84 protein-coding genes, 5 tRNA genes and 1 pseudogene are annotated in these 99116 nt (G+C 57.0%); 46 read left to right on the top strand and 44 right to left on the bottom strand.

All coding sequences use genetic code 11. The features are described from left to right. The 4 genes from HZB23_05770 to HZB23_05755 all read right to left on the bottom strand — a co-directional run. On the bottom strand, positions 1-779 hold a 779-nt coding region (locus tag HZB23_05770; GenBank protein MBI5844160.1), incomplete at its 3' end, for a (Fe-S)-binding protein. Next, positions 772-2169 carry an FAD-binding protein gene (locus HZB23_05765; protein ID MBI5844159.1) on the bottom strand — a complete coding sequence of 466 codons (1398 nt, stop codon included), beginning with the start codon at positions 2167-2169 and terminating at the stop codon, positions 772-774. The genes HZB23_05770 and HZB23_05765, both read right to left, overlap by 8 nt. 44 nt (positions 2170-2213) lie before the next feature. Then, the gene (gene pdxA, locus HZB23_05760) at positions 2214-3221 is read right to left on the bottom strand and encodes a 4-hydroxythreonine-4-phosphate dehydrogenase PdxA (GenBank protein MBI5844158.1); all 1008 of its coding nucleotides are present in this window, start codon (positions 3219-3221) and stop codon (positions 2214-2216) included. A gap of 114 nt (positions 3222-3335) precedes the next feature. After that, positions 3336-5894, bottom strand: coding sequence for a cation-translocating P-type ATPase (locus tag HZB23_05755; protein MBI5844157.1), 2559 nt, complete (start codon positions 5892-5894; stop codon positions 3336-3338). Between the two features lie 98 nt (positions 5895-5992). Between HZB23_05755 and HZB23_05750 the strand changes: the two genes are divergently transcribed. Further along, positions 5993-7273 (top strand): MFS transporter, encoded by a 1281-nt coding sequence (locus HZB23_05750; GenBank protein MBI5844156.1) that lies wholly within the window; start codon positions 5993-5995, stop codon positions 7271-7273. A 4-nt stretch (positions 7274-7277) separates the two neighbouring features. Here HZB23_05750 and HZB23_05745 read toward each other — a convergent pair whose 3' ends face one another. Beyond that, complete coding sequence (locus HZB23_05745) at positions 7278-8537, bottom strand: SGNH/GDSL hydrolase family protein (protein ID MBI5844155.1); 1260 nt, start codon at positions 8535-8537, stop codon at positions 7278-7280. Positions 8538-8656: 119 nt separating this feature from the next. Between HZB23_05745 and HZB23_05740 the strand changes: the two genes are divergently transcribed. After that, on the top strand, positions 8657-9805 hold the full coding sequence (locus tag HZB23_05740) for an FAD-dependent monooxygenase (GenBank protein MBI5844154.1): 1149 nt from the start codon (positions 8657-8659) through the stop codon (positions 9803-9805). 325 nt (positions 9806-10130) lie between these two features. On the opposite strand, the gene HZB23_05735 is transcribed toward HZB23_05740, so the two are convergent. From HZB23_05735 to HZB23_05720, 4 genes are all read right to left on the bottom strand, one after another. Then, positions 10131-10610 carry an amino acid-binding protein gene (locus tag HZB23_05735; protein MBI5844153.1) on the bottom strand — a complete coding sequence of 160 codons (480 nt, stop codon included), beginning with the start codon at positions 10608-10610 and terminating at the stop codon, positions 10131-10133. A 256-nt stretch (positions 10611-10866) separates the two neighbouring features. After that, positions 10867-11265 carry an rRNA maturation RNase YbeY gene (gene ybeY, locus HZB23_05730; protein MBI5844152.1) on the bottom strand — a complete coding sequence of 133 codons (399 nt, stop codon included), beginning with the start codon at positions 11263-11265 and terminating at the stop codon, positions 10867-10869. Next, on the bottom strand, positions 11210-13804 hold the full coding sequence (locus tag HZB23_05725; GenBank protein ID MBI5844151.1) for an HDIG domain-containing protein: 2595 nt from the start codon (positions 13802-13804) through the stop codon (positions 11210-11212). The genes ybeY and HZB23_05725 overlap by 56 nt, the downstream gene beginning before the upstream one ends. Before the next feature lie 91 nt (positions 13805-13895). After that, positions 13896-14918 (bottom strand): PhoH family protein, encoded by a 1023-nt coding sequence (locus HZB23_05720; GenBank protein ID MBI5844150.1) that lies wholly within the window; start codon positions 14916-14918, stop codon positions 13896-13898. A 439-nt stretch (positions 14919-15357) separates the two neighbouring features. Here HZB23_05720 and HZB23_05715 point away from each other — a divergent pair. The 3 genes and pseudogenes from HZB23_05715 (at position 15358) to HZB23_05705 (ending at position 17864) form a co-directional block, all read left to right on the top strand. Beyond that, positions 15358-16560, top strand: a pseudogene (locus HZB23_05715) (ArsA family ATPase). Next, on the top strand, positions 16544-16819 hold the full coding sequence (locus HZB23_05710; GenBank protein MBI5844149.1) for a hypothetical protein: 276 nt from the start codon (positions 16544-16546) through the stop codon (positions 16817-16819). The pseudogene HZB23_05715 and the gene HZB23_05710 overlap by 17 nt, the downstream one beginning before the upstream one ends. A 4-nt stretch (positions 16820-16823) precedes the next feature. Beyond that, entirely contained in the window at positions 16824-17864 is a 1041-nt protein-coding gene (locus HZB23_05705; GenBank protein ID MBI5844148.1) for a sensor domain-containing diguanylate cyclase, read from the top strand. Between the two features lie 10 nt (positions 17865-17874). On the opposite strand, the gene HZB23_05700 is transcribed toward HZB23_05705, so the two are convergent. Beyond that, complete coding sequence (locus HZB23_05700) at positions 17875-18339, bottom strand: FeS-binding protein (GenBank protein ID MBI5844147.1); 465 nt, start codon at positions 18337-18339, stop codon at positions 17875-17877. Further along, positions 18336-19361, bottom strand: coding sequence for a 4Fe-4S dicluster domain-containing protein (locus HZB23_05695; protein MBI5844146.1), 1026 nt, complete (start codon positions 19359-19361; stop codon positions 18336-18338). Before HZB23_05695 ends, HZB23_05700 begins: the two co-directional genes overlap by 4 nt. A 196-nt stretch (positions 19362-19557) precedes the next feature. On the opposite strand from HZB23_05695, the gene HZB23_05690 reads away from it, so the two are divergent. The 11 genes from HZB23_05690 to HZB23_05640 all read left to right on the top strand — a co-directional run bounded on the left by HZB23_05690 (position 19558) and on the right by HZB23_05640 (position 33857). Further along, a complete protein-coding gene (locus HZB23_05690) occupies positions 19558-21465 on the top strand; it encodes a protein kinase (GenBank protein ID MBI5844145.1) in 1908 nt (635 codons plus the stop codon). A 98-nt stretch (positions 21466-21563) separates the two neighbouring features. After that, positions 21564-23330, top strand: a complete 1767-nt coding sequence (locus HZB23_05685; GenBank protein ID MBI5844144.1) for a protein kinase — start codon at positions 21564-21566, stop codon at positions 23328-23330. Positions 23331-23727: 397 nt separating this feature from the next. Next, positions 23728-25560, top strand: a complete 1833-nt coding sequence (locus HZB23_05680) for an acyl-CoA dehydrogenase (GenBank protein MBI5844143.1) — start codon at positions 23728-23730, stop codon at positions 25558-25560. 126 nt (positions 25561-25686) lie between these two features. Next, positions 25687-25911, top strand: coding sequence for a hypothetical protein (locus HZB23_05675; GenBank protein ID MBI5844142.1), 225 nt, complete (start codon positions 25687-25689; stop codon positions 25909-25911). Between the two features lie 76 nt (positions 25912-25987). Beyond that, positions 25988-27382, top strand: coding sequence for an argininosuccinate lyase (argH, locus tag HZB23_05670; GenBank protein MBI5844141.1), 1395 nt, complete (start codon positions 25988-25990; stop codon positions 27380-27382). A 193-nt stretch (positions 27383-27575) separates the two neighbouring features. Further along, positions 27576-28835 carry a diaminopimelate decarboxylase gene (lysA, locus tag HZB23_05665; GenBank protein MBI5844140.1) on the top strand — a complete coding sequence of 420 codons (1260 nt, stop codon included), beginning with the start codon at positions 27576-27578 and terminating at the stop codon, positions 28833-28835. A 1-nt stretch (position 28836) separates the two neighbouring features. Further along, a complete protein-coding gene (locus HZB23_05660) occupies positions 28837-29664 on the top strand; it encodes a diaminopimelate epimerase (GenBank protein ID MBI5844139.1) in 828 nt (275 codons plus the stop codon). 196 nt (positions 29665-29860) lie between these two features. Continuing rightward, the gene (gene asnB, locus HZB23_05655; GenBank protein MBI5844138.1) at positions 29861-31786 is read left to right on the top strand and encodes an asparagine synthase (glutamine-hydrolyzing); all 1926 of its coding nucleotides are present in this window, start codon (positions 29861-29863) and stop codon (positions 31784-31786) included. Next, positions 31780-32640 (top strand): spermine synthase, encoded by an 861-nt coding sequence (locus HZB23_05650; protein ID MBI5844137.1) that lies wholly within the window; start codon positions 31780-31782, stop codon positions 32638-32640. The genes asnB and HZB23_05650 overlap by 7 nt, the downstream gene beginning before the upstream one ends. 179 nt (positions 32641-32819) lie before the next feature. Next, entirely contained in the window at positions 32820-33449 is a 630-nt protein-coding gene (locus HZB23_05645) for a hemolysin III family protein (protein MBI5844136.1), read from the top strand. A gap of 72 nt (positions 33450-33521) precedes the next feature. Further along, positions 33522-33857, top strand: coding sequence for a phage holin family protein (locus tag HZB23_05640; GenBank protein MBI5844135.1), 336 nt, complete (start codon positions 33522-33524; stop codon positions 33855-33857). 77 nt (positions 33858-33934) lie between these two features. Here HZB23_05640 and HZB23_05635 read toward each other — a convergent pair whose 3' ends face one another. The 3 genes from HZB23_05635 to HZB23_05625 all read right to left on the bottom strand — a co-directional run bounded on the left by HZB23_05635 (position 33935) and on the right by HZB23_05625 (position 36621). Then, positions 33935-35071 (bottom strand): serpin family protein, encoded by a 1137-nt coding sequence (locus tag HZB23_05635; protein ID MBI5844134.1) that lies wholly within the window; start codon positions 35069-35071, stop codon positions 33935-33937. Positions 35072-35313: 242 nt separating this feature from the next. Continuing rightward, positions 35314-36120: a methyltransferase domain-containing protein gene (locus HZB23_05630; protein MBI5844133.1), complete on the bottom strand. Its 807-nt coding sequence runs from the start codon at positions 36118-36120 to the stop codon at positions 35314-35316. Between the two features lie 3 nt (positions 36121-36123). Beyond that, on the bottom strand, positions 36124-36621 hold the full coding sequence (locus HZB23_05625) for a GNAT family N-acetyltransferase (GenBank protein ID MBI5844132.1): 498 nt from the start codon (positions 36619-36621) through the stop codon (positions 36124-36126). A gap of 286 nt (positions 36622-36907) precedes the next feature. On the opposite strand from HZB23_05625, the gene HZB23_05620 reads away from it, so the two are divergent. The 7 genes from HZB23_05620 to HZB23_05590 all read left to right on the top strand — a co-directional run bounded on the left by HZB23_05620 (position 36908) and on the right by HZB23_05590 (position 44330). Beyond that, entirely contained in the window at positions 36908-38197 is a 1290-nt protein-coding gene (locus tag HZB23_05620) for a protein kinase (GenBank protein ID MBI5844131.1), read from the top strand. 73 nt (positions 38198-38270) lie between these two features. Then, the gene (locus HZB23_05615; GenBank protein ID MBI5844130.1) at positions 38271-40049 is read left to right on the top strand and encodes a GAF domain-containing protein; all 1779 of its coding nucleotides are present in this window, start codon (positions 38271-38273) and stop codon (positions 40047-40049) included. A gap of 6 nt (positions 40050-40055) precedes the next feature. Then, complete coding sequence (locus HZB23_05610; GenBank protein ID MBI5844129.1) at positions 40056-41063, top strand: hypothetical protein; 1008 nt, start codon at positions 40056-40058, stop codon at positions 41061-41063. Positions 41064-41142: 79 nt separating this feature from the next. Then, on the top strand, positions 41143-41574 hold the full coding sequence (locus HZB23_05605; protein ID MBI5844128.1) for a Rieske (2Fe-2S) protein: 432 nt from the start codon (positions 41143-41145) through the stop codon (positions 41572-41574). Between the two features lie 230 nt (positions 41575-41804). Next, on the top strand, positions 41805-43259 hold the full coding sequence (locus HZB23_05600) for a DUF3336 domain-containing protein (GenBank protein MBI5844127.1): 1455 nt from the start codon (positions 41805-41807) through the stop codon (positions 43257-43259). A gap of 41 nt (positions 43260-43300) precedes the next feature. Beyond that, complete coding sequence (locus tag HZB23_05595; GenBank protein MBI5844126.1) at positions 43301-43870, top strand: SCP2 sterol-binding domain-containing protein; 570 nt, start codon at positions 43301-43303, stop codon at positions 43868-43870. A gap of 7 nt (positions 43871-43877) precedes the next feature. Next, positions 43878-44330: a hypothetical protein gene (locus tag HZB23_05590; GenBank protein MBI5844125.1), complete on the top strand. Its 453-nt coding sequence runs from the start codon at positions 43878-43880 to the stop codon at positions 44328-44330. A 127-nt stretch (positions 44331-44457) separates the two neighbouring features. On the opposite strand, the gene HZB23_05585 is transcribed toward HZB23_05590, so the two are convergent. Next, positions 44458-45132 (bottom strand): hypothetical protein, encoded by a 675-nt coding sequence (locus HZB23_05585; GenBank protein ID MBI5844124.1) that lies wholly within the window; start codon positions 45130-45132, stop codon positions 44458-44460. Positions 45133-45494: 362 nt separating this feature from the next. Further along, positions 45495-46844, bottom strand: a complete 1350-nt coding sequence (gene asnS, locus HZB23_05580) for an asparagine--tRNA ligase (GenBank protein ID MBI5844123.1) — start codon at positions 46842-46844, stop codon at positions 45495-45497. Positions 46845-46866: 22 nt separating this feature from the next. Here asnS and HZB23_05575 point away from each other — a divergent pair, with 22 nt between their 5' ends. From HZB23_05575 to HZB23_05565, 3 genes are all read left to right on the top strand, one after another. After that, complete coding sequence (locus HZB23_05575) at positions 46867-47757, top strand: DUF1848 domain-containing protein (protein MBI5844122.1); 891 nt, start codon at positions 46867-46869, stop codon at positions 47755-47757. 121 nt (positions 47758-47878) lie between these two features. Further along, entirely contained in the window at positions 47879-48208 is a 330-nt protein-coding gene (locus HZB23_05570) for a PilZ domain-containing protein (GenBank protein MBI5844121.1), read from the top strand. A 104-nt stretch (positions 48209-48312) separates the two neighbouring features. Continuing rightward, positions 48313-48966: a response regulator transcription factor gene (locus tag HZB23_05565; GenBank protein MBI5844120.1), complete on the top strand. Its 654-nt coding sequence runs from the start codon at positions 48313-48315 to the stop codon at positions 48964-48966. 419 nt (positions 48967-49385) lie between these two features. On the opposite strand, the gene HZB23_05560 is transcribed toward HZB23_05565, so the two are convergent. Next, a complete protein-coding gene (locus HZB23_05560) occupies positions 49386-50192 on the bottom strand; it encodes a M48 family metallopeptidase (protein ID MBI5844119.1) in 807 nt (268 codons plus the stop codon). Between the two features lie 113 nt (positions 50193-50305). Here HZB23_05560 and HZB23_05555 point away from each other — a divergent pair, with 113 nt between their 5' ends. After that, positions 50306-50881, top strand: coding sequence for a DNA-3-methyladenine glycosylase I (locus tag HZB23_05555; GenBank protein ID MBI5844118.1), 576 nt, complete (start codon positions 50306-50308; stop codon positions 50879-50881). Between the two features lie 94 nt (positions 50882-50975). On the opposite strand, the gene HZB23_05550 is transcribed toward HZB23_05555, so the two are convergent. Together HZB23_05550 and HZB23_05545 are read right to left on the bottom strand one after the other, a co-directional pair. Continuing rightward, positions 50976-51614 carry an outer membrane beta-barrel protein gene (locus HZB23_05550; protein ID MBI5844117.1) on the bottom strand — a complete coding sequence of 213 codons (639 nt, stop codon included), beginning with the start codon at positions 51612-51614 and terminating at the stop codon, positions 50976-50978. Between the two features lie 264 nt (positions 51615-51878). Then, positions 51879-53963 carry a LysM peptidoglycan-binding domain-containing protein gene (locus tag HZB23_05545; GenBank protein MBI5844116.1) on the bottom strand — a complete coding sequence of 695 codons (2085 nt, stop codon included), beginning with the start codon at positions 53961-53963 and terminating at the stop codon, positions 51879-51881. Positions 53964-54524: 561 nt separating this feature from the next. Between HZB23_05545 and HZB23_05540 the strand changes: the two genes are divergently transcribed. Beyond that, positions 54525-54600: transfer RNA gene (locus tag HZB23_05540), tRNA-Thr, on the top strand. 483 nt (positions 54601-55083) lie between these two features. Here the strand turns inward: HZB23_05540 and buk are convergent. The 11 genes from buk to HZB23_05485 all read right to left on the bottom strand — a co-directional run bounded on the left by buk (position 55084) and on the right by HZB23_05485 (position 66387). Beyond that, on the bottom strand, positions 55084-56169 hold the full coding sequence (buk, locus tag HZB23_05535; GenBank protein ID MBI5844115.1) for a butyrate kinase: 1086 nt from the start codon (positions 56167-56169) through the stop codon (positions 55084-55086). Then, positions 56166-56615 (bottom strand): amino acid-binding protein, encoded by a 450-nt coding sequence (locus HZB23_05530; protein MBI5844114.1) that lies wholly within the window; start codon positions 56613-56615, stop codon positions 56166-56168. The genes buk and HZB23_05530 overlap by 4 nt, the downstream gene beginning before the upstream one ends. Further along, positions 56608-57540, bottom strand: coding sequence for a phosphate butyryltransferase (locus HZB23_05525; GenBank protein MBI5844113.1), 933 nt, complete (start codon positions 57538-57540; stop codon positions 56608-56610). The genes HZB23_05530 and HZB23_05525 overlap by 8 nt, the downstream gene beginning before the upstream one ends. A 24-nt stretch (positions 57541-57564) precedes the next feature. Then, positions 57565-59160: an AMP-binding protein gene (locus tag HZB23_05520; GenBank protein MBI5844112.1), complete on the bottom strand. Its 1596-nt coding sequence runs from the start codon at positions 59158-59160 to the stop codon at positions 57565-57567. A gap of 27 nt (positions 59161-59187) precedes the next feature. Beyond that, positions 59188-59445 (bottom strand): 4Fe-4S binding protein, encoded by a 258-nt coding sequence (locus HZB23_05515; protein ID MBI5844111.1) that lies wholly within the window; start codon positions 59443-59445, stop codon positions 59188-59190. A gap of 75 nt (positions 59446-59520) precedes the next feature. Beyond that, positions 59521-60252 (bottom strand): nitroreductase family protein, encoded by a 732-nt coding sequence (locus HZB23_05510; GenBank protein MBI5844110.1) that lies wholly within the window; start codon positions 60250-60252, stop codon positions 59521-59523. Positions 60253-60261: 9 nt separating this feature from the next. After that, positions 60262-61512, bottom strand: coding sequence for a thiolase family protein (locus HZB23_05505; GenBank protein ID MBI5844109.1), 1251 nt, complete (start codon positions 61510-61512; stop codon positions 60262-60264). Positions 61513-61517: 5 nt separating this feature from the next. After that, on the bottom strand, positions 61518-62348 hold the full coding sequence (locus tag HZB23_05500; GenBank protein ID MBI5844108.1) for an SDR family oxidoreductase: 831 nt from the start codon (positions 62346-62348) through the stop codon (positions 61518-61520). Between the two features lie 56 nt (positions 62349-62404). Then, positions 62405-63532, bottom strand: coding sequence for an acyl-CoA/acyl-ACP dehydrogenase (locus HZB23_05495; GenBank protein ID MBI5844107.1), 1128 nt, complete (start codon positions 63530-63532; stop codon positions 62405-62407). Between the two features lie 12 nt (positions 63533-63544). Further along, complete coding sequence (locus HZB23_05490; protein MBI5844106.1) at positions 63545-65053, bottom strand: acyl-CoA/acyl-ACP dehydrogenase; 1509 nt, start codon at positions 65051-65053, stop codon at positions 63545-63547. A 434-nt stretch (positions 65054-65487) separates the two neighbouring features. Further along, a complete protein-coding gene (locus HZB23_05485) occupies positions 65488-66387 on the bottom strand; it encodes an alpha/beta fold hydrolase (GenBank protein ID MBI5844105.1) in 900 nt (299 codons plus the stop codon). 336 nt (positions 66388-66723) lie between these two features. Between HZB23_05485 and HZB23_05480 the strand changes: the two genes are divergently transcribed. From HZB23_05480 to dctP, 3 genes are all read left to right on the top strand, one after another. Continuing rightward, entirely contained in the window at positions 66724-68325 is a 1602-nt protein-coding gene (locus HZB23_05480) for a sigma 54-interacting transcriptional regulator (GenBank protein ID MBI5844104.1), read from the top strand. A 268-nt stretch (positions 68326-68593) separates the two neighbouring features. Further along, positions 68594-69373 (top strand): acetoacetate decarboxylase family protein, encoded by a 780-nt coding sequence (locus HZB23_05475; protein MBI5844103.1) that lies wholly within the window; start codon positions 68594-68596, stop codon positions 69371-69373. A gap of 34 nt (positions 69374-69407) precedes the next feature. Further along, the gene (dctP, locus tag HZB23_05470) at positions 69408-70781 is read left to right on the top strand and encodes a TRAP transporter substrate-binding protein DctP (protein ID MBI5844102.1); all 1374 of its coding nucleotides are present in this window, start codon (positions 69408-69410) and stop codon (positions 70779-70781) included. 214 nt (positions 70782-70995) lie between these two features. Here dctP and HZB23_05465 read toward each other — a convergent pair whose 3' ends face one another. From HZB23_05465 to HZB23_05455, 3 genes are all read right to left on the bottom strand, one after another. Then, positions 70996-71676, bottom strand: coding sequence for a TetR/AcrR family transcriptional regulator (locus HZB23_05465; protein MBI5844101.1), 681 nt, complete (start codon positions 71674-71676; stop codon positions 70996-70998). 213 nt (positions 71677-71889) lie between these two features. After that, positions 71890-73023: a hypothetical protein gene (locus HZB23_05460; protein ID MBI5844100.1), complete on the bottom strand. Its 1134-nt coding sequence runs from the start codon at positions 73021-73023 to the stop codon at positions 71890-71892. A 268-nt stretch (positions 73024-73291) separates the two neighbouring features. Beyond that, positions 73292-74095: a helix-turn-helix transcriptional regulator gene (locus HZB23_05455; GenBank protein ID MBI5844099.1), complete on the bottom strand. Its 804-nt coding sequence runs from the start codon at positions 74093-74095 to the stop codon at positions 73292-73294. A gap of 93 nt (positions 74096-74188) precedes the next feature. Here HZB23_05455 and HZB23_05450 point away from each other — a divergent pair, with 93 nt between their 5' ends. The 5 genes from HZB23_05450 (at position 74189) to HZB23_05430 (ending at position 77354) form a co-directional block, all read left to right on the top strand. Further along, complete coding sequence (locus HZB23_05450) at positions 74189-74533, top strand: hypothetical protein (GenBank protein ID MBI5844098.1); 345 nt, start codon at positions 74189-74191, stop codon at positions 74531-74533. Between the two features lie 95 nt (positions 74534-74628). After that, positions 74629-75456: a pyridoxamine 5'-phosphate oxidase family protein gene (locus HZB23_05445; GenBank protein MBI5844097.1), complete on the top strand. Its 828-nt coding sequence runs from the start codon at positions 74629-74631 to the stop codon at positions 75454-75456. 79 nt (positions 75457-75535) lie between these two features. Further along, a complete protein-coding gene (locus tag HZB23_05440) occupies positions 75536-76021 on the top strand; it encodes a tryptophan-rich sensory protein (GenBank protein MBI5844096.1) in 486 nt (161 codons plus the stop codon). Between the two features lie 97 nt (positions 76022-76118). Beyond that, positions 76119-76373, top strand: coding sequence for an NAD(P)-binding protein (locus HZB23_05435; protein MBI5844095.1), 255 nt, complete (start codon positions 76119-76121; stop codon positions 76371-76373). 42 nt (positions 76374-76415) lie between these two features. Then, positions 76416-77354, top strand: a complete 939-nt coding sequence (locus HZB23_05430; protein MBI5844094.1) for an FAD-dependent oxidoreductase — start codon at positions 76416-76418, stop codon at positions 77352-77354. Positions 77355-77442: 88 nt separating this feature from the next. Here the strand turns inward: HZB23_05430 and HZB23_05425 are convergent, their stop codons facing one another. The 11 genes from HZB23_05425 to HZB23_05375 form a co-directional block, all read right to left on the bottom strand. Next, positions 77443-80229, bottom strand: a complete 2787-nt coding sequence (locus HZB23_05425) for a cation-translocating P-type ATPase (protein MBI5844093.1) — start codon at positions 80227-80229, stop codon at positions 77443-77445. A gap of 58 nt (positions 80230-80287) precedes the next feature. Continuing rightward, the gene (locus tag HZB23_05420) at positions 80288-80761 is read right to left on the bottom strand and encodes a hypothetical protein (GenBank protein MBI5844092.1); all 474 of its coding nucleotides are present in this window, start codon (positions 80759-80761) and stop codon (positions 80288-80290) included. Between the two features lie 158 nt (positions 80762-80919). Continuing rightward, on the bottom strand, positions 80920-81465 hold the full coding sequence (locus HZB23_05415; protein ID MBI5844091.1) for a hypothetical protein: 546 nt from the start codon (positions 81463-81465) through the stop codon (positions 80920-80922). Between the two features lie 262 nt (positions 81466-81727). Further along, positions 81728-84232, bottom strand: a complete 2505-nt coding sequence (locus tag HZB23_05410) for a molybdopterin-dependent oxidoreductase (protein MBI5844090.1) — start codon at positions 84230-84232, stop codon at positions 81728-81730. A 157-nt stretch (positions 84233-84389) separates the two neighbouring features. Then, complete coding sequence (locus HZB23_05405) at positions 84390-85328, bottom strand: amidohydrolase (protein ID MBI5844089.1); 939 nt, start codon at positions 85326-85328, stop codon at positions 84390-84392. A gap of 28 nt (positions 85329-85356) precedes the next feature. Continuing rightward, positions 85357-86589, bottom strand: coding sequence for an aspartate aminotransferase family protein (locus HZB23_05400; protein ID MBI5844088.1), 1233 nt, complete (start codon positions 86587-86589; stop codon positions 85357-85359). A 26-nt stretch (positions 86590-86615) separates the two neighbouring features. Continuing rightward, entirely contained in the window at positions 86616-87998 is a 1383-nt protein-coding gene (locus HZB23_05395) for an aspartate aminotransferase family protein (protein MBI5844087.1), read from the bottom strand. After that, positions 87979-88281 carry a TetR family transcriptional regulator C-terminal domain-containing protein gene (locus tag HZB23_05390; GenBank protein ID MBI5844086.1) on the bottom strand — a complete coding sequence of 101 codons (303 nt, stop codon included), beginning with the start codon at positions 88279-88281 and terminating at the stop codon, positions 87979-87981. The genes HZB23_05395 and HZB23_05390 overlap by 20 nt, the downstream gene beginning before the upstream one ends. Positions 88282-88299: 18 nt before the next feature. Then, entirely contained in the window at positions 88300-89412 is a 1113-nt protein-coding gene (ald, locus tag HZB23_05385; protein MBI5844085.1) for an alanine dehydrogenase, read from the bottom strand. A gap of 242 nt (positions 89413-89654) precedes the next feature. Next, entirely contained in the window at positions 89655-90230 is a 576-nt protein-coding gene (locus HZB23_05380; protein MBI5844084.1) for a TetR/AcrR family transcriptional regulator, read from the bottom strand. A 751-nt stretch (positions 90231-90981) separates the two neighbouring features. Beyond that, a complete protein-coding gene (locus HZB23_05375) occupies positions 90982-92514 on the bottom strand; it encodes a sigma-54-dependent Fis family transcriptional regulator (protein ID MBI5844083.1) in 1533 nt (510 codons plus the stop codon). Positions 92515-92978: 464 nt separating this feature from the next. Here HZB23_05375 and HZB23_05370 point away from each other — a divergent pair, with 464 nt between their 5' ends. The 10 genes from HZB23_05370 to HZB23_05325 all read left to right on the top strand — a co-directional run bounded on the left by HZB23_05370 (position 92979) and on the right by HZB23_05325 (position 99072). Further along, entirely contained in the window at positions 92979-93932 is a 954-nt protein-coding gene (locus HZB23_05370; GenBank protein MBI5844082.1) for an ACP S-malonyltransferase, read from the top strand. Between the two features lie 2 nt (positions 93933-93934). After that, on the top strand, positions 93935-94753 hold the full coding sequence (locus tag HZB23_05365; GenBank protein ID MBI5844081.1) for an SDR family oxidoreductase: 819 nt from the start codon (positions 93935-93937) through the stop codon (positions 94751-94753). Between the two features lie 9 nt (positions 94754-94762). Then, positions 94763-95236, top strand: a complete 474-nt coding sequence (locus HZB23_05360) for a beta-hydroxyacyl-ACP dehydratase (GenBank protein ID MBI5844080.1) — start codon at positions 94763-94765, stop codon at positions 95234-95236. Then, a complete protein-coding gene (locus HZB23_05355; GenBank protein ID MBI5844079.1) occupies positions 95226-96506 on the top strand; it encodes a beta-ketoacyl-[acyl-carrier-protein] synthase family protein in 1281 nt (426 codons plus the stop codon). Before HZB23_05360 ends, HZB23_05355 begins: the two co-directional genes overlap by 11 nt. Positions 96507-96516: 10 nt before the next feature. Further along, positions 96517-96765: an acyl carrier protein gene (locus HZB23_05350; protein ID MBI5844078.1), complete on the top strand. Its 249-nt coding sequence runs from the start codon at positions 96517-96519 to the stop codon at positions 96763-96765. A 160-nt stretch (positions 96766-96925) separates the two neighbouring features. Then, positions 96926-97585, top strand: a complete 660-nt coding sequence (locus HZB23_05345; protein MBI5844077.1) for a 4'-phosphopantetheinyl transferase superfamily protein — start codon at positions 96926-96928, stop codon at positions 97583-97585. Positions 97586-98443: 858 nt separating this feature from the next. Beyond that, a tRNA-Tyr gene (locus HZB23_05340) sits at positions 98444-98529 on the top strand. A 130-nt stretch (positions 98530-98659) separates the two neighbouring features. Beyond that, positions 98660-98735, top strand: a tRNA-Thr gene (locus tag HZB23_05335). A gap of 12 nt (positions 98736-98747) precedes the next feature. Next, positions 98748-98833, top strand: a tRNA-Tyr gene (locus HZB23_05330). Between the two features lie 166 nt (positions 98834-98999). Next, a tRNA-Gly gene (locus tag HZB23_05325) sits at positions 99000-99072 on the top strand. Positions 99073-99116: the final 44 nt, after the last annotated feature.

The following is a 99116-nucleotide window of genomic DNA, read 5'->3' as shown; positions in this document are numbered from 1 at the left end:
AAAGCCCTGATCTTTTCGATGGACGGGTGATCGTCGCCCGCGACTTTCGCGGCCTTGGACCTGAAAAAATGTGCGCAGCTCGTGCACTCGGTGATGACCGTGTCCGCCCCCCCAAGAACTTCCGCGTTGACCGAGACGAGCCGCGCCGCGTTTTTAAGGTCCCCCGAAGAATAGGCCGCCTGGCCGCAGCAGGTGATTCCCGCCGGGACTGTTACCGCCACCCCGTTTTTCGTCAGCACGTCCACCACGTCTTTTGCCGTTTGGGGGTAAAGGCTGTTGGCGGCGCAGCCCACGAAATAGACCACCCTGGCCCGCTCGTCTCCAATAGCCGGATAAAAGGCGTCCGAGGGCGCGAACTGTTCAGCCGCAAAGGCCGGAACCTCCTTGGGGGAGATTCCCATGGCGCGGCCCAGGTTGGCCGAGAGGCGCAAAAGCCCGGTAAGTCCCCGGCCTTCCATGAATTTTTTCGTCACCATGCCCGTAAGGAAATCCGGGCCGCCGATCATTTCCTTTGCCAGGGCCGCCATCTCCTCGACAGGGATGGACGCCGGGCAGGTCCTGGTGCAGTTTCCGCACAAAAGGCACTGGTTGATGATTTTTTTCGCCCGGCGCGTCAAGGGCATGGTCTTGTCCAGAAGGCAGGCCCTTATTACTGCCATGCGGGCGCGGGGCATGAGGGATTCCGTGATGTCCGCCGAAAAGGACGGGCAGGTGGCCTGGCAGAAGGCGCAGCTTGAGCACTTGTTCATCAACGCGCGAAATGATTCAAGGTCAGTCATTTTCCGTTTTCCCCCAAAGCCAGATTTTACCGGGGTTCATTATGCTCTTTGGGTCGAACGCCGCCTTGATGCGCTTCATGAGGGCCACCTGGGTTTTTCCCATCTCCCATTCCAGGAAGCGGGCCTTGTGAAGCCCTATGCCGTGTTCGCCGGAAATGGTTCCGCACAGGTCCAGGCCGGTTCTGACTATCTCTTCCACGGCCTCTTCCGCCTGGGCCAGGGTCTTTTCGTTCACCTCGCCGAAAAGGATGGACGGGTGCATGTTTCCGTCCCCGGCGTGCCCAGCTATCCCAATCATCACACCAAGCCTAGCGGAAAGGTCCTGGATGCGCTTCACGAACTCCGGCAGCCTGTCGCGCGGAACCGTGACATCCTCTATTATGGTCTTGGTTACCATGGTCAGAATGAGGGGATAAAGGCTGGCCCTGGCCTTCCAGTAGCCCGCCGCCTCCGCAGGGTCGCTGACTATCCGCACCTCCTGGGCCCCGCTTTTTGTGCAAAGGTCGGTCAGAACCTCGCAGTTGGCTTTAACCCCGGCCTCGGTGCCGTCGATCTCCATCAGAAGATAGGCCTGGCCGGTTAAGGGCAGGGGTTGGGCCAGGGTCTGGTTCATGGTGGCCGCCGCCATGAGGGTTAAAAACTCCAGCATGGCGGGCACGGTTCCGGCGGCGATTATGTCCGAGACTATCTGCGCCGCCTGCTCGGTTGTGGCGCACACCACCATTGCCGTGGCCGAAGCGGGCGGAAGGGGCAGGAGCCTGAGATTTACGTCGGTGATGACCCCAAGCGTGCCTTCGCTTCCCGTGAAAAGGTGGGTGATGTCGTAGCCCACGCTCTGCTTTACGCAGGTTCCGCCCGCCTTGATGATCTCGCCGTCCGGGAGCACCGCCGTAAGCCCAAGCACGTAGTTGCTTGTGGTGCCGTACTTGACTCCCCTTGGCCCCCCGGCCCTGGTGGCCACGTTGCCGCCTATGGTGCAGACCGCCGCACTCTGGGGGTCGGGCGGGTAGAAGAGGCTCTCCCTGGCGATCAACTCCTTGAAGGAGTTCAGGACGACCCCGGCCTCCACGGTGGCGGTCATGTTGCGGCGGTTGACCTCGATGACCTTGTTCATGCGCTTCATGTCGAGAACTATGCCGCCCATGACCGGGGTGGCCCCGCCCGCCAGCCCGGAGCCCGCCCCGCGAGGGGTGACCGGCACCCCGTTCGAAAAGGCGTAGCGCATTACCTTGGCGACATCAGCCGCGTTGGCCGGAATCACCACCGCGTCCGGCGGGCGCTTGCACAGGTCCGCCGTTGCGTCCGAGGCGTAGGCCAGAAGGTCTTCGGGCTCCGAAAGAACGCAGTTTCCCGGCACGATTTTTCGCAGATCCCTTGCCATTCCCTTCATGGGTCATCCTTTCCGCCGATCAGGCGTGGCCCGGCGTTTTTTCATCACTTCGCTTTAAGGCACCTCGCCTGCACAGCCGCCATGCGCACGGCGGCCATCAGGCTTTCCGCGCCCGCCTTGCCGGTTCCGGCTATGTCGTAGGCCGTGCCGTGGTCAACCGAAGTGCGCACTATCGGGAGGCCCAGGGTGGTGTTGACGCCGTCCTCAAAGTGCAGGAGCTTGAAGGGGATGAGCCCCTGGTCGTGGTACATGCACACCACCGCGTCGCAGCCGCCCTTCACCGCGTGATAGAAAAGTGTGTCGGCGGGGCAGGGCCCGGTTACGCTCATGCCCTCCGCCTTGGCCTTTTTGACCGCCGGGATGATGATTTTCTCCTCCTCGTCCCCGAAAAGGCCCTCCTCCCCGGCGTGGGGGTTCAGGGCCGCAACGCAAAGGCGCGGGCGCGGGATGTCGAAGCGCTCCTTCAAGGCCCTGTGGGTGACGCGTATGGTGGAGAGAATCCTCTCTTCGGTGATGGCCGCTGGAACCTTTGAAAGGGCGGTGTGGATGGTGACCAATACCACCCGGAGGCGCGCTCCGGCCAGCATCATGACGTATTCCCTGGTGCCGGTTTTTTCGGCGAAGATTTCCGTGTGGCCGTTGTAGCTGAAGCCCGCCGCGTTCATGGCCCCCTTGTGGATGGGGCCGGTGGCCACGCCGCCGATCTTGCCTTCCATGGCCCATTCGATGGCCCGCATGATGTAGTGAACCATGGCCCGGCCAGTTTCCCTGGTGGGGGCGCCCGGCAGGAGCCTTTTGCAGTCCAGGGCCGAGAGGTCGGCCACGTCGATCAAGCCCGGCTCGTAGCGGCCCTGGGCCGGATCGCTTATGGGGTTCATGGAGGGCGCGGGCCCCATGCGAAGGGAGGCCCATTCAAGGACCCCCTTGTCGCCAAGGACCAGGGGGCGGCACACGTTGTAGAGATCGGGCGAGGCCAGGGCCTTCACCGTTATCTCAGGCCCTATCCCCACGGGGTCTCCCATGGTGATTCCGATTATGGGGCGAGGGTCCATTAAAGGCTCCTTCCTTTGATCCTTGATCGACTCGCAAAATTTCCCCGTGTGAGGGGATGAGATGACTCCGCAAACTTAAATTATAGATGATTCCGCCTATGTTCGCAACGAAAGTCAGCGTCTCCTGAAAAGTTTCACGGCCTCGAACCAGACTATGCTTGTAAGGCCCGCGCCGAAGCACAGCGCAAGGTCGTTTGCGTGGAGGTAGCTTAAGTTGAACAGGTTCCGCAGAAAGGGCACGTAGAGCACCGCGCCCAGAAAGGCCAGGGTCGCGCCCACCACCCACCAGACCGCCGGGTTTTTCTCGAAAAGGGTTTTTACTATGATCCGGGAAAAGCTGCGGTTGGTGAGGATGAGGCCAAGGTTGGCGATTATGAGGGTGGTGAAGGTCAAGGCTCTTGCCTCCTTTTCCCCCATGCCCCGGTGAAGGGTGACTGCGTAGATGGCGTAAACCACGCCAAGAACCACGAAGCCCTGCAAAAGCCCGGTGAGAATGAGCCTTGAATTGAAAAGGGGGTCTTGGGGATTGCGCGGGGGCCGGTTCATGGTTTCGGCGTCCTCCGGCTCGGCCTCGAAGGCTATGGTGCAGGTGGGGTCGATGATGAGTTCCAGAAAGGCTATGTGGATGGGGAAAAGCACCAGGGGCTTTCCGAGGATCACCGGAAGAAGGCTCATGCCGGCTATGGGCACGTGGACCGCGAAAATGTAGGCCATTGCCTTTTTGAGGTTTTCGTAGATGCGGCGGCCAAGCCTTATGGCGGCCACGATGCTCCCGAAATCGTCGTTCAGAAGAACCAGCCCCGCCGCCTCCCTGGCCACGTCCGTTCCCCTCTGGCCCATGGCCACGCCTATGTGGGCGGCTTTCAGGGCCGGGGCGTCGTTCACGCCGTCGCCGGTCATGGCCACAACTTCGCCGTTTTTCTTGAAGGCGTTGACGATTTTCAACTTCTGTTCGGGAACAACCCGGCTGAAGATGTTCACCGTCTTGAGCCGGGCCGCAAGCTCGTCCTCGCTTAAAAGGTTCAACTCCGGCCCGGTTATTACCTCCTGGAAATTTTGAATACCGATTTTTTTGGCGATGCTCTGGGCGGTCACCGGGTAATCGCCCGTTATCATTACCACCCTTACCCCGGCCCTTTGGCACTGGGCCACGGCCTCCGGTACGCCCTGTCGCACGGGGTCCGAAAAACCCACAAGCCCAAGAAACTCGAAGGCGAAATCATGCTGTTCGGGCGGAAGATCGGCTCCTGCAAAGGTCGCCCTGGCCGCGCCCAGAACCCGAAGGCCGTCTTTTGCCATGATCTCTGCGCACCGGCCGATTTCGTCCCTTTCCGGGTCCGGAAGGTGGCAAAGATCGCACACCGCTTCGGGCGCGCCCTTGGCCGCCACCACGTAGGTGTCGGTTTCCGTGTGAATCCACACGTGGGAAAGGCCCAGAAGGGTTTCCGAAAGCGGGTATTCCTTCACAAGCTCCCAATCAGCGTGCAGATGCTCGGTGTGGGCGAGGCAGTTTTCACCAAGGCGGGTCAGGGCCTTTTCCATGGGGTCGGTGGGGTCTTTCTGGCTGGCCAGAATGGCGAACTCGGCTAGGGTATGGAAGGTTTCTTCCAGGTGGGACGCCTTTTGCCCGTCCTTATAAATGGTGTCGAAAAACCGGCCCTGGGCGAATATCCGGGCGACTGTCATGGAGTTTTCCGTGAGGGTGCCGGTCTTGTCCACGCATAAAACCGTGGCGGCCCCAAGGGTTTCAACTGCGGGCATCCTGCGCGTAAGAACGTTGTTCCGGCTTATCCTCCACGCCCCCAGGGCCAGGAAGATGGTGAGCACCACCGGGAATTCCTCGGGCAGAAGGGACATTGCAAGGGTGATTCCGGCAAGCACCCCGTGGGCCCAGTCGCCCCGCGTGAGCCCGTAAACCACCACCACCAAGGCGGCCAGGGAGAGCCCCATAAGCGCCACAATCTTTACCAGGCGGGCGGTCTGGCGCTCTATCCTGGTGGGCTCCTGGGTCGTTTCCGAAAGCGCCCGGCCGATTTTTCCGAGTTCCGAATTTATGCCGGTGGCGAGAACCCGCGCTGTGGCGTGGCCCGCCACCACCAGGGTGCCGGAAAAGACGTGGGGGGTGGCGTCGCCACCCGGAGGCCCCATTTCGCTGGCCGAAAGGTCGGCGCGCTTGCGCACGGGCACGGACTCGCCTGTTAGAAGCGACTCGTCCACCGTGAGGTTCGATCCTTCCAGAACCACCGCGTCAGCCGGAACACGGTCACCCTCGCAGAGGCAGAGGATGTCCTCCGTCACCACCTCCCTGCCCGGAATTCGCCGGGCCACCCCGTCACGCACAACCAGGGCGCGGGGGCTGGAAAGGTCGCGCAAAGCCTCCAGGGCGCGCTCGGTCTTGCGCTCCTGGTAAAGGGTTATGCCCATCACCACGAACACGAAGCCCAGAAGGACCAGGGCGTCGGAAAGCTCCCCAAGGGTGAGGTAGAGCGCCCCGCAGCCCACCAGAAGCAGGAACATGGGCTCGCTTGCAACCTCGAAGGCGAGCCTCAAAAGGCCCCTTTTCTTCGCCGAGGGAAGTTCGTTAAAGCCCTCCGTGGTCAGTTTCAGCGCCGCCTGTTCGCTGGAAAGGCCCGGAAAGGGCTGGCCTGTGGCGCAAAGGTTATCCGGTTTCATCTTGCTCCCGTAAATTATCGGTGATGTAATGCCAAAATTTTCTGGCCGACCATAGCACATCCGCCGGGCAGGCTCAAATTCTAAGGGAAAGATGGTAAATGGACGCGGAGATTGACTACCGGAAGCGGGTGAACGCCTGGTGCCTCTACGATTGGGCGGTGTCGGCCTTCACCACCACAGTGATGGCGGCCCTTTTTCCGCCCTTTTTCCGGCAGATCGCCATATCCGCAGGAAAGGCCGAGGCGGACGCCACCGCCCTGTGGGGCCTCACCGCCGCGTTTTCACTGCTCGTCATGGCCTTTTTGTCGCCGGTCCTGGGGGCCATGAGCGACCGGGCCGGAAACCGCAAGAGGATGACCGCCCTTTTCACCGGGATCGGGGCTGCGGCCACGGTTCTTTTCGTCTTCATCGGCGAGGGCGGCTGGGTGTTCGCCGCCTTCCTGTTTGTCTGCGCCAACATGGGCTTTGCCGGGGCCAACGCCTTTTACGAGTCGCTTCTTCCAACCGTAGCCCGGCCCGCAGACCTGGACCGGGTGTCGGCAAGGGGCTACGCCCTGGGTTATGTCGGAGGCGGGATACTCCTTGTTGTGAACCTTCTGTGGGTGCTTTACCCGGAAAAATTCGGGATGCCCGGAAAGGCCTTTGCGGTTAAGGCGTCCTTTGTAAGCGTGGCCGTCTGGTGGGTGCTCTTTTCCATCCCCTTTTTCAGAAGGGTGCCGGAGCCCGCCCCGGAAGGCCCGGCCCTGGCTTTCGGGGAACTGGTGCGGGAGGGCTTCGGCAGGCTTTACGGAACCTTCCGGGAAATCCGGCGCTACCGGGAGGTCTTCCTGTTTCTGCTGGCCTTCTGGCTCTACAACGACGGCATAGGCACCATAATAAAGATGGCCACGGCCTACGGGAGCGAGCTTGGCATAGGCATAACCCACATGATGGCGGCGCTCGTAATAACCCAGTTCGTGGGAATCCCCTTCGCCTTCGCCTTCGGGGCCCTGGCCTCCCGCTTCGGGGCCAAGCCCCTGGTGCTTTTCGGGATAGCCGTTTACACCGGAATCTGCGTTTTCGGTTATTTCATGAAGACCCCCCTTCATTTCTACATGCTGGCCGTGGCGGTGGGCACCGTCCAGGGCGGCACCCAGGCTCTTTCGCGTTCGCTTTTCGCGTCCATGGTCCCCGTTGAAAAGGCCTCGGAGTTCTTCGGATTTTTTTCGACTTCCGATAAAATGGCGGGAATCTTCGGGCCGCTACTGTTCGCCGTCATGAGCCGGTTGACAGGCGCGAGCAGATTTTCCATAGTGAGCCTGATAGTAATGTTCGCGGCAGGAGCTGCGCTTCTGTGGCGGGTGGACCCGAAAAAGGGCGCGGAGGCGGCAAGGGGATAGGCTTTCAGGGACGGGCTGAAAGATTGAGGACATCCGTTAAGTCGGTGAAGTATCGTTCGGCGAAAAGGGCGTTGCCGCGCTCGTTGGTGTGGAGGCTGTCCACGTAAACGGTTTCGGTTTCGGACGCGAAAAGGCCCGTAAGGCTCACGAACCTCACGTGGGGCCAGGGGGCGAATTTTTTCCCCGATATTTCGTATTGTTTTTCAAGGGCCCCGAAGGCCGCGTTGGTTTCGGAAATCATTTTTTTCGTGTCGATAAAAGGGCTTAAGGCGGAAAACCTGTCGAACCAGTCCTTTATGCCCGCCTTTTCCTCGGCGGTGAGTTTTTTTCCGCCCGAAAGGGGCTGGGGCTGGAGACAGAAAATGGCCGGAATTTTGTTTACGGCGCAGTACGAGGCCACGGCCTCCAGGTTGTTCAGCGCGACGTTTTCAAGGTACGGGTGAAGGGCTGCGATGCGCCCGCTCAGTCGATAGTGGGGATAGCCCTCGTAGAGTTCCGTGACGTCCCTTGGGAGGATGGCCTGGGAAAGCCTTGCGATTGACACGCTGAACCAGGTGAGAACCTTGAGCCTCGGCCAGGGGCGCTCCGGGTAGCCGTTCATGGCCGCGAAGGTTGCATAGGAGTAGTCGAACCAGTTTAAGAGGGGATGGGGCAGGCGGTTTCTTTGGTGCTCGAAAAGGGCGTTGAAAACGTCGTTGTAGCCGTCCAGAAAAATCACCGCGTCGGGCACCAAGTAAATCACCTGGTTCATGAAAAGGGCCGCCTCCATGGCGGAATAGCCCCCGGCGAAACCGAGGTTCAGAACCTGGAACCGCCTTTCGGGCCCTCCGTAGGCGAGGTTCAAGCGCCTTTCCAGGATGGCGGCTATGGTATCGGAGTTGTCCGAAACCCCGTAGCCCGCCGTGGATGAGCCGCCCAGAAGGGCCACCCGGACGGTTCCGGCGGGTTTTTCGGGCCAGGCGGAAAGGGCGGGGTCGGGGTTTCCGTTTTCGATGTAGCCGTTTTCGTTCACCCGAAGCCCGTAATAGCTGGTTCCGGGCTTGTGGCGGACCTGGGTTATGGGGTCAAAGACGCTGCAATAGACCCTGTCCCCCCAGGCCCAGGCAAGCTCGGCCCGCCTTAGCATCAGGGCCTTGTAAAGGCCCATGCCGCTTTTTGCGTCCAAAATGGTGAGAAGGGCGAAACACGCGCCCTCCAAAAGGACGGCGGCTGCGAAGAGCATGACGGCTGAAAAGATGAGCCTTTTTTTTGCCGCTCGCGTCATGGGAGCCCTGGAAGAAAGTTTGGTGTCATGGAATCTGTCATGCACATTATCTCAAAACTAAGATTCGGACAAGGCCCGGACTTTGAGCAGGGGCGGGGGACGCGGAAAAGCGGAGCGGAATGAAAATCCACCAGTGCATCATAGCGGGCGGGGGGCCTTCGGGGCTCGTCCTCGCCCTTTTGCTGAAAAGGGCGGGCATGGAGCCCCTGGTCCTGGAGAGAAGGGAGAGGCCCGTAAAAAAGGCCTGCGGCGGCGGCATCACACCCAGGGCCTTGAAGCTCATAAAAAGCCTTGGGCTCGATATCGACTGCGGGCGCTTTTGGTACGTGCTGGAGGGAAACGCCCCGCCCCGCCACATAAACCGATTCACGGCCAAAAAGCCGGTGATGGCGGTAAACCTTAGGGCCGCCTTCCAGAAAAGCCTTGAGGAGCTTGCCGAAAAAAACTCCATCCCGATAATCCGCGCCCAGGTGCAAAGGGCCGCTTATTCCGGCGGGGTATTCACGGTTGAAACCGAGGCCGGGGTTTTCAGAAGCCAGCGCCTTGCCGGGGCCGACGGGGCCGGAAGCAGGGTGCGCAGGAGCTTCGGGGGCACGGTTCCGTATTCGGCCACGGCCATGATGGTGGACGGGGTTTCGTGCCGCAGGGCTTCGGGAAGGGTGATCTTCGACGGAGGGGCCGCGCCCCTTGGCTATGGCTGGATCTTTCCCTACGACGATGAAACCTGCAACCTGGGGGTCTACACGGTGGGGGACCTGCCTGAAGGGGGGCTCAAGCCCTATCTGGCCAGGTACCTCAAGGACAGGCTGGGCCTCGATCTAAAAGGCCGCGAGGTTACCGGCGGGTCCATTCCCTTCGGCGGGTATCGCATGGGTTCGGGAGCCCCGGTGCTGCTTCTGGGGGACGCGGGCGGCTTCGCCGACCCTATGACCGGGGAGGGCATCTATCACGCCCTCTTTACCGCCAAGGCTGCGTCGCGGGCCATTTTGTCCGGCCCGCCCGAATCCGCGCGCCATAGATACGAGAAGGGCCTTCGCCCTTTCATGGCCAACGTACGGTTCCTGGCATGGTTCGCGCCAAGGGCCTACGCCTACCCTGAGCCGGGGGGCAGGCTTTTATCCCTCAAATTCCTTCACCGCCCCATCACCGAGGGCCTGATAAGGGGCCACAACGCAGCCACCATAGCTATCCTTTTCCCTCTGTTCGCGGGGCTTTCGCTCCTGTCCTCAAGCCTAGTTTCGGTGAAGTACGGGAAGAACCCGAAATAAATTTACGGGGCTCTATACTATTCGCAGCTTTGCGGTAGAATGAACAGGGAACTCTTACCCTGGGAGCGCGGGCGTCTCGCCCGCATTACGCTGCAAAAGCGGGCGAGACGCCCGCGCTCCCAGGAAAAACCGCCTTGCTGAGAATAGTTCAGAACCATGTAAATTTATGTAATTGCAAAAACTCGCGGTTGGGTGGTTCCGGGCCGAAGGCCCCAAGTTCACCCAACGAGGGCTGCGCAAAAAAATGTTGGGTGAACTTGCGCTGCGCGCAGAACCACCCAACCTACGCCAAATTTGCCATTTCGGGAGGTTTTGCAATTACCCCCTACTTCAATATCTTCACCGCAAGGTCCATATCCTCCGGGCAGAAAACATAGAGGGCGTTGTTGGAGTTGGGAAGGCCGGAGCCGTATACGTAGCGGATGTTGATGCCCTCGCTTCCGAAGGAGGCCGCAAGCTGGGCCAGCATTCCGGGCTTGTTGGCAAGTTCCACCGCTATGACCGGGCTCACGTCGAATTCGTACTCGTTTACGCCAAGAAGGTCCACCGCCTGATCGGTCTTGTCCACCAGAACCCTTATGAGGGCGTATTCCACCGAGTCCTTCTGCATGGAGTTGTAATTGGCCGGTGAGGCAATGCGCCTTATGGAGCGCCCGCGCGCGTTGAAAAGCTGCCTCACGTACTCGCTCGCGTCCTGGATGGTCATGGCGTCTATGTTGATTCCGGCCTCGAAAAAAAGCTGGGCCAGCTTTCCAAGCTCGCCCGGCTGATTTTTCAAAAACAGGCTGATTTCGGTTCTGACCATTTTTCGCACCTTTCATTATGAAACGTGGCTATTAAGAATTCACAGCTCTTTTATGTGGGCAATATGAAAGCAGAAAAGCTCCTCAATCCGTCATTCCGGCGTAGGCCGGAATCCAGTCTTTTTGCCGTTCGCAGTTTATTTCTGGACCCCGGCCTACGCCGGGGTGACGATCCGGGGGATTTTTTGCCTTTTCATTCAACGTATGCTGAAAATTGATAAGAGCCACATTATGAAAAAATCCTGAGGATGAACGGCGTCAAGGGATTGTTTGGGTGACCCTCTTGTACATCGCCCTCTCCAGGGCCTCCATTGCGGAGGCCTCCTTCAAGGTTGCGTGGTCGTGGCCCAGAAGATGAAGCACCCCGTGGATGGAAAGCTCTGTGAGCCGCGCCGTCATGGTTGTTTTCCCGATTTCGGCCTCGGAAAAGGCCGTGTCGGCGGAAATCACCACGTCGCCCAGGAGAAGGGGATTCAAGCCCGCGCCCTCTCCCTCGTTCATAGGAAAGGACAAAACATTGGTGGGGCCGCGCTTTTTCCGGTACTGCCTGTTCAAGTCGGCCATTTCGGCGTCATCCACTATGGAAACCGAGACTTCGCCCTCAGGACACCCCAAGGCGTTTAAGAGCTCCTGTATTCGGCCTTGTAGTTTCCTTATCGGAATCCTGCGCGTCCTTTGACGGTTTGTTATCAGCACCGGCACCGGTCTTTTTCCCTTTTCCGTTGGTTTTGACGCCCTGGTCCGCGTACTCGATCCTGTGGTGATGGATTCCCGCCAGAATCTTGTTGAAGGTGCGGGCGATCTCGTTCAAGTCCTTCAACGTAAGCTCGCATTCGTTCAGCTGGCCGTCGGAGAATATCTTGTTTATGAGGCGCTGGACAAGCCCCTGGACCCGCGAGGGCGTGGGGTTGTCCAGGGTGCGGCTGGCGGCCTCCACCACGTCGGCCAGCATCACGAGACCGGCCTCCTTGGTCTGGGGCTTGGGTCCGGGGTAGCGGAACTCGTCCTCGGTCACCTGCTCCTCGCCCTTCTGCTGGGCGAGAAACATGGCCTTGTCGTAAAAATACTGGATCAGGCTCGTTCCGTGGTGCTGGGCTATCATGTCCCTAATAACCGTGCCAAGGCCGTGTTCTTCCGCCAGCTCGACGCCGTCCTTCACGTGGGCCACAAGGATGAGGCTCGAAAGGTTTGGGGCCAGCTTGTCGTGGCGGTTTTTCCCGTCCATCTGGTTTTCGATGAAATAGAGCGGCTTTTTTATCTTTCCGATGTCGTGGTAATAGGCCCCCACCTTTGCCAGGAGCGGGTTGGCCCCTATCTGGCTGGCTGCGGCCTCCACCATTGAGCCCACGATGAGGCTGTGGTGGTAGGAGCCGGGCGCCTCCATCATGAGGCGCTTCATTATGGGCCGGTCCAGGTTGGCCAGCTCCAGGAGCTTTATGTCGGTGGTGTAGGAAAAGAAGAGCTCGATCAGGGGCACTATGCCTGCGGTTAGGATTCCCGACAGAAGCCCGCCCAGAAAGGCCGCCGTGGTGTCGTAAAAAAAGGCCGGGCCGAAGACCGCCCCTTTGGCCAGATAAAGCCCGAACACGAGCCAGATGTTCACTATGCCTATTCTGAGCCCGGCCTTTATGAACACGTTGCGCTCCCGGCAGGCGCTGACCCAGAAGGCTGCAAGTATTCCGCTTGTCAGGAAGAAGGCCCAGGTCTCGAAAGCGTGGCCGAAAAGCGCCGCCACCGAAAATGAGAGTATGCCCGCCAGGGGCATGGCGCAACGCAGGCCCAGAAACACGCAGGCCACCATGGCGGCGGCGGCCATGGGCGCTGAGTAGAGGGTTGGCGAGGGCAGCGGCAGCCCCGTTTCCGGGTGTACGATGGCGTAGGATAGGGACAGGAAAACCTTGGCGATGAGAAAAAAGGACACCAGGATGAGGCAGATGAGGAAGAGGTCCTTGGTCTTGCGCCTTGGGGAGCCTTCCCTTTGCCTGAAGTTCACGAAGTAGAAGCTTAGGAGGAAGGCCAGAACCAGCATCCCGATTCCCAGGCTTCGGGTCATGGCCCTGGTCTGGCCGGAACCGGACGCCAGGGCTTTCAGTTTCACCAGGTGTTCGGGCCCCACCCGCTCGCCTTCCCTGATGAGCATTTCCCCCGCCTTCACCTGCACGAGAACCGGCGGCACCTCGTCCATCACAAGCCGGCGGCGCTTTTCCGTTTCCGCCCTGTTGGGGCTCATGTTGGGGCGGGAAACCAGGCCCTGGGAAATTTCCAGTATGGCGTTCATGAGGGCGTAGTTCAAGTTCCTGAGGATCGGGTCGCCTTTTTTGCGCACCGCCATCTTGGCCTGGTCCGGGCCGTAGAACCGCTTTAATGCGATTTCCTTTTCCTCGCTTCCGCCTGGGAGGGTCCTTAGGATGATTCCCCTGTCGGCTTCCGCCAGGAGGTCCTCCGGGTTGCCCACCACCCCTCCGTCCATGATGGTGGTCACTATCTGGCCTATACGCTCGGCAATGGCCGGGTCGAAACGCTCCCTGACCAGTACGGAGTAGGCCCCGTCGCTTACCTCGAAGCCCAGCCTTTTCTCGAAATCGGGCTTCATGCCCAAAAGAACCGCGTCCACCCTGTCCGGGTCGGGCGGCTTCCTTGGGGCGGCAGGGGCCACGGGGGCGAGGCTTTTGGTGTCGTCCGACGGGTTTCTTTCCTGGAACGCCCTTATCCCCCGCCTGTATTCCTTGTACTTGGCCTCGTATTCGGCAAGCGCCTGCCTGTACTCGGCCATGCGCTCCTCGTGGAGCTTGGCGCGAATCTCCGGCAGGACTGCCACGTCGTACATCTCCGAAAACGCATGGTTGACGCCCGCCACCGTGGTTTCGGCATGGGCCTCGTCAAAATCGTAAACGGGCAGTACCGATGACGCGGCCCTGTTTTTGGCCGCCTTGGTGGCGGCGCTGTTCTCCACCGTGAAGTCGCGCGGGGCCTTGTAGTCCTGGGCCGCAACGTCTCCCCTGTTGTACGCGGGGATGTCCGAAAGGCTCTTGGGGGAGACCAGGAGGGCCAGGGCAAGGGCCACCAGGGCCAGCATCAGGACGGCCGGGCGGTCGCCCGTGGGAAGGGCCCGCCTGAAGTTGGCGGGCATAAGCCCCGCCGGAAGGATTTTTCCGAAAAACGCGGAAACCGCGATGATGTTCAAAAGGGGCTGCATGTATGTTCCTTGCCGGGCCTGCCTTCCTGATAAAAACGGGAAACGCCCCAGGGCGCACGCCGTATTCGCTCAGGCCGCATATCCGGTATGGTTAACGATCTTGGCCGACGGGCCCCTTCTGGGCCGCCTTCCTTGCTTCGAGTTCCTCGTAGGCCCTTATGATGTCGCACACGAGCCTGTGACGGACCACGTCTTCTTTGGTGAAGAAGGTAAAATTGATGCCCGGTATGTCCTTCAGTATTTCCTTCACCTCGATAAGGCCCGAAGCCTTGGAGTTGGGAAGGTCGATCTGGGTTATGTCGCCCGTTATAACGGCCTTGGAGTTGAACCCGATGCGGGTGAGGAACATCTTCATCTGTTCGCTTGTGGTGTTCTGGGCCTCGTCCAGGATTATGAAGGCGTTGTTCAGGGTCCGGCCCCGCATGAAGGCCAGGGGGGCCACTTCTATTGCGCCCTTTTCCATCCAGGCCCCGGCCTTTTCAAAGGACACCATGTCGTGGAGGGCGTCGTAGAGGGGGCGAAGGTAGGGGTTGACCTTTTCGGCCAGGTCTCCCGGAAGAAAGCCCAGGGCCTCTCCCGCCTCCACAGCCGGTCGGGTGAGCACGATGCGGTCAACCAGGCCCTTGCTGAAGGCCGCCACGGCCATGGCCATGGCAAGATAGGTCTTGCCCGTTCCCGCAGGCCCTATGCCGAAGACCATGTCGTTGTTTCTGATGGCCTCGATGTAGGCTTTCTGGTTTAAGCTCTTGGGGCAGATGGGACGCTTTTTGGCCGTGAAGCAGACGGTTTCCAGAAAAACGTCCTTCAGGCTCGCCTTGTGGTCTGCGGAGAGAATCGAAACGGCCCGGTCGATGTCGGAGTGATAGAGGGCGTGGCCCTCCCTCACTATGCCGTAGAGCTGGGTGAGGACGCTTCGGGCAAGCTCGGCTTCGGACGCGTCGCCCTCCACCGTAACCTTGTTGCCGCGCGCGCTTATCGTGAGGTCAAGGGCTTTTGCGACCCGCAAAAGGTGCTCGTTTTCCTGGCCGAAAAGCCGCTGGGCCAGGTCGTTGTCTTCAAAGACAAGTTGAATCCTGGCCCGGTTCTGCTCTGATAGGTCTGTCTGTTTTCCCATTTGGGCGCCGCTTGAAATTGTTCCTCGGGCTCCTTGCGACCCGGTTTGGATACGGACCGGACCGTCTAAGAGCTTATCCATAAATAAGATTGTCGCACCGAGATTGAGGATTCGCCCGGAAAGCAAGGCGCGTCTCCTTGCGGCATAGCGAGCTATTCCGTAAGGAGCGCAACAAAGCTTTCCGGGATGAAGCCTCAATCGAATGCAAATATTATTTATGGATAAGCTCTTAATCCCGGACAAAGGTTTTTACGCCTTTTCCGGGGGCCGGTTTTTTCCGACCGGAGCTGTTAACCATTTCACCATATCATCGTCAAGACCCTTAAAGCAAATTATATCAGGAAAGCCCCTGCTCTGCCATTTCATCCGCTTGCCCCAAAGGCCGGGGTTTGATATGCTTAAAATTCGATACTATCCAGCCGCTCAAAGGAAGGAGCTTATGAGGATAATTTTTTTCGCCGGAAAGGGCGGGGTGGGCAAGACAAGCTCCTCCGCCGCCACGGGCATAAGGTCCGCCGCCCTTGGCCACAGGACCCTGGTCCTAAGCCTCGACACCGCCCACAACCTGGCGGACATCTTCGATCTGCCCCGGTCCCTTCTGGACCAGAACCGGGGCGAGCCGTTCAACGTTGCGGAAAACCTGTGGATTCAGGAGCTGGACATCCAGGAGGAGCTGAAAAAGGACTGGGGGGAAATCCACGCCTACATCTCCAAGGTCATAACCGCCGCCGGGGTGGAGGAGGTAATGGCGGAGGAACTGGCCATCCTTCCGGGCATGGAGGAGCTTTCCCTGCTCCTTAAAATCAACCTCTACGTCACCGAAAAAACCTACGACGTCATAGTGCTCGATTCCGCCCCCACCGGCGAGGCCGTGCGCTTCATATCCATCCCCACGGCCCTTGAATGGTACATGAAAAAATTCTTCAACCTGGAAAGGAACGTTATGAAGGTGGCCCGGCCCGTGGTCCAGCGCCTCACCAACGCGCCGCTTCCCGGTGACAACTGTTGCGGGGGCATTAAGACCCTTTTCTAGAAAATAAGGGGAGTAGAGAAGATTCTGGCCGACCCGGACATAACCACCGTGCGCCTTGTGGCCAACCCGGAAAAGATAGTGCTGGCCGAGACCCAGCGCGCCTTCATGTACTTCACCCTTTACCGGATGCACGTGGACTGCGTGATTATGAACCGGATGCTTCCCCAAAAAGTGGCGGACGGCTATTTTCAGGGCTGGAAGAAAAACCAGGCCATGTACATGAGAAAGGCCGTGGAGACCTTCGCGCCCGTGCCTGTTTTTTCCGTGGACCTTTTTCCGGGCGAGGTCCTTGGCTACGACAGCCTGAACGAGCTTGGGAAAAGGCTCTACGGCGACCGCTCGCCTTTAACCCGATTCCACGACGAAAGGGCCTACGAGCTATCCAAGAAGGACGGCGTCTACAGGCTTGCCATAAAGCTCCCCTTTGCCGAAAAAAGGGACGTCACGGTCAACCGCACCAAGGAGGAACTCATCATAAGGGTGGGAAGCGTCAAGCGCCACGTCCTGCTTCCCATGCACGTGGCGGCGGCCAAGGCGGTGAAGGCGAAATTCGAGGGCGACTTTCTGTGCGTTTATTTCGAGGGGGAAAAACATGGCAAGAAAGCGTGAAAAGAAAAAAAAGCCGCAAAGCCCCCCAAAGGGCGTCATCAGGCGAACGGCCCGGCTGATCATGTCCCTGCCGGGAGCGGACCTGGCCTTATCCATACTCAAGGAAAGGGCCGGGCCCCTCTTGCTGGAGGCGGAGACGAGGGCGCTTTCGACCGCCAGGCTTTTCATTGATCTGAGGCTGGCGAAACTGGCGCAAAAGCAGGCGGAAGCGCCGGAGACGGCAAGGAAAAGCAAAATCATAAACATAACGATAGAGTAAAAACATGCCTGATCGTCCGATTAGACTGCCAAACGGCCTCTCATGCAGGGGCGAGGACCTTTTGACCTTCATTTCCATGGGAAAGCTCCTTACCTCCACCGTGGAATTAAATGAGGTTCTGGCCCTTATTCTTGACAGGGTGAGTTCCCTGGTGCCGGCCCGGAACTGGTCGCTTCTGCTGGCGGACGAGGAAGGCGGCGCGCTCACTTTCGCCATAGTGGTGGGTGAAAAAAAGGAATTTATCCGGGGCATGACCCTGGCCCCCGGCGAGGGCGTTGCAGGTCACGCGGCCCTGAAAGGGGAACCGGTTCTTCTGGTAAACGCGGGTGATGACCCCCGCTTCAACTCCAGGGTGGACGAACTGACCGGATTTTCCACAAAAAGCATAGCCGCCATTCCCTTAAAAAGCCGGGGCAGGGTCGTGGGGATTCTGGAGATAGTGAACATCAGGGATTTCGATGCGTTCGAGGCCGAAAGCCTGCCGCTTCTCACCATTCTTGCCGACTATGCGGCGGTTGCCGTGCAAAACGCCCGCTATTACGAAAAGATCAAGCAGTTAAGCGTCACCGACGAGTACACCGGCCTTTTTAACGCACGCCACCTTTACAGGGTTCTTGATCAGGCAGTGGAAAAAGCGGAAAAGGGCGGCCCCGGATTCTGCGTTGTTTTCGCGGACGTTGATAATTTCAAGGAGTTGGTGGACACCTTCGGCCACATGGCGGGCTCGGCGGCGCTGAAGGAGATAGGCTCCATAATGTCGGCCTGCCTGGAAAAGGGCGACATCCTGGCCAAGTACGGCGGCGACGAGTACGTGATGGTGCTTTTCGGCAAGGGCCGCGAAGGGGTTCTTGCCCTGTGCGAAAGGATAAGGGCCGGGTTTGCCTCCACCCCGGTTTTGGCCGACTGCGGAGGAACAAACGTCACCATGAGCTTCGGTCTGGCCGTTTACGGCCCTGACGGCAAAACCCGTGAGGAACTTCTGGCCGCCGCCGACCGCCGCATGTTTGAAGTGAAGCGGAACCAGAAAGACGGAGTCGGGGCGTGAGGGCGGCCCGCTATCTTTCCCTGAGCCACGGCCTTCTTGCTATAAGCATGGCAAGGCCCGCAACCATGAAGATCACGGCAAGGGCCAGGTGGCTGACATCTATGAAAAAGGTTAACTCCGGGGAAAAGGTGATGTCCGGCATGTTTTTCAGAACCCGGAAAACCCCGGTGACGAAAAGGGCGGAAAGCAGAACCGTGCGAACCCAGCCCGAAACCGTAAGACGGAAGCGCTTCCTGCCGGAGATGATATAACCGGTCAGAAGGGCGGTGCCGACGAAAATCAGGATCATGGCCCCCACGTGGTGAAGAAGGTGGGTGGCGTAGAAATTGGCCGACCAGTCAAGGCCGGGAATCTCGTTGAAATAATAGCGCCTGTAGATGGGAAGCTGGCCGAAGCCCGTGAAAAACAGGAGCGCGAGGCTTATTGCGTAGAGGGGCATCATCACCTTTTTCGCCGGAAACGCCATGCTTTTCATGAGCGGCCCTCCCCTTTGCCGGTTTCGGGTTTTTCAGGGGCCTTGGGTGCGGCTTCCGTTGGGGCCGCCAGCCTGTCCACGGTTCTCGCAAAAGCCAGGGCTCCGGCGGCAAGGCCCGCGATGGGGGCCAGGATCATGGCTTTCGCCATGTTCTCGGATTTCCCCATGGCGTCCTCCACCTTCTTCAGATGGGGCTTTCCGGGGCCTTTTTCCACGGCCTTGTTCAGAAGATCAAAGGGAACCGGCGACACGTAGAAGGTGTTGGTCCCGCCGTTTTCATCGAGCCCGTAAAAGTAGCCCTTCATCTGCAGCGCAAGCTCCTTCGCCTTTTTTATCATCTCCTCCCGTGGGCCTATCTCCTGCACCCCTTCGGGGCAGATGTCTATGCAGGCCGGGTTTTCGCCCTTTTCGAGGCGGTTGTAGCACCTGTCGCACTTATAAAGCACCCCGTTTCCGGCGTAAGCGGGCATGAGGGAGAGGTAAAGACCCACTCCGGTCTGGCGTTCGGGAATGCCCCAGGGGCAGACGTCCTTGCACTTGGCCCCGCCCAGGCAGACCTCCGGGTGAATTCGTGTTATGCCGTTTGGGAGCTTCCTTGCCGCGCCGAAGGGGCAGAGGTCGGCGCAGGGCGGGTTCACGCAGTGCATACAGCGCCTGGGGATGTTCACCGCGACTTCCGAGCCGTCATGGACCACAGTGGCGCTTTGGATGTAAAGCCAGTTGTAGGGGGTGAGCCGGTCGGTCACGTCGCGCTTGCCGGAAAAGTCCGCAACCTTCACCCTTTTTTCCGGGACCATCTTGGGAAAGGGCTTTTTGGGTTCGGGGAATTTTTCGGCGTTCACCTCGCGGCAGGCCTCCACGCAGGCCCCGCAGCCTATGCATTTGGAAAGGTCCAGAAGGGTGGCGAGTTCCCCGGTTTGCGCACCACGGGCAGAGCTCGGAAGCGGTATGGCGGACGCCGCCATAAGCCCCGCAGTGGCCGCCGCCCCCTTCAAAAAGCCGCGCCTGGAAATTTTTTTCATGTCCGATCCTTCGCCTTAAAGGGCCTTCGTTTAAACCCCGGATTTTTTTATGATGAGAAACATTATCGGTACAGGATCAAGTCCGGTCAAGCTCTTTTCCTTGGCAGGCTCATGGGGCCTGACTAAGATTTTGACAAAAGAGGCAAAAATTTGGCAAGATGGATGATTGATCCCATGACATTTTTCAGAGGCGGCCATGTCTGCAAAAGATACGCTCGATGATCAGCTTACGATGGTGGAGGGCGGGAAAGCCCGGTCCGGAAGCGTCAACACCGACGACGCCCTCACTGCCTACAACGACGGCTCGGTAAAAACCGTCATGCTGGAGGACCCGGCCACCCGGTTCAAGATCGTGGGCGAGCTGGGCCACGGCGGCATGGGCGTTGTGTACAAGGCCCGCGACAGCAAGCTGGGCCGCATAGTGGCCCTAAAAAGCCTGCGGCCCGAAAACCTTGAAAACCAGAAGGTCATAGAGCGGTTCTGGCGCGAGGCCAAGGTCATCGCAAGCCTCAACCACTTCAACATCATCCAGATTTACAACGTGTTGGAAGTGGAACAGGGCCTGTGGATCGAGATGGAGTACGTCACAGGCGGAAGCCTCAAGGACAGGATCGAAAAAAACGGCCCGCTTTCCGAGGACGAGACCGTGGAGATGGGGGCCCAGCTTGCCGACGCCCTTCACCAGGCCCACGAAAAGGGCATCTGCCACAGGGACGTGAAACCCGGAAACATCCTTCTCACGGACCGGGGCACACCCAAGCTGGGTGATTTCGGCCTTGCCCAGGACCGGGAGGGGGACAGCGACATGACCCTTCCCGGCACGCTCATGGGCACCATGTTTTTCGCGGCTCCGGAGCAGCTTACAAGCGGCAGGAACGCCGGCCCCAGAAGCGACGTGTACGGCTTGGGGGCCACCCTTTACGCAGCCGTCACCGGCGAGGCCCCGCGCACCATCCGGCTTGAGAAGGTCCCCGAACGCATCCGGCCCGTAATAGGAAAGTGCCTGGAGGAGCACCCGGACAAGCGCTACCCCACGGCGGCTGATCTGGCCGCCGCCCTCATGGGGTGCAGGTCCAAAACCGGGCTACGGGGCCAGGCCAACTGCCCGCGTTGCGGCTACGTGAACTCCGAGGGTGTGAGGTTTTGCTCCAAGTGCGGCCAGGGCCTTTCGGCGCTTCTTGAAAAATGCGGGAAGTGCGGGGCCGAGGTGGGGCCGGACACCATTTTCTGCGGGCGCTGCGGGGGAAACGTGCCCCTCATGCGTCTTGTCAGAAAGGCCCAGGAGGCCATCACCGGAAGCGATTACAAGAGGGCCGAGATAATCTGGATGGAGGTCCTGGAGCTTGACCCGGAAAACGAGCAGGCCCGGCTTGGCCTTGCCAGGGTGGCCCGGAACCGGGAGGAGATTTCAGGGCACCTCAAAAGGGCCGATACGGCGCTTGAAACCGACAATAAGGAAGCCGCCTGGGCCGCTTTCCGGGACGTCCTCACCCTGGACCCCCGATGTCCGGGAATCCGCGAGCGCATGGAAGCCCTGGCCCCGGAGCTCGTGGCCGTGCGCTTAAGAAGGGCCAGGACGGCGCTCTCGCTCAAAAAATACGAAAAGGCCCACGAGCTGGTTTCCGGCGCGCTTGAAATGGAGCCCCAAAACCCCGACGCCGGCATACTTCTGGCCGAGATCGAGAGGTTCCACAGGCCGTCGGCGGCATCCCGCATGAAGGACGCCGGAGCCGTGGTGTCCATGGACCTCACCAGCAGCCCGGCCAACAAGAAGGTTTACATGGTTGTGGCCTTCGGGGTCCTGGCCCTTTTCCTGGGAAGCCTTGTCATTTTCGGCGGCTCGTCAGGAAACGAGTTCGACGTTCTGGCCGAGCAGACGGCGGTGAGCGCCAGAACTGCAGCAAAGGCCGTCAAGAAAAGCGAATCCGGCCCCTTCGTCGCAATCACGGACCTTCTGTCCGCCGGCCTCAAGACCCCCGCCGAGGTGGACGTGCGCATAGTGAACGCGAAAAAGGCCGACCTCATCATCGAGGCGTCGCACCGGAAAGGAAAGCTGGTGTACAGGATAGAGCCGACGGGGCTTATCACCTCCAAGAAAAAATGAGGGCAGGCCGTTCGACGCCGCATTCCAACAACCCCTAACGCTCTCCGGGAGGCTCCGGCGCGGTCCCCGGCCTTTCCTGCCTCCTGATACGGGAAATCATGGGAAACATCCGTCCGATACGTTTCGGAAAATATATGCTTCTGGACCCCATCGCCGTGGGCGGCATGGCCGAGCTTTTCCGGGCCAAGATAATGGGCGACGAGGGCTTTCAGAAACTCGTGGCGGTCAAGAAGATTCTCCCGCACCTGGTGGGGGAAAAGGCCCTGATCGACGCCTTTATAGACGAAGCGCGCCTGGCGGCCTATCTCCAGCACGAAAACATAGTGCGCACCTACGATTTCGGGCGCATGGGCAACGATTTTTTCATCGCCATGGAATACCTTTTCGGCAAAAATCTTCGCATGGCGGCTGACCAGGCGGCCCAGACGGGAAAGACCCTGCCCCTGGACCTCTGCCTTTACATCATTTCCAGGGTGGCCAAGGGCCTGGACTACGCCCACGACCTCAAGGATTTTTCCGGCAAAAGGCTCAACATAGTCCACAGGGACATCAGCCCGCCCAACATCTTCATCACCTACGAGGGAGAGGTGAAGGTGGTGGATTTCGGGGTGGCCAAGGCCGCCAGCCGCAACACCACAACCCTGGCCGGTGTCATAAAGGGCAAGGTGGCCTACATGTCGCCGGAGCAGGCCGACGGCGCGGAGATAGACCACAGGACGGACATCTTCGCGGTGGGAGCGGTGCTCTACGAGCTTCTGACCGGCGCGCGTATGTATTCCGGCGACACCTTCCAGGTTCTGGCCAGGGCCAGGAAGGCCGAGTTTGCACCCGCAAGGCAGCTTGCCCCGCTTCTTCCCGAATCGGTGTGCCAGGTTCTCGACAAGGCCCTGGCGCTCGACCCGGCCAAACGCTACCAGCGATGCTCCGACATGCAGGCCGACATCGAGGACGCCCTCTATGACCTTTCCATGCGGACCAACCAGAGGGCGCTTTCCAAATATATACGGGAGCTTTTCGAGGCGGACATGGCCGAGGAGGAGCAGTCCCTTCAGGAGGCGGCCCTTCTGGACGTCAGCCAGGGCGCGGGGGTTTTCCGCGAGAGCGTGGGGAGCGCGCCCACCGCCTATGACAGGACCGAGGTGTTCGACTCCGTCCCGGAGCCCAGGTTCTTCCCCCCAACGTGCGTACCCGGCCCGGACGCGGCCCTAAGCCCGGAGGTGATGGACGCCCTCGCCTCCCTGGAGCCCCAGGACGCGCCAAGGGCGCACTTCATCCTCCCGGACAGGACCCATTACCTGCTGGTTCCTGGGACCTGCCTGCTTTTCGGCAGGAAGCGCGACATCAACCACATTCCAGCCTTTCTCTTCCCGGAGGCGGGCAACGAGGAAAAGAACGTCAAGGCCAGCCGCAACCATTTCAGCCTTACAGTGAAAAAGCGCGACGCCTTCATAAGGGACACCTCCGCCAACGGCACCTTCCTGTCCGGCAGACGCCTTCCTCGCGGCCAGGACATCAGGCTTGAAGCCGTAAACCCCATAAACGTGGGGGGCATCCTCGATTTCACGGCGAGCCTCTACACGGACGGCAAGCGGATAGTCTGCGTGGGGGTCACCCGCGAAAACAACCGCCAAAACGAGCGATACGTGCTCATTCCATGTTTCGTTCCCATTGGCAGCACGGAAAACGTCCCCATCCGCATCCAGGGCGCTCCCCGGTTTCTGGCCCTCATCTACTTCAACCCCCTTGAATCCCTCTGGCGGCTTCGAACCATCTCCGGATTTTCCGGCCCGCCCAGGGACGTGGCCCTCAAAAGCTCCCAGGTGATCGCCTTCGGGCCGGTGTCCTGCCGCTTCGAGGCTATGTAGAGAGCCCGTCTAAAAACGCGAACTGCTGTGTCAAGCGTCAAAGCCAATTTCGGTCACGTACGAACATCCTGATTCAGCCCAAGAACTCTGCGATTTCTTGGGCGGGTACGCTCCCTCATTGGCTTTTAGCTTTCCTTGCATTTCATCGTTTTTATCCAGGCTCATATCCTTTGCGTTACGTTCGGGCTCACTCCTGCCATTTTCAGAGGCTTCTGTTGGAAGTCGGGGTCACCTTATTATCTCCTCCTCTTCGGTGACACCTTGTCAGCCGCTTTTGCCATCGCTGTCAAAAATCCTTGCAAAGAAGTGACGGTTGTGTCAACAAAATGGGGTCTTGTACCGGACACCCCGGGGCGTAGCGCCCTTTATATGAATTGCCGTCAAGGAGATCGAAAAAATGGCCCAGCAGTTGAACGACAGAAGAGACGTACAGTTCGTGCTCCACGAGCAGTTGAAGGTGGCGGATCTTTGCAAGAGCGCGGTTTACGACGGCTTAAACGCCAAGACCTTCGACCTTCTCATGAACGAGGCCAGAAACCTCGCGGTGAAGGAACTGGTTCCGGCCAACAAGGAAGCCGAGGAAATCGGCGCCACCTTCGACAACGGCAAGGTAAAGGTCCCGCCCTCCTTTCACAAGGCTTACAAGGCCTTCTGCGAGGGCGAATGGCTCACCGTGGCGGACGACCAGGAAGTCGGCGGCCAGGGAATGCCCTTCACCCTGGGAAGTGCCGCCCTGGAGCTTTTCGCGGGCGCGAACCTCGCCTTTTCAATCTACGCCATGCTGGGCCACGGCGCGGGCAAGCTCTACGAGGTTTACGGCACGGAAGAGCAGCGCAAGCTCTACCTCCCCAAGGTCTACTCCGGCAAGTGGGGCGGCACCATGTGCCTCACCGAGCCCTCGGCAGGAAGCGACGTGGGCGCGCTCACCACCGTGGCCAAGCCAAACCCGGACGGCACCTGGTCCATTTCCGGCACCAAGATTTTCATAAGCGCCGGCGAGCAGGACATGGTTGAAAACATCATCCACCCGGTCCTGGCCCGCATAGAGGGCGACCCGGCGGGAACCGCAGGCATCTCCATTTTCATCGTGCCCAAAATCTGGGTCAACCCGGACGGCTCCCTGGCCGAAGACAACGACGTGGTGTGCGACCGAATCGAGGAAAAAATGGGCATCCACGGCTCCGCCACCTGCGTTCTCACCTTCGGCGGCAAGGGCAAATGCCGTGGCGTGCTTCTGGGCGAGCGCTGCAAGGGCATGAAAATCATGTTTCACATGATGAACGAGGAGCGCCTGAACGTGGGCGTCCAGGGCCTGGGCGTCGCCTCCGCCGCTTATCTCCACGCCTTGAACTATTCACGGGAGCGCCTCCAGGGCAAGAACATCCTGGCCAAGGACCCGGCTCAGGTGGCCATCGTGGAGCACCCGGACGTCAGGCGGATGCTTTTATCCATGAAAGCCTACGTGGACGGCTTAAGAAGCCTCAACTACTACGTGGCCTGGTGCATGGACAAGGCCCGCATCGCAACCGAGCCTGAAGACAAGGCCCGCTGGCAGGCCCAGATTGACCTTCTCACCCCCATCTGCAAGGGCTACACCACGGAAATGGGCGTGCGCGTGTGCAACGACGCCATCCAGACCTTCGGCGGCTACGGCTACACCAAGGAATACCCGGTGGAGCAGCTTGCCCGCGACATCAAGATCACCACCATCTACGAGGGCACCACCGGCATCCAGGCCATGGATCTTCTGGCCCGCAAGATTCCCATGCAGGGCGGCAAGGTTTTCATAGAGTTCTTGAACCAGATAGGCGCGACAATCGCAGAAGCCAAGAAGATCGAAGGCCTTGCGGCAATGGCCGCACGGGTTGAGGCAACGAGCGACAAGCTGGCAAAGACCGCCCAGGAGCTTGCCGGGGCGGTGCGCTCCCCCAAGGCCCTGGCCGCCTTCGCCCACGCCTGCCCCTTCCTGGAAGCCATGGGCGATCTTTTCCTTGGATGGATGCACCTGTGGCGGGCGGTGGTCGCGGCCCCGGCCCTGGCCAAACTTGCGGCAGGCAAAGAAGTTGCCGCCGTGGTTGCGGGGAACAAGGAAGCCGCCTATTACGACGGCCTCGTGAAGACGGCGGCCTTTTTCATCAACACGGTCCTTCCGGTCACCGGCGGCAAGATGGATTCCATCATGGTCATGGAAGACGCGGCGGTGAGCATAGCCGACGTTTCCCTGGGATAGGCCCCTCAAAAGGCGGTCCTGATTGATTCACCTGATCGGGCGGGGTATCGCGCTTTTTTGCGGCGCGCCCCGCCCGCTTGGTTTTAAGGGTGGACATGATTCCGGCGATGGCTTAAAAAGCGTTTCATGTTGAAAAAAATATGGGGCGCATTACTTTATAAAGATATGAACTTTTTGCCGCATATGGATATAGTGGCGAAAGGAAAGGTGAAGAGCACCAAAGCCCGTCACCCCGGCGTAGGACGGGGTCCAGAAAAAGGCGCACAAGGCAAAAAACTGGATTCCGGCCTTCGCCGGAATGACGGACTGCAGGGCTTTTCTGGTTTAATGTGGCCAGTATTGCAATGCTGAGAATAGTATTGAGGCACATTAATTTATAAGGCCATTTGGAATATTCAAAAATCTCCCATAGCCGGAGAAAGCCGTAATGAGCGAAAAACTTTGGGGCGGAAGGTTCGGAGAGGGCACGGACGAGCTGGTGGAGGCCTTCACCTCCTCCATCGCGGTGGACAAGAGGCTCTACGCCCATGACATTGCGGGCAGCGTGGCCCACGTGAAGACCCTGGCCTTGGCAGGGGTGATAGCCGAGGAAGAGGCTGAAACCCTGATAAGCGGGCTTCACGCGGTGAAGGCCGAAATCGAGGCCGGAAACTTCGCGTTCTCGGACTCCCTGGAAGACATCCACATGCACATCGAAAGCCGCCTCACCGAGATCATCGGCGAGACGGCCAAGAAGGTGCACACGGGCCGGAGCCGGAACGATCAGGTGGCGCTGGATTTAAGGCTCTACCTTCGGGATGAAATCCGGGCCGTGATGGGGCTTCTGCGTGAGCTGCGCCTCGCCCTGGTGAATCTGGCGAAGGAGAACCAGGATTCGGTCATGCCGGGCTACACCCACATGCAGCGGGCCCAGCCGGTTCTTCTGGCCCATCACCTTCTTGCCTATTTCGAGATGTTTTCAAGGGATTCCGAACGCTTTTCCCAGTGTTTCGACCGCGTCAACGTGATGCCCCTGGGAAGCGGGGCGCTGGCCGGAACCACCTTTCCCATAGACCGCGAGTTCACGGCCAAAATACTTGGTTTCGCCCGGGTGTCCGGAAACAGCATGGACGCAGTCTCGGACCGGGATTTCGCCCTGGATTTCCTCTCGGCGGCATCCATAAGCATGATGCATCTTTCGCGGTTTTCGGAAGAACTGGTCCTGTGGTCAAGCTCGGAGTTCGCCTTTGTGCGCATATCCGACGCCTTCACCACCGGAAGTTCCCTCATGCCCCAGAAGAAGAACCCGGACGTGGCGGAGCTGGTGAGGGGAAAGACGGGCCGGGTCTTCGGAAGCCTCACCACGCTCCTTACGCTCATGAAGGGCCTGCCGCTGGCCTACAACCGGGACATGCAGGAGGACAAGCCGCCCGTTTTCGACGCCGCCGATACCCTTAAAAGCTCCCTTGCGGTTTTCGCCCGCATGATCGCGGCCCTTGCGTTCAACACGCAAAAGATGGAGGATGCGGCGGGCAGGGGGTATCTGAACGCCACGGACCTTGCGGATTATCTGGTTCAAAAGGGCGTGCCCTTCCGGGAGGCCCACCACGTTGCGGGCCGGGCCGTGGCCCTTGGGGTTTCCACCGGGCGCGAGCTTACGGAGATTTCCCTTCCCGAACTGAAGGGCTTCTCGAACCGCGTGGAAGCGGACATCTACAGCTTTCTTGACACAAGGGCCGTGGTGGAGCGCCGCAAATGCCTGGGGGCCACGTCCTCCGAACGGGTGGCCGAGGCCCTTGATAAAGCAATCAAGGAAGTCTTGCGCGAAAACAAGGAGAGTTGAACCCAGGAAGTTGCACCTATATTTGATATTTGCAAACCCCTTGATATTAGGGAGCCAAGCCTGGATAAAAACGATGAAATGCGAAGGTTGGCCATTGCGGGCGGGGAGGAGTAGTACCGAGGTACATGACGACCCGGCCGCAACGGCCTGACACAGCAGTTCGCGTTTTTAGACGGGCGGATAGGAAAAGAAAATGCATCACTTTAATTATCGGAACAACCGCCTCTATTGTGAGGATGTCCCTCTCGACGCATTGGCCAAGACTGTGGGAACCCCCTGCTACGTGTACAGCAAGGCCACTCTCACCCGCCACTACAGGGCCTTTGAATCGGCCTTCGCCGGAGTTCCGCACATGGTGTGCTTTTCCGCCAAGGCCAATACTTCGAAAGCCATCCTGAATCTGCTGGGAAGCCTGGGGTCGGGCCTTGACATAGTCTCCGGCGGCGAGCTTTTCCGGGGTCTGTCGGCGGGAATCCCGGCATCCAAAATCGTCTATTCCGGCGTGGGAAAGACCGTGGGCGAGATGGACATGGCCCTTTGCACCGGAATCCTCATGTTCAACGTGGAGTCCTTCGACGAGCTTCACCTGTTGAACGAGCGGGCCATGATCCTTGGTAAGCGCGCTCCCATAGCCCTTCGGGTCAACCCGGACGTGGACCCCAAAACCCACCCGTACATTTCAACGGGACTCAAGAAAAACAAGTTCGGCGTGAACAAGGAAAAGGCAATAGCCGCCTACCTTGCGGCAAAGGACCTGCCCGGAATAGAGATCGTAGGCATCGACTTTCACATAGGAAGCCAGATAACCGAGGTCTCCCCCTTCGTGGAGGCCGTCGATTCGGTAAGCGCGCTTGTGCGGGAACTGGCCGGACACGGCATAAACATAAGGTACCTGGACGTGGGCGGCGGCCTTGGCATCACCTACGCAGAGGAAACCCCGCCCCTGCCCGACGACTACGCCGAGGCTGTGAAAAACGCCCTGGCCGACCTTCCGGTAACCGTCATCCTGGAGCCGGGCCGGGCCATCGTGGGCAACGCCGGAATCCTTCTCACCCGCGTTCTCTATCTCAAAACCGGCGGAACCAAGGAATTCGTCATCGTGGATTCGGGCATGAACGACCTTCTGCGGCCCTCCATCTACGGGGCCTACCACGCGGTATGGCCGGTGGAGGCCCGCGAGGGCGAAACGGTCACGGCAGACGTGGTCGGCCCCATCTGCGAATCGGGCGATTTCCTGGCCAAGGACCGCGAGATGAAGGACGTGAAAACCGGGGACCTTTTGGCTGTGATGAGCGCCGGGGCCTACGGTTTTTCCATGTCCTCCAACTACAACTCAAGGCCGAAGGCCTGCGAGGTCATGGTTTCCGGCGAGAAGTTCGCGGTGGTCCGCGAGCGGGAGCGTTACGAGGACCTGACAAGAGGGGAAAGCACCTTTCCCGAACAGGATAAATGATATGGAACCATTTTCTTTTTTCAAGATGTGCGGGTCGGGAAACGACTTCATTGTGGCCGACAACCGCGACGGACGGGTGGCCGTGGCGGATATGCCGGAGCTTGCCCGGAAACTCTGCCGCCATAAGCTCTCGGTGGGGGCCGACGGGCTTATTTTTATCGAGAAGTCCGACAAGGCGGAGTTCGCCTGGAACTTCTACAACTCCGACGGAAGCCGGGCCGAGATGTGCGGAAACGGCGCGCGCTGCGCGGCCCGGTTCGCCCATCTCAACGGGATCGTCGAAAATCCGTCCATGAAGTTTGAAACCCTGGCCGGAATAATCGAGGCCGAGGTTTTGGACGGGAGGGTTAAGGTCAGGCTCACCGACCCGACCGACATAAAGTATTTCCATCCGCTCGTCGTGGACGGCGGGGCCTACAACGTGGCCTCCGTGAACACCGGGGTTCCCCACGTGGTGGTCAGGGTGGACGACCTGGAAAAGGCCAGCGTGGCCGATCATGGCCGCATCATCCGCTATCACGCCGATTACGCTCCGGCGGGCACCAACGTCAATTTCGTGGAAATGCTCCGGGGCGACACCATAAAGGTGCGCACCTACGAGCGCGGGGTTGAGGGCGAAACCCTTGCCTGCGGCACGGGAAGCGTTGCCTCGGCCCTCATGGCCCACGCCATTGACGGCAGACCCTCGCCGGTCAAGGTGATGACCAGGAGCGGGTCCGCCCTCACAGTTCATTTCAGGAAGATCAAGGGAGGGTTTACCGATGTTTTCCTGGAAGGCGACGCGAGGATAATCTACAAGGCCACGTGGGAACCGGACGCGCTTGATTGAGTCGCCTGTCTAAAAACGCGAACTGCTGTGTCAGGCTTCAAAGTCAATTCCGCCACGTACCTTTGGTACGCTTGCTCATTGGCTTTTCGCCTTCCTTGCATTTCATCGTTTTTATCCAGGCTTACTTTGGCGCTATTTTGTGTCGAAAAAAACCACCCGACCTACGGGTTCCAAATGCCTATTGCAGGGGCGCTCCATGTGCGGCATAGCCGGGTTTTTCGCCCGGAAAAATTTTGACCGGTTTCGGGATTGTCTTCCCAGGGCCGTGGAATCCCTGGCCCACCGGGGCCCGGACGACTCCGGCCTTTTTTTCGATGAAGCAGCAGGCGTGGGCCTGGGCCAGCGAAGGCTCGCGGTTATAGACTTATCCCCTGCCGGCCATCAGCCCATGCTTACGGAAGACGGCAGGTTCGCCATCGTCTACAACGGCGAAACCTACAACTTCCGCGAGGTCCGGGCCGGGCTTGAAAAGCGCGGGGAATCCTTTTTTTCGGGCTCCGACACCGAGGTCATTTTAAAGGCGTTCCGGTTCTGGGGGCCGGAATGCCTTTCGCGTTTTTCGGGCATGTTCGCCCTTGCCATCTGGGACGCGGAAAACCGAAGGCTCTTTCTGGCGCGTGACCGGATGGGCAAAAAGCCCCTCTATTACGCGTTTTCGGAAAACGGCCTTGTTTTCGGCTCGGAGTTGAAGGCCCTCATGGCCTTTCCGGGGGTCTGCGACGGAATCGACTCCGACGCCCTTGGGCTTTATCTGCATTATCAATATGTTCCGGGGCCGCTTTCCATTTTTTCGGGCGTGAAAAAGCTCCTGCCGGGCCATTTCGCCGTTTACGACGGAGAAACGCTTGAAGTGGAGCAGTGGTACAGGCTCCCCACGCCAGCGCCCGACGCCTCCCTTTCCGCGTCCGACGCCGAGGACGAGCTTGACCGGCTGGCGACGGCGGCGGTCTCCGACCGGCTGGTTTCGGACGTGCCCGTGGGAGCGCTTCTTTCTGGCGGCATCGATTCCTCCCTGGTCACAGCCCTCATGGCGAAAGCCGCAGGCGGAAGGGTGAAGACCTTCTCCATAGGCTTTTCGGAAAAGGGCTTCGACGAGGCCCCCTATGCCAGGGCCGTGGCGGATCACCTGGGAACCGACCACACCTGCCTTTACGTCAGCCCCGAAGACGCGCTTTCGGTGGTTCCGCGCCTTCCCGAAATCTACGACGAGCCCTTCGCGGATTCTTCCGGCATCCCCACCTTCCTGGTTAGCCACCTTGCGAAAAGCTCCGTCACCGTGGCCCTTTCGGGCGACGGCGGCGACGAGCAGTTCGGCGGCTACGTGCGCTACGCCACGGTTGCCGATCTTGCCAGGGTCCTGGCCAGGGTGCCTGCTCCGGTCCGGCTTTCCGCCGCTTTCGCCATGAGGCATTTTCCCGCCTCCTGGGCGAAGGCCGCCTATCTGCCCTGGCGGCCCTACCTGCCCCAGAGGTTTAAGGTGGAGAACTTTCCCGACAAGTGGGACAAGCTCGTAAAGGTCATCGGCCAGAAGGGCCTTTCGGAGCTTTACCGCATGACGGTTGCCGTGTTCACGCCCCCCGAAGTCGCGGCCCTCACCGGAAAACCGCCCATAGCAGGCGTTTACGAGGAGGCATTTTCCGAAACCACCTCCTGGCCAGCGCTTTTGCGCCTTCTGCACGCCGACCGGCGGACCTATCTGCCAGACGCCATGCTCACCAAGGTGGACCGGGCCAGCATGGCGGTGGCCCTGGAAGTCCGGGTGCCCCTTCTGGACCACCGCATCTTCGGGTTTACCGCGAAACTCCCGGAAAAATTCCTGATGAATAATGGTGTCGGGAAAATCCTTGCCCGCCGTGTCCTTGCCCGGTACGTTCCCCAGGAGCTTTTCGAGCGGCCCAAGATGGGCTTCGGCGTGCCGGTTGGGGCCTGGCTCAAAAACGAGTTGAAACCGCTTCTTCTGGATCATCTCTCGGACGAACGCATCAGGCGCGAGGGCCTCTTCGATCCCTCCTTCGTCTCGCGCCTTGTTTCATCCCACCTCGATGGCTCCGAAAACCACGCACACCGCCTCTGGGCGCTTCTGATGTGGGAGATGTGGCGGGACCGGTGGTTAAAATCGTGACCGCGCCCCTCGTCATCTCGCTCTTTCAGGCCCGGCCCCTGCTGGACGCCCGTAAAAAGGGGCTGGATTCCACGGTGTCCTCGCCGGACCTTGGCGTCTCAAGGGTTAGAGTGGAACTCTACACCGAAGGCGTCGTTTTTCCGGGCCACGAGCCCCTGTCGTGGGACGGGCTCGAAGCCGTGGCAAGGGCCGAAACCTCCTGCTTCATGCGGGGCGATGACGGAGCCCTCGTCAAAATCCAGGCGTTTTCCGAAAAAACCGACAGGCCCGTGAGCCTCTATCCCACTGTGGGCGCTCCCACGGTGCTTGTGGCGGGCCGCTCCATGCACCGCATAAAGGGAACAGACCCCTGGGCCGACACGGTACAGAAGATAAAGGCTGTGGGCGCAGGAACGGGCAGGGTGCTGGACACCTGCACGGGCCTTGGCTATACCGCCATTCTCGCGGCCCGCACGGCGGCCTCGGTGGAGACCGTGGAGTTTGACCCGAAGGTAAGCGACATCGCCCGTTTCAACCCCTGGTCGCGGGAGCTTTTCGACAACCCCAAGATCACCCGGCATTTCGGCGACAGCTTTGATGTGATCGACGGATTTCCAGACGGAGCCTTTTCCCGGATAATCCACGATCCGCCCGAATTCGCCCTTGCCGGGCATCTCTATTCCCTGGAATTCCATCGCAAGCTGTTCCGGGCGCTGGCCAAGGGCGGCAGGCTCTTCCATTACATCGGAAACCCGGAAAGCACGTCCGGAAAGCGCAACACGGCGGGAGTCATCAAAAGGCTCAAAGAGGCCGGGTTCATAAATGTGGTTGAAGCAAAGGCCGCCTTCGGCGTTTCGGCCCGAAAAGGCGGCTAAAAACGCGAACTGCGGTGTCACACTTCAAAGCCAATTCCGCCACGTACCTTTAGTACGCCTGCTCATTGGCTTTTTGCGCTCCGTGTTCATCGTTTTTATCCGGCCTTTTCGATGGACGGGGATTTTTTGGTTTTGAGGAAAAAATGAGCGAGGAAAGAGTTCAGGAAAATGCCGGGCGGATGCCGGGACGCGGCGAGGAGATCGCCAACAGCCTCACCCACGGCGTGGGGGCGGGGCTCGCCGTGGCGGCCCTGGTGCTCCTGGTGGTGTTCTCGGTGCGTTACGGCGATGTGTGGAGGGTGGTGAGCCTTTCCATTTTCGGGGCCACCCTGGTTTTGCTCTACACCGCCTCCACCCTCTACCACGCCTTCACCAACCAGAGGGTGAAGAGGATTTTCCAGGTGCTGGACCACTCGTGCATCTATCTTCTGATCGCCGGAAGCTACACCCCCCTTACACTGGTGCACCTGCGCGGCCCCTGGGGCTGGAGCCTTTTCGGCGCGGTGTGGGGCCTGGCCCTTTTCGGCATCTGGTTCAAGGCCTTTTTCACCGGGCGCTTCCAGGCGGTTTCCGTGGCCCTCTATCTTCTCATGGGCTGGCTTCTGGTGATCGCCATAAAACCGGCGCTGGCCATTGTTCCGCCGGGCCTCCTTTTCTGGATAGTGCTTGGGGGCCTTTCCTACACCCTTGGGGTGATCTTCTTCGTTCTGGACAGAAAACCCTATTTCCACGCCATCTGGCATCTTTTCGTGCTTGCCGGAAGCACCCTCCACTTTTTCGGGATGCTTTTTTACCTGCCGGTGAAGTGATGCCGCGATAGTCCGGATGGTGAAACAGGCGATTTACCGGGATGCGGATATTTTTAACATAGGAGGCGGGCCATGCAAGACATCCTCATAAAATGGATAATTCTCACCCTGGCCATTCTGGCGGCGTCCTACGCGGTGAAGGGGATATACGTGCGCAGCATCGGCGCGGCCATTTTCGCAGCCGCCGCCCTTGGGGTTTTGAACACCGTGGTGCGCCCGGTCCTGTTCATCTTAACCATCCCCATAACCATTCTGACCCTGGGGCTCTTTCTGCTTATCCTGAACGCAGTGATGCTGAAGATCGCCGCCGGCCTCATCCGGGGCTTCCGCATAAACGGCTTCCTCCCCGCAGTCTGGGCCTCCGTCATAATCTCGCTGGTCAACTGGGCGCTGTACAAGCTGGTGTGAGGCGGACAAGACATTTGCGATTATACCACCCGGTCGCATAACCCAAATTGCGATGCGCCTAATTGGCCCCGCATCTATTACTCAGCCGGGTTTTCTACCCTTCCCATGAAAAGCACCGTTCCGCTGGCCGAATCCATTATGAGATAGGCAAAGGGGTGATCAGCGATGAACTGTATGGGCTTGGGTGGTTCCTCCAGAGCTGCCGCAACCATCGGTCCGTCGTAGGTTACGGCAGCCGCAACCGTGCCTTTTTCATCCACCGTGATCTTTGCCTTCTGCCCTATGGCTGAGACGTAAAGCCCCTTCTGGCCGGTTATCCCTGAAAAATCGGCGGAAATGTCGCTGAAGGCGTCCATTATTCCAAGGGCCTGGCAGGTTTTCGACAGGTTCAGGCTCGATGTGCAGTCGAACTTCGGAAAGGCGAGCTCCACCTCTACACGGTCCATGCGTTTGAGCCGATGGTCCAAGTCCTCTGGATCAAGCTTTGCCCAATCGGATTTTTTGGCGTCCTTTTTCCGGGGCAGCACCACTATCATGTTGAGCCCCTGGGAGTATGGCAGTTCAAGAATCTGGAAGGACTCGTTTTCGGAATAACCGTAATAAGAGTGGGCGTGCATCATTTTTGCCATCACACGCCCGCCGCCGGACGGAAAAAAGGGCTCCTTTTCGGTCAGTTCGGTTTCAAAGGGGTCGGCCCATTCGCCCTTGAAAAACAGGGTGTCCAGAATGAACATGCGGGCCTCGGCGGTGATAAGATTTGGGGGTATGGCGTTTTTGATGAGGCCCCTGGTTTTTTTGGATATCCAGTCGTCCATTTCGGAAAGGGCGTCCCCTGAGGCGAAGTCCACGGGCTTAATCTCAGCCCCGAACACGGTTTCGGCTTTTTCCATGTAAGCGCCCGAAAACGGATAGCCTTCCTGGATAAAAAGAGCGTCCGCCCCTTCAATGGAAAGTTTTTTCGACTTTCCAATGGAGTTCATGCGGCCCGTAAATTTTTTCCAGTGATCCAGAAAGACCGGCGAGTCCGGGGAAAAGCGCATGACCCGCGCGATTTCCTCCCTGGTGCCGCCTTTGGCCCCAAGGCAGGCGAGGGCCAGGGCCTTTCTGAGGCTTGAAGGCGAAAAGATGAAGTTGCCGGTCTCGGTTTTTTGGAGCTCACGGAAAAAGTCCATTGCGCAGAATATTGAATCGGGATCGGGCGGAAATTCAGCCACCAATGGCGCGGCTTCCCTTAAACCAGAGGCCGGTGCTGCGGCGGCCGGTTTGGATCCGTCATCACCGCCCGTCATCACCCCGCGAACGAAATATGTCCCCGCAGCAATTGCCGCAACCAAGACAATGGTTGCAGATAATGCGATTAATGCCCATTTTTTCATCCGATTGGCTCTCCTTGGTTTTGAGATGCCACGATATATCATGGCTTAAGATTGGAAGGAAAGGCTTTTCAGGCAGGCTGTCAGGGTTTCCGGCCCAGGCCTTTAAAAAAGGTGTAGCAGAAAACGCCGCCCGGTTCGGCGGTCCTGTAAAGGTCGCGGATGCCCTGGTCGAACCTTTCCGGCTCCATGAGCCCGGCGGAAAGTGCGGGGCCGCGAACGCCCTCTATCATGGCGGTGAAGGTCTTTTTTGTGAAGCCCTCGATAAGGTGGGGGCGGGAGTCGTCCACGTAAACCATGCGGGGCGACACGCGAACTCCTGCAAATCCGGCGTCCTTCATTATGGGGTACACTTGGCGGCCTATGTCGGCGTTTCCGCCCGCCCTTGCCTGAAGCAATACCTGGCAGTTTATGGCGGCCCGCGCCGCCGCGCTTTCCGGGTGAAAATAGGCCGAGCCGTGGTCGCCCTCGATCACCGTTATGGTGCCGCCCGGCTTCAAAAGCCCCTTTAGGATGCCAAGGGCCTTCACCGGTTCGGGCAGGTGCTCCAGCACAAAGCAGACGAAGACGTGGTCGAAGGATTCCGGCGCAAAGGGGAGCTTAAAGATGTCGGCCTGTTGGAAGGAGACGTTGGAGAACCCTGCTTCCTTGGTTCTTCTTTCGGCTTCGGCCACGGAATCGGGGGAGATATCGATGGAGACGAATCCTGCGCCGGGGCTCATTTTCGCAAGGGTCACCGTCTGCGCGCCCACGCCGCAGCCTGCTTCCAGGACGAGGCTTCCGTCAGGATAGATCGTGTCGTGGTGCAGAAGATCGGCCAGGGTTCCGGCCTGATCGCTCAATCTCTCGTTTTCACGCGGGTCATAGCCGTGGACGTATGAATCGTGCATGGTTTACGGGGCCTCCTCCGTATCTTCGATTTCGATGAAAAGCCGCATCATTTCGGGCGCGTCGCAAAATCCCAGTTTCCGGTAGACAGGCCGCCCGGCGTCGCTGGCTGAAAGAATGATCCGCCTTATCCCGTTTTCCCTGCACCATTCCTCTGCGGCCCTTACCATTGTCTGGGCGCAGCCCCTGTTACGGTGGGTCTTTTCGGTGAACACGCTGTGCAAAAAGACCACCCTGGACGACAGGTCGTAAGGGTTGGGGGTGAGACTGATATTGGTGATCGCGCAACTTGAAACGGGCTGGCCGCCATCCTCCATGACCCAGGCCCGGCAGACGCCGCCCGGCATTTCGGACGCAAGTTTTTCGGCGTAGGCCGCTTCAATTTTGGCGGCGGCCTCCGGGTCGAGGCGCTGGCCCTTTTCCAGCCAGATTTCCTCGAACATCATCCTGTGGTGGGCTGAAAGAAGCGGCATGTCCGATATGGCGGCTTCGCGTATTTTCATCTTCGGGCCTTCCCGGCAAGAGGGTTCTGGTCAGGGCCTCCTTTTCTCACGGATGGGGCGCGGAAACAACAGATATTGGAGTTCGATGGCCGTCCGGCCCGATCCTTCCGTGTACGTGCGACTCGGTTCTTGACGCGCTCCCCGCCTTTTCGTAGAATGAAATTTTACCGAACGTATCAAAAATATTGATCAGCCCCCGTTTTTGCGGGCTGGCGGCATGAACGGAGCCGAAACCCGCGTTTCGGGCGATTTTCGGACATATTCGACCATCCTGGGAAAGAGGGCCATGAAAGTATCCCCCATCGCCGACTCCTCATTTTTTGCCGAGCTTTCCGGGATCACCCACGTTGGCCGCTACACCGTCACAAAGGAATTGGGGCGCGGCGGCATGGCCGTGGTCTTTCTGGGGCGCGACCCCTACATCCAGAGGCAGGTGGCCATTAAGATGAGCCGGCCCCACACCGAGGAGGAAAAGACCCAGTTCTTCGTGGAGGCCCAGAGCGCGGGAAGGCTCAACCACCCCAACCTGGTTGCGGTCTACGACGCAGGCGTACACGGGCGTTTCTGCTACATAGCCATGGAGCTTGTGGAAGGCCATACCCTGGACCGTTACTGCCAGCCCGAAAACCTCCTGCCCCCCAAAAAGGCTGCGGAGATCGTGTTTTCGGTGCTGAACGCCCTCGATTACGCCCACAAGCAGGGGGTGATCCACCGGGACATAAAGCCCTCCAACATCATGCTGGACAAAAACGGGGACGTCAAAATCGCCGATTTCGGCATCGCCCGTATCAAGGGCTTAAGCACCATGCGGGTCATAAGGGGGACTCCCAGCTACATGTCCCCGGAGCAGGTGAAGGGCGAGCCCATAAAGGACAACACCGACATCTTTTCGGCGGGCTGCGTGCTTTTCGAGCTTCTTACGGGGGTGCCCGCCTTCGGCGGCGAGGATTTCTCCTCCATCATCAAAAAGATCGTTGAATCAGACCCACCGCCCATCCTGCGCCTGAGGCCGGAGCTTCCGAAAATTTTCGGGGACGTCATCCAAAAGGCCCTTGCCAAGGACCCGACGGTCCGTTACCAGAGCTGCCTTGATTTCGCCTACGACCTTCGGGTGGCGGTGCGGGGCCTTGCGGCTGAAACTTTAGCCGCGCCCGAAAAGCCCAAGAGCGCCCTGGAATACATACGCTACGTGCCTTTTTTCGCCAACTTCACTCCCAGGCAGCTTGAGGAGCTTTTTCAGGCAAGCGACATACTGAAGGTGAAAAAGGGCAAGGTGGTGGTGGCCCAGGGCGAGATCGACGACACCTTTTTCATCATCCTGTCCGGTTCCGCCCGCATAGAAAAGGACGGCCAGATCATAGCCCGCGTGGGCATGGGGGAATGTTTCGGCGAAATGGCCTATATAGGCGGCCAGGCCCGCGTGGCCACCGTGGTGGCGGACACCGACCTGGTTCTCATGAAGATTTCGGCCACCATACTGGACCGGGCCCCAGGCCCCATCCAGCTTCTTTTTTTCAAGAATTTCGCCAAGTTTCTGGTAAAGCGCTTTTCCATGTTCTTCAACAAGCAGGAATGAAAGGCGAATCCCGCCCACCGGCCAGGACGCCTTCCGCGCCGGTTCAATAAATAATCTCACCCGGAAAATCCCCATGTCCCGATCCCATCTCAATCGGCTGATAAAAAAGGACGCAGCCCCCGCCGTGCGGGAAATCCTGCGCCTCATGGGCTGCGCGGCAGGAATATACGATAGTTGCGGAATGCTTCTGGCCGGAGTCGAGGCCGGGTGCGAATGCGCCGAGGCTGCGGTGAGCCTTGAAGGCAAGGTGATAGGAAAGGTGAGGGGAAGCAGGGCCGCCGCCCCCGCCGCCAACCTGCTGTCCTTTCTTCTGGAGGAGGAGATCAGGAAAAAGCGCCTGGTCACCGAGGCGCTCGACAAGGACTCGGACATTCGCCTTTTAAAGGAAATGGCCGAGAAAATGGCGGACGCGGAGGACCTCACCGAGGTGGCCGCCTGCGTGGTGGACGAGGCCACCGCAGCCATCGAGAGCACCGGGGCCTCGGTGATGCTCATCAACGAGAAGACCGGCAAGCTCGAAATTGTGGCCGCCTTCGGAAAGAAGTTCTCCCCCCGCCCGGTTCTGAAGCCCGGAGTGGGCATAGTGGGAGAGGTGATCCTTACCGGCAGGGGCGAAATAGTCAACGACGCCCAGTCGGACGCCCGTTTCGTGCCTGGCAGCTACAAGATATCCTCCCTCATGTGCGAACCCATCGTGTTCAAAGAGGATGTCATAGGGGCCATAAACGTGTCATCCGCCCGCCCAATGAACTACAGGGCCGCAGATCAGCGCCTTCTCAATCTCCTTGCCTCCCAGGCCGCAAGCGCCATAGTATCGGCCAGAAAGATGGAGCAGCTAAGGGCGGAAATGCCCCTGCCGGAAGCGGTTACGGCCTCGTCCGAACCCTTCTCCATAGGGCTTGAATCCGGCGCGCTCAATATACCCTCCGAACCGCCCGCCACCCCGCCCCCCAAGGATGCCCCAAGAAGCCCCGGCGACGAGGCGAAGGAGATGGGAATACCCGAAAGCCTCATGGACTGTTTCGGGAAGATGCAGGGTTCGACCCTTGAACCGGGGGACGCCTGCCACGAGAACATGGCGGTGCTTTTTTCTGACATACGGTCTTTTTCCGAGCACATGGGAAGCATGAACCCGCGCCAGAACGTGGATTTCCTCACAAGGTACGTGAAGTGCATAAGGCCGGTGGTCGCCCGTTACGGCGGCTTCGTGGCCCAGTGGGTGGGTGACGGGCAGATGATCCTTTTCCCCGAAACGAAAACGGGCGTGGCTGACAACGCCCTGAAAGCCGCCATCGACATCCAGAAAAAGGTGGGGGAGTTCTCCAGGGTCCAGGAGGACGCCCTAAGACTTCCCGTGGCCGTGGGCATGGGCCTTTGCGTGGGGCCCCTCACCCTTGGCGTCATCGGCTTCGATTCCGGCCTCATATCCACGGTTATCGGCGATACCGTCACGGCGGCCTCACGCATGGAAAGGCTCACCAAGCGTTTCGGCATCAAGGTGGCGGTTTCCGAGCGTTTCGTGGCCAGCCTCAAAAACCGGTCCCTGTTCACTTTCAGGGAGATCGATCTTGTGGAGCTGCCCGGACTTGAAAAGACCTTTTCGGTGTATGAGGTGATAAACGCCGATCCCGACGGAGTCCGGGCCGCCAAGACCCAGTGCATCGGGGCCTTCAAGGACGCGGTGGAAAAATACAGGGCGGGCGAGTTCACCCAGGCCCTCCGAATGTTCGAAAAGCTGAAAAGCCACATGCCCTTTGACCGGGTGACCGACATCTACCTTGGCCGGTGCGCGGCTTTTTTGAGGAATTCCCCGCCCAAGGGATGGGTTGGCGTTTATCGGCTGGTGGAGTGACGGACCGTGCGCTTTTTCTCCCTCTTCATTCTGGCGCTTCTGCTTGCGATACAGCCGTCAGCCGTGGCCCAGGCCAAGGACCGGGCCTTTTCGCGTGAGGTGACGCCCCTTCGCACCGGGGTCTTTTCGCCCAAGGACGAGGAGGTGGTTGCCCTGGCCCGCGCGCGCCGGGCGGTTCTCTCCGAAGTCGGCTCGTGGCTGTCCGCCTTTGCCGGGGTAAAGACCGCCTACACCGACCCGGAAGGCCTCGCGGCCCTGGCTGCGGCTTTGGTGAAGGTCCACGCCAAGGGCCAGGGAAACGCGCCCGGATCGGGGGTCAACCGGATAACGCTCTCCGCCTCGATATCGGACGGCGAAGTGAAAAAGAGCCTCCCCCTGCTTCTGGCGGACCCGGTTCTCGTGTCCAGGTACGCCAGGGTGGGCAAACGGGAGGGCTTCTTTCTGGGCAAGGCCCAGGACCTGGAAAAACGCCTGGCCTCACTTTCCCCCGGCGAGGACAGGGCCGCCGAAAAGGAGCTGGTTGAAGGCTACGGAGGGCTTGCCGCAAAGCTCGCCGCAGTGAGCCTGATGTACATGGCCCATGACGAGTACCTGAAAGAGGGGAAGGGGGCGGACCTGGGAAAGGCCATGAAATACTATGAAGGCGCGGCCCGTCTGGACGAGGGCTACGCCGACGCCTGGGCCTGCCAGGCCCTGGTGCATCTTTCCCAGACCAGGTACACCGATGCGGTGGATGATTTCACCAAGGCGATTTCCCTAAGCCCCAAGGACCCGGACCTTTTCCAGGACAGGGGGGTCACCTTCGGCCAGTGTGGAAGGCCGGACCTGGCGGTTAAGGACTTCACCAGGGCCATAGCATTAAAACCCGATTTCACCAGGGCCTACGCGGCGCGGGCCTATGCCTACATGATCCTGGACAAGGTTGATGCGGCCTGCAAGGACCTCCACAAGGCCTGCGACCTTGGCGAATGCATGTTTTTGAAAGGCGCGCGGGCCCTGGGCAAGTGCAAGTGACCGGGCGGGCCGCGCATCTTTCATTCTTCCGCCAGAGAATTTTTTGGGGGCAATCAAATCACGAAAAAGGAAAAAGGCCATGTCCAAACCGAAGAAACTGAAACGCAGCATTTTCCAGCGCATACTGGGCATTCCCGCCACGGGAACGCCTGCTGATCCCGGCTGCTGGAGCTATTCGGGAAATGTCATCACCGTCGATCTCAAGCGCGCAGAGGCCCTTTCAAAGGCAGGCGGCGCGCTTCGCTGCGAGGGCGGCGGCCTGCCCCTTAGGGTGCTGGTGATAAGGGACGATTCGGGCAACTTCCGGGCCTATCACAACCGGTGCACCCACTTAGGCCACCGCCGCCTGGACCCCGTGCCGGGCGGAGGAAGCGTCCAGTGCTGCTCGGTCAACGCCACCACCTTCAACTACGAGGGAAAATCCATCCACGGTCCGGGAAAGCACCCCATCACCCTTTTCCCGGTCTCGCGCAAGGGGGACCTGCTCACGGTGACCATCACCAACTCGTAACAGCCTGTCTAAAACGCGAATCGCCGTGTCAGGCTTTACGGCGCGGTCCGCCACGTGCATCAGGCTTCATCGAGGATATCGAAATTGATATCCAGGCTTCACTTCAAGCCTTTTTACCAGGCTGCTAAAGAAGGTTTCTTGACAATTGTCCGCGCGTTTTCAATAGTCAAAAAACATCGCGGCCCATGTCTTGTTGCGGCCTTTCACATACATGAGGGATCGGGCTCTTCATGCTCAAAATGTTTCGCGTAAAAAAGCTGAGGGAGGCCCTTTTGCGGGCCGAGACCTACGGCGAATGGCTGGACGCCGCAGGCGAACTGGACCGGGCCCTCGGCATGGACGCCTGGCGCAAGGACGATTCCTCCCCCTACTACAATTACCGCCTTGTCCGGCGGGACATGGAGCAGATGAGGGAGTACCGGGAGACGGCCAATGTTTACAGGCTATTGGACCTTCTGCACGACAGCCTCCGGCGCAACCTGGGCGACGTGGGGCATCCGAACCTTTACGACAAGGCCCTGACCGGCACCAAGCATCTTATAGAGGAATACCTGGCCGAAGCCGAAAAGGGCCTGAATTATCTGTGCGACAACGATTTCCCGCACCTTTTGCCGGACAAGAAGCTGCGGCTTTTCTCCCAGGCGGCCCATAATTTCGGGCGTAGCGCCCTCATGCTTTCGGGCGGGGCCACCTTCGGCATTTTTCACCTGGGGGTTGTGCGCACCCTCTGGGATCACAAGCTCCTTCCAAGGGTGATTTCAGGCTCCAGCATGGGGGCCATAATCGCCGCCGGAACCTGCACCCGGACCGACACCGAAATCCAGGCCATCCACGACAGGACCAGGCCCTTAAACCGCAACGCCCTAAGGTGGCTTCCCCCTTCCGCCATGTGGCGCGAAAAAAGCCTCATGGACCAGAAGCAGCTTTTGAAGAACATCCAGACGAACGTGGGCGAATACACCTTCGCCGAGGCCTACGCACGGACAGGCAGGATTCTGAACATCTCGGTCTCACCCACACGCATGGGAATAAAGCCAAGGGTCTTGAACTACATAACCGCCCCCAACGTCACCATAGCCTCGGCGGCCTGCGCCTCGTCGGCGGTGCCCGGAGTCTTCCCCCCCGCCAAGCTCATGGCCAAGGACAGAGCGGGCCAGATGGTCCCCTACATGGCCAACGAAAAGTGGGTGGACGGCACTCTGCGGGAGGACATCCCCATAATGCGGCTTTCCAGGCTGCACAACGTCAACCATTATATAGTGAGCCAGGCCAACCCCCACGTGATTCCCTTTTTCGGCTACCGCCACCGCAGGGGTTTCACGCCCTTCGTTGTGGACCTCGCTGCCAGCATGGTCCAGGGCCAGGTGATGCAGGTTCTGGACGTGGCCCGGCAGAGGGTCCAGCAGAACCCCTGGCGGCCCATCCTGGACCAGATGTACGCGGTGGCCGGGCAGCAGTATTCGGGCGACATCAACATCCACCTTCCCTTTTCCGCGCCCATGTACAGGATGGTCCTGGCCAACCCCACGGAGGAGCAGTTCGAGTTCTTCGTAAGGCTTGGGGAGAGGGCGTCCTGGTCCCAGGTGGAGAGAATCAGGAACCAGACCCGCATAAGCCGGTGCTTTGAAAGTTGCCTGGAAAAGCTGTCGCCTGAAGGGGAGCGCGTGGAGGAAAGACCCTTATAAAAGAATATAACGCTGTGTTACATTAATACAGGGAGGCCACCATGGAAGGACCAATGATCAGCCTGTCTTTCAGCCTTGATGAGATTATGGTGGATTTCATTCCAAAGATGGCCACGGCCTTTCTGGCAATATCCGGGGCGTCCGGCGCTCTTTCCGGCACCGAGGCGTCCCTGGTTCTGGATGTGGAGGGCAGGGCCTACAGCTTTACCGCCAAGGACGCCTCGTCCGTCACGGCCCGCCTGGGCGACATGGAGCGGCCCACCGCAAGGGTGTCCATGAGCATTTCCGACCTGGTTCCCCTCATCAACCCCAAAAACGCCGACATGCTCCTTGTCATTCCCACAAGCCTCACCAGGGAAAAATACGATCTCGTGAACAAGCTGGGCGGCGAGGCCAGGTTCGAGCTGAAAAACGAGGACGGAAGCGTTTCTGTAATCACTGCTGTTTTCAACGGGAAAAATAGCCCCCGCGCCACCCTTGCCCTTGACATCACCGAGGCCCGGAAGATGTTCGCAAGGCAGAGCAACCCGGTGGAAATGTTCATGAAGGGGAGTCTCAAGATAACCGGCGACATAGCCTTCGCCATGACCCTCCAGCCGCTTTTCACGTGAGGACCGCATGCCCGGAAAGCTCTATACGGTGATTTACGAGGGCCAGGTGATGGACGGCCACGACCCGGAGAAGGTGCGCGGCCTCATGGGCGCGGCCCTTGGCCTTACCCTGGAGGAGGCCGGGCTGTTTCTGATGGACGAGGCCACCGTGGTGTTGGCCAATGCTGACAAGGAAACCGCCATGACTCTTCGGCTGGCCCTTTTCCGGGCGGGCGCGGTGGTCACCGTCACCTCGGATGAGCCGGGATGCGCCGTGGATAAGGAGCCGGTCGTCGAAGGGCCCTGGAAGGCCGTCTGCTGCCCCCACTGCGGAACGAAACAGCTTCCGGCCAGGGAGTGCAAGAACTGCGGCCAGCGAATGAAAAAGCCCGCGCCCGATCCCGTGGCGGAGGTATCAGAAGAAGCTTTGCAGGAAGCTCCCGAAGAGGCTCCTGAAGAAAGTCCCGAAGAAGACGCCTGACGCCGGAATCCGGTAACCGGAGGCAGATTTTCAGTAAGCCTGCCAAAGCACAAGCCCCCTGCCTTCCCGCTTCCCGCGCCCAGGGGCCGTAATTGGCGGCTCCTGGGCGGCCTTATTCTATCGTCTGCTAAAAAATCGTTCTGACAAAGCAGCCTCCCCCTCCTCCCGAATCCGAGGCGGGCGGAACCGGATCGGAAATCGGGACAGGCGCTGGGACAACTATGTAGCCCGCGTCCAGCACCGCTTCGGGCGCGGCGTCGCTTATCGCCATCAGTCGGGTGTGGCCGCTTGAAGGGTCCGGGTCCGAGTCCAGGGCGTTGTCTGTTCCGTGCCAGTTTACGCTGAATTTCGCGCCGTCCGGGGCGGAGAAGGCCAGGGAGTAGTTTCCGGGCTCGGCCACGGCGATGCGGAAGCCACCCTGATTAGTGGTGACCGAGCTTGCCAGAAAGGCTCCGTCCGGGCCGAAGGCGCTTGCGGTGATGCCTTCCACCCCGGTTTCGGAAGGGTCGCGCAGGCCGTCTCCGTCCTGGTCGGCAAAGGCCGTGCCCTTGATGACGCCCATGCCGGGTGCGAAGTGGGCGGTGATGGACTGGTCGCAGGAGAGGGTGAGATCGACGGTTTCGGCCACCCCGTTATAGGCCCCGGTCCAGTGGGAAAAGACGAAGCCGTCGGCGGCGTCCGTTGTGAGGCGCGGATGGGAGCCGGAGGGGATGTCCGGGTAGGTGTGGGGATAAGGGGGGGAGGCTGTTCCGTTAACCAGCACATCGCCGGAGAATGCCGGGCTGACGTCCACGGTCAGCACTGAGAATGCGCCCCCTCAGGCGCAGGCCGGGGCGGGAGCGTAAAGCCCCAGTAAAATCAATGCTGCCAAGGCCGGAAGAAGGATTCCGGCGCAGCGGTTCTTTGCGGCTTGTTTTAAAGGGATTCTCATGCCCGACTGTCCTTTTTGAATTTTTATGGAAAAGGCTCCTTGAAGCTCCTGCCGTTTCTATTACGATTGGCTGCAAAATCCAATGGCTGCGTCATCGGCGCAAAAGGTCCTCAACATGGAATAACCATGCCTCCGGTCCTTTTGCGCCTGGCAACCTTCCCCTTGAATTTTTCGCTCAATCTCATGACGAAAATATTTTTGAGATGAGTTCTAATCAAAAAAATGCGGCAGGTTCAAAACGCTATGGACCCCGGAGTCCTGGGGTAGGGGATGACGTCCCTTATGTTGGAAACCCCGGTCACCAGCATCACGAGCCTTTCAAAGCCCAGGCCGAAGCCGCTGTGAATCACCGAGCCGTAGCGGCGGGAATCCGCGTACCAGGAGTATTCGTCCGAATTGAGCCCGGCCTCTTTCATGCGCCCGGAAAGGACCTCGCCCCTCTCCTCCCTCTGGCTTCCGCCGATTATCTCCCCTATCCGTGGAACCAAAACGTCCATGGCAGCCACGGTTTTGCCATCGTCGTTAAGCCTCATGTAGAAGGGCTTGAGGCTTTTGGGATAATCGAAGACGATCACCGGGCCTTTCACGTGGGTCTCGGCGAGAAACCTCTCGTGCTCTGTGGCCAGGTCATTTCCCCAAACGGGCGGGTACTGGAATTTTTCGCCGGATTTCTGAAGGATGTCGATGGCTTGGGTGTAGGAAATCCGGGCGAAGGGGCCGCTTGCTATTGCCGTAAGGGTGGGAATGAGCCTTGGGTCCACGAAGCGCGAAAAAAGCGAGAGGTCCTCGCCGCATTCGGTAAGTGCGAAGTTTGCAAGGTGGCGCAGGAAGTCCTCGGCCAGGGCCATGTTGTCAACGGCATCCGAAAAGGCCGATTCCGGCTCCACCATCCAGAATTCAGCCGCGTGCCGGGCGGTGTTGGAGTTCTCGGCCCGAAAGGTTGGGCCGAAAGTATAGACGTCCGAAAGTGCGCAGGCGAACATCTCCGCCGCAAGCTGGCCCGATACCGTAAGATGGGCCGGGCGTCCGAAGAAGTCGTTTTCGTTAGGCTCGCCGGGCGAAAGGGTGCTGACCCTGAACATGTCGCCTGCGCCCTCGCAGTCCGAGGCGGTAATTATGGGGGTGTGGATGTAGAAGAAGCCCCGGTCCCGGAAAAAATCGTGAATGGAAAGCGCAAGGGCCGAGCGCACCCGGAAAACCGCCGAGAACTTGTTGGTGCGGGGCCGGAGGTGCGCTATGGTGCGCAAAAATTCGTCCGAATGGCGCTTTTTCTGGAGAGGGAAGTCTTCGGGCGCATCCCCCAGCTTTTCGGCGCTTAGGGCCCTAAGCTCCCATTTCTGGCCCTTGGCCGGGGAGGGGACAAGGGCTCCGCGCACCGCAACCGAGCTGCCCGTGGAAAGCCCGCTCAAGACCCCGTAGGCCGGGCTTCCGGCGTCCGCCACCGCCTGAAGGCTGGTTAAACAGGAGCCGTCGTTAATCTCTACGAAAACGAAGTCCCTGTGGTCGCGCACCGTGCGAACCCATCCCTTTGCCAGGACGTCGGGATTTTCCCCGTCCGCCTCAAAAAGCGCCCTTATCTTCATGCGCCGTGGTATATTGGCCGCCATGGAAACCCTTCCTTCAACCGGCACCAGCGATCTTACGGTCCTGTCCGCGTCCCGGCGCACGGACATACCCGCCTTTTTCATGGACTGGTTCATGAAGCGCATGAAGGCCGGGTTTTTCTCCCTTACCAATCCCTATAACCAAAAGACTCATATCATACCAGTTCCGCCGGGCCAAGTGGCGGGAATAGTGTTCTGGTCGAAAAATTACCGGCCCTTCCTGGATGGAGCCTACGGACTGCGCCTTCTGGACATGGGGCTTAAACTTTATTTTCATTTCACCGTGAATTCCAAAAACCCGCTTTTTGAACCCAATCTTCCGCCCCTTGAACTTCGCCTCGAACAGTTCGCCGAGCTCGCGGCCCTTGCCGGAAAAGGCGCGGTCAACTGGAGGTTCGATCCCATCTGCCATTACACCGTAAATGAAGGCCCGGTCCTTGGTAACCTTGACGATTTCGACGCCATAGCGGAGGCCGCGTCCGAAGCCGGAGTCGGGCGGTGCACCACGAGTTTTCTGGATCACTACCCCAAGGTCATGCGGCGGGTTTCGGCCCTCCACGGCCTTCGCCTCGTTTCACCCTGCGAGGCGGAAAAGGTCATGTTGCTGAAGGACCTCGAAGCCAGGCTTAAAAATCGTGGCATCGGCCTTTTTTGCTGTTGCGAGAAAGAAACCGCCGCACTGGCCGGGGTCCCTTCCGGGGCCTGCGTCGATCACTCCCTTCTGGAACACCTCTGGGGTGCCAGGCTTTCCGGAAGGGCGGATGCGGGCCAGCGGAGGCAGGCGGGCTGCGGATGTCACGAAAGCCGCGACGTGGGCGACTACGGCCTCCATCCCTGCCCCCACGGCTGCCTTTACTGCTACGCCAACCCGGTTCGGGGAAAAAGTATTTGACGAAAAGGGGTTCCGGGGAGTAAAAGGATTTAAATGCCGAAGAATTGAAGCCTTCGGTTTCTTCTCTTGATGCGCGGGCAAGGAGCTTTCATGCGCCCTGCCGCGTTCGGGGATTAATGACATGGCCACGATGAACAGCGAAAAAAGAAATTTCCCGCGTTACGATTTGAATCTCCCAGCCATAGTCTCCGTGGTGGGAGGGCCAAGGAACAATCGGCCCCTTGCGCTGGGAACCCGCGACGTGTCTTCGGGCGGCGGATATTTCCCGTGCGAGACCCCCTTGAGCGTGGATACCCGCGTGGAGGTGGGGCTTCTCATTCCCGTGCCCGGCCTGAAAAAGCTCGGTCGAACGGGTGCGCGGGTGAAGCTGGCTGGCGTTGTGGTGAGGTCCGACGCACGGGGCATGGCCATCCGTTTTGACCGCAGGTTCCGGCTGGCTCCCCTGCCCTGATGATCCAAGGCCGGTGGAAAGCACCCCCTGTCCACCCTTACCGGTAGTCCCTGTCCTTTTCTAACGGTGCGCGAGTTTCCGACATGGCTCACAAAGATTCCCGGATGGAATCCACAGGTGAGTCCGCCTCTTGCGGATCGGTGCACGTCGTAGGCCCCCACCGCCTTCAAAACGAGCTTTTCTCCTGGTTCATCAAAAACGAATCCAGGCTCGACTGCACCACGGGCGTCGATTACGCACCCCTTTCCTCTCCCCCGGACTCGCCAAGGCTCGTGCTTCTGGATTGCCTGAACGCCACCGGCCTTCCCCTGTGGGCCGCCGGGATAGAAATCAAGGACCCCAAAAACGGCGGCGACTACCTGGCCCTGTTCAACGTGGGCAAGGAGAGGAAACTCACCCGCGAGGCCATGAGCCGGGGCATGAGGGGGGTCTTCTACGACAACATGCCGCTCCCGATCATTTTAAAGGGCATAAAGGCCATTCTTTCAGGGGAGCTGTGGTATTCCCGCGAAACCCTCACCACCTTTCTGCTTGAGCCGGAGCACGAAGCCACGCTTCCCGAACAGGTGGCCAAGACCCTCACCGCCAGGGAGAGGGAAATCCTCCTCCGCATCGCGGCCGGTTCCAGCAACCAGGAAATCGGCGAAGACCTCTTCATCAGCCTCCACACCGTAAAAAGCCACATATACAACATCTTCAAGAAGATCGACGTGCCCAACCGCCTCCAGGCGGCCCTGTGGGTGGCCAAATACCTCTAACCCCTCTGGGGGGCTGCAAGCGCGATCCGCTGTGTTGCGCGTCGCCTCGCGCTTCGGTCACGTACAAAAGCGTACGCTCCCTCACCACTCGCTCGCGCGCCTTGCGGCTCATCGCTTGCAGCCCCCCAGGCCGAGATGGAATACAGGCTTTGGCAGTCGGATTTTCGGATGCCAAAAAAGGACGCCGGATGAGAGGTCTAAATTTCTCATCCGGCGTCCTTTTGAAAAGCCATTAGGGCATTGTCCCGGCATTTTCCGGAATTGAAGAAAACTGGATATGCAGCCTGGATAAAAACGATGAAATGCAAGGAAAGCTAAAAGCCAATGAGGGAGCGTACTCTTCTGTACGTGACCGAAATTGGCTTTGACGCTTGACACAGCAGTTCGCGTTTTTAGACGGGCTGACAGACGGGCTGTCGTCAGGGCTTATAGTATTTCATCGCCTCCGCCATATGCTTGTTGATGTCGTTTATGCGGTTCGCGTCCGAGGGGTGGGTGCTCAAAATTTGAGGCGGGGCGGCTCCCTGTTTCATCTTGGCCATGCGCTGCCAGAAATCTGTGGCCGCGTGCGGGTCGTAGCCAGCCATGGCCATGAAGATGAGGCCCAGCCGGTCGGCCTCGCTCTCGTGCAGGCGGCTGTATGGCAAAATCGCCCCAACGGTGGCCCCTATGCCGAAGGCGGAAAGCCAGATGGACTGGGTCTGTTTGGGTTTGTCCTTAAGGGCCACGGAAAGGGCCGTTCCGCCCATCTGCACCAAAAGCTGCTGGCTCATGCGCTCGCCTCCGTGGTTGGCCACGGCGTGGGCTATCTCGTGGCCCATCACCACCGCGAGGCCCGCCTCGTCCCGGCTGACGGGCAGGAGCCCCTCGTAGACCACCACCTTGCCGCCGGGCATGCACCATGCGTTGACGTCCTTGCCTTCCACAAGGTTGAATTCCCAGGCGTAGGATTTAAGCTCGGCGGCCATGTTGTTCTGTCTGTACCATGTTTCCACGGCGGCCTGTATGCGCGCGCCCACCCTCTTCACCATTGCCGTGTCGGCGGCCCGCGAGGAAGGCTTTGCGGAAGCCATGAATTTCTTGTATTCGCTCTGGCTCATGGAGAGCATCTCGGAGCCGGACACGAGGCTTAGCTGGCTGCGCCCCGTTATGGGTGCGTGGGTGCAGGCGAAAAGGAAAAGTGAAACCAAGGCCGCCGTAACGATTCGCATGAGTGATCTTTTCATGGTATCCTCCGTTGGAAAGTGCGGATGGCTACAGCGGCCATCCGGTATTTGAGTCGGACCCACAAAGATTGTCCGCTTGCAAGTTTATCATATTTCTTCTGCGGGGGAAAACAATGCAGGACCGAAATTTTACACGCTGCGCCTGGGTGACCGGCGACCCTCTTTACATAGATTACCACGACAGGGAATGGGGCGAGCCGATTCGGGACGACCGGGTCCTTTTCGAGTTTCTGGTCCTGGAATGCTCCCAGGCCGGGCTTTCCTGGATCACCATTCTGAAAAAGCGCGAGGCTTACCGGGCGGCCTTTGCGGGCTTCGATCCCGAAAAGGTGGCCCGGTTCGGACACGACCGGGTGGAGGCCCTCATGAAGGACCCAGGCATCGTGCGCAACCGGAAAAAGATAGAGGCCGCAGTGAACAACGCAAAAAGGGCGCTGGAAGTGATTGAGGAATTCGGCTCTTTGGCGGACTACCTCTGGTCTTTCGTCGGAAACAGGCCCATTGTCAACAGGTTCGGGCATATTTCGGAGGTTCCGGCCCGCACCCCGGAATCCGAGGCCATGAGCCGGGACATGAAGCGCCGGGGCTTCTCCTTTGTGGGGCCGATTGCCTGCTACGCCTTCATGCAGTCGGTTGGGATGGTGAACGATCACACAACCGACTGCTTCCGCCACCGCGAGCTTGCCTGACGCCCGGCCCCAATAAAAAGGGCGGCGGACGCCGCTATCAGGGCATCCGCCGCCTTTTCGGGTTTTTCCCGAACGACCGGAAACGCAATCCGGATCAGAAATAAAGCTTCATGCCCACAAAGGCCTGGAAAACGTCCAGGCAGATATCCTGGGGATTCTTGATTGTCGGGTCCTCTTCATGGGTATCGTTCCAGGTGTAGCGCATGTCAAGGGTGAGCCATACCGGGCCCTGGGCGTGGTAATCGCCACCTGCGGCCACGTGAAACCCGAAGTCGTCCGCAAGCTTTACCTCGACGCCCTGGACGAAATGGTCGAAGTCGTGGGCGTAATAGCCCGCGCCCACGCCCACGTAAGGCATCACGTCCTTGAACATAAGCGGCTGATAGCGGATGGTGCACAAAAAGCCCACCTGCTCGACGTCGCCTATCTCCTGGGCCAGCTTCTCTCCCGGCGGCTTGAGGTTGAAGCGGTATCTGCCGTACTCGAGAGCGCCTTCGACCGAAAGGTCCTTCCAGACAAAATAAGAGGCGTTGACCCCGTAACAGCCGGACGGATCGATTTCCACTTCGTTGCCGTCAAGCTCTCCGCCCTCGAACTGGTTGTAGCCCGCCCGCGCTCCCACGGAAATCTTGCCGTGACGCTGGGCCTTGTCCCCGGTTTCAGCGGCCAGGGCTCCGGTCAGGCCGAAAAACAGGATGCCTGTGGCAATTATACACGCGAGCCGATTTTTCATGGTTTCCTCCAAGCGGGGTGTCTGTAACTATTAAGCCAAGCATGGTTTTTTTCATTCTTCAAGGGAGCCAGGCCGGGGGGAGAAATACCAGACTTCTCCTCCAACGTTTTTTGGAGTTTGAAAAATGGAACTGAGGGCCTGCTCCCCATAATAATATATCGCCGATGGGTGGACATTATACCGCTTTGTTCGCGGAATGCAACAGGGGAAAAACATCCAGGCATCCTGCGCCACTGGCTGCAGGATGCCTGGGAGGAAAATGGATCATTCCACCTTTACTGTCTCGCCGCGCTTGACCTTGGTCTTTTTCGTGAACTTGTTGAGCTTCAGAAAATCGCTCAGGGTCATGTCGTGCTTGCGGGCTATGGATATGGCCGTGTCGCCCTTTTTGACCTTGTAGGTCTTGGGGGCCTTTTTCTCCTCGGGCGGCTTGGAGGTGGGGACCTTTAAGGTCTGGCCGATTTTTATGCGCTTGGAGGGAAGGTCGTTGGCCTTCACTATGGCCGGGATGGTGGTGTTGTAGCGCTGGGCCAGGTTGAAGATGGTGTCGCCCTTTTCCACCGTGTGGCTCAAGATTGAGGTCCTGGGCTTGGCGGCGGCCTTTCTGGCGCGCTCCTCCTTCTCCTTTTCCTTCCTGAGCCTTTCCTTCTCCTTTTCCTTCTCTTTTTCCTTCTTCAGCCTCTCCTTTTCCTCAAGGGCGGCCTTTCTTTCGCGTTCGGCCCTTTCCCTGGCCTTTGCGGCCTTGGACTTGTAATCAGGCTTCGCGGGCTCAGGCAGAACGGGCTGGACCTCATCGGGCTGACTGGACTGGACAGCTTCGTGAGGCTCCGGTTTCGGAGCAGGGGGCGGTACGGTCACTTTCTCGGCGGGCTGATCGGCAAGAACCGGCTGCTCCGGTGTCGAGCCATCCGCGGAGGCCAAAAGAACCGGGGGCTCGCAGACGGCAGACGGAATTTTCAGCACCTTTCCCTTGTAAAGGCTGGCTTCGGCGCGAAGGCCGTTAAGAAGGCAGATAGTGCTTACGGAAATCCCGTATCTGCGCGAAAGGTTGGTGAGGGTGTCCCCCACCTGAACCGTGTGGTAGGTGTAGGTGGGCTTGGGCGGGTTGTATTCCGGGACCGCGTCCAGCATGGCCAGGAGGTCGCCGTCAAAAGCCTGGGGAAGTCTTAAGTCGTAGGGTTCCGAGGGAGTCATCCTGAGCTTTAACTCAGGGTTTAAGGTGACCAGGTCGGCCTCCTCGAAACCTATTGCGCGCGCTATCTGCATAAGGTGCACCTGACGGGTGAGCCGGTGAACCTTGTACCTGGGCGGCGGAATCAGGGCCGGAAGCTCCATGCCGTACTTGGCCGGGTCCTTGATTATCATCAGGGTTGCGAAGAATCTGGGCACGTACCGGGCGGTCTCGCGGGGAAGGTTTTCGTACAGGTCCCAGAAATTGTCCAGGTAGGGTATCTTTTTCTTGTTGATCTCCCTTATTATCCGGCCCTCGCCGCAGTTGTAGGCCGCAAGGCAGGTGATCCAGTCCCCGAACATGTTGTGAAGGGCCTGGAGATATTTGATGGCGGCGTCGGTGGCCTTTTCCGGGTCCATGCGCTCGTCAATGAACTTGTCACGGCTAAGGCCGAAACGGATGCCCGTCGAGGGGATGAACTGCCACAGCCCCAGGGCGCGGGCGGGCGAAAAGGCCGAGTCCTTGAACCCGCTTTCGATTAGGGGCAGCCATGAAAGTTCTTCGGGAAGCCCGGCCCTCTTGAGTTTTTCCAGAATCATGGGGCGGTACATGCCGCTTCTGGCGTAGCTCCTTTTGAAGAAGCCGCTTTCGATTCCGGTTAAAAGGCCGATTTCGTAATTGACGTACTTGTTGTCGGTGCCCGGCATCAGGATGCCGTTGTTTTCCCCCTGGGCCGTGACGTACCGGGTGGCGTAGATTTCCACCAGGCGCTGGGAGATGATGACCCGAAGGTCTTCCTTAAGCTGTATGAGTTCGACGGACTTGCCCTTGTCCTGGGCGTCGGCCCGCAAAAGGAGCTGGTAGGCCATGTCAAGGCTCTGGACCGCGCCGTCCACGTCGCCCTGCTCCCAGAGCTCCTGGGCGCGGGTGCAGTAAAATTCGCCCTTGCGAATGGATAAAAGGGCGGCCCTGGCGGAGGGGGAAAGCCTGGCCATATCCTCGGCGGGCAGGTCCTCCTCGGTTATGGGGCACGAAAGGTCGAGGTCTGCCGGAATGGTGCTGTCCGAGACGCCGGATGCGCTTCCTGGGGCCGGTTTGCCGGCTGCGGCCAGCGATGCGCCGCACAGTAAAATGGAGGCGGCGAAAACGAAAATTGTAACAAGTATTGCTTTTTTCATGGCGTTCCTGTGGCTTTATGGTGGTTGGCGATAATTTGCGAATCGGATGCTCTCGACGGAAAAGGAAGGACGCATTTTGTTCTGATGTGGCTATCTGAGGCGAAGATGTGTCGCTCCAAAGGGACGGTCCCCCAGGTTCTCGCGGAGAGAAAGATAACGGGTCGAAATGGCAAGTGGAAAGATTATTCCAATGGTCCGTTTCGGGGCCGGGGCAGCCGAAACAGACGATTGGCGGAATGGCGAACAACTATATATTGATGAAGGCCGAGCCGCCAAGGGGGTCAGGTTGTTGTTCCGCCGGTTGAGGGCGAGCCATCCTGATTTTCCGTCCTTTAACAGGGGATGTGCCGCTTGTCAATAAAAGAGGGTCTGGATTTTGATTTTCGATGAAAAACTGATATAATAGGACCATATAAGTAATTTTTGATTATAACTTGAAATAATCTGAAAAAATGGTTGAATATGATAAAATTCAGGTATTGTAATTTTTGAGTTCTGCGATTAGACATGTCGTTTCTTGGCCGCTGCGGGCAACAGGCGGACAAAGGGCGGACGGACAAAGCCAGCGTAGCTCAGTTGGCAGAGCTACTGATTTGTAATCAGTGGGTCGTGGGTTCGAGTCCCTCCGCTGGCTCCAGTAAAATCAATGGGTTACGGCTTACGGTCGTGACCCATTTTTTTGCTGTGTGTGAATCCGTGTGGGACTTTTGCATAGATGCAGTAAAACCGCGACTCCGTTGAATTTTCATACCTTTTTCCATCAATAAACCAAACATTTGCGCAGATGGGGCTACCCGAAACGGACAGTCCGCCCAACCGTGACTCGGCGTTCCTATATGTAGTGGTATCAAGGTTTTCCGCCGTTCTGGGCCTTTGCGGTCTGGCACGATTTTTCTCCGGTGATCGGAGCCGATTTTACCACTGGCAAGCGCCTAAGATTTTCCGAACCGGCGTCTGAACCAGCTCCAAGCGACGGGTTTCCCGCCCCCGTGTGTGAATCCGTGTGGGACTTTTCCCGGAAAGCCTCGAAAACATTGATAGCTTCGCGTTCCGAAGCCAGTCCGAAACACGCTGATGGACAAGACAGCCCGGACTCAATCAGCCGCGGGCCGGGTGCGCCTCAGTAATCCAATTCAGGTTCGGATTTTTTAAGGATTCGGCAAACGCCCCCGGCCAGAGCCTCCATCTCGAACTCGCCCGGATATACAATCACGCGGGCCAGGTGCCCGATGTACTCCTGTATGGCGTAGGTTAAAAGAAGAGAGTTTGCCATCCCGCCCGTGAGGATTATCGAGTCTGCAGCCCCCTTGAAAAGGGCCGCCATTGCGGCGATCCATTTTACCACCTGCCTTACCATTGCCTCGAAAACCAGAAGCGCCGTCCTGTCGCCTGCTTCAATCAGCTCTAATATATCCTTAAAACTACCAATCCCGGTGTATCCAAAAAAACCGGAGCATCTTGAAAAGAGGTGGAGCACCTCCTTTTTCGAAAGCCCCTTATCGAAGCAAAGGTCAATGACCCCGCTAATCGGAAGGGTCCCGGCCCGCTCCATGGAAAAAGGCCCTTCGCCCAGAAGGCCGTCGGTGGAATCAATTATCCGTCCGCCAGCAAGGGCGCATACTGAGATACCGCCTCCCAAATGCGCCACCACGAAATTCGTATCCCGAAGAGGCTTGTTGAGTTCCTCCGCGCACCTGCGTGCAACCGCCTTTATGTTAAGGGCATGGGTGCGGCATCGCCTCTCAATGCCGGGAAAGCCCGAAATCCTTGAGCAAGGCTCATACTCGTCCACGCTTACAGGGTCCACGATGAACGCCGGGGCGCCAAACTTTTCCCCGAACCTATCTGCAAGGATGGGCCCCAAATTTGATGCGTGCTCTCCGAACCTTGATTCCATAAGGTCCCGGATCATGGCGTGGTTCACCCGAAAAGTTCCTCCGGCAACGGGCCTTAGAAGACCGCCGCGTCCCACAACGGCGTCCGCCCTCAAAATTCCGTTTTCCGAGCAGAACGCAAGAACGGCCTCCGTCCTCATATCCAACTGGTCCATTACCTTATTGAACACCGCAAGCTCTTCGCCTGAATGATTGAGGGTGCTGGACGCCACACATATTTCGCCGTGAAACAGCGCAACCTTGGTGGATGTGCTTCCGGGATTGATTACGAGTATTCGGAACCCGCCCGCGTCCTTGCCTTGGGTCTTCATATCAGTGTAATGTCCTTCCGCGAAAGCAGCCGAACATTCGTCTTCTTCAAGACCATGACGGCCTTTTTCAAATCATCCACCCGCAAAATGATTACGGCGCTCAGTCCGTGCTTTTCTGTCATGGCGTATGCGTAGTCCACGTTTATGTGTGAACAGGCAAGGTGTTCAAGAACATTGGCCATGCCTCCCGGCCTGTCCGTGACTTCCACAGCCAGCACCGGGGTTTCCACGTAGTGGTAGCCCGCCTTATTCAACGCAACCTTACAGGCCTCCACCTCCGCCACTATGATGCGAACGGTTCCGAACTCCCTTGATTCGGCGAGAGTAAATCCTCGAAGATTGATGTTTTCATCCGCCAGGCGGCGCGCAAGCTCTGAAAGACTTGCAAGCCTGTTTTCGATGAAAACCGATAGCTGGGGTATCATATAGTCGCTGTCTTCAATCATCGGACGGTCCGTTTCCGTAAGAATCTTTTCCGCACATGAGCTTCGCCAGGGCCAGGGAGAGCATCTTTTCAGCGTATGTGGCCGAGCGCGAGTCTATGAGAATGGGCGCCAAGGCACCCATTCCAACGTGGATCAGCATTTTTCCTGCATAATACTGAAGACCCTTTGTGAAGATGTTTCCAGCCTCGAGGCTGGGCACGATCAGGATGTCGGCGCGCCCGGCCACCGGCGATTCTATGCCCTTTTTTCTGGCAGATGCCTCGTCTATGGCGTTATCAAGTGCGAAGGGCCCGTCCACCACGCAGCCTTCCACCGGGCTGTCCTGGCAGATTTTCACCAGGGCCACCGCATCTATTGTGGAGCCGAAATCCGGGTGAACCTTCTCGGACCCGGAGAGAAGAGCCACCTTTGGGCTTTTGATACCCAGGCGATGGGCGACTCTCACGGCGTTTCCAATAATTTCCAGCTTCTGCCTTATGGTTGGCAGGATATTGACCCCGCCGTCCGAAACCAGCACCAGCCTTGCTTCCGACCGCTGGTCCTCGTAAACGGCAACATCGCTGAAAAGCCCGCGCCGGAGGCCCCCTTGGGCGGAAAGGGCCGACTGCAAAAATTTGGAGGTGGAAACCCCTCCCTTCATTAATATGTCGGCGCGCCCGCCGCTGACCGCCTGGACAGCAAGGGCCGCAGCCTTTACGGGGTTTTTTTCGTGGAGTATCTCGAAAGTTTGGGCGGGGACGGACTCCCGCGCCAGCATTTCCTCGATGATGTTCCGGTCACCTGCAAGGACCGCTTTCGCAAGCCCAATCTTGGCCGCCTCCACCACGGCCTTCAAGGTCTCGCCCTCGTCGGCTGCGGCTACGGAAACGGTGATGGGAGGCGTCGCCCGCGCTTCGGCCAGAAGCTCCTTAAAGTTTCTGATCATTAGAACCGCCATTATTTCTGGAGCTCATGGATTTTCCGCGTCCCAGGTATCCTGCGTAACGCCCAGGGCCTTGAGTTCGTTTTTCTTTATGCGGAAGGTCTCGGTTCGCGGGAAATCGTCCACTATCCTTATGTAACGTGGAATGGCGTACCGGGCGAGTTTGTCCTTCAAAAAGTCACGAAGCTCCGACGGGAGCATCCGACTGCCGTTCACCAGAGTCACAGAGGCCATGATCTCGTCCTCGGTCATTTCGGAGGGAACCCCGTAGACGGCGCACTCCTGTATCATGGGGTTGTTAAGAATTACCTTTTCCACCTCGTAGGCTGAAACATTCTCACCGCGCCTTCGCATGGAATCCGTCTTGCGGCCTACAAAATAAAGATAGCCCGCGCAGTCCCTGTACATGTAGTCTCCGGTGTGCTCCCATTCACCCCTGGTCTTGGATATGGTGGCGTCGTCGTTTTTGTAGTATTCAACTGTACTCTTCCTGTCGGGATTGACCCGAAAGAGGAGCTCGCCAGCAGTTCCAACCGGGACATCGCAGCCCTTCTCATCAACCAGCCGGATGTCGGATAACAGAGTCTGTCCAACGGAGCCCTTGGGCGCATTCCCAAGGTTCATGATGGAGCCGGTGCCGTCAATGGAACCGTACGCTTCGTAGATGGTGACGCCGAACCTTTTTTCGAAGGGCTCCCACATGTCAGCAGGACATCCCGCCGAGATGATGAACTTTACGCGGTGGGTCTTTTCAAAGGGGCTTGCCGGCTGCTTGAGGAGAATTGGAATAATCGCTCCCACAGTATTGAATATTGTGGCGCAAGACTCGGAAACCTCCTCCCAGAACCTGGAGGCGGAAAATTTAGTGGAAAGCGCAAGGGTGGCCCCGGCAACCAGCACCTGGGTCATGGCCACGAAAAGGGCGTTTCCGTGAAACAGCGCCAGGGGTGAGTAATAGATCGAATCGGGAGTCATCACGAACTGGGAAAGCAGCCTTATCTTTTCAACCAGATTTTTGTTGTATCTGAAGACGACCCCCTTGGGGAGCCCCGTTGTGCCGGAGGTGTACATTATGAGAAGCAGCGAATTGAGGCAAAAATCAACCCTTGGTTTCGCGCAGGAAACGTCGGCGGAGTAGGCCTCCTTAAGGTCCAGCATTCCTTTCGGAACCTTGAAATCATCAGGGGCTCCAAAGGTGTTCACTATCACATGCGTTATTTTCGGGGTGGCCCCCCGAACGCTTTGATAAAGGTCCAGCTTGTCGTAATCCACCATCAGGAAGCGGGCGTCGCAGTTGTCTATGATGAAGGAGAGGCCCTCGCCCCTAAGGCCGGTGTTGACCGGGTTTATGTACATTCCTATCTTCTGGATTCCGAAAAAGGCGTCCAGAAACATGGCGGAGTTCCCCATGAGGGTCGCCAGCCCGTCGCCGGGCCTTGCTCCCTTCGAGAGCAGAAAGTTGGCCAGGCGGTTGGCGTTTTCGTTCATCTTTCCGTATGAAACCGAGCGCCTTTCCTGCACCAGGTACAGGAAGGCCTTGTCTTTGTTGATCTCGGCCTGTCTTTCCAGCTCTTCGGACCAGTAGGACGTTTTCTGCGGAATAGCCATCCGTTCATGGCTCATGGTGTCTGTTCCTTTTTTCTTGAAATGTCAAAGCCTCGGAAGACTCAGGCCTTCGCGGTCCAACGTTTTGAAAAACCTTGAAAATCCGTAAGGGCTTATAAGCGTGACCGCCCCTTTTGGGCATATGGCCGCGCAGTCTCCGCAGAAGGCGCAAAAGTTCTCTTTGGCGAGCCTGGGCCGCGCTTTTTCACACTCCATGAAAATGGCGTCCGCCGGGCATGCCCCTGCGCACAGGGCGCAGCCGATACATTTATCGGGATCTATTTCAACCGATCCGTATCGCATTTGAAAAGGATCGTCATATGTCGGGATTCGGAATCGGTCCAGAAAGCCGAAGGCTCCCATAGCAGCCCTTTCTTGTCAGTAGACGGTTTGGATGCCGCCGTTCTCGTGCCAGTCAATTGCATGGAGTTGTCTGGGAACCATCCCGTCGGGATTGCCCTTCGGCCAGCCTATGGCGAGGCTTGAGGCGAACCTGTACGGGTATTTTATTCCAAGCCTTTTTTTCCATTGGGTGTTCCTGTCCAGGGCCAGCTTGGAAAAGCCCACCCAACAGGTTCCCAGCCCCATGCTGTGAGCAGCCAGCACCATATTCTGGCCCGCTATGCCGCAATCGAGGTCCGGCTTCGACACACCCCGGACATCTTTCAATATGATGATGACCGTGGGCGCGCCGTGAAAAAGTGAAAGCTTCCCAGCGGCCACCAGGGGCAGAGCTGAAAAAGGCATGGGATGCAGTTCGTTGGGCTTAAGCCAGGTTAAAAACTTGGCCATGCTGCGAATAAAGGGCGAGCCCCCGGCCCTGTAGTCCACTATCCTTGTAAAGGAGCGGCAGGTGTCCATCACGGTTTTTGTGATGCCGCCGATTATCTCCTGATCCCTCACCACGATGAATTTCCAGGGCTGGAAGTTACCGGCGGAGGGGGCGAACCTGCCAGCCTCCAGAATTCTTTTCACCATGAACTCCGGGACCTGTTCCTTTTTGAACTGGCGGACGCTTCTGCGGCTTAAGATCACTTTCTCTGTTTCCGTGAACTCGGCCTTAAGCTTTTCCAGAAAAGCGTCTCGATTATCCTTGCCGGTCTCGGACATATCAGCCCCCTAAACCTTTTCCAGTATGTGGACCGCCATGGCAGCCTCGCCCGTGCCAAGGAATCCGCCGCCGTTTTCCGCAAGCGCCATGCGTGCGCCTGTTACCTGCCTTTTCCCCGCCTCGCCGTTTAAGTGCGCGGCAAGCTCGAAGACCTGGGCAAGCCCGGAAGCTCCCACTGGATGGCCACGGGCGATGAGCCCGCCTCCGGGATTGATGGGAATCTTCCCCCCGATGGCTGTTGCTCCGCTTTCGGCAAAGGGGCCGCCTTCCCCCACAGGGCAGAAGCCCATCTGCTCGCACTGGTGAAGCTCCCCGAAGGCCGTGGCGTCATGGACTTCCACCACGTGTATGTCTTCCGGCCCCAACCCGGCCATCTCGTATGCAGCCCGGGAAGCACGGGCGCATATATCGTTGTCGCCGGTGCGGGTTCCCGACTTTAAAACCGAGGCGCGGATACGCAGGCTTCTTCGGGTTCCCCGGCGCTTAAGAAAGTTTTCGCCGCACAAAATCACCGCAGCAGCCCCATCCCCCACGGGTGCACACATGGCGCGGGTCAGGGGAAAGCTGACCTCCCGGTCTGCCAGAACTTCCTCCACGGTCATGGGAAAGGTGTATTGGGCGTAGGGATTCATGACGGAGTTCATGTGCGCCTTGGCCGCGATGACTGCGTATTGGCGCTGGGTGGTTCCGTATTTTTCCATGTGCATGCGGGCGCCTATGGAATATAGATCCACGAAGGCCGAGTGCCCGCCGCCGCCGGGTTTCGGCGGTTCCAGGCCCTTTTCGCGGGCCTCTTTTTCTTTTCGTTTCTGCTCAGCCTCCCGGAATTTTTCCATGAAGACCGAAAGCTCCTCCACATCCGAGCCTGACATGAACATCATCATGGTTTTGGCCTTGTCGGCGTCGTACATCTTTTCAGCCCCCAGGGCCAAAACACAGTCGTATATTCCGGCTTTTACAGCCGCCCAGGCGGAGTGAAGGGCGGTGGATCCGCTTGCGCAGGCGTTTTCCACATTAACGATGGGAAGGCCTTCCAGGCCGCCTGCGGAAAGCGCCACCTGGCCCCGCACGGCGTGCTGGAATGAGTGGTAGCCCCATCCTGAGTTTGAAAACCAAGCGGCCTCGATATCGCCACGCGAAAGACCCGCATCCTTAAGAACCAGGTCAAGGGCTTCGCCGGCAAGGGTCTTCACCCCTTTTTCCAGGTATTTGCCGAACTTGGTCATGGCCGTTCCGATTATGTAAACGTCTTGCGACATTTCTTTCATTTCCTCCCCATCAGTTTTATGGCCGCCGGGATGATGTTCTGGTAAAGCCTTGGGAAAAGCCTCTGGGTATAATCCATAAGGTAGGCGTCCGGGCCGATGAGTATCCTCGCGCGGTTTGCCTTTATGCCCCTGACTATGCACAGGGCCGCCTTTTCCGGGGAGGTAATGGCCAGGTGCTCGTCGAAAAGCTTCCGGAAGGTTTCCTTGTCCTTAAACGGCCCGAAAGACTGATTGAACCCGGCGCTTTTTGCAATATTAGTCCTGATTCCGCCCGGATAGACGCAGGAGACTTTTATGCCGGTTCCCGAAAGCTCCTGGGCCAGGGACTCCGAAAGCCCCCGCACCGCGAACTTGCTGCAGTTGTATGCGGCCTGGGTGGGTATGCCCCACAGTCCGAACACACTGGATATGTTGACGATGTGCCCAAAGCCCTGTTTCTTCAGATAAGGAAGAAAGGCTGTCACCCCGTTGTAGACGCCCCAGAAGTTTACGTTCATGACATTCTGGAATGCGGGAGTGTTCGTTTGGTCAATATGGGCCACTACGGCGATGCCAGCGTTGTTGATTATAATATCCACACGTCCGAACTGTTCCATGACCTGAGCCGCGAATTTCTCCACATCCCCGGCGCTGGAGACATCCACCTGGCTCGAAAGTGTGCGGACGCCGATTTTTTCCAGCATGCCAGCGGTTTCCAGCAAACCTTCGGCGTTTTTATCCGCCACGGCCAAATGGCAGCCCTCAGAGGCCAGGACTTTCGACAATTCGCGGCCTATGCCGGATGCGGCCCCCGTCACCACGGCCACCTTGTCTTTCAGGGATTTCATATGTCTTCTCCATATTTATGGAAAAATTCTTCAATGGATGGCTTTGGGCCTCATTTTCAGCAATTGAGACCAAGTTTTGCGTATGCAAGCCTTCGTGGGACAGCGCTTCCGAAAATTGACCTCAAATGCTGGGCGTCCCGGAAACGGCGCTCCTGAAAGGAATGCTTTGTGTAGCCGTAGCCGCCAAGGGCCTGGATGCCGTCGGATGTCTGCCTGCACGCTGTTTCAAGGACGTAGACGGATGCAGTAAGAGCGTCTTCGGCCCATTTGGCCGAATGGGCGTCAACCGCCCGGAAGGCGTTGTCGAGAAGTATCCGGCCGGTGTTGGCCGCAAGGAGCATATCAGAGAGAATCAGGCGCAGTTCCGACCAGTCAATGATCCTTCTGCCGCCCTGCCTGCGCTTTTTGCAGTACGAGAGGGCTTCCTTCATGGAGCCCTGCATAAGGCCGCCCGCCACTGCGGCGGCGGCCGGGAGCATTTTAATGCACGTTTGCTCATAATAACGGGGGCCGTCCTCCATCCTCCCCATGAGACGCGCCTGGGCGCCCATGAATTTGATATCGGAGGCCGGGCAGGCGTGCAGACCTGCGCTCGATATGGCTCCTTGGGAGCTTGACTCCGGCAGGTCCAAATCCACCAGGAAAAACCCGTATCCCGGCTCGTTTCCAAGCTTTGCGGGAACAAGAGCCCTTCGGGCCATCGGTCCCATCACCACGTACTCAGCCGTTCCAGACAGCCGGTATTTTCCGTCCTCTTTTTTTGCGGAAAGGAGGATTTCGTCCTCCTCCGGATCCGTCAAAAGGGGGAACGCGATGAGAAGCTCGCGGCTCCAGTCGGCCTTGCCGCAAATATCCCTTACGATATCCGTTTCTCCGGCTGTAAGCATTATTTCCTGGGCCACGGCGTTTGTGAGAATCATTGCGCCCATGGCGGCGTCGGTTTCCGAAATGCACGAAAGCACAATACCCAGAGGAAGTGTCTTTCCGCCGAAGCCGTTCATATCTTCCGGAAGCATCACTGAAAAGTACTCAAGCTCCATCGCCTTTTCCACTGCTTTTGCGAAATCGTCGCTTACCGGATAACGGTCGTTTTCCTCCAGCCGGGGGCGGAGCATCTTGGCCGCAAACTCCCGCACCGACTTTTCAAGCATTTGATATTCTTTGGCAACCTTATCGGCTTGCATGATTGGTCTCCTTTAGACGCATTCCTCATAGAGCTTTGCCTGTGGCAGGCGGCGGGCTATCAGGTTTCTGAAAAGGTCCATACGGCATATCTGGTTGGTGCCCTCGTAAATCTGAAGGAGCTTTATGTCCCTGAGGCGTTTTTCTGTGCCCAGCTCGTGCCTCAACCCTTTTGCCCCCATCATCTCCATGGCCAGCTGTGCGTTTTCACAGGCCGCGTCCGAGCTGGCGAATTTGGCCAGAGCCCCTAAACCTGCGGTGCGCTGCACCATGCCCGGGTTGAAGCCTGAAAGCTGCCTTTTGCGGATGAGCCCGGTAAGCCATTCCAATCCAAGCGCTTTGCCAAGACCCCAGGACAGGAATGATTTCGGAAGGTACCTTAAGGCGTAATAGACCGGCTTTGCCTGAAGGCCCTTGTAAATGCCGTGATTGCCGTTTGCGTAGTTGGCTTCTATGTAAAGAAGCCTCGCAACGACTGCGTTCTTGTACATCTCCGCCAGCCGGCACTGCACCCATTCCGAGTTTATGAGGTAATCTCCCTTTTTTTTCGCCATAGCAGCGAAAGCAAGAGCGCTCTCGTATGCGCCCCGGGCCGCCCCGGCGCTTAAGGCGCATACGCCCGCCCTGGATATGGAGCAAAGGTCGTCGAATAAATGTTGGTATATTTCCCTGTGGGTCCTGGAATATCCTCTGGTCATGTCGGGAGACAGCGCCACCTGCTCGTTTGGGATGAAACAGTCGTTGAAAACGAGTTCGCTCGCGGGGCAGGCCAACTGGCCCATCTTGGATTCCTTGCCGGCGACCTGGAAGCCCTTGGCGCCATTGCGCACCGCCAGGATCACCGCAGTTTCGGAAGGGCGCGCAAGGTCCTCGAAGGCCACTGTCATGTGCCAGGTTGAAAAATGGCCGTTCGATATGAAGATCTTGGAACCGTTAACCCGGTAACCGCCATCTTCCTTTTTTGCCAGGCAGGCCACCTGGCCCTTGTCGAGAAGATCGGGCTCCGGGGTGTCCGAACCGGAGGTGGGCTCGGTCATGGCAAGGCTTACCATGCAGGCCTTGCCGCTGCGTTCACCTTCGACGATCTCCCGGCAGACCCTTGCGATCAGGGGGAGGTTCCAGGTGCAGATGAGGGTGCCCAGACCCAGGTAGTGCGCACCTATGATATTGGCCATCCCCAGGCACACGGAGGCGATTTCCTCCATGAAATAGGACAGTGCGGGAAAGCAATAGCCCTGCCCCCCGAATATCTTGGGAACGCACAATGTGAAAAAGCCCCGCCTGCAAGCCTCATCAACCCATTCCTCCGGCAGGTAAGAATGGTCTTCCTGGATTCTCTTGTCCATCTCGATGGCTTGGGGCCTTATGAATTCCTCCTTGAACTTTCTCGCAAGGTTCACAACCTCCATAATTTCTCCGGCCATTGCCCCGGGCTGGGAGGATATGGCCTTAAGGCTTGCGGAATTGTCGTCGAACCAGTCCTCCATGGTTGTTAACCTTTGGTTTGATATTGAAAGGCTCATGCGGCGGTTTCCTTTTTGATTTTTATAAGGCCGAATTGTCAGCCAGACTCAGCAAACTATGAAGCACGGTTCGTGCCAAAAAGGCGCAATGAAATTATTTCATTTTATTTCAAATGTTTATCATGCCGAAAGAAAAATGAGCAGCGTTCACTCCGTTTCAATTTGAAATAGTTTTTCAAAACGAAAGGACAGCGGATTTCGGGAGTGAATCGGGGGGGGAAAAATTCTTCAGCCGTAGAGTGATTTCAAAGGATGAATTGGAAGATGCCCGAAAAATCCATAACAATTTCCGGAACGCCTTTCCCAAAACCAGCGCGGCGGACCTGTGACAATCGCTGAAAAACAAACGGCGATGGAAAGGCGCGTATCCGATACGCTCCCATCCACCGCCGCAGATTTTTACAAAAGCTTCCGAACTTCCTGGAGAGCTTAAATTAGAAGCCCGCCGCCTTAAGATCACCCACCATTCCAACGTAGAAGCCAGGGGCGTCAAAGCCGGGAGTGGCTCCCAAAAGCTGGCCAACTTCGCCCAGATGATCCACACCGGGAGAGTACCAGGCTCCGCTCACTGTTCCTTTCCATGTGCCCCACTTGGCGCTATAGGTGCTGGTGGCTCCGTCGCTTTCGCCCTCGGTGGCCAGAAGCAGGAGCCAGCAAGGCTGTATCAGGGCAAAGGGGCAGGCCACCTTCACCTTGCCGTTGTAGCTCTGGTAATAGACGCCGGACACGTTGGGGGTATTGGGGTTGAAGATGTTCCTCATGTAGCCCGTGGTCAGCTGGATTGCGTTGGTGGCAAAGTCCGGGTTGGTGTCGCCACAGATGAAGGCATACATGAAGTTTGTGAGATCGGAGCCCAAGGCGAAGATTGAGCCGGGCAGGCCGGAAACCATTACATCCACCACGGTGCTGCCCCGGTGGGGCGCGCCGATGGAGGTCAGGCTCGCAACCTTGGAGGCCAAACCCATGTTTGTGATGGCGTACCGTGGATAGATGCCTCCGTGGGAATGACCGATAACATTGGCCTTGGCCTTTCCAGTGACCGCCAGAATCTGCAGCAGCTGGGTCTTGAACTGGGCGGCCTTGGTTTCGGTTGAGCCCATTGCGTTAACTGAGACCGCATAAACGTCGGCGCCCTGATCTCTAAGGGCTTCAGGTATGCCGTACCAGTACTCCACGAATCCGAACATCTCGGCGGTGGCGCCCATTCCGTGAGCCAGCACCACGGGGTAGCGGGTGTCGCACTTAAGGCTTCCGCTTCCTCCGCAAAGGGCGGCGCCCGGCATTGCCGTCATTAACATCAAAATCAGCCCCGAAAGAATCAGCACGCTTTTCATTGCCTTTTTCATTTTCAGCCCCCCCTTTTTCCTTGTTTTGACACGACTAATGTCGGCTTGAGGCCTTGCCCCCAGCCTGCCATGAGACTGATTCCATCCGGTTGAAGCGACGGCAATTAAAAAGAATAATGTTCTTATAACACTGTTCTTTTTATTCGTCAAGAAAAATTTTCCCCTGTAAATTTTTCATCCTTAAAGGCAGGGTCCGGCAGAGATTTTCCTTTGTCTCTTGATTTATGGGACAGCCGAAGGTTACACTTACAAATCCATCCGAACATTCCTTCCTGTAAGCCGGTTTTCCTTAAGGGTCCGAAAATGCGCGCTGAAGACTTGTCCATGACTGAACTTTTGAAGATCGACCCCAAGAAGGGATTTCCCCTGTTCGGGTCGCACAGGATAGTTATCACAGGTATTTCATCGCTCAGGCGTTTCGGCGATGATCTCACCCATCATCTCGGGCTGGACAGCATGGGAAGGCTACTGGCACGGGTAGGCTACGAAAACGGCCTTACCGCTGCTGCGGTCATCGGTGATATGTATGACTTCGACTCGCGTCTGGAATGGTTTCATGCCTGCAAGGTGGTTATGCGCGTGGCGGGAATTGTCGAACAGGAAATTACCAGATGGGAGTATGAGGAGGAAAAGAACAGGATGCGCTTCGAGGGAATATGGCACGACTCTTTCGAGGCCCTTAACTATCTCAACAAGAAAACCGGCTTAAGCCCACAGCCGATATGCAACCTGCTCTCCGGTTTTTTAAGCGGCTACGCCAGCGCGGTTTTCGGACGGGAAATCCTGGTGCGGGAGACAGCCTGCAAGGCGGCAGGCTCACCGGAATGCACGTTTTCCGCCTACTTCCCGGAGGAGGGCGGAGAGGAACTGAAAGCATTCAGGGATTCCCTCACGCTTTCAACACTGGAAGGCGACATATCCCGGCTTGAGGCGGAGCTTAAGCAATCCCGTGAGGACCTTGCCAAAAGCGAGGCCGAAATAGCGCGCCTCAAGAAGCAGGCAAGAGTAATGAAGCAGTCTTCCGGGATAGTCTATCGCGGCAAATCCATGGCTAACCTCATGATGCTGGCTGAAAAAATCGCGGCGACCGATCTTTCTGTGCTGATACAGGGAGAAAGCGGCACGGGAAAGGAACTTGTGGCAAGGTTTATCCACGATCATTCCGGGCGCAAACGGAAGCCCTTTTTTGCAATAAACTGCGCCGCGCTTCCTTCAAATCTTTTGGAAACCGAGCTCTTCGGTTACACCAAGGGGGCCTTCACCGGAGCGGACAGCAACCGGAAGGGCCTCCTCCTTGATGCCGACGGGGGGACGTTTTTTCTGGATGAGGTGGGAGAGATGCCCCTTGCCCTGCAGGCGAAGCTCCTTCGAGTTCTGCAGGAAAAGGAGGTCCGTCCGGTTGGGGGCTCGCAGAACATGCCCCTTGATGTCCGTATCGTTGCCGCCACAAACCGGGATTTGAAACAGATGATCGAAAAGGGTGATTTTCGTGAGGACCTGTTTTACCGCCTTTCGGTTTTCCCTTTGAACGTCGAACCCCTTAGGCGCAGGAAAGAGGATATACTCATACTCGCCCGCCATTTTCTTTCGCGTATGAAACCAAGCCACCCCGGTTTGGAGCCTGAGGTGGTCAGATGTCTCGAAAACCATTCCTGGCCGGGCAATATCCGGGAGTTGGAAAACACAATGGAGTATGCCTTGGTGATGTCCCCTGAGGCCAAGATATCCCCCGCCCATTTGCCCTCTTCCATAACGCAGAGTGCAGGGTCTCCCCTTCAAAGCATAATGTCCGAGCTGCCTTCCTTGGAGGAGTTGGAGCTGCGCTACGCCAACATGGTATTGGAGCACACCAGTGGCAACAAGACCGAGGCGGCACGCATACTCGGAATAGGCACCACCACCTTGTGGCGTTATCTTCAGAAATAGTCCCCTCCCGCCATCTTCCAATTCATTTTGAAACCATTTTTCATTTTGAAATGCCATCTGGAAGACCGGCCCCGCGCTTTTATTCTCAACTATCTAATATAATTATCATATTATTAATTTCAGCCCTCTTGGCACATATCATGCTTTTCATGGGGAGCAGGCTGGATGATTGACTCTTCCACGGCAGGGTAGCCGGAAAAGTCTGCTATTCAACCAAAGTCGAGAACTATTTCCCATCCCACCGGTTTGAACCCCAAGGAGAGTAATGATGAAGCCTCCGGTTTTAACAAGCGATACATTTTTTGACGGAATCCATCAAAAGGTCATCGAAGATTATCAGGCCAGGCTTCCCATTTTCTATTTCGACAATACCTCGCTCACCGCCATCTTTTCAGCTTCCACCCGAAAGGTACGGTCGCGCCTGCCTTTCGATACCCTGCATCCCGTGGAACTTTACCCCGGCCGGTGCCTTGTGGCCATCTCGGCCTTTCAGTACAGGGAATCGGACATCGGCCCGTACAACGAATTCTCCCTTGCGGCCCTGGTAAGCCAACCCAAAAAGGGCCTTCCTCTCATTACCGCAGTCGGCCAGCTACTGCGCAACGAGGCGCAGGCCTACATACTCTCACTTCCGGTGGATTCCGAAATCGCCCGGCGCGGAGGCGTGGAGATGTCAGGTTACCCCAAGTTCCTGGCAGAGTTCAAATGGACTGAGGATGCGGGATACCTTTGCTGCGAGGTGAACGTAAACGGCAGGAGCCTGGTAAAAATGCGCGGACGCAAGCTTTCAACCTCGAAAGGCCGGATAACCCGTACCATATTGTATACGAAGTTCGAGGACCGCCTTTTAATGGCCAATCTCTACGTGGATCCCAAAAAATTCGCCCAGTCCATTATGCCTGAAAGCGCCGCCGTGGAAGTGGGCGAAGGCCATGAGCTTTGCGAAACGTTGATGGACCTTGAGTTGGGCAAAACACCCCTGGCTTACCAGTACAGCCCTTACAGCAGGGCCATGCTTTTCGATTCAAAGAATTTGCTGGATGCCTGACGGTCAACGACAACCCGATGAAAGGAGAAACAAAATGATAAGGCGGCTGTTTTTAAAAAGCATTTTCGGAGTCACTGCCTGGATACTTCTGTTTTCACCGGTTTCGGCTGGGGCGGCAGGCAATCCCATTGTCTGGAAAATGGCCTCCCTTGCCCCCAAGAACGTTGGATGGGCCCAGCAGTTCCAGACCCTGGTCGTCCCGTGGATACGGGACGCCACCGACGACAACCTGAGGTTCAAGTTCTACTGGGGCGGCGTCATGGGAAACGACACGGAGTACCTTAAGAAGATGCGGATAGGCCAGCTCCAGGGAGCGGGCATAACCGAATCCGGGGTAAACCTGGCCTGCCCGGAAATGTCCGTGCTGGAACTCCCTTTTCTGATAAAGGGCTATGAGGAGGTGGACTACCTGCGAACCATGATGTTTTCAACCTTTGACTTCTATTTCGGCCAGCATGGATTCAAGATGCTTCTGTGGATCGACCAGGACTTCGACCAGTGCTATTCCACTCGTTATCAGATGGTGAGCCTGGAAGATTTCAGGAAGATGAAATTCGGCAACTGGGGAGGTCCCATTGAAACAGCCACCATAAAGGCCCTTGGCGCCCAGCCTGTGCCGACGAACGTCACCGAGGCTTACACCAGCCTCAAGACGGGCCTCACAGATACTGCAATCGGCCCGGCCATGTATTACGCCGGGAGCCAGCTCTTCACGGTCATCAAGTACGTGAATCCGATGAAGATACGCTATGCTCCGGCAATAATAGTCATCAACAGGAATAATTACGAGGCCTTGCCGGACGAATACCAGGAGAACCTGGACTCCGGTCGTGACGCTGTTCAGGCCGCTTTCGTGAAAGCTGGCCGGAACGAAAATGCCCGGGCCCTGGAGGCCATGATAAAGTACGGGGTAAAGCGCGCGGAACTGAGTCAGGAAAACAAGGCTGCTTTTATAAAGGCAACAAGGCCTGTCTGGGATCAGTGCGCCGGTCAGATTTATCCGAAGCATCTTTTGGAAGAAGTCTTGAGATACCTTGATTATTACCGCGCAGGCAAACCCGTAAAGAAACCGCTGTTCAAGGAGACCGCCCCAAAGGGCAAGGCACAAGCCCAAGACACGCCCGCCAGACCCGCTAAACAGCAGGATACCAGGAAGTCGGCCACCAGTGAATCCGCAAAAGAATCAGAGGACGCTCAGAAGCTGTCAGCCTGGGAACGCAGGAAAATTCAGGTCCGGGCCGTGCAGGAAAAGCTTTCCGCCCTTGGATACTATGCTTCAACCGTAGATGGCGTTTTCGGGCCCATCACCCAGGAAGCCGTCATGAAATACCAGAGCGACAAGGGATTTGCCCAGTCAGGCTCCATAGATCGAAGGCTCCTTCGTTCGCTTGATATCCAGGAACAGTGAATCCGGCGTTTTCCCGACGGCCTCGCAAAAAGGCGTGATGCATGACTCATTATCAGGCCTTTTATGCGAAGCCGTCGGTTGTTTCCACGTCCTACAGGGACAGGCCCAACTCTTTATTTTATAAAGCTTATTATGAGACCATCTCATCGGGCTTTCCGGGTACGATAAAATCGTTGACGGTCCATGCGCACAATATGAAGGCAAAAGCATAAATTCATCGGACGGACTGCCCCTCGATGCGATCGGCCAGAGCCACATCCTTTTCGATACCCCTCATCACCTCATTGATCACCTGCTCCTTAATGGAGATTTTTCCGGAATATATATATTGCAGGGCGCGACTGTTATAGGAGGAGACGAACCCGTGCAGAATTATCCAGAAATAGGTTAGCCGCATGAACGCGAAGTCCTCCGCCTCTGCCGGCAGGTTTTTAACCAATTCCCTTTCGGCAGTTCTGAAAATGTCGACTACCTTCACGCCTTCAATGAGGGCTTGAAGGGCGGACTTCTCAAGGGGAGTGCCAACATAATCATGATACTTCGGCACAGGCAGGGTAAACAAGAGACTGTAAATATGCGGCTCGTCCAACCCGAAATCAACATACGCGGTGATTAGCGCCCGTACTCTGTCCAGAGGCGAGAGATCATGGCAAGCCACCTTGGCGTTCATTCTCGCCGAGAGCATGGAAAGACCCCGGACAACTATGGCGAGATAAAGATCGTCCTTGTTGCGGAAGTAGCTGTAAATGGTCACCACCGCCACTCCCAGCCGGGAGGCGAGCTTACGCATGCTGAAGCCGGTAAAACCTTCTTCCACAAAAAGCGCGACAGCATGGGATAGAATATCAGAACGCACTGCTTCAACCTGCTCAGGAGTACGCTTTTTTTTTGGCATTGTTTGGCTCCGTAAAAGGCATATTCATCATAATACTGTTAACATAACATTGTTATTTTTTAAGGGTCAAGCGTCGTCAAAAAAGGCAGGGCACGAAAAATGGAACTAAATCATGACCCGAGTAATAACACCCTGCACATTGATCGACTTAAAATGGCGGCTCTTGAAGGGCTGCAAATATCAGCGACTTTGATGAGTTTTAGCTGCCCGGACTCAAAGCCTTGGCAGGCACCAGCCCCCCATTCCCGGGTATTCCGGCGGGTTGCAATGGGGCCAGCGAAGGCGCGGACGTTCGGGCAGGGGAAGGGCGTCCTCCTTCCAGGGCGCTGGCGAAGGAGTGAAGCCCAAAGCGCCGTTGACGGATTCGCGCTCTTCAAGAATATATCGGGGAGAGGCCACGCGGCGTTCGAACAGCCGCCTGATTGCCGGGTATGCATGGATGCGGCAGTCCCTGGGCCAGAACCCGTTGAATATCGGGCTTCCCCATACGCCACCCTCCTCGAAAAACTCGGCTGCGATGTATGCGGCAAGACGGATATCGAACTTTTCTATCAGGTCGAAATAGGTTTCGAGCCACCCCTCGCTTTTTGGGCCGCTGAACGTGCCGATATAGGCGGGATTGGATTCCGCGATTGCCAGGGGAAGGCCCAGGTCCTGGGCCTCGCTGAACAAGCGCCTGGTTTCAGCCCGGTACACTTCGCGTCCGGCCGGGGTAAGGTCCCCCAAGCCCGGTGAACCGTCCCAATAGGATATGGCGAAGTAATCGGCGTATCCCCTTCCGGGAAAAAACCGGCTGATTGGAACCCGATCCTTCACCGGATTTTTAAAATAACGGTTAACGTACCAGTCAGCAAGCGCCTGATTCCGAAGTGTCGCGGATGTGATGGCATACTTTGCCGCCGAATCCACCAGCCGCCATACCGGGCCTGCCGAGTGCCATATCCAAGCGGTATTGTCCGCGCCTTTGCCGCGAACCCTGTCAACGAAATAGCGGTAGGCGCTTTTGAACAGGTCCGGCCCGCCGTAGGTCATCCCCAGACGGTCGAACTCATACAAGGGGCGGACAAACGCGGCCCTGTCCAGGCTTTTTAGCCAGGCTGCAAGGGCATCCAGTTCCAGGTCGAACCGGCCTTTAAGCAGCAGTTGGGATTCCCTGATGTTGCCCGTAAGGTTTGCGCCGTAACCAACCGCCAGGAGCAGCGCCGTTCCGGGGTAGCGGCTTAGAAACGCGCCCATGGTGGCAAGTTCCCGTTTGGTCCGTGCCTCATCGCCGCTTAAGATGAGGTAAAAGGAGTACCCGCCTGGGCGGCCCATTGCGGCTGTGTAATCGCTCATGGACCGGGTCACGTTTGGCTCCGTCGCCTGGCCGATTACCAAGAGGGTTCGGCCTTGGGGAATTTGCGGAATCCCTGCAGGTTTTTCGGTGGCGGGCTTTTTTTCGCAAGGTTTTTCCGGCCCTATGTCCCGCGCGGAACTTTGGCGAAAAAACAGATCCGCGTGTTTCAGAGCATTTCCGCCAAGCGCCAAAGAGTTTCTGATGCTTATGGTCATATCGGTTTCCTTTACTCAGACAACGGAGTGTTGCTTTATTATTGGGATGGATCTGCAACCATACTCAAGTTTGCCCGGAAAATAATCTCCTGGTTTCCTCATCAGCAGGAAAAAGAAGCTCCAATCTAAGCTCCTGCGTTGTCAAATCAAGAGGCGTGCCGAGTGTTGTTATTGTTGTAAAGAAACTGGCGGCTATGGAATCTTTCTTGAACCTGATAACTATTACCGGCATGTTAGGATCGATTTCTTCAAGACCCGTACTATCGCTGGAACGAAGTTGTGTAACATCATTATATAAATCAAACAGTTTCTGGTTCTGTGTTGCGGCTGCTTCTCCAAGAAGGCGGTTCAACATGAATTTCTCAACAACCGGCCAGTTATCGATATAATTTCGCAAACCGTTTTCGGCAAACACCATTTTATACACATTTTTGTGTTTCAAAAATACTTCTTCGCCTGCGAGGGCTTTCATGACTTTCTGGTAGCCGGAATTGTGCATCAAAATATCATAGGCTGCGTTGATAAGCATGGCAGGGTATGGCTCGTGCTTTTCCAGCATCCTGGTTAACGCGCTCCTGACAATTTCCATCTTTTCCCCGTTGAAGGGTTCCTCTTTAAACTCCGACGCAAAACCCGCCGCCATTAAAAAGGCGTTTCTCTGTCTTAGGGGCAATTTCAGGCAGTCGGAGATTTTCAAGATCAAGCTGCGGCTGGGCTGCGATCTTCCCGTTTCCACGAAACTTAAATGTTTCGAAGAAATCCCGGCATCCAAGGCTAAGTCCATCTGACTGACTTTATTGAGCTTTCGCCAGAAGCGCAACATGTCTCCAGCAGATTCGTGTTTATTTTTCTTTTGGACAAAATTGATCATGAATTTTACCTCCAAGGTAATGGACATCATTACCTCAAACAGCTATCATTCCCGAAAAGCAAGGTCAACTCAATTGGAAAGGAAAAGACAATGACTGCTTTCAGGATTCTTTTGGGCTTCTTTATTGTAGCCATTATCTGCTACACCGGGCCGGTTATTTACAGCCACGGCTGGAACCTCCTCCCCGTTTTCTTTGGAGATATGGCGGCCATGACCTGGGCCGGGCAGTTCAATTTTGACTTCACGTGCCTGCTTGCGCTTTCCGGCTTGTGGGTCGCGTGGCGCAATAATTTTTCAGCCAGGGGAATCATGCTGGGTGTACTCGGATTTTTCGGGGGCATCATGTTTCTCGCCCCTTACCTTCTTTTTGCCAGTTTCAAGGCAAACGGAGACATGAAAGTGCTGCTCCTGGGAAAAGACAGGGCAAACGTCTGATGTTTTCTTGTGGGAATTCTGGCAAAAGATATGGTACACAGGGTTGCTGGTTGCCGCTCCGTTATTTCGGAACGTTTTAATGAACAGGACTCTGTATGAAGGAATTTTTTGAAATACTTAACAGGACTCGAATTTGCGTGCTTGCCACGGAATCCGGAGGCGTTCCTCACACTTCCCTCATGGCCTGCGCTTTTGACGAAAAACGAAGGTCTCTTATAGTAGCGACAGGAGCAAATACCAAAAAATTCAGCAACATATCACTGAACCCCAATGTAAGCGTTCTTGTGGATACAAGACTGGAGAGCCAGGACCGGGATTTGTCGGCGGTCAAGGCGCTTTCATTAAGCGGGCGGGCGATTCGCATTCCTAAGGAAGAATTACAAGGCGCGAGGGAACTTCTGTGTAAAGCTAACCCCGACCTTTCAGGCTTTCTGAACGATTTCGGCCTTGTTTTGCTTCACATAGAAATCAAAAAGGCTTTGTTTCTCGATGGTCCCCAAAACGCCCGCACTTTTTTCTTCGATAAGGAATACGAAATGGAAGAGCTTTCACGCTATTTTGAGGAAACAAAAGGGTTCGGGGTTCTCTCGAGCGCCGGAAAAGACGGTGAAGTCAACGCTGCCGTCTATGGAAGGCCACATTTTATGGATGACGGATCACTGGCCTTTCTGATGCAGGATCGCTTAAACCTTAAAAATGTGCGCGAAACGGGAAAGGCCCACTATCTTTTTCGGGAGGACGGCCCCGGTTATTCGGGAAAGCGTCTGGCCCTTTCAATGGTTGGGGAATCCGACGACCAGGACCTTGCGGCGCGTCTTAGAAGGCGTGAAAAACCAGGAAAGACAATGAAAAAGGTTTTAATTGTTTGCTTTAAAGTTGAAAGGGTGCTGCCCCTTATCGGCGCTGACGAGGATGATGTCTGAAAAGCCTTTTTTTGCGAAGCGAAAGATCGGCATAAAATTTTTCCGGCCCTTTTGAATAATAATTGAGAAGATCCGAACAATGACCCGGTACAGCCGAAGGAATATTTACGCCCTGCTCGTATTCTTGGCCGCCGTTTTTTTGACGGCGGCGGTTGGCGGCCTTTTCACCGGCCCAAACGTTGAGCCCATGTATCAGCAGGTCAATAGGCCGGGCTGGGCTCCTCCGGGCTGGCTTTTCGGACCTGTCTGGACTGTCCTTTACATTTTGATCGCCGTTTCAGGCTGGCTGGTCTGGATCAACGGGAAACCAGGTTCCCGCCGTCTTCCCATGAGTCTTTATACCGCTCAACTGCTGCTGAACGGTTTTTGGACTCTTCTGTATTTTAAGCTCAGACTTCCTTGGCTTGCCCTTTTGGACATAGCCGCGCTCTTTTTCATCATACTTGCCTGCATTTTTTCTTTCCGGAGAGTTTCGCCTGCTGCTGCGGTAATGATGGTTCCTTACGCGTTATGGACAGGGTTTGCTGCCTGGCTCAACTTTTCCATCGCAAAATTGAATTTCTGACATGGTGTTCATAATGCAAAGAATGAAACACGTTGGCAATCCGTTAATTTCAAAAGATACAAACCGTCATTCCTACCCCCAATAACAGGTCTGCTGCATGAAAATATTCGGAAAAAAGTCAAAGAAAAAGGTTGTGATAGTGGGGGCCGGATTCGCCGGGCTTTCAGCGGCCAAGATTCTGACTACCGATTTCGATGTTACGGTTATCGACCCCTGGCCTTATTTCGAATTTCTTCCCAACATCCACGAGTTGGTGAGTGCCGTAAAAAAGCCCCGGCAACTGAGGCTTTCAAGAAAGAAAATAGTCGAGAACATGGGTCACCGGCACCTTGAAGACAGAGTATCGGAATGAGAGCCGAATAAAAACAGGCTTAAAACCCAAAAAGGTGACTGGTTGTCATACGATTTCGCAATATGCGCCATAGGCGGTGTTTCAAATTTTTTTGGAGTGCCGGGTGCCGAGGAGATAGCCTTTGATTTCAAGAGCGTGAGGGACTGCCATTCCATAGGAAAGGCCCTCGAAGCCCTTGCTTCCAAAAGAAAAGGTTTTTCCCTGGTGATAGTGGGAGGCGGCATAGAGGGTGTTGAATCCATGGGCGAGGTGCTGCGGAAATTCGGCGAACACGACGGCCTTCTGATCCATCTGGTTGACGGGCAGCCAAGAACCTTGAGTTTCGGGCCTCCCGGCCTTCACGATGAGTTGGTGAGGCTTTGCCGAAACCTGCCTGTTCTTTTCCACATGCAAAGGTCGGTGAAGGCTGTTTACGAAAACAGGGTGATTCTGTCCGATGATGAATCAATTGCGGCGGACATGGTCATATGGACAGGCGGAGTAAAACCCCGTGACGATCTTTTCAAATGGGGGCTTGCCGAGAGCCGTGGAAAATGGGCCGGTGTAAAAGACAGTCTTCAACATGTCATATATTCCAACATATTTGTCGCGGGGGATTCGGCCTTGACCGAAAAGCCTGTGGGAAAGCAGGCTTATCACGCAGTTGACATGGGCGAAAGAGCCGCTAAAAACGTCATCCTTTGCGCAAAAGGGAAAACCCCACTCGATTTTAAGCCTTCATCCAAACCCACCCTTGTGACCTTCGGGCACCTTTCCACTTTTCTTGTTTCAAAATCCTTCTGTGTTTCAGGTCCCGCGCTTTCATTTGTAAAGGAGGCTGTTTACCAGGCGGTCATGCTGAAATTCGACCCCGGCTGGAAGGCCGGGAGGGCCTTTAGGCTTGCCAAAAGGGCGTCAACAGGCCTTGCCGGAAAAGTTCTGCCATTGCTTTCATCCCCAGGCGACCTCATAAAATTGGCCGATATCCGGATCATACACTGAGAAGCAGCCTGCTCTCGCCTTTTTCGTGAATACCTCGTCTTTCCGGATTATCCGTTCAAGTAAACGTATAACTATCCAACATTTTTAATTATTTTCGCTTTCGGTTAAATATCCACTTCATCGCCTCCAGAATCACCAGCACCACTCCACCCGCAATCAAAGGCACGGCCATCAGGTCAGGGGACATTACGCCTGTTTCAAAAATGCTTCCTATAGGAGGCAGGGTTATCACAAGGGCCTGCAAAACAATGACAACGAGGGTGGCAGCTAAAAGGGGCTTGTTTGAAAGGGGATTCATAAAAAAAACGGACCGCGAGTTTGACCGAAGGACATGGGCCTCCACAATCTGGAGAATCACCACGGTGGTCATTATAATAATTGTCGCCGGAGCTTCCGATTGTTGACAAGCCCAGAAGGCGACGCCCAGATTGACCGCGCCCAGGAGAGAACCCAGGAGAAAGATCGAAAGACCGGTCCCGCCGGACATGATTCCTTCTGATGGATTCCTTGGCGGCCTTTTCATGGCGCCGGGATCGGCGGGCTCCATTCCTATTCCCAGTCCCAATACGCCGTCCGTCACAAGATTCAGCCAAAGAATCTGAAATGGCGTCAGCGGAACCGGAAGACCGAAAAGCGGGGCGAGAAGGACAAGCAGAACCTTGCCGACGTTTCCGGCAAGGGAAAATTTGATAAAACGCAGAATATTGTCGAATATCGCCCGGCCTTCTTCAACAGCCGACACGATGCTCGAAAAATTGTCATCAAGCAGCACCATGGACGCCGCTTCCTTGGAAACGTCGGTTCCGGTTATTCCCATGGCGACTCCAATGTCTGCACGCCGCAGGGCCGGAGCGTCGTTGACTCCGTCTCCCGTCATCGCCACCACGTGACCCTTTTGCTGGAGCGCTTCAACTATTTTCAGTTTTCGTTCGGGCGCAACTCTCGCAAAAACTGAAACTTCCTCCACCTTTTCGCTGAAAAGCTCAGGCGGAATCTCCTCCATTTCGGCCCCGGTCAGAACTCCGCCATCCATAAGTATGCCAAGGTCGGAGGCTATTCGTCTGGCGGTCAGAGGATGATCTCCCGTTATCATCACCGGCCTGATTCCAGCCGAAATGCAGGTTGCAACGGATGTCTTGACGTCGGCTCTGGGCGGGTCGAGCATGCCGACCATGCCTATGAAAACGAGATCGTTTTCAAGATCATCCGGCGAAAGCGCGGTATTTAAAGCCTCTTTTCCGGTGGACTTGAAAGCCGCGCCCAAAACCCTCATTCCACCCATGGCCAGGTTCTCATTGGCGGACCGGATTCTTTCAAGATACTCATCGTTCATCGGCGCTTCTTTTCCGCTGAGAAAGGCCCGGCCGCAAACCTTGAGAAGCTCGTCGGGAGCTCCCTTGGTGAAGACCAGAAGCTTTTCCGCTTCTATTTCGGCGCATTCCCCGATCCACGCCCGGCAGTCTTCGACACGATGAACAGTGGTCATCAGCTTTCTGTCCGAATCGAAAGGAATTTCGCCCACCCTTGGATAGGCCGCGTCAAGACTGTCCTTGAAGAGGCCGAACCTGGCGGCTGCTATAACCAGTGCGCCTTCGGTGGGGTCTCCAATTGCCCGGAAACGCTCCCGTGAATTGCCGGAGGCGCGCAGAACAGCGTCATTGCACAGGGCCGAACCCATCAGCAGAAGGGATAGGGCAGGCTCTTTTTTCAGTATTTCCGCCTGGTTGTCGAAAACAATGGTCGAAGGCCCGGAATGGTTCATTTCCTCCGACAAATCCAGCCTGTGGCCCGCAAGATCAAGAACTGTAACGGTCATCCGGTTTTCTGTAAGGGTTCCGGTTTTGTCCGAACAGATAACGGTGACGGAGCCCAGGGTCTCGACCGCCGGAAGCCTGCGGATAAGAATGTTTCGCCTGAGCATCCTCTGCGCTCCCAGGGCGAGAGCGATGGTTACCACCGCAGGTAGGCCTTCGGGTATGACCGCCACGGCCATGCTGACTGAGGTCATGAGCATCAGTTTCCAGTCTTCGCCGATCAGAAGGCCGAGACCGAAAACTGCGGAAAGAACGATGAGGGCGGCAATGGCCAGGGCGTGGCCCAGCGAGTCGAGCTTCTTCTGCAAGGGGGATTTCACGCGGTCTACGCTTTGAATCAGCCCCGCGATAAGTCCGAGCTCGGTGTCCATTCCGGTTACGGTCACCAGGAACCGGCCCCTTCCGTAAGTAACCGTGGTGCCCATGAAGCAGAAATTTTTAAGATCACCCAAAGACAATGGGCCTTCCCCCGGAAGACTGCCGGACTCCTTTTCGGCGGGCTCCGATTCCCCGGTAAGGACCGCCTCGGAAATCTTGAGTCCTGCGGACTCCACAATACGGCCGTCGGCCGGTACTATGTTGCCGGCCTCGATCATGACCACATCTCCGGGTACGAGGCCGGATGAAGCCATTTCGGTGACAACGCCTCCGCGCCTTACGCGCACCATTGGCGTGGAAAGCTTCCGCAGCGCGGCGATGGCCTTTTCAGCTCTGAAATCCTGGGCGAACCCCAAAATACCGTTAAGAAACAAAACCGTGAGTATCGCGATGGCGTCCTTGACGCTGCCCACCAGAAGAGAAACGAGAACGGCGATGAGGAGGACAAGAACCAAAGCGCTCACGAACTGATCCGCGAACATCCGCAGGACCGACCGTTTTCCGACCTCCTTCAAAACGTTCGGGCCGTACAGTTCCAGCCTCTTTTGGGCCTCTTCGGGATCAAGACCCTCCTCTATAGCGGTCGTAAGCCTTCCGGCTGCTTCTTCAGGACTGAGACCGGCCCAGACGGATGGTTCAATTCTTTCAGGGCCAGGCAGCGCAGGGCTGTTTTTCGTGCCCATTGATCCTTATCTTTCCTGCAGATTGGATGTTTTAGTTTTTCCGTCACTCAATCCGGTATCAGAGCATGGGTGAAACGAGTCGGGCGATGCGCTGTATCATTTTATTCCAGCGCCCTTCGGATTCCATATCTCCGGCCTTGAGTTCCCGGCTTTTTCGAAGATCGGAAAAGAAGCGTTCTTCCATAAGCCTTCCGAAACTTGAGTCCCTCACGAGGATACCCAGTTCAAAGTTCAGCCTGAAACTTCTGATGTCAAGATTTGCGGAGCCAACTATGCACCACATGCCATCCATAACCACCGTTTTGGCGTGGAGCATGGAAGGAAGATATTCGTAAACCCTCGCCCCCGAACGCAGCACAGCTGGGTAGTAGGAACGAGCCGCTTTTGACACAAGGGCGACATCCCCCCTTGCTGGAACCAGAAGCCTTACATCAACTCCCCGCATGGCGGCGCACTCTATCGCGTATAACATCGGTTCATCCGGGATGAAATAGGGGCTTGTCAGAAAAATCGACTTCCTGGCCTGGCCCAGAAGTCCGAAATACGCAAGCGAACTGGCGTTTCTTTCCTGGTCGGGGCAGCTTCAAGGAAAAAACCGAAATGGGAGGTACGAAAATGAAAGTCGCGCAAGCCGTTAATCTCTGCTTGGCCTGCCACAGGGCCAATTCGGGGGAAAAAAACCGTCCAAACCTATAAGTACACCTTCGTGAGGCTCGCCAAGCAATTCGGTCCAAGAGAAGCCGAGTCTATCAACACCGAAGAAATCCTTGCATTCCTTACCCCGCTGGTAGAAGGCAAAAAGGCATCCACCAAGAAAAACCGTTTTGGCCAAGTCCGTGCCTTTTCAATTTCGTCCGAGAAACAGCCAACCATAGCTTCCCCAATCCATGTGACTCCCCGGTCCTTAGAAAACTTTTCCGATATTCCGGTATACCAAAGAGGGACAACTTTCCCAAAGATGTTGTGGATGAAATGATCTTTCGGACCGAGAATGTCCGTACCCGTCTGATTTTGAAACTCATGGCCCGGGGCGGCATGAGGGTGGGTGAGGTCTTGAAACGGAGGGTAATGGATGTCAAGGGGACCAAGCTGAACCTTGTGGCTCCCAAAAGCAAACGCGAAGGCGAAGGCGTCTTTATTCCACAGAAAGTCGCTGATCGGCTTGAAAAATTTATTTCGGAACTCGGCTTCAAACCCCAGGATCGAGTATTTCCAATCTGCTATTCCACAGCCCACTCCCGGGCTTTCCGGGCGCCACAACATGTGGGGTTTTAGGCGGGCTATGATGCGGTCAAACAACCAAGCTAACCGGTGTGGCTTGTGCTCCTCCAGTCCAGCGCCCTGCTGGAGAAACTCTTCAATAGGTTGTAAACCACTCTGGACCGGATGTGCTGGAATCCCCTGTTGGGAAAAAGGCAAATTCTTCAGGGCTGACGGTATATCGCAGGCTCCTTGCCGCCTTGGTCCGCGTCCGAATGCAACCCGAAAGGACGTCTGTCTATTCAGCCGCCTCCACCCGACAAGGCACGTAGCGGTGCAGGGGCGTGCCTGCCAGGGGGTCACGGTGAGTGTTGCTTGTCAGCCGGTTAACGTTGGCGCCGTGGACCCGGCCGTCGTATTGAAGTCCGGACCCGTGGGGCATGGCCACCTGGCCTGGCCTGGCCGAATCGGTGACCTCAAGTTCCAGGACCTCGTGACCGGCATGGGTGCGGACGCGCACCATCTGGCCGTCCGACAGATTTAATTTTTCGGCGTCGGCCGGGTTCATCAGGAGTGTGCAATCCCGGAGCTTTTTGTTCCATTCCGGATTTCGCATGAGGGTGTTGGCGTTGGTTTTGACGTGCCGTCCCGCCAGGAGAACAAAGGGGAAGTCCGGGTCCGGGGCGAGCGCCTTTGTCTCGGCTTCGGGCGAAAGGCCAAGGAGCCAGTCCTTGAGTTCAGGAACATGGACTTGGATCTTGCCATCAGGGGTCCTTATTTCCCGGAAGTTGTCCGGATGGCCCTCACCCAACCAGACGCCTTCGGGGTGATCCAAAATGGCCTGGAACATCTCCTGGGCCAGAACCGCCGTGGGCGAGAGTTCCATAAGTGGCAGGTAGCTGCGCTGCCTGACAGCGGCCTGGAGTACTTTAACTACACGGTCGGGAGCGAGGGCCTTTATTACGGCCCTGGCCGTGGAAAAACCCTGACGGTCGGCCTCGGCCACGGCAGATGTGGGTCGCACGCGGGAAAGGCCGTAGAGGGTGCTCCAGTGCTTTTTAAGGCTTTCAGGGCCCTTGGCCAGCAGGCCCGGATACTCGGGCAGGAGTCCCCGGCCATTAAGGATCCGGTCAAATAGGTCCATGGGCTCCAGGATCCTCCCATCCGGGTCCTTGTAGGCGGCCAGCCGCTGCTGCAGGAGGCCGAATAGCATGGCCAGGTGGGCCGAGCCCATCTCCCGGCCCAGGGTCTTGGCCAGAATAAAGGGAAGCCTCTGAAGAGCCTGGGGGGTGTTCTGGATCCAGGGGGCCGCTGCCAGGGAAAAATCCATGGGGCCCTTTTGGGCGGCCTGGTAAAGGGAGTCCGGAATGGGCGGGATGAGGCCCATGGCGTCGGCCAGGCCGGTGAATATTTCGCCGCATTCCAAAGGCTCGCCCTCGGGCTCCACAATGGGCCGTCGCATCTGGAAAAACGACTTGGGCGTCCAGGGGAAAAACGTACCGTCATAGGATTCATAGGCCGAGCGCGCAGGCAGGACGTAATGGGCCATTCGAGCGGTCTCGGTCATTGCCAGTTCCACGGTCACCAATAGGTCCAGTTCCCTGAAAGCCTTTTCGTAAGCCGAAGTGTCGGCGTAGGAGCGCAAGGGGTTGGAGCCACAGGTCAGCACGACCCGCACTCGCTCGGGCTTGTCGGCAAGTATTTCCTCTGGAAGGACGTTGGGCGGAAAATACCCGTTGATGGCGAAAAAACCAGTCTCCATGGTTCGCCAGGTCCCGGGGGCGCGCTCGTCGGAGTCCAGACCCAGGGGCAGGACAATGGGCGGCAGGTGGTTGCCACCGGGCACGCAAAAGCGCCCGCATACAGTCGCCAGGAGATTCAGGAGGTAGGAGGCCAGGGTGGAGTGGCGGTTCATGATCAGGCCAAGGTCCGGATGCACGCACCATTTGCGGGTGGAAAGAAGCAGGCAGAAGTCCTCGACCTCCTGATATTCCAGCCCGCAGACCTTCAAGGCTCCCTTTACGTCAAAGCCGGTAAACCAGGGCCTCACCTTGTCCCACCCTGAAACGTGCTGCCGGATGTAGTCCTTGTCCTCCCAGCCCATTTCCAGGATCAGGCTGATGAGAGCCCGGATTAACAGGGCGTCGGTCCCGGGCCTGAGGGCAAGGTGGATGTTGGCGGTTGTTGCGGTTTGGGATTTTCTGGGGTCCACCGCGGCAAGGATTTTGTCCGGATTGTCGGCAAACTCCTTCAGGACCAGGGGGGCCCGGGGCATCTGGTGGCTCTGCATGCCGTTCCAGCCCCAGGCAATGAGCATGTCCGAGCGGTCCTCGTCGGGCACGGGGACGCGGTTCTGGCGGCCCAGCATGCGGCCGTTGACCCAGTAATAGCCCGTCAGTTCCTGAGCAAGGGCGTTGTAGTGGTATTGAGAGCCCAGGGCCCGCATAAAACAGATTCCGAAGGGTGCATCAAAATGGCAGCCCTGGCCGCCGCCGCCCATGTAGGCAAAGGACCTTGGCCCGTGTTTTTCCAGAATGTTTGACAGCTTCCCGGCGATCTCGGAAAAGGCCTGCTCCCAGGTGATCTTTTGAAATCCCTTGCCGTGGCGTTTGAGGGGGTGGGTAAGCCGGTCCGCGTTGTGCTGGTGGTGAAAGACGTTCAAGCCCTTGCGGCATATGTATCCCCGGCTTCGGGGATTGGTTTTGTCCGGCCGGATCTTGACCATGCGGTTGTCCCGCACAAGAACCTCGATGCCGCAGTTTTGGGAGCAAAGGACGCAGCCGGTCTGATGCCATTTTTCCATGGGTTCCTCCTTTGTTAAGGCTGCGCTATCGTCTGATCACCCTTCATCGCCGCCAAGGCCACCGTCGCCTCAAATTCGCCTGAATACCTCTTGGGCTTCGTCATCCAAAAGGGTCCCTCTTTTCGGCTGGGAGCCACCTTATACCCTTCTACGATTTTTACCCAATGCCGTAAACCCTTGCCGCGTTTTCGTATAAAACTTTCCGAAGCAGAGGCCCGTCTCCTTTGCAGGCTTTACGCGCACAGGCCAGGGCGGCCCAGGCATCGCCAAAGGGCCAGTCCGAAGCAAAAAGCACCCGGTCTGGGCCTAAAACCTTAATCAGTTTCCTTATATTGGCCGCGGACTGGATCGAGGTGTCCACGCAGACATTTTTGAAGGCGGCCAGTTTTTCCATGACTTCCTTCACTTCGTACATGCCGGCGTGGCCCACTACAAAACGCACGTCCGGATGTTCCCGCACCAAGCGCACGGCGTAATCAACGGCGCCGTATTCCGGGATATTCCTGTCTTTCTCTTCCCCTTTATAATAATTGGAAATGCCGCAGTGGAACAGCACGGCAAGCCCCGCCTTGCCCGCGGCTTCCACCGCTTTGTGGGTGCGCGGATCGTCCAGGGCCACCTTCTGGATTATGCCGTGGAGCTTGAGTCCCTTTGCTCCACCCGCCTTGTCCGCCGTAAGCTGTGCTTCAAAATCGCCGCCCACCGCCAAATCCACGGTGGTAAACGGGATCACGCCGGGGTCCTGGGCGGCGGCTTCCGCCAGATCGCCATAGACCACGTAAGGATGGACTGGCATGCAGGCGCTATGTGTTATGCCCAATCGATCCATGGATTTTCGGAGATTTTCCAGGGTTGCGGTCCGGCTGCGAACCTGTTCGGCCGTGATGGCCTGGCTGAGAGAAAGACGGTATAGCAGGTTTCCAAGGCCGAAATTGCGATAACCCACCAATCCCCAGAGAGTGATGGGATCAAAAATCAGAGGTTTGCCTACTCCCATGTTCCAGATGATTTCGCCCCCGCCCCTGGTTAATATGTCTCCGATGTGAGTGTGCGCGTCGATGACGGGATGGGATTTTGGGATGCGCAGTTCGTTCATGATATAGCCTTCAAAGCCAAGGATTCAGTTAGATTCTTTTAAGCGTATTCTGAATGGCTTCTATGAGTTTTCTCGACTCTTCATCCGTCAAGGTGAGGGGCGGCCTGAGCACAACAGAGGATTTCAGGACCTCTCCCGGGACGCACAGAAGGCCCTGGGTTCTGGCGGCCTTGCAAAAGGCCAAGGCCTTTTCAGTGGAGGTCAGTTGGATTGATAAAAGAAGGCCCAGTCCGGCTACAGACCGGAATGTATCGGGATATTCTCCCGCCAGGGGCTTCAACCCATTCAGGATTCTTTCCCCCTGCCTTTTGGCGTTATTCCATGGTTTCAGGGTTTCATACAAGTCCAGGGCTTTATCGGCCACAAGGCATCCCACATCGTGCCCACCGAAAGTGCATAAGTGAATGAGCGGGTGCTTATCAAAAAAGGCTTTGATTCTGGGAGGGAAGGCGAGCCCGCACATGGGAAACATTCCACCTGCAAGGGCCTCGCCAAAGATCAGAATATCCGGAGAAGCCCCCAGGCCTTCGCAGGCGAACTTCGTTCCGGTGCGTCCAAATCCGGTCTGAGTCTCATCCAGAATCAAGAGAGCCCCTTTTTGATCGCAGACCCTCCTCAATTGCCCGAGATACTCCCGAGTAGCTGTCCGGCAACCGTTTTCAGCCTGGACCGGTTCCAGAATCACTGCTGCAGTGCGTGCTGTCACCGCTTTTTCCGCGGCGGTTCCGTCTCCGAAGGGAATGGTTTTTACGTCCGGAATCAGGGGGCCATAGTCAGCTTTATCTATCCGATCCGAAAGGCTCATGGCAAACCCTGTCTGACCATACCATCCACCATCCACGGTTATAAGCTCGGTTCTTTCCGTATGCCCCCTGGCCACCTTGCATGCCGCGTCCATGGCCTCACCCCGGACTACGGTGAAAAGCATACAAGAAAGATCATAGGGCATAAAACGGGCCAGCCGTTCAACCAGGCGAACCTTTTCTTTTGAAACCAGGACAAAATTTCCCTGGTCTGTTTTTTCAGCCGCATTCAATAATGCCTGCCCGAGTTCCGGGCGGCTTCGTCCCAGATTGTGTGTTCCACCGGATGTATAAGCATCCAGAATGGCATTTTTCTTTTCGTCATATAACCACGCGCCGGCTGAACCCGACTCGAAGAAATCATGCCCCTTTGCCGCCAAACCGGAAATCAGGGCCTTTGGAAAGTAATTCTGGGCTTCTTGCAGTAACTCATGGCCCGATGTGATGTCGTTCATCATGCTTCGCCTCCGATCAGGATTTGATGTTAGAATCCAAACTTTCTTAGAAAAGCGCTCGAAGAGATGAGCACCTTCTGATTGTTCAGGACCCTTCCGATTAAGGGCAGCCGGGAAAGGGGCATGAGGAGAATAAGGTAGAGCTTCATGATTTTAAGGGCCTCCTCGATAATGGAAATCACCTCGTCCGTCTCAGACTCGGAAAGTGTGAGGGGAATCTGGAAGCGCATCACCTGGGGGGCGTTCCCGGAGTAGGCGGCGAACATGCCCTTGCGACTCAAACATTCAGCCATAAGCATGCCCATGAAATCATGTTTGTATTCCAGGCCCATCATCATGCCACGCCCCCGGACCTCCAGGATGATTTCAGGATTTTGCTCCTGAAGCTTTAAAAGCCCGTTCCGGATTTTACCGCCCATCCTTTCGGCATTCTCCCAAAGCCGGTTTTCCAGGATATAGTCCAAAACCTTGGACGAGATTCGGCAGCCGATGTCCGAACCGCCTCCCAGGGAAACATGGAACCAGGGATTCTTTTCTGTAAAATCCGTTAATACAGGCGTGTCCCGATAGACGATGGCTCCGTTGGGGTAGATCCCTCCACCAATCGCCTTGGCAAGCACCATGATGTCCGGAACCACGCCGGAATGCTCGGAGGCCCAAAGCTTCCCGGTGCGGCCGAAGCCGGTTTGGATTTCATCGAAGATGAGTTGTATGCCCAGATTGTCGCAATGCTTTCGGAGTCCGGCGAGGTATTCATCGCTAGCCACATGAATACCACCCTCTCCCTGAATGGGTTCAAGGATGACGGCGGCCGTATTTGTGTCCGCCTTTCGGATAAAGGCATTGAGGTCTCCGAATGGCAGGAAATCGAAATTGGGCATCAAAGGCTCGAACAATTCCTTATAGTAAGCCTTGCCGTTGGCGGAGAGGCTGAACCCGGAGTGTCCGTGATAGGCTTTTACCATGGAAAGGATCTTGGTCCTTCCGGTGGCTCCAAGGGCAAGCTTTATGGCTCCATCCACGGCATCGGCGCCGCTTCCGGCAAAAATCACACGGTTGAGGTCCCCCGGGCAGGCTTGGACCAGCTTTTTTGCGAATTCCACCTTGTGCCGCGAAAGGAGCCCTGCGGATCCCATGTCACTCCCATCTCGGACTGCGGCGCGAAGTTCGTCCAATATCTCCGGATTGCCCCGTCCGACGTTGAAACAGCCGGCCGAGGAAAATCCGTCAACATATCGCTTTCCGGTAACGCTCTCATAAAAATGAACGCCCTTTCTTTTTCCTTCGAAGATGTCCAGGTGGCCGGCCGATAAAAACCGGATCTGTCCCCTGGATACGTGCGTTCCAAACTTCGCCAGCATCTGTTTTTTCTTCGGCGATAGTTCCATTTTTTCAGTTCCATTCATGATCATTAACCTTTCCGGCTTTAGGTTTACCTTTTTGAGGTTGATCCTGGTTAAGACATGCGGCCACAATTACGGTAACCTGCCTCCTCGCCTCGTTGCGGCTAAAAGCAGTGGAGTCGACCATCCTTTGCAGCGCAAGGCCCTCAATAACCGCCACCAGCATTGCGGCCTGAACCGGATCAAACTCGGTGCCGCTATGCATAACCCCTTTTGATTTTTGGCTGAGAAATATCCCGGGTTTCCACTTCGACACAGAAACGGCTTTTTTTCCTATAGCGACGGGGGCCATCAGGGCCCCCGTTTACCATTATAGCAGTTCTTTCAGGGGCGTGTACTCCAGGCCAAAGGCCTCGGCCACCCCGGGATAGGTGATCTTGCCGTGGACCACGTTGGCGCCCAGGGCGATTTCCTGGTTTTGTTCGCAGGCGGCTTTCCAGCCCTTGTCGGCGATTTCCACTGCGTAGGGCAGGGTTGCGTTGGTCAGGGCCATAGTGGAGGTCTTGGCCACGGCCCCGGGCATATTGGTCACACAGTAATGCACAACCCCATCCACGATGTAGATGGGGTCCGAGTGGGTGGTGGCCCTGGATGTCTCAAAACAGCCGCCCTGGTCGATTGCAACGTCCACCAGAACCGCGCCGCGCTTCATGGAAGGCAGCATGTCCCGGGTGATCAGGCGGGGGGCCTTGGTGCCCGGAATGAGCACCGCGCCCACCACAACGTCGGCTTCCAGGCTGTATTTGCGGATGGCCGAGGGGCTGGACTTGATCAAAAAACAGTTGGCGGGCATGACATCTGAAAGGTAACGCAGGCGGGACAGAGACATGTCCAGAAGGTAGACCTTGGCACCCAGGCCGCAGGCCATCTTGGCCGCGTTGATGCCAACCACTCCACCGCCGATGACCAGCACCGTGCCCGGGTCCACGCCGGGCACTCCGCCCAGGAGGATACCGTGGCCGCCCTTTTCCATTTCCAGGTACTTGGCCCCCTGCTGGATGGCCATGCGGCCGGCCACCTCGCTCATGGGTGTGAGCAGGGGGAGGGACCCGTCGGTTTTCTGAATGGTTTCATAAGCAATGCACACCGAATCGCTTTGGATCAGGGCCCGGGTCAGCTCTTCGGCCGCAGCCAGGTGCAGGTAGGTGAACACGATCTGGCCGGGCCGGATGAGGCCATACTCCGGCGGCAGGAGCTCCTTGACGTGCATTACCATCTCGGCCCCGTCAAAGATTTCCTCGGGCGTGTCCTTGATGGAGGCCCCGGCCTGGATATAGGCCTCGTCCGGCAGGCCGGAATTGATGCCGGCGTTCTTTTCCACCCAGACCTCGTGGCCGTTCTGGACCATGACCTCCGCCCCGGCGGGCGTCATGGACACGCGGTTTTCCTCCGCCTTAATTTCCTTGAGCACTCCGACGATCATTCGCCCCCTCCTGTTTTTCTTGTTAGAGCCATATGAAAAAATTTCCCGCTTCTCAATTATTCCTATATTATGCAGCGACATCCCTGAAAAATGACCCCGCACACCTTTTTGCCAAGTTTTTAGTCTTTTTTCTTTCGTTCAGAGCGAGAGAACAGATCGGAATCGTCCAAAGCGCCACCGACCCCGCCTTTCCGCATCCAGCCAGCGAACAACCACCCGGCAACGTCCAGTCACTGTGTCGCTCAAACCGCACTTAAAATTCCCTCCATGGTAAATTGGACAAGATTTCTGATGTCCTCTTTTCGGCTGTCATCCGGCTCAATCATCCATTGAAGAGCCAGCCCCTCGATCAAAGCCACCACAAGATACCCGGCGTTTTTTATCGGGGAATAGAGTTGCCGGAAGTGCAGGTTTCCCCGGGCCCGGTAATTTTCCATGAGCAGACGCAAAGGCTTTACTACCACTTGGCTCTCAAAACCCATCTGGACCAGATTGTAGAAGACCCGATTGAGTCCCTGGTCAAAAACAAATTCGTCGCATAAAAAATTAGCGAAGGCTTTGAGAAACTCGCTGCTGTTTGAAAGCTCCTGCATTTTTTCTCCAAAAAGAGCTTGGTATTTTCCGGCCAGATGATCCATCAGGCAGGTGACGATTTCATCCTTGGACTTGAAGTAATAGTGGATTACGCCGGGCGCCAATCCGGCCTGAAGGGCTATTTCCTTGGTCGTGACTTTTTCATGCCCTTTTTCCGAAAGGCATGCATATAGCGCCTGGACGATTTCATTTCGTCTGACCTCGGCGTTGTTTTTTCGTCCCATGGTATTTCCTATGCGGTGTGTTTTAGGCTGCGTTATATTATTTTCAATTGATTGTTTGGTTTAAGATTGCCGAGGAAGACGGAGAAGCGGAAAACTTCTGTGAGAGGGAACTGATCCGTAAGCCGGGGAAGGGCCTTGAGGTTTCAGAATATCAGCAAACAGCCTGCTGGAATAAACATCCCGGAAAATAGCCAGAAAAATTGGGTTTCCCGGATTTGGATGAAGGTATTACCAGGCACTGAAAAAAGGGGCTGGCCATTTCCCAGGGTAAAATGGAGGACCCGGACGATGCTGCCGTGTTGCGTAAAATAAAACCCAACACGATTCGAAGCAGGATGAAAACTTGGCATTCCTTATGGCTGGAAGAGCAATAAGCTGGGTTTAAGGGATATTTAGATTGGTATATTTGCTCAAAGGCGCGGGCTTCGAGTTCGCCCCCGGAAACCGGGATGGGCGGTAGGTAATGGTGGCCCTTGGGCTTAAAAAGGCAAGGGTCTTTTGAAGCTCCCCAACTTGACCATTGATGTGGACAATTTTGCAGCAGGAGGGCTTTCCAGAAACTCCATGAGCGCGGTCCGGGCGGAGGACTGACCTTCGCTTGTAATCTAAGGGGCGCGCTTAGGGAAAACCAGCGTTTTGGATGGAAAGCCAGAACCAGCGGACGGCAGACGGTCTGGGCGGTCTTCCCGGAGGCCATTTTAACTCAAACATTCTGGCCTTCCATGACGGATGCACCTGAATGGCTCATCGGTCACTTGTCTATTTCGACATCGTCTGAGACATCCGGCGTTTTCGCTCCGTTGTTCCCTTCGGTCCAGTCGGACACATACTTGGCGACCGTGCGGCGGTCGAGCCTGGTTCTTCTGGCAACTTCCTCATAGGTTCCGTAACGCCGGTAAAGAAGGACGCAATAGCCCGACAAGAGCCTCTGGGCAGGTATATCCCCTGATTCCATCGCATGGGCGAGTTGTGAAAAAATATCGTCCGCCTCATCCCCGCTTTTGCCTTCATAGACCCGCTTCAGGAGCACCCGCCTGACGCACTGCTCCAGCTCCCGCACGTTTCCGTACCAGGGGTAATCCATGCCCAGATTCTTGCCGATAACATCCTTCACCATGCGGCAAAGCTCAGGCGAAGGCTTTCCGATTATTCGCGTGACCAGAAAATTCAGAAGGGTGTCCAGTTCAGCCGGGTCTTCACGCAGCCGACGCCGCAATGGCGGCATGACTATGATATCGGATGACAGCCGGTAATAAAAATCATCCCTGAAGGCTCCTCGCTTTCTAAGGTCGTCTATGGGCCTGTTGGTGGCGGCGATTACGCGTCCGTGAAAGGATTCGGCTTTGTGGCTTCCCACCGGGTTGAACTCGCGGTCCTGAAGTACGTGCAGCAGCTTTATCTGTATATGGTGAGGGATTTCACCTATTTCGTCCAATAAAAGGGTTCCGTGAGGCCCGCATTGTGCGAACTTGCCGGCGTGGTTTTCCACAGCCCCGGTGAACGCCCCTTTTTTATGCCCGAAAAGCTCGCTCTCGATGAGGGTCTCAGGGAAACTGGAAAGGTTTATGGAGATGAAACTTTTGGTGAAGCTCTCCTCGAAGCGCTGTTTTTTGAGGTTGAAGGCAATATAGCCCGCCCGCCCGATAGCCCCGGCTGCGGCTCCCTTGCCCGTGCCGGTTTCACCCAGAAGCAGCGTTGAAAAATCCTCCATGCGGTTCCACAGATAGCGCTCATAAAGGCTCACGTTGTGGGTGAAGATGTTGTTCCAGATGTCGAACTTCAACTTGCGCATCACCGGGCTTCGGCCAGCCAGCCCGTGATTGATGAAGTAAAAGGCGCGCCGGAACTGGTATCCAAGCTCAAAGGCCCGCGTTATCCTTTCCGGGCCAAAGCCCCGCGAAGCCAGATGGGCTATGCCATCCCCGGCCCAGGAAAGCTTTACGGTTTTTTCACCGGCCGCCAATTGCTCGACGATATGTTCATCGAATTTTTTCCGAAACTCGTAGAAAAAATCAAAGAGATATGCGCTTTCCAGAAGGGCGCGATCCTTGCCCGAAAGCATTTCAATCCTTCGGACGCCTTGGGCCTCCAAAGCGGCCAGACGATCCTTCACCGCTTTTGTGGCTCGCTCGATTCCCGGTTCGAAGGTTTGGTCAGAGCAATATTTCGCCACCTGCGATTCGAGTTCGGCCCTGATCTTCCCATAGGGGTTGGCCACGCCGGTCTTTTGCACCAGGGCGAAAAACTCCCGCTCCGCGTCTGTGAGGCTTTGTTTTGTTCTCATGGGAGTAATGTGGACTCCGGAAAAATAACAAAAGGAGGATCGGGTTGACGGTCGGGTCAATTCCGCGCCGATATTTCCAGAATCGGAACCGATTGTCAAACGGCCTTCCGCCATTTCCCCCATCGATGAATTTGCCTCCATACACTCCATGCACAAGGCCCGTACATTTCTTGCTCTCTCAAAGTATTCCTTCCCGGAAGGGGCCAACAGGGAGGTGCTCAATTTATCTTATTTTATCAAATTATTAAGTAATAAAAGTCTGCCACGGCACGGTTCCTGCTTTTGTTTATCGGTGCTGGGGCGTTTAGGGAAGCTCCTTAAACAACGATAGCCTTGTAAAAAGCCTCTTTGATCCAGACCATGATACAATATGTTGTGGCTATGGTGTATCATGAATACATCATAAAGGTGTTGAGGAAACCTTTCGAGGCTTTTTGCGGACTCATCAAACACAGGAACAGGAAATGGAAAAACAATCAACAGCCGTGGTCTTTCCGGGTCAGGGCTCCCAATGCTTCGGAATGGGGAAAGAATTTTTCGATCAATTTCCCGAAAGCCGCGCGGCATTCCAAGAGGCATCCGAGGCCCTTATGTGGGACACTGCGGCAATGTGTTTCAGCCAAAACCCGTCGCTGAACCTGACCGAGTTTGCCCAGCCCCTCATCCTTACAACCGAAATCGCCATGTTCCGGGGGCTTTGCGTGCATTACGGATTAACACCCTCCTGTTACGGCGGCCACAGCCTTGGCGAATACGCGGCCCTGGTGGCGGCGGGTGTCATGCCCCTGGGCATAGCCGCACAACTGGTCAGTTTGCGGGGAAAACTGATGCAAACGGCCTGTCCCCAAGGAACCGGAGGCATGGCCGCCGTAATCGCCCGGAACATCGGGATGGAGGAAATACAGGCCGCTCTGGCGGACCTGCCTCTTGATGTGGCCAATGTCAATTATTCCGGCCAGATTGTGATAGGCGGGCTTTTGAGGGCATTCGGGGAGGCCGAAAAACGATTGGGCGGACTTTTGGATAACCGGGGTGACTGGCGCTTCGTGCCTTTAAACGTAAGCGCGCCTTTTCACAGCCGTTTTATGGCGCCCGTTTGCGCGCCTTTCGGCGAGGCCCTGGAAGATGCGAAAATCAATTGGGACACGGCAAAGGCCCGGAACGTGACATCGAACGTTACGGGGCTTTTTCACGAGCCGGATTCCCAGCGCATAACTGACGCGCTGACTCTTCAGGTGTCGCGGCCGGTGTTGTGGGAAAACAACATGGAGGCTCTGATGAAGAAGGCTACCCAGGTGGTGGAAATAGGCCCGGCCCGGCCACTTTCGGGCTTTTTCCGGTCAATCGGCATAGATGCCCGGGCTGTAACCAGCCTTGCCACGGCCCGGCGGGCCTTTGAAAACAGGGAGGCGGCCTGATGATGCGATTCGACTCCGGCCACTTTGCGATAATCCTTGGGGCGTCTTCCGGGTTCGGCCTCGCCACGGCCCAAAAGCTGGCGGCCCACGGCATGAACCTTGTTCTGGTCCACCGGGACAGGAGAGGCTCCATGGACCGCATTACGCTTTGTTTCGACCAAATTCGCCAAACCGGGGTGAAGGTTTTCGCGTTCAATGCCGATGCGCTTTCGGATGAAGGCCGTACAAGGGTTCTGGATGAAGTCAAAAACGCCATGGGAAAGAGCGGCAGAATCCGCACGATGCTCCACTCCATAGCTTTCGGAAACTTGAAGCCGCTGGCTCCTGCCGGGCCGGGCGGACAAGAGAGAGGGGAAACCGGAACAATTCTCAGACGCGAGGATTTCGACCACACGATTCACGCCATGTCCACCAGTCTGGCCGACTGGACAAGGGATACTTTCGAGCGGGGTATGTTCGCCGACGATGCAAGGGTTCTGGGCCTCACCAGCCAGGGATCAACCCTGGCCTGGCGCGGATATGCAGCGGTTTCCGCAGCCAAGGCCGCCCTGGAGGCCCTTGTGCGGGCCATTGCCTTTGAATATGCGCCATACGGAATTCGCGCCAACATTATCCAGGCCGGAATATGCCCCACTCCGGCACTGGCGGCAATACCCGGACATAAGGAAATGCTTCATGGCGCAGCCCTGAAAAATCCCCTTGGCCGCCTCACCCGGCCCGAAGACGTGGCAAACACCGTATTTCTCCTCTCCACGGACGAGGCTGCCTGGATCAACGGGGCCTTTCTTCACGCAGATGGAGGAGAGCACATTGCAGGCTGAGGAAAAATCATGGATGCGAACCAAACAGACAAAAGCCTCGTACTTTCCCTGGTCCCCCAACAGCACCCGTTCCGATTTTTGGATGACATCCTCTCTTTGGATGACATGCAAATCGAGGGCGTCTGCCGGTTCGGGGAGGACTCATTTTTCTACAAGGGACATTTTCCTGGGCATCCGGTCACGCCGGGAGTCATTCTTATAGAAGCCATGGCGCAGACAGGGGCAGTGGCCCACGCCATATACCTTATGCTGAAAAAGGGGGCGCCGCCCGAAACCATCAGGCGGAGCATGTTTGTTTTTACACGGGTGGAGGAGGCGGAGTTCACGAAACTTGTTCCTCCGGGCGCACGGGCGATTATAACGGGCGAAAAAATTTACTTCCGCGCCCGGACCATCAAGACCCGTGTACGGGTGACTCTGGAAAACGGCGAGCCTGCGTGTTCCGGCATTTTGACCGGAATGGGGGTGGACCTTGCCCGATAATCGCCGGAAAAAAGTGGTTGTTACAGGCCTTGGGGTGGTCAGCCCCATAGGAAGCCGCCTGCCCGATTTTGAAAAGGCGCTAAAAGAGGGCGCGTCTGGAATACGTTTTTGCCCGGAGCTGTCGGAAAACGGCTTTGCCTGCCAGATAGCGGGAATTGTGCCTGATTTCAACGCGGTGGGCGGTGAAATTCTGGGCGGCGAAGCCCTTGGCTCGCTTCCGGCCTCCATCGCCTACGGAAGTACCGCAGCCCTTTTGGCCTGGAAGGATGCCGGACTTTCCGAACCCGACCCGGACGGCGAGCCTGACTGGGACACCGGGGCCGTCATAGGCACGGGCATAGGCGATATGGACACCATAGCCAACAAAATCGTTCCGCTGGTGAACGCCGGCCAGGTGCGCCGTATGGGAAGCCGCATAATCGAGCATGTCATGCACAGCGGCGCCACCGCCCAGGTGGCCGGGCTTCTAGGCCTGGGAAACCGCACGTCATCCAACGCGTCGGCCTGCTCAACAGGCACCGAGGCCGTAATCGAGGCGGCCCGACACATCCGGTGCGGTGCGGCCAAACGGATGCTGGCAGGGGGCGCGGAAGGCTCTTCGCCATATACCTGGGCCGGGTTCGATTCCATGATGGTTTTGTGCCGAAAATTCAATTCCTCACCCAAAGAGGGTTCCCGCCCCATGAGCGCCTCGGCCTGCGGCTTCGTGCCTGGAGCAGGCGCGGGCATCCTGGTTTTGGAAGATTATGAAACCGCCGTCAGGCGGGGCGCTCGGATTTACGCGGAAGTGGCCGGAGGCAGCCTGAATTCGGGCGGGCAGCGCAACGGCGGCACCATGACAGCCCCAAACCGCGAGGGAGTCAAACGGTGCATAAAAGGCGCGCTTTTGGATTCGGGCATCCTGACGGAAGAGCTTAACGCAATTTCAGGACACCTTACCGCCACCTTCGCCGACCCTTTGGAGATACAAAACTGGGCGGCGGCCCTTAGGAGGGGGCCTGAAAATTTCCCTTTCATCAATGCGCCCAAATCCCTTTTTGGCCACTGCCTGGGCGCTGCCGGGGCCATCGAATGCGTGGCCGCTGTTTTGGAACTCTACGGGGGCTTTTTGCATACTTCGCTCAACTGCGAAGACCTGCACCCGGAAATCGAACCCTTTGCAAATAGCGTGGTCCGGAATTTCATTGAAAAACCGGACTTGAAAAACCTGGCCAAAGCCAGTTTCGGATTCGGCGACGTCAACGCCTGCGTCGTCTTTAAAAAAACCTAAGGAGAACAACATGCAGGAACAGGAAATTTTGAATCGGGTGATGGCTGCCGTCAAACCCTATGCCGGAAACCCGGTAAGGCTCACCAGCGCCAGCGCCTCAACCCGCCTTGTGGAAGACCTGAAAATCAATTCCGCTCGTCTGGTGGACATAATTATCTCCTTTGAGGATGTTTTCAACATCCGCATTTCCGATGACGAGGCGGAACGCATCGACACGGTTGGGGATGTTCTTAAAATGGTCAAATCCAAACTCAACTAAGACGTGAGGGACTGAAAGCGCGAACTTAAGTGTTACGCATCAAGGCCAATTTCACTCACATACAAAAGCGAACGCTCCTTCATTGGCCGTTTGCGTTTCTTCCATTTCATCGCTTTCAGTCCCTCACGTCCGGGGTATTAAAGTTGCAGGGTAGACTTTGATGCAAAACACAGATGATGGCGTTTTTCGTCAGCCTGTTATGGAATGCGTGGGAAACGACATCGTTGATCTGCGCCTGCCTCAGGCCCTGGGGAGGTGCGGAGACAGGCGCTTCATCCAAAGAGTGCTGAACATGGCGGAAGAGGAGGCGTTTGAGCGGATGGGCGGCGGTGACGGCCTTTTATGGGCATTTTGGGCCGGAAAGGAGGCCGCTTACAAGGCCTTGTCCCAAAGGTACCCCAAGGCTCCCGGAATGCCTCGAAATTTTGAGGTTAAATGGCAATCATCCCTCAAGGAAAAGGAGCTTTTCGGGATGGCTGCCACCTTCGCAGAACCCGTTTTCCTTTCCGCGAGCATATCCGAAGAACACGTCCATTGCACAGGCGTCACCGGAGGATTCGGTTCTCTTTCCAAGGTCCGATCCCTGGTGGGTGAATGGCCCGGCCTGGGAGACGATTCCCGCCGCGCCCGCACTCTTGCGGCAAGCCTTATCTCATCCATCGCGCATATCCGCCCGGAAGAAATCAGCATTTACAGACCGCCCTGCCCACGGCGTTCGGGCCCGCCCCGGGCCTTCCATCATGGCAGTCCGCTTCCCTTCATCATTTCGCTCAGTCACGACGGACGGTTCGCATCATGTTCCGCAATACATAAGTACTGAAAATTTGGACCTGAATAACTATCTGCGGAGTATAGCCGCCAATCACCGAGAGATGGGTAGCGAATTTGACCCGCTTGGTCATCTGTTGCGAAAATCAAAAACAGTGCAGAGGGAGGCTTATTTTCTTTGAGGTAATGCTGAAAAACTCAAGAGAGGCCTGGCATCAGAAATAGTATCGGGTGAAAGGCAAAAAAAACTACGATATTAAGCGGAGTATGGTTCTTTTCCATTTTTAAAAAATCCGGCAAAGGGAAGAAATGCCCCGGTCTTCCTCCCTCCGCCAATTTTTGGGAAACGAAAAATGGAAATAATTTGCGCTCCTGGTAATAACAGTAGCGGAATAAAACAGTCTGTAATTTGACCCAAACAAAAAAGAATTTTAGGCCCATACAAAATATGGGGTTGACAAGGCCGAAAAAATCAGGCAAACAAGGCCTTCTTATGTGGGGTTCCGTGTGTGAATCCATGTGGGAATTTGGGCGAAATGTGGGGAAAAGACCCGGAAAACGAAAAATCTGGAATTTCTTTTTCTTAATGATTCCAAGTTCCTAAGCAAAATCGGGGAAGTTAGAAAGCCTGGGGGACAGCATTTGTAATCAGTGGGTAGTGGGTTCGAGTCCCTCCGCTGGCTCCAATTATTTTTGCCCGAGGCAAAAAAGTTCTTTGCTTTTTTCTGCGGTTTTGCATATGAGGAAGCCCGTTCGGCGATGGAAGGGCTGCGGCGCGTTACGAAGGCTTCTTTCAAAGACCGGCCAGGCCGGGAAAAAGGCTCTTTCGGACATCGGCCCGGCGGCCTGAAACATAAAAGTTCTCGCTATCGCGTTTCCATGCGGCATCTCAGCCGGAACGCGACAAAGAGGTGGGGTTCCCGAGTGGCCAAAGGGAACAGACTGTAAATCTGTCGGCTAATGCCTTCGGAGGTTCAAATCCTCCCCCCACCACCAGCCACGGCGCGAAGACATGCAGGAGAATAAGGCTTTCGCACTGCGCGTCTTTCGGCTCGAAGTAAGAGGGTTTTTTGCGGAAACCGGTGAAAGCGGCCGGGTTTTGGCAGGGCGAAAGAAGTTATGAAGGGCGGGAGTAGCTCAGTTGGTAGAGCTACTGATTTGTAATCAGTGGGTCGTGGGATCGAGTCCCTCCGCTGGCTCCAATAGATGCATACGGTGGGGTTCCCGAGTGGCCAAAGGGAACAGACTGTAAATCTGTCGGCTATAGCCTTCGGAGGTTCGAATCCTCCCCCCACCACCACTCATTGGAATTATGCTCAATGTAGGAGAATCCGTTTTCGGAGTCGCTTCTGACTACATGGCTGCCAGCAAGAGCATTACGCATCGCGGTTTTCATTTGTGGCGCGGCGATGCAAGGATGCATGTGGATGCGAGCGTTCAGAATCTAGTTTGATCAGAAAAATCGGGCGGGAGTAGCTCAGTTGGTAGAGCTTCAGCCTTCCAAGCTGAATGTTGCGGGTTCGAGACCCGTCTCCCGCTCCCGCAGCGCCCGTCCCCGGGTGGCAACAGCAGAAAGAACGCAC

Source organism: Deltaproteobacteria bacterium (assembly GCA_016235345.1).
GTDB lineage: Bacteria > Desulfobacterota > Desulfobacteria > Desulfobacterales > Desulfatibacillaceae > JACRLG01.
The sequence above is the reverse complement of the archived record's forward strand: the minus strand, read 5'-3'. Positions and strand labels throughout refer to the sequence as shown.

What these genes read in the sequence shown, in the direction of transcription:
- HZB23_05765 (MBI5844159.1), bottom strand. Translation starts at nt 2,169, where the DNA reads ATGAAGGGAATGGCAAGGGATCTGCGAAAAATCGTGCCGGGAAACTGC.
- pdxA (MBI5844158.1), bottom strand. Translation starts at nt 3,221, where the DNA reads ATGGACCCTCGCCCCATAATCGGAATCACCATGGGAGACCCCGTGGGG.
- HZB23_05755 (MBI5844157.1), bottom strand. Translation starts at nt 5,894, where the DNA reads ATGAAACCGGATAACCTTTGCGCCACAGGCCAGCCCTTTCCGGGCCTT.
- HZB23_05750 (MBI5844156.1), top strand. Translation starts at nt 5,993, where the DNA reads ATGGACGCGGAGATTGACTACCGGAAGCGGGTGAACGCCTGGTGCCTC.
- HZB23_05745 (MBI5844155.1), bottom strand. Translation starts at nt 8,537, where the DNA reads ATGACGCGAGCGGCAAAAAAAAGGCTCATCTTTTCAGCCGTCATGCTC.
- HZB23_05740 (MBI5844154.1), top strand. Translation starts at nt 8,657, where the DNA reads ATGAAAATCCACCAGTGCATCATAGCGGGCGGGGGGCCTTCGGGGCTC.
- HZB23_05735 (MBI5844153.1), bottom strand. Translation starts at nt 10,610, where the DNA reads ATGGTCAGAACCGAAATCAGCCTGTTTTTGAAAAATCAGCCGGGCGAG.
- HZB23_05725 (MBI5844151.1), bottom strand. Translation starts at nt 13,804, where the DNA reads ATGCAGCCCCTTTTGAACATCATCGCGGTTTCCGCGTTTTTCGGAAAA.
- HZB23_05720 (MBI5844150.1), bottom strand. Translation starts at nt 14,918, where the DNA reads ATGGGAAAACAGACAGACCTATCAGAGCAGAACCGGGCCAGGATTCAA.
- HZB23_05710 (MBI5844149.1), top strand. Translation starts at nt 16,544, where the DNA reads ATGGCAAGAAAGCGTGAAAAGAAAAAAAAGCCGCAAAGCCCCCCAAAG.
- HZB23_05705 (MBI5844148.1), top strand. Translation starts at nt 16,824, where the DNA reads ATGCCTGATCGTCCGATTAGACTGCCAAACGGCCTCTCATGCAGGGGC.
- HZB23_05700 (MBI5844147.1), bottom strand. Translation starts at nt 18,339, where the DNA reads ATGAAAAGCATGGCGTTTCCGGCGAAAAAGGTGATGATGCCCCTCTAC.
- HZB23_05695 (MBI5844146.1), bottom strand. Translation starts at nt 19,361, where the DNA reads ATGAAAAAAATTTCCAGGCGCGGCTTTTTGAAGGGGGCGGCGGCCACT.
- HZB23_05690 (MBI5844145.1), top strand. Translation starts at nt 19,558, where the DNA reads ATGTCTGCAAAAGATACGCTCGATGATCAGCTTACGATGGTGGAGGGC.
- HZB23_05685 (MBI5844144.1), top strand. Translation starts at nt 21,564, where the DNA reads ATGGGAAACATCCGTCCGATACGTTTCGGAAAATATATGCTTCTGGAC.
- HZB23_05680 (MBI5844143.1), top strand. Translation starts at nt 23,728, where the DNA reads ATGGCCCAGCAGTTGAACGACAGAAGAGACGTACAGTTCGTGCTCCAC.
- HZB23_05675 (MBI5844142.1), top strand. Translation starts at nt 25,687, where the DNA reads ATGTTGAAAAAAATATGGGGCGCATTACTTTATAAAGATATGAACTTT.
- argH (MBI5844141.1), top strand. Translation starts at nt 25,988, where the DNA reads ATGAGCGAAAAACTTTGGGGCGGAAGGTTCGGAGAGGGCACGGACGAG.
- lysA (MBI5844140.1), top strand. Translation starts at nt 27,576, where the DNA reads ATGCATCACTTTAATTATCGGAACAACCGCCTCTATTGTGAGGATGTC.
- HZB23_05660 (MBI5844139.1), top strand. Translation starts at nt 28,837, where the DNA reads ATGGAACCATTTTCTTTTTTCAAGATGTGCGGGTCGGGAAACGACTTC.
- asnB (MBI5844138.1), top strand. Translation starts at nt 29,861, where the DNA reads ATGTGCGGCATAGCCGGGTTTTTCGCCCGGAAAAATTTTGACCGGTTT.
- HZB23_05645 (MBI5844136.1), top strand. Translation starts at nt 32,820, where the DNA reads ATGCCGGGACGCGGCGAGGAGATCGCCAACAGCCTCACCCACGGCGTG.
- HZB23_05640 (MBI5844135.1), top strand. Translation starts at nt 33,522, where the DNA reads ATGCAAGACATCCTCATAAAATGGATAATTCTCACCCTGGCCATTCTG.
- HZB23_05630 (MBI5844133.1), bottom strand. Translation starts at nt 36,120, where the DNA reads ATGCACGATTCATACGTCCACGGCTATGACCCGCGTGAAAACGAGAGA.
- HZB23_05625 (MBI5844132.1), bottom strand. Translation starts at nt 36,621, where the DNA reads ATGAAAATACGCGAAGCCGCCATATCGGACATGCCGCTTCTTTCAGCC.
- HZB23_05620 (MBI5844131.1), top strand. Translation starts at nt 36,908, where the DNA reads ATGAAAGTATCCCCCATCGCCGACTCCTCATTTTTTGCCGAGCTTTCC.
- HZB23_05615 (MBI5844130.1), top strand. Translation starts at nt 38,271, where the DNA reads ATGTCCCGATCCCATCTCAATCGGCTGATAAAAAAGGACGCAGCCCCC.
- HZB23_05605 (MBI5844128.1), top strand. Translation starts at nt 41,143, where the DNA reads ATGTCCAAACCGAAGAAACTGAAACGCAGCATTTTCCAGCGCATACTG.
- HZB23_05600 (MBI5844127.1), top strand. Translation starts at nt 41,805, where the DNA reads ATGCTCAAAATGTTTCGCGTAAAAAAGCTGAGGGAGGCCCTTTTGCGG.
- HZB23_05595 (MBI5844126.1), top strand. Translation starts at nt 43,301, where the DNA reads ATGGAAGGACCAATGATCAGCCTGTCTTTCAGCCTTGATGAGATTATG.
- HZB23_05590 (MBI5844125.1), top strand. Translation starts at nt 43,878, where the DNA reads ATGCCCGGAAAGCTCTATACGGTGATTTACGAGGGCCAGGTGATGGAC.
- asnS (MBI5844123.1), bottom strand. Translation starts at nt 46,844, where the DNA reads ATGAAGATAAGGGCGCTTTTTGAGGCGGACGGGGAAAATCCCGACGTC.
- HZB23_05575 (MBI5844122.1), top strand. Translation starts at nt 46,867, where the DNA reads ATGGAAACCCTTCCTTCAACCGGCACCAGCGATCTTACGGTCCTGTCC.
- HZB23_05570 (MBI5844121.1), top strand. Translation starts at nt 47,879, where the DNA reads ATGGCCACGATGAACAGCGAAAAAAGAAATTTCCCGCGTTACGATTTG.
- HZB23_05565 (MBI5844120.1), top strand. Translation starts at nt 48,313, where the DNA reads ATGGAATCCACAGGTGAGTCCGCCTCTTGCGGATCGGTGCACGTCGTA.
- HZB23_05560 (MBI5844119.1), bottom strand. Translation starts at nt 50,192, where the DNA reads ATGAAAAGATCACTCATGCGAATCGTTACGGCGGCCTTGGTTTCACTT.
- HZB23_05555 (MBI5844118.1), top strand. Translation starts at nt 50,306, where the DNA reads ATGCAGGACCGAAATTTTACACGCTGCGCCTGGGTGACCGGCGACCCT.
- HZB23_05550 (MBI5844117.1), bottom strand. Translation starts at nt 51,614, where the DNA reads ATGAAAAATCGGCTCGCGTGTATAATTGCCACAGGCATCCTGTTTTTC.
- HZB23_05545 (MBI5844116.1), bottom strand. Translation starts at nt 53,963, where the DNA reads ATGAAAAAAGCAATACTTGTTACAATTTTCGTTTTCGCCGCCTCCATT.
- buk (MBI5844115.1), bottom strand. Translation starts at nt 56,169, where the DNA reads ATGAAGACCCAAGGCAAGGACGCGGGCGGGTTCCGAATACTCGTAATC.
- HZB23_05530 (MBI5844114.1), bottom strand. Translation starts at nt 56,615, where the DNA reads ATGATTGAAGACAGCGACTATATGATACCCCAGCTATCGGTTTTCATC.
- HZB23_05525 (MBI5844113.1), bottom strand. Translation starts at nt 57,540, where the DNA reads ATGATCAGAAACTTTAAGGAGCTTCTGGCCGAAGCGCGGGCGACGCCT.
- HZB23_05520 (MBI5844112.1), bottom strand. Translation starts at nt 59,160, where the DNA reads ATGAGCCATGAACGGATGGCTATTCCGCAGAAAACGTCCTACTGGTCC.
- HZB23_05515 (MBI5844111.1), bottom strand. Translation starts at nt 59,445, where the DNA reads ATGCGATACGGATCGGTTGAAATAGATCCCGATAAATGTATCGGCTGC.
- HZB23_05510 (MBI5844110.1), bottom strand. Translation starts at nt 60,252, where the DNA reads ATGTCCGAGACCGGCAAGGATAATCGAGACGCTTTTCTGGAAAAGCTT.
- HZB23_05505 (MBI5844109.1), bottom strand. Translation starts at nt 61,512, where the DNA reads ATGTCGCAAGACGTTTACATAATCGGAACGGCCATGACCAAGTTCGGC.
- HZB23_05500 (MBI5844108.1), bottom strand. Translation starts at nt 62,348, where the DNA reads ATGAAATCCCTGAAAGACAAGGTGGCCGTGGTGACGGGGGCCGCATCC.
- HZB23_05495 (MBI5844107.1), bottom strand. Translation starts at nt 63,532, where the DNA reads ATGCAAGCCGATAAGGTTGCCAAAGAATATCAAATGCTTGAAAAGTCG.
- HZB23_05490 (MBI5844106.1), bottom strand. Translation starts at nt 65,053, where the DNA reads ATGAGCCTTTCAATATCAAACCAAAGGTTAACAACCATGGAGGACTGG.
- HZB23_05485 (MBI5844105.1), bottom strand. Translation starts at nt 66,387, where the DNA reads ATGAAAAGCGTGCTGATTCTTTCGGGGCTGATTTTGATGTTAATGACG.
- HZB23_05480 (MBI5844104.1), top strand. Translation starts at nt 66,724, where the DNA reads ATGACTGAACTTTTGAAGATCGACCCCAAGAAGGGATTTCCCCTGTTC.
- HZB23_05475 (MBI5844103.1), top strand. Translation starts at nt 68,594, where the DNA reads ATGAAGCCTCCGGTTTTAACAAGCGATACATTTTTTGACGGAATCCAT.
- dctP (MBI5844102.1), top strand. Translation starts at nt 69,408, where the DNA reads ATGATAAGGCGGCTGTTTTTAAAAAGCATTTTCGGAGTCACTGCCTGG.
- HZB23_05465 (MBI5844101.1), bottom strand. Translation starts at nt 71,676, where the DNA reads ATGCCAAAAAAAAAGCGTACTCCTGAGCAGGTTGAAGCAGTGCGTTCT.
- HZB23_05450 (MBI5844098.1), top strand. Translation starts at nt 74,189, where the DNA reads ATGACTGCTTTCAGGATTCTTTTGGGCTTCTTTATTGTAGCCATTATC.
- HZB23_05445 (MBI5844097.1), top strand. Translation starts at nt 74,629, where the DNA reads ATGAAGGAATTTTTTGAAATACTTAACAGGACTCGAATTTGCGTGCTT.
- HZB23_05440 (MBI5844096.1), top strand. Translation starts at nt 75,536, where the DNA reads ATGACCCGGTACAGCCGAAGGAATATTTACGCCCTGCTCGTATTCTTG.
- HZB23_05435 (MBI5844095.1), top strand. Translation starts at nt 76,119, where the DNA reads ATGAAAATATTCGGAAAAAAGTCAAAGAAAAAGGTTGTGATAGTGGGG.
- HZB23_05425 (MBI5844093.1), bottom strand. Translation starts at nt 80,229, where the DNA reads ATGGGCACGAAAAACAGCCCTGCGCTGCCTGGCCCTGAAAGAATTGAA.
- HZB23_05410 (MBI5844090.1), bottom strand. Translation starts at nt 84,232, where the DNA reads ATGGAAAAATGGCATCAGACCGGCTGCGTCCTTTGCTCCCAAAACTGC.
- HZB23_05405 (MBI5844089.1), bottom strand. Translation starts at nt 85,328, where the DNA reads ATGAACGAACTGCGCATCCCAAAATCCCATCCCGTCATCGACGCGCAC.
- HZB23_05400 (MBI5844088.1), bottom strand. Translation starts at nt 86,589, where the DNA reads ATGATGAACGACATCACATCGGGCCATGAGTTACTGCAAGAAGCCCAG.
- HZB23_05395 (MBI5844087.1), bottom strand. Translation starts at nt 87,998, where the DNA reads ATGATCATGAATGGAACTGAAAAAATGGAACTATCGCCGAAGAAAAAA.
- HZB23_05390 (MBI5844086.1), bottom strand. Translation starts at nt 88,281, where the DNA reads ATGGCCCCCGTCGCTATAGGAAAAAAAGCCGTTTCTGTGTCGAAGTGG.
- ald (MBI5844085.1), bottom strand. Translation starts at nt 89,412, where the DNA reads ATGATCGTCGGAGTGCTCAAGGAAATTAAGGCGGAGGAAAACCGCGTG.
- HZB23_05380 (MBI5844084.1), bottom strand. Translation starts at nt 90,230, where the DNA reads ATGGGACGAAAAAACAACGCCGAGGTCAGACGAAATGAAATCGTCCAG.
- HZB23_05375 (MBI5844083.1), bottom strand. Translation starts at nt 92,514, where the DNA reads ATGAGAACAAAACAAAGCCTCACAGACGCGGAGCGGGAGTTTTTCGCC.
- HZB23_05370 (MBI5844082.1), top strand. Translation starts at nt 92,979, where the DNA reads ATGGAAAAACAATCAACAGCCGTGGTCTTTCCGGGTCAGGGCTCCCAA.
- HZB23_05365 (MBI5844081.1), top strand. Translation starts at nt 93,935, where the DNA reads ATGCGATTCGACTCCGGCCACTTTGCGATAATCCTTGGGGCGTCTTCC.
- HZB23_05360 (MBI5844080.1), top strand. Translation starts at nt 94,763, where the DNA reads ATGGATGCGAACCAAACAGACAAAAGCCTCGTACTTTCCCTGGTCCCC.
- HZB23_05350 (MBI5844078.1), top strand. Translation starts at nt 96,517, where the DNA reads ATGCAGGAACAGGAAATTTTGAATCGGGTGATGGCTGCCGTCAAACCC.
- HZB23_05345 (MBI5844077.1), top strand. Translation starts at nt 96,926, where the DNA reads ATGCAAAACACAGATGATGGCGTTTTTCGTCAGCCTGTTATGGAATGC.